We start from the raw sequence: 115,343 nt of genomic DNA on the forward strand, positions 1-115,343 counted from the left end.
CATGGGCAACATCTCGGCGAGCTACAACAGCGGGACCGGGGTGATGACGCTGACCTCGGCCGGCGCGACTGCCACGACGGCGCAATGGCAAGCGGCGCTGCGCTCGGTCACGTACACCGATACGTCCGAAATACCGAACACCAGCAACCGCACCATCAGCTTTACCGTGAATGACGGCACCTCAGATAGCAGTGCCGCGACCAAGACGGCCTCGGTGACGGCCGTCAATGACAGCCCCATCAACACGGTTCCCGCGGCCCAGAATGTCAATCAGAACAGCTCGCTGACGTTCAACACGAGCAATGGCAATCAGATCTCGGTCAGTGACATCGATTCCGGCGGCGGCGTCGAGCGCGTTACCCTGACGGCCACCAATGGCCGGGTCACGCTTTCCGGTACGACGGGCCTGAGCTTCATCGCCGGCACCGGTACCGGTGATGCCACCATGACGTTCGAGGGCACGCTGACCAACATCAACGTCGCGTTGAATGGCCTTGTCTATACGCCCACGCACGGCTATCACGGCGCCGGCAGTATCCAGGTCACCACCAATGACCTGGGCCTGACCGGCCCGGATGGCGCGAAGACGGCTACCGATACGGTTTCGATCACGGTCAACAGCATCAATCCCGTCGTCACGAACGTCGATGCCGGCACCGCCAACGGCACCTACAAGGTGGGCGATACCGTCGACGTGTTGGTGACGTTCGACCAGGCGGTGACCGTCGATACCAGCGGCGGCACGCCCACCTTGCTGCTGGCAACAGGTGCCTTGGATCACAGTGCCCGCTACATCTCGGGCTCCGGCACCGACACGCTGACGTTCCGCTATACGGTGCAGGCCGGCGACAGCAGCGCCGATCTCGATGTGGCATCCTCCGCAGCGCTGACCTTGAACGGCGGCGTGATCACCAACACCAGCAGCGATGCCGCGGTACTGACCCTGCCGGCGGTCGGCGGCGCACATTCGATGGGCGGCCAGCATGACATCGTGGTGGATGGCATCGTGCCGGCCGTGGCCAGCGTCGGCGTGCCTGCCAACGGCACCTACATCACCGGCCAGAACCTCGATTTCACTGTCAACTACAGCAGGAACGTGGTGGTCGACACGACCGGCGGCACGCCGCGCATCGCCGTCACGCTGGACACTGGCGGCACGGTCTATGCCAGCTATTTGTCCGGCTCCGGCACCAGTGCCCTGACATTCCGCCTGACCGTGGCGAGCGGCCAGCTTGACAGCAATGGCGTGAGCGTCGCCTCCGCGCTGGACCTGCACGGCGGCACGGTCCGCGACGTCGTGGGCAACGATGCGGTGATCACGCTGAACAACGTGGCGCCCACCACTGGGGTACTGGTCGACGCCGTCGCCCCGTCCGCGCTTGCGATCATCGCCACGGACCCTACGCCGACCGCGGGCAAGGCCGTTCACTTCAAGGTGACCTTCAGCGAGAACGTCACCGGCGTGACTGTTGGCGATTTCGCACTGTCGGGCTCCGGCACGGCAACCGGGCAGATCGCCTCGGTCATGCAGATCGACGGGCAGACCTATAGCGTGGTGGTGAACAACGTGACCGGCGACGGCCAGCTGGGCCTGGACCTGAAGGGCAGCGGTACCGGCATCATCGATACGGCTGGCAACGCTATTGCCGGCGGCCTGGCCGGGCAGCGCTACGTGGTCAATCACACCCCACCGGCGTTGCTCGGCGTGAGCGCGCCGCCCAGCGGCGACTACAACGCCGGGCCCGGGCTGGCACCGCTGGCGCCAGCCCCGTCGGTGCCGCTGATTATCCTGACCGCGCTCGACGCGGCGCCCGGCGTCGATGCGCCGACCCTCAACCAGGGCGGCATCGGCTTCAGCCCGGAGGCCATCGGCAGGAACCCCATCCATGCGGATCCGCTGTCCGCCAACAGCCTGGACCTTGCGCCGCCGGCGCCGGTAGGGCGCATGAGTTTCGTCGAAGTCAGCGGGGCTGGTGGCGTTGGCTTGCAGGCCATGCCGGAGATCGGCAGTGTCTCTGCGCGAGCGGGGGAGGCGATCAGCATTGCGCTGCCGGCTTCGCTCTTCCGGCAGAGCGACCGCGATGCCATGGTGACGGTGGAGGTGCGCCTGGCCAACGGGCGCCCGCTGCCGCCATGGCTCAAGTTCGACCCGGTGACGGGCACGCTGACCGGCAAGCCGCCGCAAGGCATGAACTTGCAGTTCCAGATCGAAGTCATCGAACGGGATAACAAGGGCAACCGCACCAGCAACCGTTTCGACCTGAACGTGAAAGCGCCAGCCGACTCGCGTGCCGGCGTGGAGCACGCCGATCCTTTGGCCGGCCTCCTGCAAGCCGCCGCGCGGCCGACAGGCAAGCCCGCGCTGGCGGTGCAGTTCGATCAGTTCGGCCGGCCCTCGCAGCAGGCCGCCAATGCGGCTTTGCTGCACCATCTGCAATTGAGCCGGCATACGCAAGCACAAGCACAAGCACAAGAACAACCGCAACCGCAACCGGAGCAGGTCTAAGTCGGTAGCGACTCACGCCATGAACGAACATAAAACGCAGCAATCCCGGAAAGAGGAACATCCGTTGTCGAACGCTATCTCTCGCTTTGTCCAACCCGGACCCAAGCGGCTGGTCTCCGTCTTGGCCGCCGCTGCAATGCTGGGTGGCTGTGCCGTTCAGCCGGTCGCCACCACCCTTGCCGAGCGCACGGCCGAACTGCCTGACCAGCGCCAGGCGATGTACCAGAACCAGGAGGCGCTTGCCGGTCCGGTCACGCTCGAGGAGGCCATGGCGCGCGCGCTCAAGTACAACCTGGACGGCCGGCTCAAGCTGATGGAAGAGGCCATGGCCCAGCGCCAACTCGACCTGTCGCGCTGGGACATGCTGCCCAGGCTGACGGCCGATGCCGGTTATGCCTGGCGCAGCAATGAACTCGCATCGTCCTCCAGGGATGTGGTGACCGGGCAGCAGTCCCTGGCGCCGTCCACCTCCTCGGCGCGCTCGCACTACACCGGCGACCTGAACCTGTCGTGGAACGTGCTGGACTTCGGCGTCAGCTACTACACCGCGCGCCAGCAGGCCGACCGCGTGCTGGTCATGGGCGAGCGCCGCCGCAAGGTCGTGCACCTGATGATGCAGCAGGTCCGGCAAGCCTACTGGCAAGCGGTGGGCGCGCAGCAGCTCGAAGCCAAAGTGGAGCCCATCCTCAAGCTGGCGCAGGAGGCACTGGATGACTCCCAGCGCATCGAGAAAGAGAAGCTGCAGTCACCGCTGGAAACGCTGAACTACCAGCGCCAGCTGCTCGATATCCTGCGCCAGCTCGAAGCCGTGCGCGACGAACTCGCGCAAGCCAAGCCGCGCCTGGCGTCGATCATGAATGTGCCTCCGGGCGATGACTACACGCTGGCTGCCCCGGCCGGCTTCACCATGCCCAAGCTGCCCGTGGCTGCGGACAAGATGGAAGAAACCGCCCTGGTCAACCGGCCCGAGCTGGTCGAGGCCGGCTACAACGAGCGCATCGGCCTGGATGAAACCAGGAAGGCGCTTGCGAAGCTGCTGCCGGGCGTGACCTTACAGCTGGGGGCGAACTTCGACACCGACAACTTCCTGGTGAACAAGGCCTGGGACAACGCCGGTCTGCGCATGAGCTGGAACCTGCTCAACCTGCTCAACGCCGGCAACATCCGTGCCGCCGCCGACGCGCAGTATGAAGTCGCCAAGCAACAGCGCCTGGCCCTGAACATGGCGGTGCTGACCCAGGTGCACGTGGCGTATCGCGGCTATCTGGGATACAAGCGTGCCTTTGAGCTGTCGGACAAGATGAACGACGTGGACCAGCGCATCCTGATGCACACGCAGAACGCCACCCGCTCCAACGCAGCCGGCAAGCTGATGGAGATTCGTGCCGGCGCCAGCGCGGTGATGTCCGAGCTGCGGATGTATCAAGCCTACGGCGCGCTGCAGAATGCGTCTGGACAGATGATGGTCACCCTGGGCCTGGACCCGTTGCCGACGGCCGTCGGCGGCTACGACCTCCCGACCTTGCGCGCGGCCATCGCCGAGCACGAGAAAACCCTGGTTGAGCCCGCCACGCAGGTGCAGTAATCCAGGCGCTTGGCAGTTCAGCAGTCCAGAAATTCAGCAATCCGGCAATTCAATTTTACCGTCACTCCGTCATGAAACGCTTTGCATTGAACGCCACTGCCTTGCTGCCGCTGGTGTTGGCGGCGGCAGCAGCATGCGCGGCACCCGCGGCACCTGCGGCCGCTCCCACCACGTTTGCCGGCGCCGATAAGGATGGCCGTATCCGCACCCAGTTGGCGGCGCGCGACTTCGCCACGATCTCCAGCGAACTCAACGCCAAGATCGACCGCCTGCCGTTGCGCGAGGGCGACCGTTTCCGTGCCGGCCAGACGCTGGTGTCGTTCGACTGCGCGCTGTTCAGCGCCCAGCTCCACAAGGCCGAAGCCTCCTCCGGGGCCGCGCTGAAGGTACTTGCCGTCAACAAGCGCCTGGCGGAGCTGAACTCGGTTAGCAAGCTGGAGATCGAGCAGGCGGAAGCCAAGGCCAAGGAGTCGGCTGCCGAAGCCGATTATATGCGCTCCACCGTCAGCAAATGCAGCATCGCGGCGCCGTTCTCCGGTCGCGTCACCAAGCGCCTGGCGATGGCACACGAGTTTGTCACGCCGGGCAAGCCGCTGCTCGAGATCGTCGATTCCAGCGATCTCGAGCTGCAGATGATCGTGCCGTCCCGGTGGCTGGCGCGCATCAAGCCGGGCACGTCGTTCACGGTCCTGGTAGATGAGCTCAACCAGTCATTTCCGGCCAAGGTCAGCCGCATCGGCGCCAAGATCGACCCGATAAGCCAGGCGATTTCCATCACCGGCAAGATCGAGGGCAGCCAGGCGGCGTTGCTGCCGGGCATGAGCGGCTGGGCGAGCTTCCCGGACAAATGACACAAGCCGCCGATACGCCGACGGCGGTTGCGCCGCTGCTCACGCTGCTGCAGCTGGAGCGCCGCGCGCGCGAAGCGCAAAGCGTGGAGGCCCTCGGATTCGTGATGGCCAATGAGACACTCAGCCTCGTGCCCTACCGGCAGGCGGCGGTCTGGCTGGAGAGTGGCCTGGGGCACGTCGCGGCCGTATCCGGCCTGCCGCAGGTCGACCCGAACGCGCCCTATCTGCAGTGGCTGGCCCAGCTCTGCCGCGGGTTGGCCCATGCCTATGCCGATACCGTGTCCATCGACGCCGGTTCGGCGCCAGCCAAGGCCGGCGCCGACTGGGCAGACTGGCTGCCCGCGTACGCGCTGTGGCTGCCGCTGAAAGACCAGCTAGGCCGGCGCGACGGTGCGCTGCTGCTCGCGCGTGAAGCCCCGTTCACCGAGCACGAACTGGCGGTGTTGGCCGAGGTCACGCACGCCTACGGCCACGCGCTGGCGGCGTTCCGGCCAGCGCAGCCGCTGGGCCAGCGGCTCAAGGCCATGCTGCTGCCGGGGCGAACGCGCCGCAGGGTTTTGTTCGGCGTGCTGGCGGTCTGCCTGATTCCCATGCGGCTCACCGTGCTGGCGCCGGCCGAGGTCTCCGCGCGCGATCCTTTCCTGGTTCGCGCGCCGCTCGACGGGGTGATCGAGCGCATTTACGTCCAGCCGAACCAGCCGGTACCGCAAGGCGCGCCGCTGTTCAGTCTGGATACCGTCGCACTGCAGACCCGCCGCGCCGTGGCTGAGCGCGCTTACGACACGGCGCAGGAAACGTATCGCCAGTCGGCGCAGATGGCGGTGACCGACGATGAGAGCCGCCTCAAGATGGCACAGGCCCGTGGCGAGCTGGACCAGAAGGCGCTGGAACTCGACTACACCGCGCGGCAACTTGCGCGCGTGCAGGTCAAGGCCGAGCGCGAAGGCGTGGCCGTCTTCGGCGACGTGAACGACTGGCAGGGCAAGGCCGTCACGATTGGTGAGAAGGTACTGCTGCTGGCCGATCCGGCCAAGGTGGAGCTCACGGCGCAGATGCCGGTGGCGGAACAGGTCAGCATCAAAGCCGGCGACATGATCACCTTCTACCCGGATGCCAACCCGACCCAAGCGTTCGATGCCCGCATCATCAGTGTGTCGTATGCCGCGGCCGAAACCGACGGTGGCGTGCTGGCCTACCGCGTGCGCGCGAGCTTTGCCGCCAAGGACCTGCCGCGACTTGGGCTGCGTGGCACGGCGCGCCTGTCGGCCGGCTGGGTGCCGTTTCTCTATCATGCGTTGCGCCGTCCCTTGACGATCGCGCGCCAGTGGATAGGCCTTTAACGTGTTGCCCCCATTACGTCAGGACCTCACGCTGCATCCCGGTCCCGCCGACACCAGCGGCGCACCGACCTGGACCTTGCACGACCCGGCTTCCAACAAGTTCTATCAACTATCCTGGCCGGCCTTCGAGATCCTCTCGCGCTGGTCGCTGAGCGACCGGCGCGCGCTGCTGGAGGCCGTGAACCGCGAAACCACACTGAGCGTGGGCGAGGACGAGCTTGAGGCGGTGGTGCAACTGCTCCACCGCCACAACCTGCTGCTCGCGTGGCGGGCAGAAGACAGCGCGCGGCTGAGTCGCATCGCGGGCGCGCAGCGCGTCAGCAAGGCCATGTGGCTGCTCAAGCATTACCTGTTCTTCCGTATGCCGCTGGTGCGGCCCATGCCCATGCTGCAGCGTTGCGCGCCCTGGGTCGAGTGGGCGTTCAAGCCACGCTTCTGGTGGGGCGTGGGGCTGGTTGCCTTGTTTGGCCTCTACCTCGTCTCGCGCCGCTGGGATGAATTTACCCATACCTTTGCCTCCTATGCGGGCCTGCAGGGATTCCTGGGCATTGGCTTGGCGCTGTCGCTGGCCAAGGTGCTGCATGAGCTGGGGCACGCATTTACCGCATACCGTTACGGCTGTCGCGTACCGACCATGGGGGTCGCCTTCCTGGTGATGTGGCCGGTGCTCTACACGGACACCAACGAAGCCTGGAAACTCATGCGGCGCGAGGACCGGCTCAAGATCGGTGCCGCGGGCATGCTGTCGGAACTGGCGCTGGCCGCCTTTGCCACGGTGGCGTGGAACTTCCTGCCGGACGGGCCGCTGCGCGCCGGCGCGTTCATGCTGGCGACCAGCACGTGGCTGCTGACCCTCGCCATCAATGCCAGCCCGTTTATGCGCTTCGACGGCTACTTCCTGCTGGCTGACTGGCTCAACATGCCCAACCTGCACGATCGGGCATTCGCGATGGCGCGCTGGTGGCTGCGGGAACGCCTGTTCGGCCTCGACGATCCGGCGCCCGAGTCGTTTTCGGCATCGCGGCGCCGCTTCCTCATCGTCTTCGCTTTTCTCACTTGGCTGTATCGGCTCGGCTTGTTCTTCGGCATCGCGCTGACCGTCTATCACTTGTTCTTCAAGACGCTGGGGCTGGCGCTGCTGGTCGTCGAGCTGGGCGTGTTCATCGTCATGCCGGTCGTGCGGGAAGTGCTGGCGTGGCGCCGCCGCCGTGGGGATATTCACTGGAACGCGCAGACCCGGCGCGCCGTGGTCGTGCTTGCCGTGCTGCTTGCGGTGGTGGTGATTCCCTGGCGCGGCACCCTTCGTGCGCCGGCCGTGCTCAGCGCGAGCCAGAGCCAGTCGCTCTATGCGGCCCAACCCGGCTACGTGAGCGGCGCCGCGGTGCGCGCCGGGCAGGCCGTGGCCGCCGGGCAGTTGCTGGTGCAGCTGGTGTCGCCGGAACTTGACTTCCAGCTGGCCGCCGCACAGGCGCAAGCACAGCAATTGCGCTGGCAGGTCGAGCAGCAGCCGTTTGCCACCAAGCTGCGCGAGGAGGGCGATGTGCTGCGCCGCCGCTGGGCTGCCGCCCAGGCGGAAGTGGCGGGCCTTGCCGAAGAGCGCAAGCGCCTGGAGGTGCGCGCGCCGTTCGCCGGGCGCGTGGTGGATGCCAACCTGTTCCTCGCCGATGGCGCGTGGTTGGCGCGCGGCGAGCCCCTTTATCATATCGTCGGCCGGGATAGCGAGCTGAAAGCCGAAGCCTTCATCGGCGAGCAGGACCATGCCGCGCTCACGGCCGGCAGCAGCGGCGTCTTCGTCGCCAACCTGCCGGAGTTCGGCTCGGTGCGCTGCGCCGCCGCGCAAACGGACCAAGTCAGTGTCGCCGGCCTGGAGCAACGCACGCTGGCCAGCCTCTACGGCGGTCCTATCGCGGTCACGCGCAGCCAGCACAACGGATTGGCGCCGACCACGGCCATCTACCGCGTGCGCTTGTCGCATTGCGACTCGCTGCCGCTGACGCGGGAATTGCCGGGTACCGTGCTGCTGGCACGCCAGCGCCATAGCCTTGCCGACGACGCCTGGACCGCGCTGCTGGGTCTGATGCAGCGTGAGCGCGGCCTTTGATCGTGCAGCCCGACGCGAAGACCGAGGAATGTGGGGCAGCGCGCCGACAGTTCGTCGTCAGTGGACCGCGATAAGGATGCCTAACGGTGACAATTGGGCCGCTCGCCCTGCATAGGGGCGGTCACCGGGCGGGGCATTCAGGTGCCAGGAAACCGCCGCGCCATCCATGGGGTAAAAATTGAAAATGAAAAAGGGCTTACAGACGAAAAATCTGTAAGCCCTTGATATTCCTGGTCGGGGCGAGAGGATTTGAACCTCCGACCACCTGCACCCCATAAGGGTATATGACCTTCCGCGGTCGTTCGCGCACGTTCGATCGCTTACGTAAAGTACTGATTTATATAGAAAATACACAATTCATTCGTTCATTAACGTTCGCAAAAAGTCCGGGCGGGTCGGTGCATTTTCGGGTAAATTTCGGGTAAATTGGGTGCGGACCAATCGCGCCCGACGCGAGACCACGGAGCCCCGCATGACCAAACTGACTGTGCGAGACATCGAGGCCGCGATTGCGGCGCAGCGTGCAAGCGGCAGCAAGCCCCGCAAACTGACGGCCGACACGGGGCTGCGGCTGCATATTGGCGCGACTGGCAAGGCGGTCTGGTGTGTGCTCTACATGATCGACGGACGCGAGCGCGAGTACCGCCTGCCCGAACCCTACGGGACCGGCAAGGGGCACTGCTCATTGGCCGCCGCGCGCGAGCGGGCCTCCGAGATCCGGGCGCTGGCTCGCGGCGGCGTCGACATCCAGAAACAAATCGAGGACGCCCGCGCGGCGGCCGAACGGGTCGCGCAGCGCGAGCGAGAGGCGCAGGACGCCCGCGAGCGGCGCTTGACGGTCCGCGCGCTCTTCGAACGGTGGGCCGCGCTCGAACTCGGGAACCGCAAGGACCGTGGAGCCGAGACGCGGCGCGGCATGGAAAAGGACGTGCTGCCGGCGATCGGCGAGCGGTACGCGGAGGACGTCAGGCGCCGCGAGGTGATGGACATCCTCGATACCGTGAAGGCGCGCGGCGCGAATCGGCTCGCCAACCGCCTGCTGTCCGAGATGCGCCAGATGTTCGGCTTTGCGTTCGTGCGCGAGATCGTGCCGTCGGACCCGACCTTCGGCATCAAGAAACGCGACGTGGGCGGCAAGGAGACCGAGCGCGACCGCGTCCTGTCGGAACACGAAATCCGGCTGCTACCCGGTCAGCTCGCCGCCGCCAACCTGCTTGACTCGACGACACTCGCGGTGTGGGTCATGCTCTCGACCTCCTGTCGCATCGGCGAGCTCACCGGGGCAACTAAGGCCGATATCGATCTCCGGACAGGTGTTTGGGTCCTGCCCGAGACGAAGAACAGCAAGTCTCACACGATCTATCTCAGCGATTTTGCAAAGCGCCACCTGCAGGCCTTAATGACGCTGTCGGCCGATCCGGCGTGGCTCTTTCCGTCTCACCGGACTGAAGGCGCCGTGACACCCAAGTCGATCACCAAGCAACTACATGATCGTCAGCGCGGCAAGGCAAAGACCAACGGCCCCAATCTGACCAACGCCCTGATGCTGCCCGGCGGCAACTGGACGCCCCACGACCTGCGCCGCACCGGCGCCACACTCATGGGCGAACTGGGCGTGCGCCCCGACGTCATCGAGAAGTGCCTGAACCACCTGGACGAGAACCGGATGCGGCGGGTGTACCAGCGCGCCGTCAAGAAGGAGGAGCAGATCGAGGCGTGGCGCTTGCTCGGCGACCGGCTCGACCTGCTCACGCGCATGGACGCCGACAACGTGACGATCTTGAAGTCCGCATGACGGAATCTCGCGCGCAGCCGTCAGCACCCGCCCCGTGTGAATCGCCGTCGTCCGGCGCGTAATTGATTCGATCAACCACATGTCGGGATATGGTTAATAGCCCGACGTGACGGTCTTATAAATCAATGGGTTACGGAGATCAGATCATCCAATCTTGTCCAAATCCGTGGGTAAATTTGGACAGCGTTGGGACAGGATTGGGACAACAATTCCTTGCACCAAACGCCTCGACCGAAGTTTACGCGATTGTCTCTCAGCGGTCGATACGTGTCTCGTCACCGGTCAAGTCTAGCTGTAGCTTCCCGGCGGCCATCACGACGATTGGGGCAACGCCCACGCAAGTGACTACAACATCATCGTCCCCCATTCGTCATAGCGCTTTACCCTAGTAGTCAGCGAACGCTTAAAAACGCTAGTCTTATTCCGACGAACCCCCATTCTGTGCCCCTCGGCGGGTTCCTTGGCCTGCTCAATACCGAAGCAGGCTTTTTTCATTCTGGGCGTCGCGACGGCATACATCGGTACGTGCAGGGGTTATTTCGCAAAACGCCGAACCGTGGCAACATCGACGCCACAAAGAATGTACGCATGGAAGGTGGCTAGGCACGCGATGAAAATGCGCTGGGAGAAACTCTATTCAGGTGGGTTGGGCGAATTTCACGAATCGCCGGAGGCGCATCGTCGCGCAATGCGAATGAAGCGGGCGCTTTGGGGCCTGATGGTTGTTGCCTTGGTTGTGGGAGTCGCCAGCGCATCAGTGGTATGGCACTGGCAAGGCGATGCGCGGGACCAGATCAAAGTGGGTCCGCGTCGCTTGCTAGACGCGGACCCAGTGCCTGCCAGCGCGCCGGGGGAGGCTATTCTGTCAGGCAACGTCAGCATAGGGCCGGACCGGCCCGCCGGAAATCAGGGGAAGTAGGTAAGCTGAAAATTGGATAGGAAACACCCTGCGTCGGGAGACGGCGTGATGCTAGAAACCCCTTGGCCCTATCGAAGGGGGCAGGTCAGATTGGTGACTGTTTCGGACGGCCTCTAAGACCCCATGCAATTTTTTTTGCGACGGCGTCGGACGCCAATGGACAAGTTTTGTCAAAAAAACACAGCATTCACTGCGTCCGGAGTTTTTCGGCGCGCTCGAGGGTGCTCACGTAATTTCGATCGACACCCACTATGTCCCCCACCTCATTCTGGGACATTCGTTCACCTGAGCGGTGTGTGAAAACGAGGTTAGGGTGCGGTTACTCGGCGGCCACCGCCTTTATCAGATCGACTTGGCCGCATGCATGCTGCCCGCGTGGACGCCAGCAAGGTGCTCGCAAAGCCTCACCAGAGGCGAGCTGAATCGTGTCCTGCTCATTGTGTGCTGCCTAACGGCTTGACAGCAAGACGTCGGAGAAGTCGCAATACTTCTGTGCCAGCGAGATGAATGCGGACATCAGGTCGCTGCGACGGTTGGCCTTGAGCACCGCGACGTACGTGACAGCCGGCAGTGGAGGCGTTACGTCAATCGTTTGCAGCATGCCAGCTGACACGAGGTGCCGAAAGCTCACCTTTGGCAGATAGCTGATGCCGAGCCCAGAGACCGTCATGCTCACAAGCGCCACGATGCTGTTGCTGCTCAACTTCTTTGGCGGGTCGAATCCGGTCGATCGGAACCACCGCTCATAGATCAAGCCCGGCCCAGATCGATTTGCCAGCAACGTGAACGCATTGAGTTCGGAGATGGCCCGTGGTCGATCTTCGTTCAGCAACCCGGGCTTGCACATCCAGGCATTCTCAACCTGACCCACGGGCTCGGACACAAAGCGCGGATCCGAGTATGCATCCGGGACGATCATCAGGTCGATCTCATCGGCAAGAAGCCGCTCCCGGAGTGCAACGCTGGCGTCGACATCTGGTTCTACGGTCACCATTGGGTACTGCGCTTGCGTCACAGCGATGAGGCGTGGCATCCAGGTCATCGCAGTGAGCTCCGTCACGCCGATTCTCAAGGTTCGGACAATGACGGTCGGGTCGCTCACTTGGCCAATCGCCTCTTCACGCATGTCGAGAAGCCGCTTGGCATAGGCGGCAAGTTCGTCGCCCTTTTCGGTCAGTCGGGAAGCCCGTTGCGTGCGATCAAACAAGGGTACTCCCAACTGCCCCTCCAGTTCCTGGATGCGTTTGGAAATGGCTGATTGGGCAGTGTTGAGCTTGATCGAAGCAGGCAGAAAGCCGCCGAGCTGTGCGACCCAGTAGAGCGCTTCGAGCTGCTTGAAAGTCACCGACATGCGTTCCTCCCGAGAAGCACATATCGTATCACCGAAAGTGATTTTCTTTGATCTAGAAATATCGCTTTTTTTGTTTTTTTGTCTGATCGATGCTTCGTAGCGTCACTCATACGTCACATGCCTCGGCTGTCAAAGGATCAAAGAACGTGATCGAGATCAGGAACATCAGCAAGTGGTACGGCAATGTCCAGGTGCTCAAGGAGTGCTCTACCACGATCGATAAGGGCGAGGTGGTCGTGATCTGCGGCCCTTCGGGCTCTGGCAAGAGCACATTGATCAAGACCGTCAACGCGCTGGAGCCAATCCAGAAAGGCGAGATTGTCGTCAACGGGACCGCCATCTGCGCCCCCAGAACCAACCTGCCGAAGCTGCGTTCGCAGGTCGGCATGGTATTTCAGCACTTCGAGCTCTTCCCACACCTGTCTGTCACCGAAAACCTGACTCTGGCGCAGGTCAAGGTGCTCGGGCGCAAGTTGGGCGATGCACGAGCTCGGGGCTTGCGCATGCTCGAGCGGGTGGGGCTTTCTGCTCACGCGGACAAGTTTCCCGGCCAGTTGTCCGGCGGCCAGCAGCAGCGGGTAGCGATCGCGCGAGCCCTATGCGTGGATCCGGTCGTAATGCTCTTTGACGAACCTACGTCGGCGCTCGACCCCGAGATGGTGGGGGAAGTGCTCGACGTGATGGTGCAGCTGGCTAACGAAGGCATGACGATGATGTGCGTAACCCATGAGATGGGGTTCGCCAGAAAGGTCAGCGATCGGGTGATCTTCATGGACGCTGGCCAAATCATTGAGGACTGCCCGAAAGATCAATTCTTCGGTACCCACCAAGCCCGCACTGTGCGCGCTCAGGACTTCCTATCGAAGATCCTCGCGCACTGAGGGTCTGCCACACTTGTCCACCTGATCTCAACCGGAGCCGTCAAATGCATTTACTGAAGAACACTCTCGCCCTTGCCCTTGCCGTTATGGTGAGTTCTGCCGTCGCTGCCGATCTCGGCGGCACATTGCAAAAGGTGAAGGAGACCAACCGCGTAGTCATCGGCTTCCAGGAAGCTTCGGTGCCTTTCAGCTACCTCGATGCCAACCAGAAGCCTGTCGGCTTCACGATCGACATTTGCATGAAGATCGTCGATGCAGTGAAGCGAGAGCTGAACCAGCCGCAGTTGGCCGTCGAGTTCACGCCAGTCACCGCAGCCAACCGCATCCCGTTGTTGATGAACGGCACGATCGACCTCAACTGCGCTTCGGCCACCAACAGCGCCGAACGCCAGAAGCAGGTCGCATTCGCGAACTCGCACTTCCTGACCGCCAGCCGCTTCGCCGCCAAAAAGGCATCGAACCTGCACAAGATCGAGGACCTGAAAGGCAAGACGGTAGTGTCGGTGGCCGGCTCAACCAACATCAACCAGCTCAACAAGGTAAACGCTGAGCGCAACCTCGGCATGAGCATCGTCGCGGCCAAGGACCAGCTCGAGGCATTCCTGATGCTCGAGACCGGCCGCGCACAGGCCTATGTACTGGACGACGTGCAGTTAGCTGTGGCGATCGCGCGCTCGAAGGATCCGGCCGGTTACCTCATCAGTGAGGACGCATTCTCCAAGCCGGAGCCCTACGGGATCATGCTTAGGAAGGACGATCCCACCTTTAAGGCGCTGGTCGACCGCGTGACAGCCAGGATCTACCAGAGCCCCGAGATCGAGGCGCTGTACAAGAAGTGGTTTCAGTCGCCGGTGCCGCCCAACGGCATCAACTTCAATTATCCGATGGCCCAGGTGCTGCGCAACGCCTATCAGAAGCCCAGCAGCAGCTTCGACCCCAACGCCTACCTCCAATGAGGGCAGGTTCTGATTCGAGGACGCGAGCATGAATTACCACTGGAACTGGGGCATCTTCTTCGAGGCGTCTCCGGACGGCTCCGGCACTTACCTGTACACGCTGTACCTTGGCCTGCGCTGGACGCTGGCAACCGCGCTTAGCGCCTGGGTCATCGCGCTGGTCGTGGGCTCCGTGATCGGCGTGATGCGCACCTTGCCGTCGACCGCGGCTCAGAGCTTCGGGCGAGCCTGGGTGGAGGTATTCCGCAACGTGCCACTGCTTGTGCAACTTTTCCTCTGGTATTTCGTGCTGCCAGAACTGCTACCCGAGCAGACGGGCGCCTGGCTCAAGCAGGTGCCGAATGCTTCCTTTTTTACCGCCATAGTGGGCATCGGCTTCTACATGTCGGCTCGCGTGGCCGAACAGTTGCGCTCCGGTATCGGCGCCATTCCGCGTGGGCAATACTATGCAGGCATGGCACTGGGCCTCAGCACGCTGCAAACCTATCGCTACGTGCTGCTGCCGATGGCCTACCGCATCGTGCTGCCGCCTCTGACCTCGGACTTCCTGAGCACGATCAAGAACACCTCCGTGGCGTTGACCATCGGCCTCGTGGAGCTCACTGCGCGCGCCTATGCGATACAGGAGCAGTCCTTCCAGATCTTTGAGGCCTTCTCCGCCGCGACGATCATCTATCTGCTGGTAAACAACCTGGTGACGACCGCTATGCGTAAGCTGGAACACAAGGTCGCCATTCCCGGCTACATCGTAGGCAAGTGACATGCTCGGCAACTTCGATTTCGGCGTCATCGTGCGCGCATTGGGCTATCTCTTCTTACAGGGGATGAGCACCACGGTCGTCCTCACTGCCCTGGCCACCATCGGCGGCATCATGCTCGGCACGTTACTGGCGCTGGCGCGCCTCTCGTCGGTCCGCGTGTTGTCCAACGTGGCAGCGGGCTACGTCAACGTCATGCGCTCCATGCCGCTGCTACTCGTCATCTTCTGGTTCTACTTCCTGGTGCCAATCTTGGCCGGCTGGGCCACGGGTGCGAGCCGGCCCGTTCCCATAGGCGGGCTAGCCTCGGCGCTGATCACCTTCACATTGTTCGAGGCGGCTTACTTCTGCGAGATCATGCGGGCGGGCATCCTGTCCATTCCCAGAGGGCAACTGGCGGCCGGCTTCGCGTTGGGGCTGACGTATCCACAGGTTATGGGCAGCATAGTGCTGCCGCAAGCCTTTCGCAACATGCTGCCAGTATTGTTCACGCAGACGATCGTCCTCTTCCAGGACACTTCCCTGGTTTATGTCGTTTCGCTCACTGACTTCCTCGGCGCGGCGGCCAAGATCGCGCAGCGAGATGGTCGCGTCGTTGAGCTCTACCTGTTCGCCGCGGCCGTCTATTTCGTCTTCTCGTTTGTCGCGTCCAGCCTGGTCAAGCGCATCCAGTCTAGGGTTGCCATCGTCCGCTGAGCGTCACCGTGCAAGACACTTTCTCCTTTCAGGACATCGTTATGCAAGACACATTTTCCTTCTCGAACATCCAACAGGCTGCTGACCGGCTGAAAGGCAAGGTAGTTCGCACTCCAATACTTGAATCTTCGATGCTCGACCAGACTGCTGGATGCCGCGTTCTGGTGAAAGCCGAGTCCTTGCAGCGCACGGGAGCTTTCAAGTACCGCGGTGCGCTTAACAAACTGCTTTCGCTTACGCCGGAGGTCCGTCAGCGCGGTGTCGTTGCATTCTCATCAGGTAACCATGGGCACGCCGTCGCGGCCGCTGCGGCTTATGTGGGTTGTTCGGCAGTCATCGTGTTGCCGAAGGATGCAGCGGCCATCAAGATCGAAAACTGTCGCTGGTGGGGCGCGGAAATCGTGCTGTATGACCCCGACACCGAAGACCGCGAGGAGGTAGGTCGGCGGGTTGCCGGCCCACGCGGGATGCTCGTCGTGCCGCCATTTGACGACTACGACATTATCGCCGGCCAGGGTACAGCAGGTCTGGAGTTGGCAGAACAACTCGCTGAAGAAGGCATTCGACCGGATGCCTTCGTCGTGCCTTGCAGCGGCGGTGGGCTGGCTTCGGGCGCTGTTACGGCCATGAAGCAGGCGTACCCCGACCTGCCTTGTTTCTTCGTCGAACCCGCCGGGCTGGAAAAGATGGCGCCGTCCGTCCGGGAGGGAACACCGCGGAAGCGTCCACCCGGACCGCCGACGGTAATGGACGGGTTGAGCGGGCCGGTGGCGGGCACGCGAACGTCGCGCATCCTGCGGGAGTGCGCAGCGACCGGGCTTAGCGTATCGGACGATGAGGTCCTCGACGCGATGTCGACTGCCTTTCGATACCTGAAGCTCGTCCTTGAGCCTGCGGGCGCGGCCACGCTGGCCGCGGTCCTGAAGCGAAAGGCCGACTTCGAAGGCAAGTCCGTGGCCGTGATCTGCTCCGGCGGAAACGTCGATCCGTCCGTCTTCATCCGAGCCCTCCATGCATCCTGAAACCCGACTCGCTGCGCTCGGCATAAGCCTGCCCAACCCGATCGCACCCTCCGAGCACTACGTGCCCTTTCGACGTGCCGGCAATTTCTTGTACCTGTCAGGCCACGGGCCCCGCAGGATGGACGGCAGTTACGTGCTCGGCCGTCTTGCAACCTCAGACGACGTGGCCATGGGCCATGGGGCCGCCCGGCAGGTGGCTCTGCAGATGCTGGCGACCGTCAAACTGGCTCTGGGGGATCTCGATCGCGTCGAGAGCGTGCTGAAGGTCCTCGGCATGGTCCATGCCACGCCGGACTTCACGCACCATCCCAAGGTCATCAACGGCTTTTCCGAAATCATGACTGCTGCTTTCGGCGATGCGGGCCGCCACGCACGCTCGGCGGTCGGCATGGGATCGCTACCGCACGGGATGGTGGTCGAGGTGGAGGCCGTGATGCTGGTACGAGAACGATCCGGAGCGGGAGTAATGAGCACTTGAAAGAGGACTTCATCGTCCAGGCCGCATTGAATCTTCTGTCGCTCCTGCGGTAATAATTCTGTCCACTCTTGCGCAGACGTATGTCCGTGCCCGCTCAGCTTTGCGAGGCAAGGCATTCGAGGCGCCATTAATGTTGGTGTCGCCTGCGAGAGCGGATCGTGCCGGTTGCCGGGCCACAGAGCGGCAAGGTCTCAATGCGGCGTTGGTGAGTATCTTCCTCCTCGCGTACGCTACTGCGCAGTTGCCGGCGGGCTTTGCCGTTGGCCGATTCGGCGTCAGAGGCCTGTTCTCCATCGCAATGATCGGTACTTCAGTCGCGACGGGCCTGGTCGGCACCGCGACGTCGCTTCTGGCACTGAAGATCTACCGATTTGCGCTGGGAAACGAGCCGATCAGTTTCAGGTCCTGGAATATTTGGGGCTGTGCGCTGGGATACTCTTTCCAACTCGGTATTTCCAACGTCTTGCTCGATTGGATTCCGACCTATCTCATCAGCGTCAAACACTTCTCGGTCGCGGGGATGGGCGTCGTTGCGGCGGCCCCTTGGGTAGGGGCCGTGTTCGGCAACGTCCTCGGCGGCTACGTATCGGACAGGTTCCTTGGACGGCGCCGCAAGCCGGGGATGATGCTGTCGGCCCTGGCCACGGCGATCATGATGGCTGCACTGATCAATTCTCCTGCGAACCCGGTGGCCTACGGCTGCCTGCTATTGTTGACCGGTGCATTGTTGAGCTTCGGGTTCTCTGCGTACATGGTCTACCCCATGTCAATTGCATCGAAGCAGGCTTTCCCCGTGGCAAGCGCCATTGTTAACATGGGCGGCCAGCTTGGGGGGCTGCTGCACCGTTTTTCGCGGGAGTCCTGCTTGACTCGAATGGATGGGACTACGTTTTCGGCTTCATGGCGATCAGTTCTCTCCTGAGTTTGATCGTCCTTCTCACCATCGTTGAGCCGATACAGCGAGGCTCCGCGCGCTAGCGCTCGGGGCAGCATTTCACCTGATGCAAAACGGTATGAACCCACGGCGATTCGCCTCAATCTTGAGTTTGAACGACTTCGAACAGGCTGCACGACGTCGTCTGCCACGTCCTGTTTTCGGCTACATCGCCGGCGCGTCGGAGGACAATGCATCGGCCACCGCGACTCGCGAATCGTTCTTAGCCTTCTCGCTGGTGCCGCGCGTACTCGTCGATGTGTCGAAGCGTTCCTCGAGCACGCTTCTGTTCGGGAAACACTATGCCGCGCCATTCGGCGTTGCCCCGATGGGGTTGAGTGCATTGTCTGCGTACCGAGGCGATATTGTCCTGGCCGCCGCAGCCGCGCGAGGCAATGTGCCGATGATCATGAGCGGATCGTCGCTCATTCGGTTGGAGGAGGTTGTCGCGGTCAATCCCGATGCGTGGTTCCAAGCCTATCTTCCGGGCGAGGACGTGCGAATTGCCGCGCTTGTCGAGCGGGTCAAGGCGGCCGGCTACAAGACGCTCGTCATCACGGTGGATACGCCCGTGGCGGCAAATCGGGAGAACAATGTCCGGACAGGGTTCTCGGCGCCGCTACGACCATCGATCCGTCTGGCCTGGGACGGTGTGACACATCCCACATGGTTGTTCGGGACATTCTTGCGAACCATCGTGAAGCACGGCATGCCTCACTTCGAAAACAACTACGCAGAGCGCGGGGCGCCTATCCTGTCGGCGAGTGTTCTGCGCGACTTCTCGGACCGGGGGCATCTGACATGGAAGCACTTCGCGGCAATACGGAAAATGTGGCCCGGCACACTCATCATCAAAGGCATCGTCAATCATGCCGATGCTCGTCAAGCCGTTGACATGGGCGCGGACGGCGTCATCGTGTCAAACCATGGGGGGCGCCAACTGGACGGAACCGTAGCCCCGCTTCGGGTGCTTCGGCACATCGTCGAGTCCGTGCCTAACACTCCCGTGATGCTCGATAGCGGCGTGCGTCGGGGTACGGATGTGTTGAAAGCCATTGCGCTTGGCGCCAAACTTGTCTTTGTCGGGCGTCCGTTCGGGTATGCGGCGACGATTGGCGGCCAGGCCGGGGTGGCGCACGCGATCAAAATATTGCATGAAGAGGTACTGCGCAATATGGGTTTGCTCGGAGTGGCGTCAATCGGCGACATCGGCCGGGATTATCTGTTTCCGGGGGAAATGCAGATGCGTGGGGATGCGCGCTTCCCGGCTGATGCGCATCAGGAACCGGATCGCCACTGGGGCTTGGTCGCCGACTGCACTTCGTGTTGACGTCGGGCGCGCTTATCGAAACGGTTCAACGTATACGGCGAAACGTCGAAGGACGGTGGCTGGTCCGTCATCATGTCTACCAGCACCTTGGCGGACACCGCGGCAAGCGTCAGGCCGCCATGGCCGTGTCCGAAAGCGTAGAAGAGACCTCGACGGCCGGTGATGCTACCGATGTATGGCACACCATCGGGCGTCGTTGGACGTACGCCCATCCACCGCGAAGCATGTTCGCCCCGAATTCCTGGCAAATACGGCTGGGCCAACTTCAGCAGCATGTCGGCGCGTCGTTCCGTCATCGGCTTGTCCGTTTTGGCGAATTCCACGGTTCCCGCCAGACGCAATCCATGCTCCATGGGCGTCGCGGCAAAATAGGGTTCCGCGAACACGACGGGCCGACGCAACGTGATGCCCGCATCGGGCAGCATCAAATGATATCCGCGCTCGGACGCCAGCGGCGCGTCGATGTCCAGTGTTGCAAGCAACTTGCGGGACGCATATCCGGCGCACAGGGCCACTTGTGCTGCGATGTAAGTCGACGAACTTCCGACCACATTCCAAGCTTCGCCAGGCGTTGGCGCACCTGAGTCGAGCGCTTCCATCGTCAGGATTTCGTCACGGACGAATGTGACGCCGTTCGATTGAAGATGTCGGGCGATCACTTGGCCAAGTCGTTGCGGATTGATGCAGCGAGCCGCGTTTGGGAAAAATATGCCGCCCGAGATGTTCGGTGCCAGACTGGGTTCCAATTCGAGGACCTGACCACTGCCGAGCCGTTGCGCCGCAATGCGATGCGCTTCGAAAACCGGGATCATCCTGGCACGTTGTTCCACGGTTTCGGGCCGCAAACACGCAACTAGGGCGCCGCGACGTTCGAGCATGTCGGAGGCGCCGACGGATTTGAGCATCGGGCCATAGCTGTCGATGGCGCGAGTGGTCAGCGTCGCCAGACTTCGGTGAATTTCCAACTCCCGCTTGCTCGACATACTTCGAAACAGGCGGATTCCCCAAGGGACCAATGATGGGAGATAGGGCGGGTCGATAACGAGCGGCCCGTCCTTGTCGAGCAGCATTGACGGCACGCTCAATAGGGCTTGTCTGGTCGCGGGCGGGAATATGTTGGCATCCGCCAGGTAGCCCGCGTTTCCCGCAGAACAACCGTCCATAGGCGCCTGCCGGTCAATGACCGCGACGCGTTTTCCCCGGCGCCACAGCTCGTATGCGGCGCCAAGCCCGACAATTCCGGCTCCGATGACAATGGCGTCGAAGCGCTGTTGGTGGTTCGACAAAACGTTGGTCATGGGGGCGTCGACTCAGTGCGAACGCAAGTCCGACAGGAACTGCTTCGCGCGCGGGTGTTGCGGCTGCGTGAAGAACGCTTCAGGCTCGGCGACCTCGAGAATCTGCCCCTTGTCCATGAACCAGATGATATCGGCAACCTCGCGAGCGAACCCCATCTCGTGGGTTACACAGACCATCGTCATGCCTTCTTTCGCCAAAGCTTTCATGACCTGGAGCACTTCTCCAACCATTTCTGGGTCGAGTGCGCTGGTCGGCTCGTCGAACAGCATCACCGGTGGATTCATAGCCAGCGCTCTGGCAATCGCCACACGTTGCTGCTGCCCGCCGGAGAGTTGGCCCGGATAGGCGTCGGCCTTGCTCGCCAATCCGACGCGATCGAGCAGGTCCATGGCCTTTTTCCGAGCTTCGGCCTTACTCATCCCGCCCACCGAGGTGGGGGCGAGCGTGATGTTCTCAAGCGCAGACATGTGAGGAAAGAGGTTGAATTGCTGAAAGACAAATCCAACCCCGGAGCGAAATCGATTGACGTCCAGTCCGCCGGCATGCACGTCATGACCGTCGACGGTAATGGAACCGTCCTTGATTTCCTCCAGACGATTGACTGTTCGAATGAGGGTGGACTTACCCGATCCCGATGGCCCGCAAACGACCACGACTTCCCCTTTTTTTACTTGTGCCGTGACATCGACCAGGGCGTGATATTCCCCATACCATTTATTTACCTTGAAGAAGTAGATCATTAACTGGTCTCCGCTTGATCGAAGCGCCCTTGCGCTTGTTGTGAATGCGCTTCTCGAGGCGATGTGCAAACTGGGTAAGGACAAAGCACACGATGAAGTAGGTCAGGGCCAGGATGGCAAATACGCCAAACGGCTGGGTTAGCAGGTTGTTGTTGACCTGGTTGGCCGAGAACGTGAGCTCTTGCACGCTGATGACGTATCCGAGCGATGTTTCCTTGATCGTCGACACGAACTGACTCACCATGCTCGGCAGCATGTTGTAGAGCGCTTGAGGTAGTACTACGCGCAAGGTTGTCTTGAAGTACGACAAACCCAGCGCGCGAGCCGCTTCTACCTGACCACGGGGGAGGGCTTCGATGCCGGCGCGGATGACTTCACCCAGATACGCTGCCTCATAAACCACGAGCGTGCACAACAGCGTGGTGAAGCCGGTGACGGGGCGGCCGATAATCGAGGGTACGAAGAAGTACGCCCAGAAGATCAGCATGATGAGTGGAACGCCGCGCACGACATACACAATCACGGTGGTTGGGATTCTGAACAGCGCGATCGGGCTCGTACGTCCCAGGGCAATAAGAATGCTGAACGGAAACGAGAGGCCCAAACCTGCCACCGACAGAATCAGCGTGAGCGCCAGTCCACCCAGTGGGCCGTTGGGGTACTGCCCGAGAAGCAGCATCTCCCAATTGTCTTTCAGGATATCGAGCATGAATTAGCGCCCCTTGATGCGATACTTGCCAGCCGTGACGGCGCCGGTCGCCATGATCAATAACGAAATCAGCAGATACACGACAGTCGCGATGAGATAGCTTTCGAAGGTTCGGAATGTGTGATTCTCGATCTCGCGTGTTGCGTATGAGAGTTCCGCACATCCGATCGCCATGGCCAGACTGGTGTTTTTGAACAGCAACACCGAATGGTTGATCAAGGCCGGCGTCGCTACCCGAACGGCTTGGGGTAGGACGACGTGACGCAACGTTTTCAGGTAGGACAGTCCCAATGACCGTGACGCCTCCTGTTGGCCGTAGGGCACGGCTCGCAGCCCACTGCGCAGGTCTTCCGAGATATAGGCGGCCATGCACAGCCCGATGGCGATAACGGAGAAAAGAAATTCGCAGTTGTGCGCGTTCATCCAGCTTTGCGCTGGCTCGGGAAGTATCGAAGATATGCCGAAGTACCAAAGCAGAATTTGCACGAGCATCGGCACGCTCTGATGATAGGCAACATACGCTTGCACGCACTTCTCAATGACTCGGCCGCCGCCAAGACGCAATACGGCGAGTGCGGTCCCGACGATAACCGCCAGAATCCACGCCTCGACGGTCAGAAACAGCGTGAGTTTCAATCCTCTGATGAGCATGGCGCCGTACTCGCCATGCAATATGGCGTCGAAATCAAGACGGTAGTTCATAAGCATCCCATCGTTACTGTCGGGGGCGGGGAACCCCGCCCCCGGTGTGGCTTTATTGAGTCTTGATGGGTTGAATCGTGAACTCACGAGTCATCTTGAAGATCGTGCCTTGCCCCAACCATTTGTCGAAGATCTGCTTCGCTTCGCCGGACTTTTCCATGGATTGGAGCGCCGTGTTCACCGCCTTCAGGAGTTCAGGCTGATCGCGGCGCACGCCCAAGCCCCAGGTCTCTTCGCCGAGTGCCGGCGTAAGTACCTTGATTTTTCCGTCGCCCCCCAGCTTCGCAATGAATCGACGCAGGAGCGTTTCCGACAGCGCGTATGCGTCCACTTTCCCCTGCGCGAGCGCCATGAAGGCCGACGGACCGTCTTCGAAACTGACCAACTGCGAGGTCGGGAGAACCTTGGCCAGGAAGACTTGGCTACTGGTGCCTTTGATGATGCTGATGCGTTTTCCAGCCAGATCGTCGCGGGATTTGTACGGACCATCGGCACGGACCGCCAAGCGGTGCTGGCTCACGAAGTAGCCATCGCTGTATCCGATCTGCTTGGCCCGCTCCGGCGTGTATCCCAACACCGCCGCGAGCAAATCGACGCGTCCACCCAGCAGTTCGGGGATGCGACCTTCGAGCGATACCACTTTAAGCTCGGCCTTCACGCCCAGCTGTTTGGCCACACCCTTGCAAAAATCGACATCGTAGCCTTGGAGTTCACGGGTACTCTGATCTTGGAAGCCGAACGGGTCGAGGTTGCTTTGTACGCCGCACACGAGTGTCCCGCGCGCCTTGATGTCACTGAGTGCATCCGCATGCACGCTGTCCACGAAAGCGGCGCTCAGCACGCATACGGCAAAGGCGATTTTCGCAATCTGCTTCATTTCTTGCTCCATCTACGTAGCGGTGGTCTGGATGTTGCGGTGACCAACGCCATGGAGGCGTATCGAAGCGAGACAGTTACCCGTTTGACGACTCGCCGGTCACCGTTGAGTCGATTGTTTCAGGGCAAAAATAGCGAAAATAGCGATATTTTTTTATGATTTTTTATGAAAAAAAGAAATGTGTTGTTGCGAAGCCCCTGAATCAAGGGCTTTGCGAAGTCGCATCGCGTGTGTGTTTCGCGCGATCGACATCACGTCGCGGGAATTCCCCTACGTCTGCCAGGCGGGTTACGCGACTGCGGCGCGAGAAGGAGATGGCTGAAGTCGCAGTGTTCCGCCGCGAGCTTCGCGATTTCGGCGTTCAATGAATAGGCGTGATCGGCGCGATATAGGGCAACGTATTCGATGGGAGGAAGCGCTGGGCGCGTCCGTATCTCCTGCAGGGAGCCATCGGTGACCAGGTAGTTCAGGCATGCTTTGGGCAGATAGCTGACACCCATACCCGACAACGTCAATCCGATCTGAGCCAAAAGGTTGTTGCTGGCGAACACTTTGGGCACGCTCACGCCATGCTCGACAAGGAACCGGCCGTAGGTCATCCCGGTGCCGGAAAGGTTGCCTTGAGTCAACATGGGAAACTGGGCGATCTCGGAAAGAGGAATCGATCGGGCGGTCGGTGCCATCCCGGGGACGCAGAGCCATGCGTTTTCGACGGAGGCGATGTGCGTCGAAACGAAACGTTCGCTGACAGCGGCACTGGGCACGACGATGAAATCGATCGTGTTTGCCTCAAGCCGCTCCCGTAGCGTGGCGCTCAGTTCGACTTCGGCTTCAACGATGACCTTCGGATACGCTTGCTTGATTGCGGAGATCAGTCGGGGCAACCAGGTCAGCGCAGTCAGTTCGGTCACGCCGAGACGCAGCCGCCGCACCAGTACCTCCTTCGCACTCACGCGTTCGACGATTTCGTCGCGCCGCTCCAGCAACTCTTTTGCGTAATGAAACAGTTCCTCGCCCTTATCAGTCAGTCGGGCGGTGCGCTTCGAGCGATCAAATACCTCGAATTCGAACGTGCTCTCGAGCTCTTGAACGCGTTTCGAAATCGCCGACTGGCTTGCATTCAACTTGCTGGCAGCCGCCTCGAAAGAGCCGAGTTGCACAATCCAGTACAACGCCTCGACTTGCTTGAAAGTCAGCATCGTTGTCTCCAAGTATGAAAATTAGCGATATTTTACGATAGAAAAAAATCGCTTTTTTAGGACAATTTGACGCCGTATTGTTCTCTCCGTTGCGCCGAATGGCGTTTTCCAAGACGGAGATTTTTCATGAGCCTCACTGGCTTTCGCGTGAATCCGGCGCCTGCCGTAGCACCCACTTCCATCATTTCCGCGCTTGAAAATGTCGTGGTCCCGCATTTGAGCGACAATCTCGCGCGTAGCGTCGGTATCGTCGGGCTCACGCGCTACAACCGCACGCGCAAGCTCATCGGCACCGCCTTTACCGTCAAGTGTCGCCCGGGTGACAACTTGATGATCTACAAAGCGCTGACGATGCTCCAGCCTGGCCACGTTCTGGTGGTGGACGGTGCGGGCAATGCCGAGAATGCGCTCGTTGGTGAACTGATCAAGCTGCAAGCGCAAGCCAGTGGCTGCGTGGGCTTCGTTATTGACGGGGCGATCCGGGATGTCGCCAGTTTCGACGATTTTCCTTGCTATGCCCGCAGTGTTGTCCATCGTGGCCCGTACAAAGATGGCCCGGGTGAGCTCAATGTTCCGGTGAGCGTTGGCGGTCAGATCGTAAGTCCCGGGGACATCGTCGTGGGCGATGAGGACGGCGTGGTTTGCTTTCCGCAATCGGACGCTGGCGAACTCATGGTGCTTGCGGCAAAGCACAACGAGAAAGAGCAGGCAATTCAGGCTGAGATCGCAACGGGACGCCGCGATCAAGTGTGGATAAAAAAGATTCTCGAAGCCAAGGGATTGGTAGCGTAACTCATCAGGAATTTGCGAGCACAACATGTCGAATACCACATTCCTTTCGGAACGTATCCATCGGATCAAGCCGTCGCCCAGTCTGGCTGCCAAAGCACTCGTCGACAAACTACGGGCAGAGGGGCGCGATATTATTGATTTCACTACCGGCGAGCCTGACCTGCCGACTCCCGCGCACGTCATTGAGGCGGCGATCGCCGCCATGCACGCGGGACAGACCAGATATACCCACTCCAGCGGCACGCCAGCGTTGCGAAAGGCAATCGCGACAAAGCTCCTGCGGGACAATCAAGTCGCATTCGCCCCTGAGAATATCGTCGTGGGTGCCGGCGGCAAGCACATCATTTTTCACGCGCTGGCGGTGACGCTCAATCCGGGAGATGAAGTCATCATTCATGCGCCGTACTGGGTCTCCTACCCGGATATGGTTGTCGTGAACGACGGTGTTCCGGTCGTTGTCGTCGGTAGCGAGGCCGAAGGGTTCAAGTTGACGCCGCAGGCCTTGGAGGCGGCAATCACGCCGGCCACGAAATGGGTCATTTTGAACACCCCGAACAATCCGACCGGTGCTGTCTATTCGGAAGCGGAGATCCGGGCGTTGGGCGACGTGCTCAAGCGCCATCCCCACGTCTGGCTGATGTCCGATGAAATTTACGAACATTTCGTCTTCGACGGGAGCCGGCACGTGTCCCCGCTGGCGGTGGTGCCGGAGCTCAGGGACCGCAGTCTGATTGTCAACGGCGCGTCGAAAGGGTATTCGATGACAGGATGGCGACTGGGGTACGGCGCCGGTCCGGTGGCGTTGGTCAATGCAATGACGAAGTTGATTACGCAGACGACGACCTGTCCGAGTTCCATCAGCCAGGCTGCGGCGATCGCTGCATTTTCCGGAAGTCAGGAGGCACCGCAGCATGCAGCCAGGGTTTTCGCTGCGCGCGGCACGCTCATGGCGCAATTGCTCGAGGACGCCTCGGGAATGTACGTGACGCCGCCCTCGGGCGCGTTCTATCTTTACCCTTCCGTTCGCGGGTTGGTGGGAAAGAAGACGCCGAAGGGCGTGACGTTAAACTCCGATCGCGACGTCGTCAACTATTTCACCGAGGAAGCTGGGGTGGCCACGTTGGATGGCACCGCATACGGCGTCCCCCCACATATTCGGCTGTCGTTCGCCACATCGGAGGATGCGATTCGCGAAGGATGCAGGCGCATTGTCGCGGCTTGCGCCGCACTTAGCTGATCGGGTCATCAGGCGCCGCCGACACGGCAATGTCGGCGGCGTGAATCGCTTGCACAATGAAAGCATTTTGCGAGCAGGAGAGAGACATGCGCGCCGTCGCAAATCAAAACATGGACGCCGCGTCGCAGCGGCCCAAACTACGCATTGGACTGGCCTTTCAGATTGCATTGGGGTTGGCCATTGGAATTTTGATTGGTTTTGTGCTGCATCATTATCCCGAGGCACGGGCCGATATCGCCGCTGACTATCTGCAGCCCGCCGGCGATCTGTTTATCAAGGTGATCAAGATGATTGTGGTCCCCATCGTATTCACCAGCATGGTCGTCGGCATTGCAGGTGTAGGCGACGCAAAAGCGTTGGGGCGAATCGGATTCAAGACGCTGCTCTATTTCGAGGTGGTCACAACGATCGCGATCGTCATCGGTCTCGCATTCGGCAATCTGTTTCAACCGGGTGCCGGTACCGACATTTCACAGCTCGGCAAGGTGGATATCTCGAAGTTGCAGAGCGCGGGTGAGTCGATGTCGGGCCATCATGGCTTCATGCAATTGGTGCTCGGCATCGTTCCGGACAACATCTTCGCATCGATGGCTCGGGGGGACCTGCTTCCCGTGATCTTCTTCTCTGTGCTGTTCGGACTGGGGCTTCAGTCGGTGTCACCCGAGCTTCGGCAACCGGTGCTAGCTACCCTGCGCGGCGTATCAGACACGATGTTCAAGGTCACGAACATGGTGATGCGTTACGCTCCCATTGGGGTCGCGGCACTCATCGCCGTGACTGTCGCGAATTTCGGCTTCGGTTCTTTGCTTCCGCTTCTGAAGCTTGTGGCTGTCACGTATGGCGCGATAGTGTTATTTGCCGTTGGCGTTCTCGGTATGACCGCAGGGATTTTCGGCTTCAATATCTTCACGTTATTGAAAGTTATCAAGGACGAACTGGTCATCGCCTTCTCGACGTGCAGCTCGGCAACGGTACTGCCGCAGTTGATGAAAAAGATGGAGGACTATGGTGCGCCGAAGGCGATTACGACATTCGTTGTCCCCACCGGATACACGTTCAATCTGGATGGCGCTTCCATCTATCTCGGGATTGGTGCGCTGTTCGTTGCCCAGCTCTACGACATTCACCTCGGACTTCAGGAGCAGATTCTGCTGACGTTGACGATGGTCGTGACCTCCAAGGGAGCGGCGGGCGTTCCCGGTTTCATGTTCGTCATTCTTCTGGCGACGTTGGCCAGCGCGGGGTTGCCGCTTGAAGGTTTGGCCTTTATTGCAGGAATCGACCGGATCATGGATATGGGGCGCACCGCGTTGAACGTCGTTGGTAACGCATTGGCTCCGTTGATTATTGCCAAATGGGAAGGGCAGTACGACGAGGTGAAAGGGCGAATGTACCTGGCGAGTCTGGAAGAAGCAAGGAAATGACTGTGGCACGTGTGGAGTAATCAAGGATCATCCATGTAGTACCTTCGAGCGGCGAGGCGAAAGCATCGCTGCTCTTTTTTCGTGTCGCACGTCAACGTGTTCGGTGAGTCGCAAGCGCTTTCGCCATCGGGACAAGTTCGCTGAACGTTGTCAGCGAGTGTTTGCCGATACGGTAAAGCGGCCGACAGCCGACTCAAGGATCCCAGACTGCTCCCTTAGCGAGCTCGCCGCTGCCGCGGCTTGTTCAACCAGGGCGGCGTTCTGTTGGGTTGTGTGCTCCATGTCTTGTGCGGCCAGACTGATGCCTTGCAAGCCTTCGCTCTGTTCCCGGCACGCATGTGCGATTTCATCGACCAACGTTGAAACTTGATGGACCGACGTTTGAATGTCGGACATGGTGGCCCCCGCGCGCTCAACCTGTTCGGCGCCTAGCTGAACCCTTTGCAGCGTTTCCTGGATCAACACCTTCACCTCGCTTGCCGCATCGGCACTTCGCTGCGCCAAGGTGCGCACTTCCCCGGCCACGACCGCGAAACCGCGCCCGTGGTGACCGGCTCTGGCCGATTCGACCGCAGCGTTCAGCGCCAGGATATTCGTTTGGAACGCAATGCTCTGGATGGTTGCAACAATGCTCGACATCCTGGACGACGCCTCGGAAACGGCGCGCATGGACGTAACAGCGCTGGAAACTGCTTGGCCGCCGTTGGCAGTCGCTGCCACCGCGTCAAGGGCGAGCTTTGTTGCGGAGAGGGCGTCAGCCGCATTTTTGCTGACCGTGACCGTCAGCTCCTTGATGCGGTGGGAGGTACGCTCGAGATTGCCGGCCTGGGTTTCCGTCCGCTGGCTCAGGTCGTTGTTGCCGCTGGCAATCTCGTCAGCGGCGATCGCAACACTTTGACTGGCGGTTCGGATGTTGCCAACCGTTTCTGCAAGGGCATCGCGCATATGGCGCAAGTCGAGCAGCAAACTGCCCTTGTCGCGCGCAGACACGTTGACGTTGATGGCTAGTTGTCCGGACGCCAGTTTTCTCAGCAAAGTAGCTGCGTACCGAGGCTCGCCCCCGAGCTGGGCGTACAGATTGCGAGCGACGATCACGCCGAACACCGTGGCCCCCAGCAAACCAGCCGCCGACGTGAAGAGCAGTATGGCTGACAGCATGCGCGCACGCTCGGCCGAGAGGTGATACTCGGCATTCGCAAGACTCACTTCCAAGTTCTTCAGATCCTGGAGCGCTGCCTTGACCTTGGGGAGCATGACGTGGACGTTGTTGTAGACAATCGCGCCGGCGGTTACCGGGTCGCCGAAGTCCAGTGCCTTTTCAAGGGGCTTGAAGGCCGTGTCCCGCAGCTCCGCATACAAGCGTTCGTACTGGCCGGCCAAAGTGACTTCGCTCGGCGTCAACGGTCGCGCTCGGAACTGCTTCCAGACATTGTCAATCTCGCGTTTTCGTTGGAGATTCTGGGCTATGGCGACCTTAGGGTTACTGTTGGCCGGATCAAGGGACGCCTCCGTAAGCACCGCGCTTTGCTCCTGTAGCCGATTGTCCAGTGTGGACAGCGATTGTATTGCCACCGTCCGATTCTCGTACACACTGCGCAGCCCTTCGTTTGCCGTGTATATGCCGAAGGCGCCGACGGCGACAAGTAGCGCGGAAATCACCAGCAACAAACCCACCAAGCAGGCGAGCTTTGTTTTTATCGTGTCGAATCTGATCGCTTTCAAGACTTCCCCCGGGGTTCAACGCATTGCGAAGCGCGGGGTGGCCGGCAGTTTGTTCTTTTCCCGCAGCGATGCGCCATTTTGAATGGCCGCGGTTAGTATTCCTCGCGGAAATTTGCAAGAAAAGCGACTTAATCCGATGGATTTGCATCACTTGCCGGAATGCTTGTTCCCAACGCCCTCCATTATCTGCGCGGTGATCGTGAGAAACCTGTCAATATCGTCAGCCGAGTGGCAATGTAGCGGGGATATCCGGATGGCGCCATCGATGCCGAACGAATCCAGCATGCGTTTTGAGTACAAACTCGTCGCAACCCGCTCATAGACGATAACGCCACGCTGTTCGTACGCTTTGACCGCTTCGGCCGGAGAGAAACCTTCCAAAGCGAGGGCGACAATCAAGTCGCGCTTGGTCAGATCCTCGTGGTCGAGGAGGACTGTTGCACCATGGATGTGACGCAACCCGGGAATTGCCGGCGCACCGTCGAGAATGCGGGCAAGCAGGGCGCGCTCGTGACGCTCGATACGTTTCATTCCCTCCACGAACGATCCTCGGCGCTCAGTGGGCGCCGTGCCGTCGGTGCCCAGCCAGCAAACATAGTCCACGACCGCCGTCATCACGGCGAATTGTGCCGGCGCCGAACTTCCAAGGTCCCAGAAGTCAACCGGTTTGCCGTTCAGTTTGTGGTGCGGTAATCGGGCTGCTCGGTCTGACAACCACGAAATGCCTGAACCGCGGCAACCGAAGAACTTGTAGGGCGCAATAGTGATCGCGTCGATCGGCATTTCTGCAAGATCAATCACGCCGTGTGGCGCATGCTGGACGGCATCAACAATGATGAACAGATCGCGCTTGATTTCACGGGCACGTTGAACGATCGCCTTGACGTCGATTTTCGCGCCGGAGATGTTCGACGCGTACATCACACTCAGGAGTGATGTGTTTTGATCAATCAGCGCAATGACGTCGTCTACGTCGATGCCACCTGTCTCGGGATTGCTCTTCGCGACCCGAAGCTCCTTGTCAAGGCGCTTTGCGTAGAGAGCGACCGCATCAAACGACGACGGGTGTTCGAGGCACGTGGTAACGAAGTTGGTTCCGCTGACGTTCTCGGCAACAGCGCGAATCATGTCGAACATCGCCCCGGATGCTGTCAGCGATGCGAAGACCGCCCCCCCTGTGGCGTTCAAGATGAGACGGAAGTCATCAGTCCCTTTCGCTTGAATGGCTTGAAGGTGTCTGGCGCTACGATGGGTACGCTCGGTGCAGTCAGGGATGGCATCGATTACCGCATGCTGCTCGACGGCGGCCTTGAGTCGAAATGAGCCGCCGGCATTGTCGAAAAACAACCTGGCGTTCCCGTTAAAATCGTTGTCTACGTAATGAAATCTCTCTTTGATCTCGCGTGTGAGTGCGCTGGGGAACAGCTCGCCTATCAATTCATTCATGATTTGAAACGTGGTTTTTCCACTGTGTTGTCGGGGGTTTTCAGGGAGAGTCTTGTGAGACTTGCGGACACGATAAGACACCGCTGTAGTGAGAAAAAGCGAGTTTTTGTAATGGCTATATATCGATTTTTCTCAACAATTTTCCCAATTCGAAGCGCGCCTCATTCCGCTCGGCCGATGAACATTTCCGACATCTGCGTGGTGCGCGTGCACCTACGTCTGGAGCATGACCCGGAAGTCGCAGCATTCCTGCGCGAGTTCCACAATTGATGCAATGAGTGAGCTGCGCAATTCGCTTTTATATGTGGCCACATAGGTGACATCCGGAAGTCCCGGCGTGACATCCAACGGTTTGAGCATGCCCATGGCGTTCATCTGGCTCAGGCAGTGCTTGGGAAAATAGCTGATGCCCAAGCCCGAGACAGCCATGCCGATAAGCGCGACGATGCTGTTGCTCGTGATGATCTCGGGCGACTGGAATCCGTTTGATTTGAACCACCTGTCGTAGAGCATACCGGTGCCGGATTTGTCGGCAAGCAAGCGGTACGTCGCAAGTTCGTGCAGCGGGATTGTCCTGTTCGAGTCGATCAAGCCGGGTTTGCACATCCAGACATTCTCGACCTTGCCGACCGGCTTCGATGCGAAATGTGGATCCGGGTAGGCATCGGGCACGATCATCAGCTCGATGTCATCTGCCAGGAGCTTCTCCCGAAGATTGATGCTCATGTCGACGTCCGGCTCGATGACGACTTTGGGATAGTGCAGGTGAATCTGATTGACCAGCTTGGGTAGCCACGTCATCGCTGTGAGTTCGGTGATGCCGATGCGCAGACGACGTTCCACGACATCCGGCCGTCCGAATTGTTCAACCGAGGCATCGCGCTGTTCAAGCAGGCGCTTGGCCAGCATGAACATTTCCTCACCCTTTTCGGTGAGCCGCGCCGTGCGTTGAGCGCGATCGAAAAGGAGCGTATCGAACAGCGTTTCCAGTTCATGGACACGCTTGGAGATCGCGGATTGCGTTGTGTGAAGCTTCCGGGCGGCTTGGGAGAAGCCGCCGGCTTGTACGACCCAATAAATGGCTTCGAGCTGCTTGAACGTGACCAATGCCCCCTCCTGTCAGTGTTTTTAATATAACTTATATTCATGCAAAATCATTAAAAAATATCGCTTTTGGACATTCTATTCGTGGCCGAGAATCTCTCGTGAGGAAATTTTCGGCTGACATCGCACAGGAAGTGAAAACCGGCCGATGAGACGCGGGCGGCTCGTGCTTGCTTCGCCTGGAGCGCCAACACGGCGCTTCACCTGTCAACCGAACTGCGCAAATGCGCTGACTTCGACTCAAGTGATCTCATGGAAAATTGCACGCTTGGCATGGAAGACATTCGGCAAGCCGCCGACCGGTTGGGCGGGAGCATCGTGCGCACGCCGGTGCTGGCGTCACCGATGCTTGACGCCGCGGCGGGTTGCCGCGTTTTCGTCAAGGCGGAACCGCTTCAGCTCACTGGCTCCTTCAAGATTCGGGGCGCCATGAACAAGATGCTGACGCTGGGTGCGGAGCGCCTGCGACGTGGCGTCATTACCTATTCCGCCGGTAACCACGGCCAAGGTGTTGCCGCAGGAGCGCGACTCCTGGGGTGCCCGGCGGTGATCGTTTTGCCGGACACGGCGCCCGCGATCAAGGTGGAGAATTGTCGCTGGTGGGGCGCGGAGATTGTCTTCTACTCGCCCGATACGCAAGATCGCGAGACGGTTACCGTCGCGATTGCGCGTGAGCGAGGCATGACATTCATCCCCCCGTTTGATGACATCGATGTCATGGCCGGGCAGGGAACATTGGGTTTGGAGTTGGTCGAGCAACTCGCTAAACGGAACGTCGTCCCTGACGTCGTATTGGTCAACTGCAGTGGTGGCGGGTTGGCGTCGGGGGTCATCACTGCGATCAAGCATGCCTTCGCGCATACACAATGCTATGTGGTCGAGCCCACAGGTTTCGAGAAAATGGGGCGCTCGCTTCGTAGCGGACGACCGGAGCACAATCCGACGGTACCGAAGACGTTGATGGATGCGATTTCGGGACCTGTAGTGGGCGCATTGCCGTTGCGGACCCTGCTCACGCATGATGTGAGGGGAATCTCGGTCACCGACGATGAGGCGTTACAAGCCGTGGCTCATGCGTTCAGATGGCTGAAACTCGTCGTCGAACCGGGAGGGGCTGCAGGTTTGGCTGCGGTGTTGGCGAGGAAAGTGGCGCTGGACGGCAAACGCGTCGCATTGGTTTGTTCCGGCGGTAACGTGGATCCGGCCGTCTATGCCCGGGCACTGACGCATTCCTGAACCTTTTCGGCGATTTCGCCCAGCCTCAAGGGGGCGAGCAAGGGCGGTCCCCTAGGATCTGCCTATGGCTGCCAAAGCAAACTTGTATTTGTGCGCGCAGCGATCTCCGATTCCAATGTGACTTGTTCTCGGGGCATTGGCTGTGCGACTAGCAGGGACGAAATCGAAGTGGGTCCACGTATGGGCGGTAACCGCGGCGAAAGGGGTTCCACGCGACACAACCACTTTGTTCAATGAGTGGTGTCACAGAATATGGAGTAGGCAATGAAAGTGTTGGTGCCGGTCAAACGGGTAGTGGATTACAACATTAAGGTTCGCGTCAAGAGCGACGGCAGTGGCGTCGACATCACGAACGTGAAAATGTCGATGAACCCCTTCGACGAAATTGCCGTGGAAGAAGCGGTTCGTCTGAAGGAAGCGGGTGTGGCGACGGAAGTAATCGCCGTGTCCGCAGGTGTCACGCAAGCCCAGGAAACGCTGCGCACGGCGCTGGCGATCGGCGCCGACCGCGCCATCCTGATCGAGTCGGACGAAGACCTGCAGCCGCTGGCCGTGGCCAAGCTGCTGGGGGCCTTGGTGGACAAGGAGCAGCCGCAACTGGTGATCCTGGGCAAGCAGGCCATCGACGACGATTCCAATCAAACCGGTCAGATGCTCGCGGCACTGGCGAAGCTGCCGCAAGCCACGTTCGCTTCGAAGGTGACGGTGGCCGACGGCCGCGCGCAAGTCACCCGTGAAGTCGACGGCGGTCTGGAAACCCTTTCGCTGTCGTTGCCGGCCGTCGTCACGACCGACCTGCGCCTGAACGAGCCGCGTTATGTGACCCTGCCGAACATCATGAAGGCCAAGAAGAAGCCGCTTGAGACTGTCAAGCCGGCGGATCTGGGCGTCGATGTTTCGCCGCGCCTGAAGACCCTCAAGGTCGTCGAGCCGCCCAAGCGCGGTGCGGGCGTGAAGGTGCCGGATGTCGCCACGCTGGTCGACAAGCTGAAAAACGAAGCCAAAGTGCTGTAAGGAGACGATGAAATGAGCATTCTGGTTATCGCGGAACACGACAATCAATCGATCAAGTCGGCCACGCTGAATACGGTCACGGCGGCGCTCAAGTGCATGCCCGACGATAGCGACGTGCATGTGCTGATCGCCGGCGCCAACGCGAAGGCTGCCGCCGACGCCGCCGCGCAAATCGCCGGCGTGAAGAAGGTGGTGCTCGCAGATGCGGCGCACCTGGGCGACGGCCTAGCGGAAAACGTGGCCGCGCAAGTCGTCGCCGTCGCCGAGGGCTACACCCATATCCTCGCGCCGGCCACGGCGTACGGCAAGAACATTGCCCCGCGCGTTGCGGCCATGCTCGACGTCGCGCAAATCTCGGACATCACCAAGGTTGACAGCGCCGACACGTTCGAGCGACCGATCTACGCCGGTAACGCCGTCGCAACGGTGCAAAGCGGCGACCGCGTGAAGGTCATCACCGTGCGCGGCACGGGCTTCGATGCAGCGGCATCGGGGGGCGGCAATGCCACCATCGAGTCAATTCCGGCGGTGCAGGATTCGGGCCTTTCGCATTTCGTGGGTCGAGAGGTGACGAAGCTGGACCGTCCGGAGTTGACCTCGGCCAAGATCATCGTCTCGGGCGGTCGTGGCTTGGGGTCGGGCGAGCACTACACCAAGGTGCTGGAGCCGCTGGCCGACAAGCTGAACGCGGCGCTGGGCGCATCGCGCGCGGCTGTGGATGCGGGCTACGTGCCGAACGACTATCAGGTCGGACAGACCGGCAAGATCGTCGCGCCGCAACTGTATCTCGCCGTGGGCATCTCGGGCGCGATCCAGCATCTGGCCGGCATGAAGGATTCCAAGGTGATCGTGGCGATCAACAAGGATCCGGAAGCACCGATCTTCTCGGTGGCCGATTATGGGCTGGTGGGTGACCTGTTTGCCGCCGTGCCCGAGATTATTGCGGCGATCTGACATCGGATCGGCCCACTCGCGTTGTGAGAATTGACATGTCAAATACTGGCGGATCGCAAAACAGGTCCTTCCTTTTCGTGCCCGGGAGTCAACCGGATCGGTTCGGCAAAGCCCTCGACAGCGGCGCGGACGCGGTCATCATCGATCTGGAGGATGCTGTCGCGCCGGAAGCCAAGGTGGAGGCTCGTCGTGCTTTAGCGGCGTGGGTATCTCCCGAGCGACCGGTCTTGGTGCGTATCAACGCAAAAGGCACGCCATGGTTTGCCGAGGATGCCCAATTGACCAAGCTTCGTGGCATCGCAGGGATTATTTTGCCGAAGGCCGAGGCCGCATCCGATGTCGTAGACTTGATCTCCGTCACGAGGACGAAGATACCCGTTTTCCCGTTGATCGAAACCGCACAGGGCATGTGGGACGTACTGCAGATTGCCAAAGCCCCCTTTGTCCATCAACTCATGTTCGGTACCCTGGATTTTATCGCCGACATGGGGATGGGATCGGATGCCGAGGAACTTGATACGTTCCGTGCACAGTTGGTGATGACTTCGCGCATCGCCGGTATTCGATCGCCCATCGACGGTGTCACGCCGAGTCTCGAGGACGTGGATCGGCTGACCGCCGATGCGGCAAAAGGCAGGCGCTGGGGATTCGGCGGGAAGCTGTGCATTCACCCGAAGCAAGTGCCTGTCGTCAATCGATGCTATACGCCGACCGAGTCCGACGTTTCCTGGGCCAGGCGAGTATTGGATGCATCGGAGAAGGCGAATGGCGCGGCGATTTCGATCGACGGGAAGATGGTCGACAGGCCGGTTGTCCTCCGTGCGCAACGCATTGTGGCGTCGGCGCGTACCTGATGCGGTTCTGAGCGTCGGCTGAAGCCGCAGGGCTTGGTCGTGCTGCGCGATGTTGCGCCCGGACCCGGTTGATTCAAGGCAGCCGCATGTTCGGGCGTCGTATGTGCTAACGGCACATGCGACGCCACACGTTGTCTCTCGCATTCCGCTGAATTGGGGCGAGCGCCATTTGGCGAGCACCAGTTCGGTTCATTGTGGCGTGCCGGTCTGCTACCGCTCAATACGTTTACAATCAAAGGCAGCATCACCGCAGCCCGGCATTCGTGCCAACTCCGTCACGTTTGGGATTCAGAAGGTCATTTCATGGACGTTCGACAGCTTCGATATTTTGTCAGCATTGTCGACTACGGAAGCTTGGGCAAAGCGGCGGAAAAGCTCTTTGTGGCGCAACCGTCCCTGAGCCAGCAAATGGCGCGCCTTGAAGAGGACCTCGGTGTGTCGCTTTTGCTTCGCAGCAACCACGGAGTGACGCCCACATCCGCTGGCGACGCGCTGTACCGCCACGCCCGTCTCGTATTGCGGCAAATGGAGCAGTTGAAGCAGGAGGTGACCAAGGGCGCCGGAGCCGAGTCGGGTACTGTTGCCGTCGGCCTGCCGACGACGATGTCGTCGGTGCTGGCCGTGCCCCTGTTCGAACGTATCCAGGCGGCGTATCCGGGGATCCGGTTGCAGCTTTTCGAGAGCATGAGCGGATATCTCAATGAGCTGCTGGCAAACGGCCGTCTTGACCTTGCTATCCTGTTTCGTGGCGCGGATTCGCCGGGCATCTCGGCGTTACCGGTCCTCAACGAAACCCTGTACGTGTTGGGCGAGCCGGGCGGGGACGTCTCTGCGCGCTCAAAGACATGCCCACTCTCCAAACTGGCTGGCGTACGGCTGGTGGCGCCGGGTGTCTCGAATGGGTTACGTCTTCTGATGGAACGTGCGTTCTCCCGGGAAAACGTCGATCTGAACATCATTGCCGATGTCGATTCGTTACCGACCATGATTGCCATTGCTTATTCGGGAAAGGCATGCACCATTCTCCCGGCATCTGCGGTCGCGCAATGGGATACGTCCCGGCTCCCCAGGATGCGGCGCATCATCGAGCCGACGATAGACCGTCCGGCAAGTATTTGCTGGCCAAACGGCCTGCCTGTTCATGCGGCAACGCTTGCCGTACGTCAAACGATGGTCGATATCATTGCGGAGCAGGTGGCAAAGGGCGTTTGGCAGGGCGTCACGTTGCAGGGCGATATCGGCGCGGGCGGCTGAGAAGTTCTCGGCCGGTGCCGCCCGATTCGCCTATTACCTGCGACTCGCCTGGCAACACGTGCAGCAGATCCTAACGCACGGCCGAGCCGACGGGCGCAGGCGTGATATCAGTCGACCCCGGCGCAATGTCTTCGAGCGCATGTCGGCTTGTCTCGACGCGTAACACCGCGATGGCGACGCATAATGCCGCGAACACGACGCTCACCATTGCAATAACCCCCGAAACCCCAAAACGTTCGTAGAGCACCAGTGCGAGGTACGGCGTGGCGATCGAGGCCGCTCGCCCGACCGTGCCTGCCACGCCGGTGCCACGCAGCCGCACTTCTGTCGGGAACAACTCCGGGATGTACCCGAACAGGCCAAGCGTCGTAATCGTATAGATCGCCGTGACGAGGCAGAAACCGACGAAGATGATCGCGGTAGTGTCGCGAAGCGAGACATAGATCCAGCCCAGCACGATACTCACCACCGCAGCCAGTACGATGCCTTTGGCACGGCCGATGCGGTCTGCGATGAAATATCCGACGAGCCCGCCGACGGGCGATCCGATCGACATCAGGAGCACGAAACCCAGTGATTTCACGATCGACAGGCCTTCTGCCACGAAGAAGGTGGGCAGCCAGGCGATGAACCCGTACAGCCCGATATTGACGGCGACCGAGGTGAGAGCGGCGACGCACGTGCGACCGCGCATGCCCGGAGCGAACAGCGCTTGGAATGAGGTTTTGCCGACGTTAAGATCGACCGTGCGCTGAACCGGCGGCAACTTTCCGACCTGGTCTTCCACCTCGCGTTCGATGGCCGCGAGCGTGGCTTCCGCTTCATCGAGCTTGCCGATCGATTCCAGCCAACGCGGCGATTCCGGCATCCTGTGTCGAAGAAACCAGACGACGATCGCCCCCACGCCCGCGACAGCGAACATGTAGCGCCAGCCAAGATGAGGGATGATCCAGTAGCCGGCCGCAAGCGCGACGAACAAACCGCTGTTGATGATGATGGCCAGCAGCGAAACCCAACGTCCCCGCGTCGCCGGGGGCACGAATTCGGCGAGCGTTCCGGCGGCAACGACGAGTTCGGCGCCCAGCCCGACGCCCATGATGAAACGCAAGGCAATGAGCCATTCGATGGTTGGCGCAAAACAGGCTGCAATTGAAGCAAGCCCGAAAATGGCCAGGTTGAGCTGATACGAGTAGCGCCGACCGAGTTTGTCGCCGACATAGCCGGCGGCGAAGGCACCGATCATCATCCCGACAAACGTTGAGGAAACGAACATCGCGCCATGGCGCAAATCGGTAAATCCCTCCTTGACCATGGCCGCAACCGCGCCATTGGCGAGGTATATATCAAACGCGTCCAGGAACGCGCCACCGGCGATGAGTCCGAGAATTTTCCAGTGAAAGCGTGAAATGGGTAGGCGGTCCAGGCGACCGGCTGCATTGACTGTGCGTGACATGTTTGTCTCCTGTATTGCATTGACTTGTGCAGTGCGCGACGAGCGGGGAGCTTCGTTTATCGGGCGAAGTCTCCCCAAGAGGGTTGCTACATCGGGTTGGGTCAAATCGCGCCGGATCCGTGCATCTCCGCGATCCGGGATTCACTGAACCCCAGTTCGCGCAGAATGGCATTGGTGTGTTGGCCGAGCGCCGGTACGGCGCCCATGAGCGCGTCATCGCTTGGTGCGACGCCGGGCGGATAGAGTGCCGGTATTTCTCCAGCGGGAGATTGAACTGTCGTCCATCGCTTGCGCGCCGACAGTTGTTCGTGGTTCCACACGGCCTGCATGTCATTCATGTGGGCGTTGGCAATACTCGCCTCTTCGAGACGTTCAATCACCTGTGCTGCGGTCATGCCGGCGAACGCTTCCAGAATGAGGCGGGTGAGTGCCTCGCGGTGTTCTACCCGCAAGCTGTTCGAACAGAATCGTTCGTCCGAGTGCAGTTGCGGCTGCCGGATGACCGTTTCGCAGAAGTTCTTCCACTCACGTTCGTTCTGCAAGCCCAACATGACCGTTTCCCCGTCGCCGGCCTTGAACGGGCCATAGGGAAAGATGGTCGCGTGCGACGCGCCGGTTTGACGCGGCGCCGACTGACCGTCGATCGCGTAGTAGAGCGGATAGCTCATCCATTCGACCATGCTCTCCAGCATCGAGACGTCGATGTGCTTGCCTTTCCCCGTGCGGCTTCGCTCAAGAAGCGCCGCGAGGATGTTTGTATATCCATACATCCCGGCGGCGATATCCGCGATTGAACAACCGGCCTTGGCAGGCTGGTTTTCGGACCCGGTGATACTCAGGAATCCGGATTCGCTCTGGATGAGCAGGTCGTACGCCTTTTTGTCCCGGAACGGTCCGTCGAGGCCATATCCGGAGATATCGCAAACAATCAGGCGGGGATATCGAGCGCTCAGCGCGTCGTAGTCGAGTCCGAGGCGCTGGGTTGCCCCGGGCGCGAGGTTCTGGACGAAAACGTCGGCATCCGCGAGCAGCTTGTGGACGACGTCGATCGCCAAAGATTGCTTCACGTCGAGCGTGACGCTTTCCTTGGAACGATTTGTCCAGACAAAATGGGATGCCAGGCCGGAAACACGCTCATCGTAGTTGCGCGCGAAATCACCGGTCCCTGGGCGTTCGATCTTGATGACGCGTGCTCCGAGGTCGGCGAGTTGCCGAGTACAGAACGGCGCGGCAATCGCGTGCTCAAACGTGACGACTTTGATGCCTTCCAATGGGCGCATGATGGGGCCCTCGCTTAGAACGAACGAGGCAGGCCGAGAATGTGCTCGGCGACGTACGACAGGATCAGATTCGTCGAAATGGGCGCGACCTGGTAAAGACGCGTTTCCCGGAACTTGCGCTCGACGTCGTACTCGGATGCGAAGCCGAAGCCGCCGTGGAACTGGAGGCACGCATTGGCCGCTTCCCACGAAGCATCTGCCGCGAGCAGCTTGGCCATGTTCGCTTGAGCGCCACAGTGCTGGTGCGCGTCAAACAATTCGCACGCCTTGTAGCGCATGAGACTGGCAGCTTCCACGTTGACGAGCGCACGTGCAATCGGAAACTGAACGCCCTGGTTTTGCCCGATCGGGCGACCGAACACGATGCGATCCTTGACGTACTGGGACACCTTGTCGATGAACCAGTAGCCGTCACCGATACACTCGGCCGCGATGAGCGTTCGTTCTGCATTGAGCCCATCGAGAATGTACTTGAATCCTTTGCCTTCTTCACCGATCAGGTTTTCGGCGGGAATTTCGAGATTGTCGAAGAACAACTCGTTTGTCTCGTGGTTCACCATGTTCGGAATCGGGCGAACCGACATGCCGTTCCCGACGGCCTCGCGCAGGTCAACGAGGAAAATCGACATGCCTTCGCGCTTTTTCTTCACATCGGCGAGCGGCGTGGTGCGAGCGAGCAGAATCATCAAGTCGGAATGCTGAATCCGGGAGATCCAGACCTTCTGTCCGTTGATGACGTAGCGGTCGCCTTTGCGTTCTGCCGTCGTTTTGATCTTGGTCGTGTCGGTGCCGGTCGTCGGCTCGGTCACGCCCATCGATTGAAGGCGCAATTCGCCCGTGGCAATTTTGGGCAGATAGCGTTGTTTCTGTTCGGTGGATCCGTGACGTAGCAGGGTACCCATGTTGTACATCTGCCCATGGCATGCGCCGGAGTTGCCGCCGGAGCGGTTGATCTCTTCCATGATGACGGATGCTTCGGTCAGGCCCAGTCCCGAACCACCGTATTCCTGGGGAATGAGCGCAGCCAGCCACCCCGCCTTGGTCAGAGCCTCGACAAAGGCTTCCGGATAGGTCCGTTCGTCGTCGATCTTTCGGAAGTACTCTGCGGGAAACTGTTGGCACAGATCGCGGACGGCGTCACGAATATCCTGATACGGATCGGCTGAGGTATTGATCATGATTGACTTGTCTTCCTGACAATGATGGATTAGGCGAGCGTGGCAAGGGCGGACATGGTGAGCCAGCCTTCATGGTCCCTGGACCAAAGCTCGACACTTTTGCCGTCCGGTGAAGGGCGTGCGCAGAGATATAGCGTGTTGCCCATGAAACTTGGCCGGACGGCTTTGAACGAGAAGTCCAGCACCGTGGCTTGTGGCGCAAACCTGCGGAGCAGGTCAATGAGCAGCGTCGCAATCAGGGGACCGTGAACGACGAGATTCGGGTAACCCTCCACCTCGACCGCGTAGGGTTTGTCGTAATGAATTCGATGACCGATGAACGCCAGCGCCGAGTAGCGAAAGAGGAGGACTTCGTCAGGCGTAATCGCTCTGTGCCAAAGCTCGTCCGTACGCGCCGCCGTCGGCGAGGGTGTCGCCGCGCCCGGAATCGCCGGCTCGCGATAGACGATGTCTTGCTCCTCCTCGATCGCCAGTGCATCCGCGTTAAAGATTTGATGCTTGACCGTCACGAATGCGAGCTTGCCGCTTCGGCCTTCTTTTTCGCTGACGTCAAGGATGCGCGATTCGCGCGTAATGGCTGCGCCGATCTTCAGTGGGCAGAGGAAGCGCAATCTTCCGCCGGCCCACATGCGTCGAGGCAGTCCAAGGTCCGGCAGAAATCCGCCTTTTTCCGGATGCCCGTCGGTGGCGATTTTCGATTGGCGGACGGTCGGCCTGAAGAAAATCCAATGCCACAAATGGGGAAGGGGATCCCCTGTTCCAGGGGCTTCGGCGTAGTCGAGGGTTGCATTGAGTGCAGCGACTGAGGTGAGTGCGACAACGTCGGCTGCGCTTTCCGCCCGGTCGTTCGGCGCGGAGGAATGAGGATTCATCGTCGTCTCCGTCGTTGGCCGAAGCCAACAGATATTTTTCCTGTACGGGGACTTTATTTGAAGGCGACGGTCGACGGAAATACGAGTTTCATGTGCCGGTCATAGGGCAATCCTATTCCGGTAGCGCTTCGTCAAGATTGACGGAACGCTTTGTGTAAGGTGGTTCACTCTCGTTGGCAAGCCATCGCGCCGTTGTCCATTTTCCGCTTCGGACGGCTTCGTTCATGACCGCGACGAGGATATCGACCACGCAAGCCACGGCGGCGGCAACCCGGCGGGTATTGGGCAGCGCAAGGACGATTTTGCGCTGCAGGCCTTCGTCCGACAGTGGGGCGGCGCTCAGGAGTCCGCGGGCCACGTCGTCGACAATCGCGATGCTTGGCAGGATCGTGACGCCCAAGCCTCCCAGCACCAGTCCTTTCTGCACGCTCATGGCGTTGGTTTCCGCCACGATGGACATGTCGATGCCAGCCGCGGCGCATGCTTGTTCCACGAGGCTGCGAATGCCATGAGGCGAATTGGGGAGAATCAGCGGTCCGTCGGTCACCTGTTTGAGCGGCAACGGCGAATCTGCCCGGAAGCCGGCTTCCGGACGCCCGACGACCCACAGCTTTTCTTCAAGAAGGGGTTGCACTCGCATGGTCGGGGAGGGCTTCGGGTCGTACAAAAGGGCGGCGTCAACCTCGCCCAACTCGAGCCAGTTCTGAAGGTGGCCGGTATATCCCATTGACAGGCGGAGTCTGACTGCGGGATGCGCGCTGGCCACGGCGGCGACCAATTCGCTCGCCAGCAAGTCGCACGTGCTCGGAAGCAATCCGATGGTGACCACGCCTGAAACGCCCTCGGCGGGTTGAATCTCCGAGCGGGCACGATCGAGCTCAGCCAGCGCTCGGCGCGCGTACTCGACGAATATCTCACCGGCTTCAGTCAGCTTCATTCCGTAGCGGCCTCGGGAAAACAACTCCGTACCGACGTCCTCCTCAAGCAGGGCAAGCTGCCTGGAAACGGCCGGCTGGACGATATGCAGCAGCGTGGCCGCCTTGGTCACGCTGCCGGTTTCGGCAATCGTCAATAACGCTCTGAGCTGCTTGATGTCCACGTTTACCCCTACTGATGCCGTTTCTGCATAGAGAAATCAAAATATTCTATTTCTTGTCGCATTAAATCACAAACTAAGATTCCTGAATTCACCTTGTCTTTGGAGAGACACAAATGAGCACACCAGCGGCGCAGGCGCCCGCGTGGCAGCAAGCCATCTACGACGTTCTGAAAGTCGGGGACGTCAAGCAAGTTGCGTACGTTCCCGACGCGGGGCATTCCCATGTGATTCGCAGCGTTATCGCTGACCCGGATATCCAGGACGTTGTCCTGACGACCGAGGAAGAGGGAGTCGCGGTGACCAGCGGCGCCTGGCTGGGTGGGCAGCGAGCGGTTCTGTTGATGCAGAGCAGCGGGGTCGGCAACTGCGTGAACATGTTTTCGCTGCTCCAGAGCTGCCGGTTGCCGTTTTTCACGCTTGTCACCATGCGCGGTGAGTACGCCGAGTTCAACCCGTGGCAGGGCCCGATGGGCAAGCAAACGCAGGCAGCACTCGAGTTGATGGGAATCACGGTATTGCGTGCCGACGATCCGGATCAGGTCGGCGAGATCGTGAGCGCAGGTTTCGACGCCGCATTCGAGGCAGGCGAGCAGGTTGCGGTCTTGCTGTCGCAGAGCCTCATCGGCCGTAAAAAATGGGAGAGAAAGTAATGGTCAAGTCGTCGTCTTCAGCCGTCATTAATCGTCGTGACTTTGTTGCCAGCCTGATCCAGTCCGTGCCGGACGCGCTTGTCGTCACCGGTCTGGGGTCTGCATCGTACGACGTATTCGCCGCGGGTGACCGCCCCCGGAATTTCTATCTCTGGGGCGCAATGGGCGGAGCATCCTCGCTTGGACTTGGACTGGCGCTAGCCCAACCGGACAAGCCGGTACTGGTCATCACCGGTGACGGCGAACAACTGATGGGGGTCGGCAGTCTCGGAACCATCGGCGTCAAGCAGCCGAAAAATCTCACGATCGTTGTTCTCGACAACGGGCATTTTGGCGAGACGGGGATGCAGCGTAGCCATACGAGCCTTGGCACCGATCTCGTTGCGGTTGCGAAGGGCTTTGGTATTGCCGATGCGTTTGCTGTCGAGCATCAAAGCGGCGTTTCTGGCGTTGCCGAGCGGGCGAATTCGCGCAGCGGCCCGGTATTGGCCCAGGTGTTCATCACGGCAGACGAGCCCCCGCGTGCGCTCCCGCCGCGTGATGGCGTCTACGTCAAGAATCGCTTCCGGGAAGCGCTCGGCTTCGCGCCGTTCTAAGTTTGACTGCGTCCCGCACCTGTGCGTACGGGCGCAGGTTGGTATGGGGGACATCTGAACCAGGGCTCCATTGAAGGAGGTTCTGACGAGGTGTCCACCGATCGGTGCACGGATTGACTTCGAAGAGAGAGTGATGGAACGCTATCGGCTGTATATCGACGGCAAGCACTGCGACCCGGATAACGGAGAGTGGTTGACGAGCGAAAACCCGTTTACCGGTCAAGCATGGGCGGAGGTGCCCCGTGGCCAGGCTTCCGACGTCGAGCGGGCGGTGAGCGCGGCGCATCGTGCCTTTGATGCGGGCACCTGGCCTGAGCTCAGCGCGAGCGCACGCGGCCTGCTTCTGCATCGATTGGGCGATCGGCTCGCGCAGGAGGCGTCTCGCCTCGCGGAGATCGAGGTCAGGGACAACGGCAAGTTGTATGCCGAAATGTACGCCCAGATGAACTACTTGCCGCAATGGTTTCGATACTACGGCGGCCTGGCCGACAAAGTCCAGGGCAACGTCATCCCGCTCGACAAGAAGGGATTCTTCAACTACACGCGCAAGGAGCCGCTCGGGGTTGTTGCCATCATCACCCCCTGGAACTCACCCCTGATGCTGCTTGCGTGGAAGCTGGCGCCGGCGCTCGCCTCCGGTTGCACAGTCGTGATCAAGCCGTCGGAATTCACGTCCGCCTCGACCTTGGCGTTCGTCCGACTTTTCGACGAAGTCGGCTTCCCTCCGGGCGTTGTCAACGTCGTGACCGGCTTGGGTAACGAGGTGGGCAGTGCGTTGGTGAGCCATCCCCTGGTGAAGAAGATCACGTTCACCGGCGCCGATGGCACGGGACGCCGTATCAATGAACAGGCCGCCAGAGATTTCAAGCACGTCAGCCTGGAACTGGGGGGCAAGTCGCCCAATATCGTCTTCGACGACGCGAACATCGACGATGCCGTAAACGGCGCGGTCGCCGGCATCTTCGCCGCCACGGGACAGACGTGTATTGCAGGCTCAAGACTGCTTGTTCAGGACGGCGTCTACGACGAGGTCGTGAGTCGCGTGGTGGAACTCGCCAAGACGGCCCGGATGGGCGATCCGATGGCGAAGGAAACGCAAGTGGGGCCCATCACGACAAAGCCTCAGTTCGAGAAGGTGCTCAGCTACATCGAGATTGCGCAAGACGAAGGCGCAACGCTTGTGCTCGGCGGCAAGGTGGCGCAACGCGCGGAGTGCGGTAACGGATGGTTCATCGAGCCGACGATCTTCACGAACGTCAACAACAAAATGCGAATCGCCCAGGAGGAAGTGTTCGGGCCGGTGCTCTCGGTCATTCGGTTCAAGGACGAAGCGCAAGCCGTCGACATTGCGAACGACGTGCGATTCGGTCTCGGGGCAGGGGTCTGGACGCGCGATATCGGGCGCGCATTCCGTATGTCCGAGCGAATCCAATCCGGCACCGTCTGGGTCAACACATACCGCGCCGTGAGCTATATGTCGCCGTTCGGAGGATACAAAGACTCCGGACTCGGCCGTGAAAACGGCATCGACGCCATACACGATTTCTTGCAAACGAAGAGCGTCTGGATCAACACAGGGGCTCCGACCGGGAATCCGTTTGTCATTCGTTGAGGCACTGACACGATCAGGCGTGGCGCGCGTCACGCCCGATATGGATTCCAGGCGCCCGTGCCCCAGCAGCGAAATGCGACGTCAGAGCGCAATTTTCCAACCATATTCATGGAGACATCATGTCAGTTGAAACCTTGCACGCTTCCGCCGTGTCGCGCAGCAGCGAGACCCGACGGAGCATAAGGGCCATTCTCGGTGCATCGTCGGGTAATCTGGTTGAGTGGTTCGATTTTTTCGTATATTCGTTCTGCTCGATCTATTTCGCGCACGCGTTCTTTCCGAGCGACAACCCGACCACGCAGTTGCTGAATACGGCGGGGGTATTCGCCGGCGGCTTCCTCATGAGGCCCATCGGTGGCTGGTTGTTCGGACGGATTGCCGACAAATACGGGCGGCGCGCCTCGATGATCATCTCGGTGTTGATGATGTGTGCGGGCTCGTTGATCATTGCCGTGTTGCCCACATATGCCACGATCGGAGCCGCCGCGCCGGCCCTGTTGATCGCCGCGCGTTGTTTTCAAGGTCTTTCCGTCGGTGGCGAATATGGCACGAGTGCCACCTACATGAGTGAGGTGGCAGTAGCGGGGCGCCGCGGATTTTTCGCTTCGTTCCAGTATGTCACCGTGATTGGTGGTCAAGTGCTGGCGTTGCTTGTCGTAGTCGTTCTCCAGCAGTTGCTGTCTCTCGACGAATTGCGTGCCTGGGGCTGGCGCATTCCGTTTGCAATCGGCGCATTCGCCGCGCTGATATCCCTGTATCTGCGGAAGTCCCTGGAGGAAACATCGTCCAGCGCGACGCGCGCCCGTGCCGACGCGGGAACGCTGCGCGGTCTGTTTACCCATAAGCGCGCGATTGCCACCGTCGTTGGATTCACTGCGGGCGGTTCGCTGGTTTTCTATACGTTCACCACCTATATGCAGAAGTACCTGGTGAACACGGCGGGCATGAATCCGAAGACGGCGAGCGGTGTGATGACCGCTGCGCTGATCACCTACATGCTGATGCAACCTGTTTTCGGCGCGCTTTCAGATCGTATCGGACGGCGTAAGTCGATGGTTCTGTTCGGCGTATTTTCAACGATCGGCACCGTGCCCATCCTGTACGCGCTCAAAGGGGTAAGCAATCCGTACGTCGCCTTCGGTTTGGTGATCGTCGCGCTTGCGATCATCAGCCTCTATACGTCCATCAGTGGACTGATTAAGGCCGAAATGTTTCCCCCCGAGGTTCGCTGTCTGGGTGTGGGTTTGTCGTACGCGGTGGCGAACGCGATATTCGGTGGCTCTGCAGAATACGTGGCCCTCTGGCTCAAGTCTGTCGGACGCGAGCCGGCCTTCTATTGGTATGTGACCGCCTTGTGTGGGATCGCAGGCATTGTTTCGTTCTGCATGCGCGACCCGTCAAAAGAGGGATACTTGCGCGGTGCGAAGTAGGCGGGTTGGGCATCTTGTCCTGATCCATACCTTCAAAGCGTTCTTTACCCATGAATCTTCGGCATCTACAATTTTTTGTCGTGCTCGCGGAAGAGTTGAACTTCAGTCGGGCTGCAGAGCGGCTACACGTCGCACAACCCGCTTTGAGTCAACAGATTCGAGTGCTCGAGGATCGCATGGGTACCCGGCTCGTCGATCGTGGCAGCCGCCCGCTGAGTCTGACTGAGGCCGGCCGCTATTTTTGCATTGAGGCACGACAGATCCTGGAGAGCTTTGAGCAGGCTACGCTGGGCACGCGTGAGATAGGGCTCGGTCGGCGTGGCTGGCTTGGCATCGGTTTTACCCGTTCAGCCATGTATAGCGTGCTCCCGCCGGCACTCAAAGCATTCCATCGGAAGTTCCCGGACGTCGAGTTAAAGCTTTTCGAAATGCTCACAGAGGAGCAGGCCGATGCGTTGCATGAAAAACGCATTCACGTTGGCATTGGCCGGCAGGTGCAGCCGATTGCGGGATGCACGATGCTTTTACTACTCCGTGAACACGTGATGATCGCTCTGCCTTCGGACCACCCGCTCGCGTCCTGCAAGGCCGTTCGTATGGAGGAGCTCGCCGACTCACCTCTGGTGCTTTACCCAAAGCATCAGAGCGCGAACTTTGCGCGTTTCGTTGAGTCGTTGTACCGGGACGCAGGGCTCACCCCATATGTGGCCTACCAGGCTTACGAGATTCAGACTGCTATCGCGCTCGTCGCCGCGGGGCTCGGCATCACCTTCGTTGGCGAGTCGGTCGCCCGGCTCGGTCGCTCGGATGTGGTGTACAGGCCCCTGCTCGGGGCCGGGTTGGCGCAGACAACTACGCTTGCCGCGAGCTTTCGAACCGAGGACGACTCGATTCATCTTCGGGCATTCCTTGATTCGTTTGGCCTGCAATTGCCGTCACCCGACGAAACTATAAGAAAAACCCAATAGAAGAATAACAAGCTGGTCTTGGACGTCCCAGGGTCTCGTTCGTACCATGAGGTATCACTTCCTCATTCACGATCGGAGACAAGACCATGCAAACCACGCTGTCACACGCACCAGTCGCTGCGCCGGAATGCCCGGCGATTCCTCATGAATACACCACGCTCTCCGCGGCGGAGGTGTCGGACGCCCTGGACAAACTCGGACTGCCCGGTAGCGCGCTGGGCATCGCGCCTATCGGAACCGAGCCGCGTATGCTCGGTCGCGCATTCACGGTTCGCTACGCTCCGGTCGATCTGGAGCCGGGTACGGTTGGCGACTACATCGACGACGTACCCGCCGGTAGCGTGGTGGTGCTCGATAACGCGGGGCGCGTCGACTGCACTGTGTGGGGCGGAATCTTGACTGAAGTCGCTTCGCGTACGGGGATCACGGGCACGGTCATCAATGGTGCGTGCCGTGATGGCGCGGCGGCGGGACAATTTGGGTACCCGATTTTTAGCCGCGGCCGCTTTATGCGTACCGGCAAAGACCGCGTCCAGGTTGCGGAGGTAAATGGCGTCGTATCGCTTGGCGACGTGCGGGTTCGACCCGGAGACATTTTGCTGGGCGATGGCGACGGCGTGGTCGTGATTCCGCGCGAGAGAGAAACGGAAGTTCTTCAAATCGCATTGCGTACACGCGCGGCGGAGGAAAAGATCATCGCCAGCTTTCGCGACGGTAAAAGTCTCACGGACGCACGGAACGAGCACAACTATCACACACTGCAACGGATCCAAAAATGAATCGTCCCGATTTGTTTACGCAAGCTTTGCGTTATGGCTCCGCGACGTTGCACGAAGCGTTCAACCGCCAAGGCGACCTGCCGGCAACGATTCGTGCCGCCGCACGTCGTATTCCGCTCGCAGGTCCGGCGTTGACGGTCTCAACGTTGCCGGGGAACAACCTGTTGATTCATCGCGCGCTTGCGCAAGCCAAGGCAGGCGACGTACTTGTTGTTGCGATGACCGAACTGACAGACGGCTGTCACGAATTTGGTTACTGGGGCGACATTCTGACCGCGGCGGCAATCGAGAAGGGCGTTGCCGGCCTTGTGATCGACGGCTGCGTGCGTGATATCGCGGCCATCGAGGCAATGGGTTTCCCGGTATATGCACGCGGCACGGCCATTCGCGGGACAACCAAGGTTGCGCAAGGAGAAGTCGGCGGTACGGTGCGCATCGGGCATGTGGAAATAGCGCGTGGCGATCTCGTGGTCGCGGACACTGACGGGGTTGTCGCGATTCCTGTCTCGTCAATCGACGAAGTCCTCGAGCTTGCCGAACAACGAGAAGAGAAAGAGCGCCAGATCGTCGAGAAAATCAGAAGCGGTCACACCACACTCGAACTGTACGGGTTCAGCTAACCATCTGTATTTTGATTGACGCTTCGACGAGGCATCGAAGCGCGAGTGGACTTCCCCTGGATGGAGACAAATCATGACGTATGAGCACGAAACGCTCACGATGAGAAAGGTGTATCGGCGACTGGTGCCGTTTCTGTTCCTTCTTCTCGTGATCAACTATCTTGACCGTGTCAACATTGGATTCGCCGCACTGCGGATGAATCAGGAGCTTGGCCTCAGTTCAACTGCGTTCGGATTCGGTGCCGGCGTGTTCTTCGTGGGGTATGCGCTGTTCGAGGTTCCTGGTAACGCAGTATTGTCCCGCATAGGCGCGCGCCGTTGGATTGGCATTATCTTGATCGGATGGGGGGTGGCGTCGGGAGCCATGGCGTTCGTGCCAAACGAAACCTCCTTCTACGTATTGCGCTTTCTTGTGGGTGCCGCCGAAGCCGGATTCATGCCGGGCGTCATCGCCTATCTGGCGACCTGGTTCCCCTCGCGCTACCGTTCTCGCGCCAATGCCGGCGTCGTCGTCGCAACAGCCTTGGCCTCGGCGATCGGCTCGCCGATGTCAAGTCTTCTCATGAAATGGAACGATGGCGTGCTTGGCATGTCAGGCTGGCGCTGGATGTTCATTTATGAAGCGATGCCCGCGGTACTTCTGGGCTTTGTGGTGTTTTACTGGCTGACTGACGCACCTGAGCGTGCGAAGTGGCTCACGCAGACTGAACGGGAGTGGCTGAGCGCCGAGCTGAGCGCAGAACGGCGCCATTTGGCCGCGACTTCGAAATACTCACTTGTGCAGGTACTCAAACTCCGCAAGGTATGGGCGTTGTCGGCACTGTTTTCGTGCTTTCTTTGTGCGCTTTACGGGGTGTTGTTGTGGGCGCCGCAGATCGTCAAGAGCTTTGGTCATTTGACGGACATTGAGGTGGGCCTGCTGGGTTCGTTGCCTTTCTGCTGTGCTGCTATTGCAATGCCGCTCATTGCCCGACGGTCGGATCGCCGTAATGAGCGACGCTTACATGTTGCGGCCTCGATGAGCGTAGGCGGCATCGCGCTGCTACTGAGCGCTTGCGCTTCGAACCCCTATATTGCGTTCATGTTGTTGTGCGTTGCTGCGGCAGGGATTTGGGGAAGCCTGGGTGTTTTCTGGAGCATGACCAGTACGTTTTTGGCGGGGCCGGCAGCGGCACTTGGCATTGCGGTAATCAATACGCTGGCGCAAGTCGGCGGGTTCATCGGGCCATCCTCAGTTGGGTTTATCAAGGACCGCACTGGTAGCTTCAGCCTGGCTTTGGCGGTCCTTGCCGGCTTTGCACTACTTGCCTCTTTGATTGCCTACCGACTCGACGACTCAACGACGACGCAAATGAAAGGGGCGATGTTTTCTGCCAATTGAGATTGGGGCTGCAGCTAGCGGACTTGATGAGCGGCGCAAGTGTCGGGGCAGTCCTGACACGAAGCTGCCGCTGTAAGTTACACAACCGTCGAACTGGCGCGCTTCGGTCGCTGTGCGGCAGTCGTCAGCAAGGCGACGACTGCATTCACCAGTGGGTTTTCACGCGCCGAACTCCAGGCCATTGCCGTTGTCACCACACTCATCTTTTCCTTCAACGGACGGAATACGACGTTCTCGGGCGCCAGTTTCTTCAGCGAGGCGGGGACGAGCGCGATGCCCTGTCCACACCCGACAAACGCAACCTGCGATGCGACCGACCGAACCTCGTGAAGCACTCGCGGTGAAAACCCACTGGATCTGCAGGACGCCACCAGACTGTCGAAATACACAGGACTAACCTGGCGTGAAAACATCACGAAGTCTTCGTCCGAAAGGGACGCCAGACGGATGCGCGATTGATCCGCCATCGGGTGCGTTCGTGGCATGGCGACCGCCAGTCTGTCTTGCGCCAACGGCATGGACCGGATTGTCCCCCCGAGCTCCCCCTCCAGCCGGGCAAAGGCCAGATCGATGTCGCCGGCCACAAGCGCCGGAATGGCTTCGGCGCTATCGATTTCCTTGACCGATACCGTCAGGTGCGGATAGTCGGACTTTAGCCGTTCGACGAGCGGCGGCAGAACATCGAGCATCGCCGACGATATCGCGCCAATGGTCAGGACGCCACTTCGACCAGCGACAGCCTCGCGTACCGCCAGTTCGAGGCGCTCCAGTTGTTCCGCAAATTTGCGCACTGCCGGCAGGATCGCAGCCCCCATCGGGGTCAGTTGCGCGCCACGTCGCGAGCGTTCGAACAATTTGACCTTCAACGCCAATTCGAGGGCCTGGATCTGCTCGGTCAGAGGTGGCTGGGACATGTTCAGGCGCTTGGCCGCGCGCCCGAAATTCTCCTCCTCGGCAACCACCAGGAAGAGCCACAGATGACGGACGAGTCGGAAATTGATCATGATCTATTGATAGGTTTTGCGTATCAAATGCTTAAATTTTACGGAATATACATATTGAACTGTAGGTGTGAAAGTGCGACATCGCAACCAACGTTCGACCACACCCATGACCCAAACGTCCCTGCTTGATCGTCTTGCCGCGTTAGATACCAATACCGTGTCTGACGCGCTGGATTTCCTTGGTTTGCCCGGCGCGACTTTCGGCCTGCGTCCGTTATGGGATTGCCCGAAGATCGTCGGGCGCGCGAGCACCATTCAGCTGGGGCCGAAGACGGACAGCAAGCCGACGGTCCACCTCATTTCTCCTGTCATCGCAGAAATCGCGTCGGACGACCGGGTACTGGTCATCGCCGGGGGGACCGACGGCATCTCGTGTTGGGGGGACATCCTGGCCAGTGCGGCCCAGTTCAAGCGGGTCAGGGGTTCGGTGATCGATGGCATGAGCCGGGACATCGAGGGCAGCGAATCGATCGGGTACCCGGTCTTTGGCCGAGGAGTGACCATGATCAGCGCGCGCAATCGTGTCGTCCAGTTGTCTTCGGGGGAACCCGTCAGAATCGCAGGCGTCGTGGTTTGTGAAGACGACTATGTCATCGCCGACCGCTGCGGTACCGTCTTCGTGCCGGCCGCACGCATCGAAGAAGCGATCGAACTGGGCGAACGAATTGCTCGGCGTCAGGACGTCATGGTGCAGGCCGTGCGAGGCGGGCGATCGGTGACCGACGTCATGCACGACAAGGAATTTGAAGCCATCAAGGAAGGGAGAAAATGATGAATCACGAAGATCAGGAACTCGTCGCGCTGTTTGCCGGGCTCGATACGCCAGGCGTCTCAGACGCCATGGATAAACTGGGACTTCCCGGACAATGTCTCGGCATTGCGCCGTTGGAAAACTACGCCGGCGTTGTCGTCGGGCCGGCGTTTACGGTCAAGTATGTGCCCGCGCGCACGCCCGCGGGAACGGTCGGTGATTTCATCGATGATGTCGGTGAAGGCGATCTGGTGGTGATCGACAACAACGGGCGTACTGATTGCACTGTGTGGGGTGACATCATGACCCAGTATGCGGGTATGAGAAAGATCGCCGGCACCGTCATCGATGGCGTGTGCCGCGATGTGACAAGAGCCCTTGGTGACGGCTACCCATTGTTTACCAAAGGTCGCTTCATGCGCACCGGAAAAGACCGGGTCCAGGTCGAAGCGGTCAACGTCCCCGTGTCCATCGGTACCGCACGGGCTTGCGCACGTGACATCATTGTTGCCGATGCCAACGGCGTCGTTGCTGTCCCACGCGAACGCGCACGCGAAGTTGCCGCCACGGCACGCCAGATTGAAGCCGTTGAAGCGGACATCCGGGCTCAGATCTCACAAGGCAAGACACTCGGGCAGGCGCGCGAGGCGTTGGGGTATCACACCTTGCAGCGGAAGGCATGAACATGGACCAACAACGACTGAACGTTCACGTCGCGAAGGCACAACCTTCCGCAACCTATCGCATGATGGACCGCGTGGCGACGCGCCGTGCATCGGGCGTCAAGATCATCTCACTCAGCGCCGGCGAACCGGACTTCGACACCCCCGCGCATGTTTGCGACGCAGCGGTCGCAGCGATTCGGGCGGGGCATACCCGTTATACGCAGGTCGCCGGCATGCGTGCACTTCGCGAGGCTGTGGCCGCGAAGTTTCAGCGCGAGAATGGTCTGAACGTTGGCTGGCAGGATACGCTTGTCTGCAGCGGCGGCAAGCAGGTGATTTACAACGCGCTGGCGGCAACCCTTAACGAAGGAGATGAGGTCATCGTGCCGGCACCATACTGGGTGAGCTACCCGGAGATGGTTCAGTTGTGTGGCGCCAGGCCGATCATCGTTGCCTGCGGCAGCGACAGCGGCTTCAAACTGACGCCGCAGGCATTGGCAGGCGCCATCGGACCCCGCACGCGTTGGGTGATCCTGAACTCGCCGTCCAACCCGACGGGGGCGGTCTATACCCGTGGGGAACTTGCGGAACTCGCTGAGGTGTTGCTTGCCCATCCGCACGTACTCGTACTGTCGGATGATATCTACGAACACCTGATCTTCGACGGGGCTACGTACCACACGATTGCACAGGTCGAGCCGCGTCTGACGTCGCGTACGCTGACCATGAACGGCGTGTCCAAGGCGTATGCGATGACGGGATGGCGTATTGGCTTCGGCACGGGGCCGCGCTGGTTGCTCGATGCGATGGAGAAACTCCAGGGGCAGCAGACCTCAGGCGCCAGTTCGATTTCACAGTATGCGGCGTTGGCCGCTCTCACTGGGCCACAGCAATTCATCAGCGAGTCGCGAGAGGTGTTCGAGAAGCGGCGAGATCTGATGGTGCAATGGCTGAATGAAACGCCGGGACTCACATGCGCAACGCCGGGTGGCGCATTCTATGCGTTTGCATCGTGCGCGGGCCTGATCGGGTGCACCACGCCGGCGGGTACGCTATTGAAAACGGACGAAGACGTGGCGGGCGCACTGTTGGATGAAGCCAATGTCGCCGTGGTGCAGGGGAGTGCGTTTGGCCTGGCCCCCTACATTCGTATTGCTTATGCGCTGGACGACGAGGCATTGGTGCAAGCGTGCCGCGCGATCAAGCGCTTCTGCAAGTCGCTTTCCGGAGAACATTATGTCAACGCGCAGTGAGACCACAAAGGAAGTCCTGGCACTGAATGTGCAAGGCATCGAGCTTGAAGTCGCGACAATTCGTCGTGCAGGGGAATTGCCACCGATCGTTTTCCTGCACGGGTTCGGATCGACCAAAGAAGATTACGCCGATATTGCCCACCATCCCGCGTTCGCCGGACGCGCCTTTATTGCATACGATGCACCGGGTTGTGGCGCAACATCGTGCGGCGATCTGTCGAGGGTCTCGATCCCTTTCCTCGTGGAGACGGCGAAGGCCGTGCTTGGTCGTCTAGCCATCGAAAGATTCCATCTAGTCGGGCATTCGATGGGAGGGCTCACGGCGCTTATGCTGGCTCATGAAGCGCCGGGCGATGTGCTGAGCTTCATTGACATCGAGGGCAACGTCGCCCCCGAAGATTGTTTTCTTAGCCGGCAGGCGATCGACTATTCGTCTGCCACTGCTGAAGGATTCCTCCACGACTTCATCGAACGAACGTGGCATTTGCCCTTCTATTCGTGTCCACTCTATGCGTCGAGTCTTCAACATAAGGTAAGAGCTGAGGCCGTGCGCGGGATCTTCACATCCATGGTTGCGTTGTCCGACGATGGGGATTTGATGACGAAATTTCTGTCACTGCCGTTCCCGCGAATGTTCATGTACGGGGAGCAGAACGCTTCTCTATCGTATTTGCGACGCTTGCGGGCCAATGGCGTCACGCTGGCAGAGATTCCGCACAGCGGGCATTTCCCGATGTACTCGAACCCTGTCGAAATGTGGGAGCGTATAGCGGCGTTCCTCCCGGTTGCGCCAAGCGCTTGAACGTGATTGTTGTCAAGGTCAAATGTTCTGGGCAGGGTGTCGTCGGCGCCAAAGGCGAAGAACGAATCCTGCCTCACCCGGTGTTGCGTAGACCTGCGGCGATTCCGTTGATGGTCAGGTGAATCCCCCGTTTCACGTCTGGGTGGTTGTCCCCCGAGCGATGTCGTCTGATCAGTTCAACCTGAAGATGATTGAGCGGATCGAGATAGGGGAAGCGGTTCCTTATCGAACGGGCAAGAAGTGGATTGTCGGCAAGACGCTCGGTACAACCGGTGATGATGGAAAGCGCATGCGTCGTGCGTTTCCATTCTTCGACAATCCGTTGGAAGGCGTGCTCGCGCCCTGGGTCGTCCGGCGCAAGCCGTGCGTACCGCGAAGCCACCGCGAGGTCCGTCTTTGCGAGAACCATATCCATATTGGACAGCAGGTTCGAAAAAAGCGGCCATTCCGCGTGCATTGCCCGCAATTCGGCGAGCCGATGATTGCGATCGGATGCGTCGGGTGCCGCGTCGAGATACGTGCAGACGGCACTACCGAATCCGTACCAGCCGGTCAGAAGCAGTCGGCATTGGCCCCACGAAAATCCCCAGGGGATTGCACGCAGGTCCTCGATCCGGCGGTTTGCCGTGTCCTGGAGTTTTCGCGAAGCGGGGCGGCTGCCCAGATTCAGTTCTGCGATCTCCGAAATGGGCGTCGTCGAGAAGAAGTATTCCTTAAACCCCAGTGTTTCGTAGACCAGGGAACGATAGCTCTCCAGCGACGCGTCGGACAGCTTTTGCAATACGCCCTCGAATGCAGGCAATTGCTTGGGCACGCCCATGTCAGGTTTCAACGATGCTTCGAGCGTGGCAGCGACAACCGCCTCAAGATTTCGTCGACCGATTTCCGAGTTTCCGAACTTGCTTGCAATCACTTCGCCTTGCACCGTGAGGCGGATCTGACCCGCAACCGTGCCGGGTGGTTGGGACAGGATGGCCTGATAGGTTGGGCCACCACCTCGTCCGACCGTGCCGCCGCGACCGTGGAACAATCGAAGCCGGATATTTTTCGCTTTGAACAACGCCACCAGGGCGAGCTCAGCCCGATAAAGTTCCCAGTTCGATGCAAGAAATCCACCGTCCTTGTTGCTATCCGAGTAGCCGAGCATGACTTCCTGCTCGTTCGCCTGGTGCATTATCAGGTCGCGTACCCCTGGCGCCGCGAGGAAATCATCCATGATGTTCGCCGCGTTGAGCAGATCGGAGATCGTTTCGAACAGAGGGATGACCATCAGGGTATTCCGGGCGCCTGACGGCAGGTTGCCCAGCGGCCCTTGAAGCAGCCCCGTTTCACGTTGAAGCAGCAGGACCTCAAGGAGATCGCTGACGCTTTCCGTATGCGAGATAACGTAATTGCGGATGGCATCGGTTCCGAACTTACCGCGTATCGACCGCGCGGTATCCAGCACGTCAAGCTCGCTTGTCGTCAGGTCGGAATAGGTTTCGTACCGCGTGCGCAACAGGCGTGGCTGCGCCAGCTAAGAGAGCAGAAGACGGCATTTCTGCGTTTCAGTAAGCACGGCATATTCGCTTTCCACGCCGGCTTTCGCCAGCAGCTCCGCCACCACGTGCTCGTGGACATCCGAGCTTTGCCGCAGGTCGACACTCGCCAGATGAAAGCCGAATGCTTCGGCTGCACGTATGAGCGGCGCAAGTCTGGGGGCGACAAGGCTCGCACCGTGATGGGCCGCCAGGGAGTTGGCCAGGACATCTAGGTCCGAAACAAAATCACGTGCACGACGGTATGCGCTAGCGCCCTCATGCCGCCTGCGAGCGTGCACGACGCCAACGCCGAGACGCACGTCCGCGCTTGCCACCAAGCGGGCGTAAATGCCAATCAGTGCTCGCCTGTAGAGCTCGTCGGCGCGATGCGGCGACGTATCCGGAGACAATTCGGCAAGCGCTTTCAAGGCGTCACTGGCGCCCACAAGCAAACTTGATACCGAAAGTTCTGCGCCAAGTTGATGCACCTCTTCCAGATAGTGATCAAATATCACAGACGCTTGGCGCGTGACGGCATGCTCGAGTGTGTGTGCCGTTACGTTGGGATTGCCGTCCCGGTCGCCGCCGATCCAGCTTCCCATCTGGAGGAAGGGAGGCAACCGTGCCGGGTGGCCGAGTCCATCAAGCGAGACCTCCAAGTCTGCATACAACGCCGGCACTTCCTTCAGGAAGGTCGTGCGATAGTAAGAAAGCGCGTTCTCGATTTCATCTGCGACGGTCAAGCGCGCATCGCGCAACATTCGGGTTTGCCAAAGCGACGTGACTCTTGCGCGTAGCATCGCCTCGTTCTCGGAACGTTCGCGCAAGGTCAGTTCCCTGTCGCGCTCGGCAAGGAGTTCGGCGATTCCGTATTGCGCGTCGAGCACGCTTTTGCGTTGCACTTCCGTGGGATGCGCTGTCAGGACCGGAACGACATGCGCAGTTCCGAAGAACCCGACAAGTCTTTCGGTGTCTTCAGACCCGGGGGTATCACCAAGCACTTGCTGCAACGCATATGCAATCGTTCCAGCTTGGGGAGGCGATCCTGTAAGTGCATGAATTCGCCGCCGGCGGTTGTGATGGCGGTCTTCGGCGATATTTGCGAGATGGGAGAAGTAACTGAACGCTCGCACGACACACACCGTTTGTGCTGGCGTCAGGTCCCGCAGTTGAGCATCGAGACCCGCAAGTGCTGTTGCATCGTTGTCTCGCCGAAACCTGACTGCAGCTTTGCGGATTGCCTCGACAATGTCAAAGACCGCATCGCCTTCCTGTTCGCGGATCACTTCGCCCAACAAACGGCCCAACAAGCGGATGTCTTCAAACAAGGGGCGGTCCTTATCCTCTGCGATCTCCGGGAGGTCAGGTGTCGCAGGCTGAGTCATGCCCAAAGCCCCGCTCGCTGACGGCGGCTTCGCAGCATGGCCAGTGGCAGATCTGGAGATCAAGGAAGATGATTCGAAGTTGGGCGATGGATTCGAGGTTTCAGGCTGCATATCGTTACCGTGATGTTCGGCAGAGATTTCGCGATTGGGCGATGAGGGCGTCTATCGATTCTCGACGTTGGCGTTGACTTTACCGCGTGGGCAACGGTGGTCGGAAATACGAGATGTCACTGCCGGGTATAGGTTGGGCCTATATCAGTTGGCGGCATACTGTCCGGTCGAGACCCAACCTGCAAGCGGTTTGGCATTCGCGGACGCGATAATCGACGGATCATCAAGCATGCTTTCCTAGCCGGAAAGGTGCGGGGACGGTAGCCTCAGGGCTGTCCCGGGGCTGTTGGCCGGGCCTTGGGCCGTAGTCTCGCGGCAGACGGCTCGAAGAGGAACAGAGGGCACGTCAGCTGGAGCGCAAAGCTGCAGACCGCGAGAGTGGTCCGTCAGTCGCAGTATGCTTGACGCTGCTGACGTCCACCAGCGCTGCTGAATTCATTGACGGTCAAACGCTTAAGAGCGTCCAGCGCATGCGCTAGGCGTTGTGGCGGGTCAATATTCCTGATGTTTTCATATGGTATACCAAGACTTGAAATAGTATAATATTGCCATAACCCCTTTTGGCCAAGACGTGTCGTCCAAGGCGCACGCCAATCGGCTGACCCAGGCGTATGCGCCGGCTGTCTCCATTGCTGCACTGAACTGAAAGAATGTTCGTTACGCCTACTGAGAACAAATCACTCTCCACCGCAGAGCGCGCTTACGAAGAGATTCGCAAGCAGATCTTGTCCGGACAACTGTCTGAGGGTTCCCCTATTCGCCAGGACGACATCGCCGCGCAACTCGGCGTGAGTAAAATTCCAGTGCGAGAGGCGTTGATGCGGTTGCAGTCCGAAGGATGGGTTTCGCTCAAGCGTAATGTTGGCGCCATCGTTTCTCCTCTGACCGTGAGCGACTGCGTCGAGATGCTGGACATGCGAATCGCCCTCGAGTGTCGTGCCCTTGAGCTTGCCGTGCCGAACATGGCGCCTAGCGATTTGGCGCTGGCAGAGCAATTGCTTGAGCGTTACGCGAAGGCGGATACACCACAGGCTTGGAGCGATCTGAATCTGGCGTTTCACCAGTGCCTGTACTCTCCCGCGAATCGCCCCAAGCTGGTGGCCACCGCGCAGGCGGCTCAGGAACGCATGGGGCGCTTCCTTCGCCTGCACGTGTCAATGGATGCAGAACACCAACGCTCAGCCGACGAACATCTGGCGATTCATCAAGCCTGCGTTGCGGGCGACACGAAGACCGCTGTTCGTCTGTTGCGCAAGCATCTCGAGCAAACCCAGCGTGAGGTGATGGCCTATTTTCGCGCAAGCGGAAACCCTCCCGCCTGATCAACATCGCCCCTCAGTTCCGGACGTCGCGCCTCGTCAGATCTGCGACGTACTCGGCATTATGCGCGTGAGTGCGGCCGGAGGAGAGTTCAACTTTCACGATCGGCATTCCTCGACTCCTTTCATATTGCGGGGGATCCACCCGTGCTTCCCAAATGTGCGCCAGCTTCGTCTGTATTTCCATCGACTAAATCGTATACGAAAATAATAAATAATATACGTAATGTTTTTTGATCGCGTATAGTTCACCTGTGGGCGTCAAGCCGCCGCCCGTCGGTCGACATGTGCAATATGGGCGTGATCAGTGCAAAGGATCACGCAGATGCATTTCTGACGCTTCAGTCCGGCCAAATCGCGAAATTGGCGAATTGAGAGGCTGATGCACCGGCCGCAGACGCTCAGCCACGCGCCCGGTCATCAGGCCGGGCTTGCCTGTTGTCAAGGGGGCGAAGGTGTCGTGCTCCCATCCCGATGCGATGGTTTTGGTAGGGAGTTCCGTCATGAAAGCAGACTTGGTTGTTGTAGGTGGGGGCTTGATCGGATCGAGCATTGCGCTGTATTCGCTGCGCGCGCGCAATGCGGCGAAGGTTGTGGTGATCGAGCCCGACCCGACCTACAGCCTGGCGTCCACGCCGCGCTCGTCTGGCGGATTTCGGCGACTGTTTTCGCGCCCGGAGAACATCCAGATGTCGCAGTACAGCATCGAGTTCTTCAAGAACTGGGAAGACGAGGTGTCCGTTGACGGCTATGCGCCGGCCGTCGGGCGTGCGATGACCGAGCTCATCCACCACGGCAAGTATCAGACGCTGGACTTGTCGAACATGAGTTATCAGCGCGTCATCGACAACAAGGCATATCTGGAGCAGGGCATCACCTGAGCCCCGCATTGCTATGTGGCACACCTCATCATGTTGTTTTCCGAGGTAGGACTTTCCCTTAATCCACGCAACACCTGGTTGCCAGTTTTCGAAAGATAGATTTATTGTCTTTGCATGTATATACAACTACCGGCGCGCATCTGATCATATCTTTCTGGAGAGCTATATGTCTGAGTCGAATTGTCTGCAAGGCGCCAGCGCTTGGCGAGGTGTTGAGATGGGTCAAAACGATCGATGGGTCAAAGAGTTTCCCGCTGTCGTACTGGAGCAGATCGATACAGCGCTCCATACGACCAGGGATCTAGACTGGCGTAAGGTCAATCGTCAGAACTTCCCGCTGCCCGATGTTGGCGCATTCTTTGACGACGTACGTGAAGAGCTGGAGAACGGCTCCGGTATGGTCAAAATGCGCGGACTGGATGTGAGTCGTTATGGCCAGGAACAACTTCGTCGTATCTGGTACGGTCTCGGCGCTCACCTCGGCACGCCTATGTTCCAGAACTGTCGCGGCGAAGTCATGCGCGAAATCAAGGATGAGGGTATGGGCGTCGGCGCCAAGCTTTACGGCGCGACTGTCGATGACTCGGGCAAGCAGTTTCTCTCCTCGGGTGCCCGTACGCTTTCGCCGGGGCAATTGCGTTTCCACACGGATCGTTGCGACGTTGTGGGGCTGCTATGCGTGCGCCAGGCCTCTGAAGGCGGTGTCAGCAAGCTGGCGAGTAGCGTCACCGTCTACAACGAGATTCTCAAGCGTCGCCCGGATCTGCACGCCTTGTTGTGCAAACCGATCCCACGCAGCCGGTTCGGCGAAGAAGCGGGCGGCGAGCACATTGTGTACGATTTGCCGATTTTTGGGGTGCGCGATGGCAAGCTTACGAGTCACTTCTCGCTCACCTACATCGAAAACGGGCAGATGCTGCCGGGCGTGCGGAGGTTGGCCGAAGCCGAGCATGAGGCGATACGAATGTTGATGGATGTGGCCGAAGAGGAATGCTTCGAGATGCGCTTCGCGCCTGGGGACATTCAACTGCTGAACAATCACATTGTTTACCACGGTCGCACGGCCTTCAAGGACGACGTGCAAACAGGGCAAGACCGGATGCTCATGCGTCTATGGCTCTCGATGCCCAATTCCCGGGTCCTCCCGGAGGACCATGCCGTGCTTTGGGGGGATGTCGGCTCGGGCAAGCCGCATGGCGGCATCGCGCAGCCGGCTATGGCCCCCTTCGCATAAAGGAGGATGTACAGATCGTGAAATGAGATCCATCAGCCGTTCCGAATGAGGCAAGACGAGGCGGGCGACCGGTTCGGCAAGCCACCTCGGCAGTCCGCCTCAAGTACCGGCTTTCCGACGAAGTTTGATGCAAAACGAAGATACAAGGAGACACCCAGTGAAACAGCACGAAAAGAAACGCGCAGGTCGTCAAATGCCCCGCATGTGCTTGCTGCTCATCCCGCTCTTGCTTGGCGGCTTCTCGGTCGGTGCATCGGCGGCCCCGGATTACGGCAAATGTGAGGTCACCGGCTCGCGAGGATCTGTCAAGCTCGAGACGGTGGTTCCAGGGGCTCTGTCTGTTCGGCCGGTATTGCCTTCGCCGGGATGGTGGAATGGCGACTCGCCAGATACGATCAGGGATGGTTTCGAGTACTGCATGGCGGCCAACATGGCTTACCGTGCAGGACTCGATCGCGTGATCGTCGTCAATCGTTCCTTTGCGCAGGTCATCGCGGGGCAGGCAAAGGGGTTCGACATCGCGCTGAGCGAAATCACAATCACCGACGAGCGCAAAAAGGTCGTGAACTTCACCGAACCCTACTTCAGCTCTGACCAAGGCATTCTCGTCAAATCGGGCACCAAGGTAGATAAAGACAGCATCAAGAAAATGCGCTTGGGCGTAAAGCAAGGCACCACAATACTCCAATACATCATGGACAACGTGAAGCCAACCGAGCATCCCAAGGTCTATACCGATACCGCCGCCATGTACGCAGCCTTGGCAGCCGGTCAGGTGGACGCCGTGCTCTACGACACACCCAATGTGTTGGTAATTGCAAAGCAGTCCAATGGATTGTTCCAGGTTGTCGGGCGCTATGACACCAGCGAGAGGTGGGGAGGGGTTGTCAACAAGGACTCTCCGAACATCGCAGAGTTCAACAAGCTCATTGCGGAGATGAAGAAGGACGGAACGTTCGACAGGTTAGCCAGCAAATACTTGGCCCCGAGTCTCGGAGCGGACCCCACCAAGCTGCCGATTTTCACACCGTGAGAGCATTGCGTCCATGAGCAATCCAATTCATAAGGTCCCCGGCGCCATTGTTGGCGCGCCGGGGCGGGAGCGGCGACTGAGCATCGGCGGCATTCCGTCCGCGCCCACGGTGCTGTTCTTTTCCGCACTGCTAGGGGTGGTCATCGCAATTGCCGGCAGTTGGTACACGATCAGAGCATTGCGGGAAGGTCTTCGCGGCAGCAATATTGATGGCTGGTGGGTGTCCACAGGGTCTGTGTTTCTGGCGTTGGCGTCGATCATCGTTGCTCTGCCACTGTTCCGCGCTTTCAATCCATACCGAGAAGTTCGTCGCGCAACTGTGCGTATGGATATCGTCGCGGCACGCGTGGCGCGATCGGAGGCATGCGTTCAGAGCTGGATAACCCTCGGCTATACGCTGGCTCAACTCCTCGTTGTTCTGGCGCTCCAGTTCCTTCTGGCAAACAATCTAGCGGTCGCGAAGACTTTTTTCTTCGTGCCCTTGATTATCAACACGTTCCCCTTGGTGCTCGACGCATTCTGGGTCAATGTGCAGATTTTCGTTGTTGCCGAGATTTTTGTTCTGATCTGGGGATTGATTGTGGCATTGGCGATGTTTGCACCGGGGCAGGCGGGGAGGCCCCTGCGCTTTATCGCGACGACATACGTCGATATCTTTCGTTCCGTGCCGGCGGTCCTGGTGATCTATCTGGTCGGATTCGGCCTCCCGCTGACCGGTGTGCCAATCCTCAAAGACCTGTCATTGACGACCTATGTCGTCATTGCGTTGACACTTACCGTTGGCGCCTACGTGGCGGAGATTTATCGCGCCGGCATTCAAAGCATCCACTGGAGTCAAACTGCGGCAGCTCGCTCACTGGGTCTCTCCCACGCGCAGACCCTGCGTTTTGTTGTCCTGCCTCAGGGCATCCGGCAAATCATCCCGCCATTGCTCAATGCATTTATCGCCTTGCAGAAGGACACTGCGCTGGTGAACGTCGTAGGGGTGATCGACGCTTTCAATCAATCCATGGTGATCGCGTCGAATCACTACAACCTCTCGGCTGCCACCACTGTGGCCATTCTGTTCATCGTCATTTCGATCCCGCAGGTCCGCTTTGTGGAGCGGATGGCGCAACGCGATCGAGCCCGCATGCGCGCAGGCAGTGCCTAAAGGAGCGAATGTCTATGTCATTTATCGAAATTCGTGACATCGCCAAGTCATATGGCGAGTTGTCGGTCATCAATGGCTTGGCGTTGTCGGTGGAAGAGCATCAGGTGGTGTGTCTCATCGGGCCATCGGGTTCCGGAAAATCGACACTGCTGCGTTGCATTAACGGCTTGGAGTCCATTGATTCCGGTGAAATACTTGTCCATGGTGACCGGATCACAGGCCCCGGCGTCGATGTCAACTCATTGCGTCGGGACATCGGTATCGTGTTCCAGGGCTACAACTTGTTCCCGCACATGACCGTGCTGGAAAATGTGACGCTGGCGCCAATCCAGGTTCTGAAGCAGTCCAGGGACGAAGCCGAGGAGCGGGCCATGGCGCTGCTCAGACGCTTTAGTCTGGCTCATAAGGCGAAGGAGTATCCCGACCGCATGTCGGGCGGTCAACAACAGCGCGTAGCTATCGTCCGTGCGCTGGCGATGGACCCCATGGTTTTACTTCTGGACGAGATCACCTCCGCACTGGACCCGGAGCTGGTGTCCGAGGTACTGAACATCGTGCGGGACCTGGCGGACGATGGCATGACCATGTTGTTGGCGACGCACGAGATGGGCTTTGCGCGCGAAGTATCGTCCAAGGTATGCTTTCTGTGCGACGGCGCAGTCTGCGAGGAAGGGCCGCCGGAGCAAATCTTCGGTGACCCCCAGCGAGAACGAACTCGCGCATTTCTACGTAGCATTCGACAGGCAAAGCGTATCTAGCCATGAACCATCGTACGGTTGGCAGTCTCTCAACAAGATCATCTTGATTGGAAGAGGACGACGCAGCGGGTCGCTATTTCAGTTCGCTCGGCATCAGGAAATTCGACAAGGTGATCAATAGCGGCCTGCCGCGCAGCGTAGAATACCGCCAAACTCGTTATGGATGCGATCGGGTAGCCCTGCACCCCGGAAGAGTGGCAAAGCTTTCCCGAGGTCAGCCCCCGGGGCGCTGCTCAGATGCCGCCGGCACAGTTGAAGGCAATGGTCCAGTGTCTGGCGTCAACTAGAACCGCCGCTGGCGACAATTAAAATTGCCGCCCTATGCCGCTACTGCGGCTGACGCCGTCGGCTTCGCGCCGGCGGCTTTTGCCCGATAGCTCTCGACGCCCATCAAGTCGAGGACGACGCTGTGGTGCACGACGCGATCGATTGCCGCAAGCGTGGTCATCGGATCCTTAAAAATGCGTTCCCATTCCGAGAACACGAGGTTTGTCGTAATGACGATGCTCTTGCGCTCGTAGCGCTCGGCGAGCAAGGTGAACAACACCTCCATTTCGTCGCGGTCGTGCTGGATGTAGCCGATATCGTCAAGGATCAAGCACTCGAAGCGATCCAGTTTTGCCAACTCCTGCGGCAACGGGAGATCGCGCTTTGCCGCAAGCAACCGCTGCACCAAGGCACCCGTCGGAGTGAACAGAACTGGGTAGCCCTGCTCGACGAGAGCGTGACCCAGAGCGCTTGCAAGGTGGCTTTTCCCTGCGCCAGGCCGACCGACGGCCACTACATTGATCGCATCTTTGAGGAAACCTCCGCTGCGTAAGCGCTCGATTTGCATGCGAGTCGCCGGATCGAACCGGTCCAGGTTGAGAGTCCGGAAGGCCTTGTCTGGAAGCAGTTCGGATTGCCTCAAGAGCCGCTCGATTCGGCGAGCTGTCTTTGCGGCGCGTTCGATGCGGGCAAGCTCGAGCAGGAACGCCTCGTGGGTCAACCCTTCCTTGGCTGCTCGCAATGCCGTGTCTTCCACGGCTGCCGCCATGGCACCGAGATTGAGCGCGCGAAGCGACGCCAGCAGTTCTTCACGTGCGTTATGCATGGCTGCTCCTTGAGGGAATCAAAGCGTCGTAATCGCGTAAGTTGATGGTGGCCTTGCCAATCTTCGGAACGGCTGTCGGCGCAGGGCTCGCGACGGACTCGCGTACGGCTTCCAGCGTTGGTATGCGCTCGTCATCCATCAGGCGGCCGATTACTTGCTCAATTTCGGCCTCTGATGTGCTCGCGGCCAAATGCAGAATGCGAAGGTATTCCCGGTCGGCCTTAGTTGGAGTTGCCGCGAGCAGTGCGTCGTAGGCGCGGCGAAACGTGGTTGTCGGAAACAATTCGTCCCGATAGCAGTAGGCAGCAAACGCCCCGGGTTTTCTAACCAGCGACCAGATGAGATGTCGATAGTCGATGCGACGCTGATTGCGGCCAGTCAGGCGCGGCAAAGTAAGCACGTGTACCGGTCCGTGGTAAAGGTCCAGGATCTCCGACCGGATACGCACTTTCGGCGTCGCCCCGATCAACCTCGACGGAACCGAGTAGTGGTTGTTGAGCACCCGGATCAGACTGAAACGGGACACACGGACCGTGAGCTCGCGCGGGAAGTCCAGCGGTGCCCCGGGCACTGGTTTGAGCGCTGCCCGGTCTGCTTCGAAACGTTGCATGCGAGTGAGGTTACGTTGCCGAACAAGCTCACCCAGGAAGTGCTCGTAGTCGCTACGCGATCCGAAGTCTCGCATGCCACGAACGCGTAGCGCCTGGTCGACAGCCTGCTTGAACCGGAAATGCGATTGTTCGACATCGCCGTTTTGATTGGCGCATCCCGCTGTGTTTGCCGATGGCTGCATCCCATAGTGGGCGAGCAAGGTGCGATAGTTTTGCGTGAACTCGTGCATACCGTCGCGATCGAGGTCACGTACGGCTGCAGTCAGATTGTCGGTACGATGGAGCTCCGGGACTCCGCCGATCTGCCACAGGCACGCTTCCAGGCCTTCGGCCAGCGCCTCGAAACTTTCGGAGAAGCAGACGCGCACGGCCTCGACGTTCGAGTATGTCAGCACTAAATGATAGACGAGGTGCGGGAACAGGGTGCCCGCGATCGTTACCCCGAGGCTGTTCATCGAGGTGAAGTCGGACTGAGCCATGCGGCCGGGGATGTGCTCCTGTGGAAACACGACTTCTTGCTCTGGGCCATGACGAACTCGCCACGCCTGAACATGCCGCTGCAGCGTACGCAGCTGGCCTTGCTGGTATCGACCTTCCATGCCTTCACCGGGCGCTTACGTCTGAATGCACAATCACAGACTTTGATGGCTTGAGTCGCCAAAGCGCCATCAACAATGCATCCAGAACCAGCTCGCGTGCCAGCGTGGGCTTCATGGACCAACCGACAACTTTGCGCGAATGCAGGTCAATGACTACGGCTAGATAAAGCCAGCCCTGCCAAGTGCGCAGTTAGGTAATATCGGTCACCCAAGCTTGATCGGGAGAGTCGACGGTGAACTGTCGGTTCAGCCGGTTCGGGGGCGATGATCGAAGGGCGTCCCGCAAGACGCCGTGGTGCCTTGTAGCCTCGAATAGCCTGGATTTTGTTGGCCTGCATGATTCTTTCGACGCGATGCTGGCCGCAGGTCTCGCCGGCTTCGCGAAGATCACCGAATACTCGCCGGGCCCGTATGACCTGCCCCCAATGGTGGCCCCCCCCCCAAGTTCTACCCCCCGTTATCGCTCGAGACGCTCGAGGATTGCGGAAATCCGCATTTCGCGGACGGGCTTCCCTCCAACCGCCCGCACGCAACGCGGAATCGCACCGAAATACCCCTGCAGCGAGGCCCACTTTTTGAGGCCCGAACTCCGCTGTGCGTGTTCGAGCATCTGGAAGAGTGCAACACACTCCTCGACGTCAGCCGGGGTCACCTTGTCGAGCCGCTCGCGCAGCTGTTCCCACGCGGAGCGCCCCTCCGGCGGCGGAGGCGACGATTGCAAAAGGACGCGCGGATCGACTGTACCATCCATCTTCTTTTCCGTTGCGTTCTCCTTATTGGTCCGCCCGCATTGAATCGACGGCGGGTCGGTCGCCCCAAGGGCGACCGACGTGGTCCATCCAACCGCAAGCCTTCACACGATTAGGAATACGATTTAACCCGTAGCGACCTTCCGCACGCGACCCTAACGGCCGCTGCAGAATCCGCGCTTCGCCACCTCGAGACGCGGGCAGGGGGCAGGCTACGTGCCCGTTGTGATGCAAATGCGGAAAATCAAACGCCAGCCAGGGCCGGCATCGGGCACCACTGCTAGACGGAGTTCATGCGCTCGACGCAGAGTGGACGCACGAGCGTGGCCTTAAGCCAATGCCAACGGCTGAAAATTGAGAGCAATTGCCGCCGCTTCGCGCCGACGGCACACAAAGCAGGGAGAGACTTTCTGAGGGCGCGCGATTGGAAATCCGCGCAGACTTGACGACGCGAGCGTCTACAATCTGCACACGGAAACCTAACGCGTGTTGAACAATAATGCCGATCGAACGGCTGTGGCTGAGATTAACACGCGTGCGGATCGAAGCGCAAGGGGTTTCCCGACGACATCACGCGTCGTGACCGCTCAGTCCTCCTGCATGTCACCTGCGATTACCGAGGCGATGCGCCGGGCTCCCCGCTGACCAACGACGCGAGGTCCAGCTCCTCTTAAAAATCCGTGACGCCCTTCCGCGCGCACGAGCCGTCAATCCGTTTGTTGCAGGTCGAAAGGCTCCGTAACCCGCACAGGAATGCGGGCGAACCTGCGAACATCTCAGCACGGTGGTCCTCAGGAATTGGCGTCTACGCGTCGACCGTTGGGTGTGTCGCGGATGCCGGCGAACACATTTCTAGATTCTCCGCGGTCAGCTTGAAACGGCGAGTCAAATATGTAGCCAACCTGGCAGGCGCCCTTGATCAGCAGTGTCCGCCTCGATTCCCCTCCATCTGCACAGGTGTGGAAGCCGACGCCTTGGAAGTCGGCTTGCATTCAGAGGATTCCGTGAGAGTCTGGTCTTGTCGGCGCGATGAAAGACGCGGCGATGGAACGGGTTGGGTGTCGTCCGCATACGTGTCGATAGCATCCACGACGCAGTCCCGCGTCGCAATTGCCGGCCACGGCTATAGGGTACCCGCCACATTGCATGACACCTGATTCGTCGTCCGATCGCGGCCGATCCACCCTCTTTCTTCCGACGGAGAAACAAAAAATGAACCGCTTCCGGCTTTGGAAGGTTTTCGTGCACGAGTGCCTCGACTTCTTTCTTGATTGTGTCCAGCCGCTAATTCTGCTCGCCCGCTGGATCAGACAGCGCCGCAAATGAACCTATCGGGGCGCCAGGGCATTTCGGCACCCGGACTAATGGACTGGAGGACTTCCAATGAAAATCCGTCGCTTCATCTTCGCTGCCAACAACCGGGAGGTCGTCGCAATCTCCGATGGGCGTGCGAAGGTTCTGATCCCGACCGAGGTTCCCGGTGAGGCGATCGAGCATTTCCTGCGTCGACTGTGCGACCGGATAGCCCGCCCTTTGGCATGGAAGCGCCGCGATGCCCGTAAAGAGCTTCGCGAACGCATGAAACGACTTTATCGTCGCCGGCGCGTGGAGTGTCACGTGCCAGTGCACGCGCCGCGATATCGGCGTCGCGAGACGCGCGGCTCTGTTCGCCGCCGCTGGGGCATCCCGGTCTGGACGCGTCGCATGACCTGACTGCACGACCCCGGTTTGTGTTGGCGATGGCGCGCGCGAGACTGGAAACCAGCAGTCAATCGCGACACACGTCGCCCCATCCGCATCTTGCTTGCGAGGAACACATGAATATTTTTGCCATTCAGAAGCGCTATCGTTCGCGTCGCGCGCGGGAGCAACTCATCGTCGACGGGGGCCGTGTCTGGGTTGCGCTCGACGCGAAGATCACGCGCTCCGCGCCTACTGTCGTTGAGCGTACGGCGCCGGCCCACCCAGTTGAGCCGGCGCCGCCGGCTCCCGCCGTCACTGTAACGCCCGCTGCTCCGGCTGGCCTTGCCGCTCCCGTTGTCCCGGCAGATTCACAGGAGCCGGCCATCCGCACGGCCGTCCCGAGACGGCCCGTAGCCACTGAACGGCCACCAAGGTCGGCTCCCCGCACGCCGTCAGCGCACGACTTTAGCAACAGCGTCCGGCAGCCCCGGCGAACGTTCAAGCACTTGGTCGGGATGGCCGACACCAAGCGGCGACTGCTACGCGCCGCGCACGACATTCTCGCGGGCGACGACGGGGTTGGCGAGCCGCGCAACGGCATCCTCCTCTTCGGCGAGCCGGGTAACGGCAAGACGCTCTTTGCAGAGGCCCTCGCCGGCGAGCTCGAGGTACCATTCCTGCCAATCGCCTTTGGCGACACGGCATCCAAGTGGATCAACGAGACCCCGGAGAAAATCAAGGCCGTCTTCAACACGGCACGCCGGATCGGCGCCTGCGTGCTCTTGATCGACGAGATCGACTCGTTCCTCAAACCGCGCGATGGCAGCGCCCACACACACTCGATGGACCGGGACGTCGTCAACACGATGCTCACGGAGATCGTCAATCTGCGCGGATCAAAGGTGATCCTGGTAGCGGCGACCAACTTCATCGAACAGCTCGATACTGCAGGCATCCGTGAAGGTCGCTTTGACTTCAAGATTGAAGTTCCCCCGCCCGACCTGGAAGCCCGCGTGAACCTGATTGGTCACTCCATCTGCAGACAGTTGGGTCCTAAAACGGTCGCGCGTGCCACCGCCGAAGCGCTGGCTGGTCGCTGGGACGGATTCAGCGCGGCACGGCTGAGCGCGCTGGGGGGCCAGTTGCGTGAGATGCGTCGCGAGGGTGAGTTCAGCGGTCTGGTCACCTTCGACATCGCAATGCGCGCGATGCGTCTGCTTCAGGGGCGCCGCGGCCGGCTGCCGGAAAACGTCAAGGCGGTGGACGACATCCTCATGCCGGCCACTTCCCGCAACGTGCTGCGCGACTTGGCGTACCGGATGCGGGAGGTCCACCGCATCGAGAAGCTCGGCGGCAGCCTGCCGCGAGGCCTGCTCTTTTACGGACCGCCCGGGACCGGCAAGACGCAGGCCGCAATGGCGCTCGCGAAAGCGTCCGGCTATGCGTTCCTCAAGACTACTGGCGCCGACCTCATCGCGCGGCCGGATTCCTGGGAACGCCTCGTGCGGGAAGCTAGCGACATCCGGCCGGCGATCGTGTTCGTTGACGAGGCGGACGATATCCTCGCAGACCGGCGCTACTCGAATGTCGCGATGTTGACCAACAAGATCCTCGCCACGCTTGACGGCGCCAGCGGGCGCATTCGGGATGTCATTTTCATTGCGGCCACGAATCATCAAGACCGTATGGATCCTGCGGCCCTGCGCGGTGGACGGTTTAGCGAAAAGGTCCGGTTTGACGTGCCGGAGCGTGCGGACCTGGAGCGCTACATCAGCACGGCATTATGGCAATTCGCCAAGGAACGCTATGGGCTGAAGCCTGGGACGATCCGCCAGTGCATGGCCGAGCTCTCCGGACGCACAATCGCGGACGCGGACGCCGTGATCGCTGAAGCCGTGAACCGTGCGGCCACCCGGGCGATTCGCGAGAACGTCGCCGAGATCCGACCCGCCGATGTCGCAGCCGCCGCGAGGTCCGTACTTACTACGGAGACGGTCCACGATTGAGCTTCGCGCTGGATGAAGGCGCGGCGTGAAATGCGGCTGCTTCCGATCACGTCCCTGGCCACTCGAACACGCACGAACGCAGCAACAACCTTTTTGAGTGCACCGATCACTTACACTTTCAACGCCAACGACAAATCATCGGCCATTGCTGACAGTCGGGTATGGACGTCGGTGAGGCGTCTCCAGGTTGTTTCCCGGACATTCGGGGCTCCGTAGCCCCGAATGTCCGGTGTCACTGCCGGCGGATGCGTACTGTCGACCCTGAGCGGCAGTTCCGTATCGCTGTACGAAAGACCGCTTTGCAGCGGGAACTGCCGGCCCTCACTATGCCGATCTGCGCGTTCAAGACGAGCCTCGGGCATGGATGACCTGACTCATCCAACATCGGAAGGATCATGATTCTTGAGCTCGGCGAACTTGGCCGCCATCGTCGGGTTGCCCCGAGTCAGCTTCTTGATCGTCACGTCCTGCGCCTTGTCGTTCGCAAGACGAAGGTTCCGATCGGTGCCGAGCAGGGCCTCCTTCGTCTTCTGCAGGTGATCGATCGACTTGTCGATCTCATCGATCGCCGTTTGGAAGCGCCTAGAGGCGAGGTCGTAGTTCTTCGCGAATGCTGTCTTGAACGTCTCGAGGTCGGTTTCGAAGTTCGTGATGTCTATGTTCTGCGCCTTAACGAGTGCCAGCTCCGACTTGTACTTGAGCGAGTTCATCGCCGCATTCCGCAGAAGCGTGATGATTGGAAGAAAGAACTGCGGTCGGACGATGTACATCTTCGGGTAGCGGTGGAACACGTCGACGATCCCGGTGTTGTATAGCTCACTGTCCGGTTCGAGCAGGGAGACTAGCACCGCATACTCGCACCCCTTTTCGGTGCGATCCTTGTCGAGTTCCTTCAGGAAGTCCTCGTTCTTGTTCTTCGTCGCGGTGCGATCGCTCTCGTTCTTCATTTCAAACATGATCGAGACGATCTCAGTGCCGGCCTCATCCGAGTCGCGAAAGATGTAGTCGCCCTTGCTGCCAGTCCGCGTGTCGTTGTCCTTCTCGAAATATGCCCTCGGAAACGCCGTCGCTCGAATGCGGTTGAACTCGGTCTCGCAGTGCTGCTCGAGAGTTTCGCCAACCATTTTGGTCGATAGGCGAGCCTTCATGTCCCGGAGGCGATCGATCGCGTCATCGCGATCCTTGATCTGCGTCTCGTACTTGTCTTTGAGCGACTTCTCTGCGAGCTGCTTCTCAAGCTCCGCTCGCTCAAGGCCGCTCCTCAGTTCGTCGCGCTCCTTCTCGACCGCACTGACTGCCTGGGTGATCGCAAGCTTCTGCGCGACCTCGATGGCGTCGAGCTTGGCCTTCAGGCCCTGGATCTCCGCGTCCTTCGTGGCGGTGGCCCCCTGCAGTTCGTTCACGAGCCTCGCCTCGGATAGCTCGGAAGCGGATTGCTTGTCATGCTTCGCCCGCTCAAGTTCGTTCGCGAGCGCGTCACGCTCTTTTTCCACGGCGCTTAGGGCCTCGGTCACGGCGAGCTTCCGCGCGACCTCACCGGCCTCGAGCCTGGACTTCAGTTCCTGAATCTCGGCGTCCTTAGCTGCGGCAGTCTTCTGCAATTCGCTGGCGACCTTAGTTTGGGCGAGTTCGACGGCGTTCCGCTTGTCCTGCTCAGCCAGCTCAAGCCGCTCGTGCAACTGCTTCTCGAACTCGCTATCGCGAACCTGCTTCAGGATGTCCGCGTACCCGGCCTCGTCGATCTTAAATGCCTTCCCGCAGTGCGGGCAGATGATTTCATGCACGACTACTTACCCTCCGCCTTGGCCAAGATTTGCATGAGCATCTCTGGCACCGCTCCCTCGGCCTTCAGTGTTTCCGTTCGGTACGCGAGTTGATTCTTCGCGAGACTGATACCTGCAGCAGCCTCGACGTTGTTGCAGGCCGCGAACGTCGGCGCGTGATAGCAGCGGTCATTCGGCGACCGTATTCGACCGGCAGGAGCCGCTATTAAACCAGACTTTCGGGGCCGCGGGCTGGATGTCTCGTCTTGACCGACAGCACCGATTCGATGAACGTTCGACAGAACGGACATTGGAATCCTCAACGTCAGCTTTCCGGTAGATTGTGTGAACGCGATCTTCCGGCCAACCGCTGCCGGACGCATTTCTCACAGAGCCGTCATTCGAGCGACTGGTCCGCTCCGTAACCTGCCGAATGCCCAACGGGGCAATTCGGCCGAAGCGGCCGTTGAGGTGACGACGTCGGTGAGGCGGCTACAGGTCGCTTTCCTGCCGTTCGCACGCCGATGGCCGCGAATGTCGGGTCTCACTGTCCGCGAATGCGTGCTCCCGACCCATAAGGGGCATACAACGCTCTCGATAAGGGACATTCGGATGGCGATCAATAAGTCGGCCTAAGGGGCCAAACTCATGGTTGCTCGACTTCAATCTTCGTAGTGCGGAAATCAGTCTAGAGCGTTTCGAGTGCGGCGTGAGGTGATTTTTGAATTCAGAATTCAGTTCGCCTCTTGACGACGCCAGACCTTGTTATAGAGAACGTTAGTGTAGTCCAATTTCAGAACACTCAACGCGCTGAGTCGGGCGGCGGCAGCAGTACCGTATTTATCAATTTCATCGAGCGAGATAAAGGACTGTTTCGCAAAGCGTTCATATTCCGAAATGAATTTCGCGACCGTAGTATTCTCGACATTTTTGAATAATGGGGAGTCGTGAATCAGAATGGGCAGATCGGAAAGTTCAAAAATTGCCAAATCAAAGACGACCAAGTTCGAGTACGCTTTCCCCGTTCCCGTATCATCGGTAACTTGGTAAGAATAGTTGGTCTCGTGCAGCGTCAGGTGCGGAGCCTTCGACTCCTCACCGTAAATTCTCTTGACAATCTTCGCAATTTCCTCGTTTATCAGCGCCTGGATGTCATTCAATACCGATGTCTTGATATTCGACAACTCAACCATCAAATCAGAAAGTTCTCGATCAAGATCCCCACGTTTCGTATAGTACTCGTTTTCTCGTCTTAGCTTGTTCCACTTCTGGGATAGTGACGAGACTCGCTCAATTAATGCGACGGGGTTGTCGTAGTTTTTCAGACGTTCTGAAATCCGCGTATCGATCTCAGAAATCGCAGTATCGATAGTTTCCAGTTGAGCGAACAAGCTTCTCTGGTTTTCCTGAAGTTCCTTCTTGAGGACAGAGGCTAGAGAACTGTGGAACAGCTCGATTCCCGCTATGCGTTCGGCATTAACGGACGGAAAAAAATCACGAAGAGATTCGAATTGCGCACTTTTTATGAACTTGTTCTCTTTCAGATTACGCTGAGTCCGCTGCAAATTTGCTTGCAGAGGCAACTTTTTCGCGAGGAGTTCATCTTTCTGGCTTTTTAAGTCCAGCAAGTCCCTATCGACAACCTCGCGGATATTAAGAGAAAATTTCGCGATATCATTTTTTATGACGTCGACCTCTTTTTGAATCACGCTGAGATCGACAACGTTCTTCGAGTACTGCGTTTTTGAGATTCGCTCTACGATGGAATATTTGAAGGCCGTGTTGAGTGCCTTTTTTTCAGAGTCTTTGCCGGTTACCGCAGCGCTAGCGGAATCGATTTCATTATATCGATCAAATATCTTTATTATGGTTGAAATGCAGTCGCTAGCCGCTTGATTAGCCACTGCGTGTAACGGGTGACGTACATTTGTGACGTTCGACTTGGGCCAAATTCGAGAAAAAAGCCCAACCATCGCTCGAAAGGAGATGTCGTGTCCTTTGGTTAAATATTTCTCTTTTAGCCAGCTCGTGTAAGAACGCAGGTTGAGCTCTTGCACTGGTTGATAATCATCGGCGCATTTAAAAACGATGGTTGGATTCTGGGTGTCTCGGCGAAACCGCGTGACGGCTCCGTCGAATAAAAAACTGAATTCATAAAAATGATGCCCCAAAGCTGTGATGGCATCGGAATTCGTTTCTAGAAATGTATCGCCTCCAAAAACAAAATCGATTATCATTAATGCAGTCGATTTTCCAATCGAATTCGTCGCATTTTTATCGCCGAGAACCACGTTCAGGCCGGCGTGGAACGAAATATTTCCTGCTCGAAGTTGTGGTGATCGAATTTCAATTAACATATTCGACAGATTCCGATTCAAAATCAATGTTAATTTTGTCGAGAATATAAAGTACGTCCAGAGCGTACAGAAATTCGTCGATGGCGGAAAAATGATCCGCCGTCAATGCATACAGATCCCGAATGCTTATCGTTTTTGCATCGACGCGCATGACTGGGAGTCGAGAAAGTATCGACTGCTCAAAAGAAATGAATTTGCTGGGAGTGATCATTCGAAGAGCTCGCAGTTCTGGACGTAGAACGCAGCAATTACTTCCGCGGCAGTTTCCGATGCGCTTGAGTATTTCGAGTTAATCCATTTTACCGTGTTCTCGAATATCTCCTGCTGATTTGTGGTGAGCATTTTTTGTTTCAAATAAAATGTTTTCACCTGATGCGAAATCAAGACCGCCTTCCCCGGCTCCGACCGCTCAAGATCCGCGAATCGCTCTCGAATAAATAGATAAAACCAAGTGACATTGTTTTTTATTTTGCGTTTTGCAAACGGCGTAATTGTGCCGTCTAGTTTTTCGTCAACACGCTTTGCTTCATTCAGCGAAGACTCTTCGAATTGAGCATCTTCTTTACACAACGATTCGATAATTTCAGATATCTCTGTCTCAAGATGATATTGTGAAAAAACGTTTTGCTGCGCCCGCTGCTTGATAATATCTTCTTTCTTCTTGACTAGATCTCGATAGCCCGCGATAGTTTTTGGATTATCGTAGATGTTGTGACAAGGAAAGCAAAGCGGTATGAGATTGTCCTCGTGATTCGCATCGCTTGAAAGCCTCTTTTCAGCCTTAAGTAACTCGATCTCGTCGGCTGTTGGATTGAGAGGATAAATGTGTGCGATCTCATAATTGCGCCATCGCTTCCCGCCTTTTGAAATGAATAATGCGCTGCTGCAATTCGGGCAGACTTGATTCACCTCGGTGCAGAGGGATACTTCAAATGCATTCCCAATGTGTGGCCGCGGATTGGAAGTTTTTTTTGCGCTTTTCTTCGAGGTCGTCATTGCAGCCTTTGACAGCTATGGTCGTCGCTGATTATCGATGCAAGTACGCTGCGATATGCGTTCTGGATCTCGTTCTTGTAGGCATGGTGAGACGGGTAGCCTAGTACCAGAATATACCAGTGATGCATGGCCTGGGTGGTTACGAATGCACAACGCGGGCGCAATGGAGAAGTGCTCTTGCAGCATCAAAAGTAGATGATCTGAGGCATCTCTCCTCCGGGCCGCTTTTTTCAGATCGCGAAGGCAAATTGTCGACGATTTGGCTTCTGGTGTCGACCGGCAGATGTTGGCCGATAGCACCAGTTCAATGAACGTTCGACAGAACGGACGTTGGGACCATCAACGTCAGTTTTCCGGCAGTTTGTGTGAACACGAACTTCCGGCCATAAGGAGACATTTACGCTCGCAGAGTCTGGAGTCGCCGGGATCGGACGAGCATGGTGCCCCTCACTGCGCGAGAGGATTCCATCGTGGCGCAGTCACTCCGAACTCGCTAACTACAGGGCGCCATCGTAGTGCTCTTGCGTGAAATGGTTTTTGCCCACGGGTCACCCGGGCGGATAATCGGCGCCAGACGAAACGCGTGCACTTCTTCCTTTTGGGTCATACAATGGCTTCTGGATCGATGAGGCCGGCAATGAGGTCTTTTGATGAAAAGGATCTACACCTACAAAGGCTTTGAGGTCACCGTCGAACTTGAACCAGTGTGGGAGGCTGCTGGGCGTATCACTGTGTCGCCCCCTCGGGGCTTTGTAGCTGTCGTGGATATTAGAGCCGCGGGCGCCACTCGCCCCATGGTTGCGCCGATACGCCTCATGGCGGACAGCCATCGTCCTTTCGCGACAGATGCCGAAGCGCTCATGTCAGGGTATAGTGCTGGACAGCGGGTAGTAGACGACTTGCTCGTCCCCTGAAGATACGCAGTGACAGCAATAACGAGGGAAATTCAATCGCTATAGTGATATATAAATTAGGGAGACGAAACGATGCCATTTGACGTCAATGCCCTGCGCGACGTTCAGCAAGCCAATTTGAATCTCGGCGTCAGCCTCAGCAATCTGTGGTTGGAGAATATGAATCGCACACGCGCGCTCGCCTTGAAAGAGGCGCACCAGGGTGCGGCATCGATACAACAGACCTTCGCAGCGCTTGCCGGCGCGAAAGACTTGGCATCCCTTGCGCCGCTCCAGATAGAACTGGCGCAAAAACAGATGGCGCAATCAGGCAACTTCTGGCAAAACTTTCTCACCGAGACACAGAGCAACCAGCAGGCGATCCTGGACGACTTCAGGAAGGCCATGCAAGGTTGGCAGGCGAGCTTCTCCAAGGCGCTGGAGCCGGTGGCCGACGGTACGCCCACAGGATTAGCTTATCAGCCCCTGAGCGCCGCCACGCAGCACATGTTCGACCTCGCCAAGGCAACACTCAACTTGCTGCAGCCCCAAGAGACCAAGACGCCTCCGGCCGCTAAATCGCGCGGCGCCTGAACTACGGTGCAGCGGGTTCCCGCTGCGTCACCAACGGCACGATTGCACGCTACCCCGGGCGGCCCATCGCCCGGTGGGGCCCCATGCCTTCTCAAACAGATCCAACATCTTGAACTCATTGGGGGGCGAGCATTGCTCCCGCGGAGGTCATCATGACTTCAGTATCTGTCAGCTACAAAGGTTGCGTGATTCTGGCTCAAGCCGAGCTGGTGGGTCGCGGAGGGACCAAGGTTCCCGCCGGCGACCGGCAGTATGTGCCACTGGCGATGGTGGCCCGGGCTGTTGGGTCCGACCATTCACTGCGCGCATTGGAACTCTTTCGCACCAAGGGGCGAGTCCCCATACCGAACCCCTATGCAGCCATGATGGCCGCGATTCAATACGCCACAGATCTGGTCGACGCCATGGTGGCTGGGCTGGCGGTTGACGGCCCAGCGGCGGTGGGCGAATTTGACCGGGGCGGGGTGCACTGGCGCTGGGACCTGCTCAACGTAGCGCATGACGCCGCCTTGACGCAGTCGTCGAATGAAATGCGCTGAAACAGATCAGCGGGCATGCATGGAAGACCTGAACAACAAGTATTCCACCGAGAGGAGAGTGTCATGACCAAGCGGATTGCGTTAATCACGGGCGCCATGGGCGGGTTGGGCGAAGCGATTAGCACCAGGCTTTACGACGCGGGCTACGCGGTGGTGGTGACCCATTCGCCGTCCAACGCACACGTTGCCGAGTGGCTGGCGGCGATGGAACTGCAGGACCGCAAATTCACCGCCTACGGCGTCGACGTGGCCGATTATGATGCTTGTCAACGCGTGGTGGCAACGATTCAGGAGGAAATCGGCCCGATCGATATGTTGGTGAACAACGCCGGCATCACGCGCGACATGACCTTCAAAAAATTGAACAAGGTGGACTGGGATGCGGTGCTGCGCACCAATCTCGACTCGGTATTCAACATGACCAAGCCGGTCTGCGACGGCATGGTCGAGCGCAACTGGGGCCGGATCATCAACGTGTCTTCGGTCAACGGTTCGAAGGGCGCTTTTGGGCAAACCAATTACGCGGCCGCCAAGGCCGGCATGCACGGTTTTACCAAGGCCCTGGCCCTTGAAGTGGCCAGAAAAGGCGTGACCGTCAATACCATCTCGCCCGGCTACCTCGCCACCAAGATGGTCACGGCGGTACCGCAGGAGGTGCTGGAGTCGAAGATCCTCCCACAGATTCCGATGGGTCGGCTGGGCAAGCCGGAAGAGGTTGCGGGACTGGTCGCCTATCTCTGCTCCGAGGAAGCCGCGTTCATCACTGGGGCAAACATCGCGATCAATGGGGGCCAGCATATGCAGTGAGCATGCATTGTGTTGTGAAATTGCACCCAACCCGGCGCTCAACCGGACCTGAGCAAAAAGCCGCGCAGGTCCGGTTGGCTCTACGTCGAATGGGCGCTTCGAAGAAGATTGACTGGCCGCTTAGGGTCGCTATGTAAAGCTTTGCATAGCGACCCGGAGCGGAAGCTCAAGAGGCCGGATACGATGACCACAAGCCGACGTTCGAGGGGGGCGCCGCGACCACTTCGACGAGGTCGACGCCTGAGGCGCTGATCGAGTTCGGGCATCGGCAGATCGGCAGCACCCGACGTCGCCGTGCCGGAGCCTGTGGCGCGGACTGCAGCCCGAAGCCCAAAGCTCAGAACTAAGCCCTCAGAGCCAGTCCGCAGCGTCACGCGATGCGCGGCGCTTACCTGGCTCGCTTCAAGACCACTTCGGCCGTGCCACCGCTGGAACCGGCCGGCGTCGTCCACTTTAGTTCATCCCCGGTGATGGTGAACGGTCGCTTCTGCTGGACCCCGGTCCAGTTGGGGAACGTACTGGCTACGATGTGGAAGGTGATGGTCTTGTCCGCCTCGTTGACAGTGTATGTGCCGAAGTGAGCGATCGATCCCTGCACGACGGCCTTGTTCTCCTCCGGCGTGCCCTCCATCCGGTTGGGGGACGCGAATTTCGCCAGGCCAGCGCGCGAGGTCATCAATACATAATGCCCACTGCCATCGAAGCTCGCGAGCCCCTGCGGATTGGGGCCGAACATTGGCACCCGGCTGCCATCCTGGCGCACGGTATCGACCGACACATAGGCCCAGGTTCCGACGAGTTGTTCTTTCAGCGTCTGTTGCTGGGCGACCGCGTCGCCCCAGGGTACCGTCACTCCAAACAACAACGACGCCAAGGTAGCGCAGGTCAGCGTGCTGGTTCGGCTCATGATATTCCTCCTTGAGGGCATGATCGATATTCCCCTGCTGGCGCCTGTCCACGGGTTTGGCGCGCACCGCACGAGAGGCGCTTGCGGCAGTGAACCACTTGCTAGGTATCCTGGGAAGAATAGCGCGCCATGCGCAGCGTGGCTAGGCTCGTTTTTCAGCACGGAATCTACGATTTGATGTACAGCTAGCGATTGTTGCTGCTGAGTCCCGACAGCGGACGGCCGCGAATGGCGGGAGTTGGCTGCCGGTGGGCGCGGGCGCCGCAAAGCAGCCATTCACCGAAATGCGCCCCCCGTCCATTGCCCGCTTTCGGCGAACATTCGGAACCGCGGCTCCCGGCTATGAGCAGTTGGTCCCGTGCGACCGCCAAATGGTCGGACGATTGCCTTTCAGGTCACCGCTTGCCGGCCCACTTGACTGCTGATATTGTTGCCAAACTGGCTCCCAGAACTGATCGGACTGACTCGGACAGCGTGGGCCACTCATTGCCCGTCGAGCGATAGTGCTACAGTTCCACCTGGTGCAGCGTGAGTAGAGCAGTCGATCGCTGATGCGATGCACCGACACCGTGCCCGCAGGAGGAAACCATGCGACTCACGACTCTGGTGGCTGCCGCCTCCTTGTCCTTCGCGTTGGCCGTGCCTGCCGGCGCGCACGACGTCGAGGAGCACACTGGCCACCTCGGCACGGTCAGCTTCGCCAATTCATGCGACTCAAAGGTGCAAAGTGAACTGCAGCGGGCGTTCGCTATGCTGCATTCGTTCTGGTTCTCGGCCGGCGAGAAGGCCTTCCGCCACGTACTCGAGGACGACCCGTCGTGCGGCGTGGCTACCTTCGGCATCGCGGCGATCCTTATGAACAACCCGCTGGCCGGGCAGGGCGCATCGCCCAAGGCTGCGGAGAGCGCGCAGGCGGCGATCAACTTGGGCCGACGTCGGCACCAAAACGCAGCGCGAGCGTGACTACATTGAGGCGGTGGCCGCCTACTACGCCGACTTCGCGAACCGCCCCGAGCGCGCGCGCCAGGCTGCGCGCGCTCGGGCCTTCGAGGCGCTGGCCGCCAAGTACCCTGACGACGACGAGGCGCAGATCTTCGCCGCGCTATACCTGGCCAGCACACAGTCGCAGGCGGACCAGACCTATGCTGCCTACCTCAAGGCGGCGGCGGTGCTAGAGAAGGATTTCGTCAAGTACCCCGAACACCCAGGCGTCGCGCACTACTTGATACACTGCTACGACGCGCCTCCGATCGCGCAGCTGGGACTGCCGGCAGCGCGCAAATACGCAGGCATCGCGCCAGACGCGCCGCACGCGCTGCACATGCCCTCGCACATCTTCACCCGCGTCGGTGCGTGGCAGGAATCGGCGTCGACCAACCGCCGTTCGGCCGACGTCGCCAAGATGAACGGCGACACTTTCGACGCCTACCACGCTGCCGACTACATGGTCTACGCATACCTTCAGCTCGGGCGCGTCAAGGAGGCACGCAAGGTGCTCGACGAAATCACCCATTTCGCGAGCCCGACGACAGCAACATTCGGCGCCCCATACACTGCGGCGGCGATGCCCGCGCGGCTGGCTCTCGAGCGCGGTGACTGGGCCGCGGCCTCGCAGCTGCCTCAGCAGGGCTTTTCGTTCGCATTTGTCGAGGCGATCACGACCTTCGCGCGCGCACTCGGTGCGGCGCGCAAGGGCGATGTGACCGCGGCGGATCAGGATGCGCAGACGCTCGAGGCGCAGCACAAGGCGTTGGTCGAGGCCAAGAACAACTACTGGGCCACCGAGGTCGAGGTGCAAAGCATGGCCGCTGCCGCCTGGATCGCCAAGGCAAGGGGCCAGCCCGAAGAGGCCGTACGTCTCATGCGCACCGCCGCCGACCTCGAGGACCGCAACGAGAAGCACATCGTGACGCCCGGCCGTTTGGTTCCCGCACGCGAGCTTCTTGGCGAGATGCTGCTCGAGTTGAAGCAGCCAGCTGCCGCGCTGAATGAGTTCGAGCACTCGCAGGAACGCGAGCCAAACCGCCTACGCGGCTACGTCGGGGCGGCGGCCGCGGCTGCTGCGGCCGGCGAGCGCGACAAGGCGCGCGCGAACTACGCGAAGCTGCTCGAACTGACGCGCGACGCCGACACGCCGCTGCCCGAGATCGCGCTCGCGAAGAGCTATCTTGCGGCGAAGTGAGGTAGCGGGCAGCGTGCGTGGTGGATTGCTCCATGACGGAATGTTCCCGCGAAGCTTGCGGTGGCGTGAACGACTACTATAAGACAGCTTCCATGCCGCCCAGCGAGCAGTCGTTAAGCGAATATCCGTTGTGCGCCGTCACGGTGAGAAGGCTGGACGACCGCTTTGGGTTCACTGCCGTTGCGCGACGGTCAAAGCTGCCGCTCGCCCGAACTGTCCGTCTGTCGGGCAGCTGAACGACCTATACCGGCCGTTGACTTGTTGTTGGACCGGCGGCAGCAAAGGCAGATGACTTGTCCGTGAGTGACGGTACAGAATGACCGTTCCGCTTTGATATCCGCCCTTGGAACTGCGACGGCTCGACCTGCGCATAGGGGGCGAAAGTACGCGTTCGCTGAAGTTCGAAGCGGACATTCGCTGCTACAGACCAGCAAACGTCCGGTCAGCGGTGGGTAGCGGACACGTCAGCGCCGACGGGAAAATGTCGGCCAAGGCCGAAATTGAGACGCTCGCCAAACTTTACTGACGGGCAGAAGCGGGTTGAAACCACGCATCCCCGGATGATGAATTCGGATGTACGCGCCGGCCAGGTCGCCGCTGCTAAACTTGTGGTGAACGTATGGGCTCGGGTGGGGCAGATCTAACGGACAACATGCGCCGAAAGTGGACAAAGTCGACGTCGGCATCGACTCTCCCGCCAGAGCAGCGGCGTCGGGGCACCCGGCGTTACGGCGGACCTTTGCAGGGGCGGGTATTCATGGTTCGAAGGGAACATGGAACGGTCAACGCACGCGCTGCTTGAATACCACGAACGCAGCAAGCACCGCATCAACTTCTACGCGCCTGGCCCCGGGCGACTCGACTGGACAACTCAGCCGGATCCGTTCCGCGTGTTTCAGGGCGCACCGCGCGTTGAACTGCCGTTGGCTGCCGACACTCTGGCCACACGCTACAACGCGCTGCGCTGCGGCGCTCTGCCGCCGGCGCACAAATTCGATCTTCACACGCTGGCCATCCTGTTCGAACTCTCGCTCGGCCTGTCGGCGTGGAAATCCTGTGGCGGCGAGCGGTGGGCACTGCGCTGCAACCCTTCGAGTGGAAATCTGCATCCGACCGAGGGCTATCTTCTGTGTCCGGCGCTTCCCGGCGTGTCCGCTGGCGTCTACCACTACCTGAGCCGAGACCATTCGCTTGAACATCGCGCTGCATTGGATGATCCGAGCTGGACCGAGGCGTTCTCGGACAGTGGCGTCGTGGTCGGCATCAGCTCGATCCACTGGCGCGAGGCGTGGAAATACGGCATGCGCGCCTGGCGCTACTGCCAGCACGATTGCGGCCATGCCATCGCCGCGGTGAGTTACGCGGCGGCCGCGCTCGGTTGGCAGACGAGACTGGTTGAGGCGGCTGCGGATGATACGGTGGCCCACTTGCTTGGATTGGACCGCAGCGAAGCGTTCGGCGCGGCCGAAGCGGAGGCGCCGGATGTCCTGCTTTGGATCGGCAATCCTGAAATACGCCCGGATCTCGAACGAATGGGGGCGGCTTTGGATAAGGCACGGTGGTACGGCTGCGCGAATCAATTAAGCTCAGGGCAGGTGACGTGGCCGGATATCGAGACGATCCATCGCGCCACGCACAAGTCCCATACTGCCGAACCGACCTCGCTGAATCCGGAGCCGCACCTGTCGCCCACGACGCCCGCCCTCGATCTCACTTTTGCCCGGATTGCCCGGCAGCGCCGCAGTGCTGTGAACTTCGACGGTATGACACATATTACCGACGTGGCTTTTCTCAGCATGCTGGCGTGCCTGTCGGCATGTCGCGATAGGCCGCCGTGGAACGCGATGATGTCCCCTGCGCAGATGCATCCCGTGCTACTGGTGCACCGCGTGGACGGCCTGGAGCCGGGCCTGTATGTGCTCGTGAGGAATCCGAGTGCGCTGACCGACTTAAGGCAGTCCATGCGCCCAGAATGGCTGTGGCTAAAGTGCGGACCGGACCCTCTGCCGCTCTACTTTTTGTTGCCGTACGATTTGCGCGACGCGGCAAGGCTGATCTGCTGCCACCAGGATATCGGCGCAGATTCCTGTTTTGCGTTGGGGATGCTCGGCAGATTCGAAGTCGCCTTGAAGCAACCCTGGCGTTATCGTCATCTGTTCTGGGAATGCGGCATGCTCGGCCAAACGCTCTATCTCGAAGCCGAAGCCGCTGGAGTGCGCGCGACGGGGATTGGCTGTTTTTTCGATGATGAAATGCACGCGCTTCTCGGCGTCAAGGATTACGTCTGGCAAAGCTTGTATCACTTCACCGTCGGTGGCCCGGTGGACGATCCTCGTCTGTCCACATTTCCGCCGTATGAGGTTCAGCCTTGAGACGAAAGTGATGGCTACAAATTAGGCCTTTGGCCAGCCAGCGCCGATGTACCGGACCATGCCGCCTGCATTTCGGCAATCAGCGCTGCCGAGCGTCCTTCGTAACGCGGCGAAAAGTGGAACGGCACAACCGCCCGGGCTCCGAGCCGGCGCGCGATCAGACCGGCCTGGCGGGCCGTCAGGTGGTTCTTGCGCAGACCATGCGCCTTGTCCTCGTCAAGAAATACGCTCTCGATAAAAAGCAGGTCCACATCGTGCATCAAATGCGACAGGGTCTCTACATTCGATTCCGTGTAGCGCAAGTCCGTTACGTAGCCAATGCGCTGCCCAGGAACAATGGCGAGGATCAGGTGCCGTAGTTCGCCGACCTGTCGAGTCATGGCGTGCTCGCCATGCCGATCGCGCCACAGCACCTGAATTGGGGCCTCGTCAGGCGCGCCGGTCAGCACGGCGTGTTTCAGTTCGCGCAGCCACGCACCGGCCGACACACCCTGAGCCTCGAGCCGGTCCTTCGCGACTTTGACTCGGGCCTTCTCCTCGATCACGTACGCAACGCACGGGATGTCATGATCGACAAAGCGGCCACGCACGCGAAAGGTTGCTTCGTCGTGCACCACGTCATCAGATCGCCCAAAGGACGCACCGGCTTCGCGGGCGAACCGTCTCCGACTTGAAAAGAGTGCGCGCTGCCCGCCACCGCCCACGCCGAGTTCGCGCGCGTCGATCACCAACTCGACCTCGTAACGATGCACCACGTTCCAGGTATAGGCACGCAGCTTGTGTTCGATTTGGTCAAGAAAGTCGGGGCCGCCAAACATGACGATGCAAGCCTTGCGCCCGAGAATCACGCGCAAGAGATGATCGAAGCCGCAAAAATGGTCCATGTGCGTATGGGTAACGAACACATGTGACAAACGCATCAGTTGGCGGGGCAGCAGCCTGGTGATATCGCCAAGATCGAAAAGGAGGGCGCGCCGTTCGTCGCGAAAGTCCACATACAGGCCCGGGTCGCCAAACGCGTCATTGACAAGCCGGGGGTCGAAAAGGGCGTGCATGGTTGGGGTCTCAGTCCCGGCTCGTAAAGACCGTCAATATGCCCGTATAACCGTAAAGGTGGTTCCTTGCGATCTCTCCGCCGGCGAAGAATCCCACCAGCGGCACGTCACCGAGCGCATTTCGCACCGTCTGCAACTCCGCATGCCGCGCTCCGAAGTGCGGGCCGCCCCGTCCCGAGCAACTGACATACAGGGCACCCGACATGTGCCCGGCCGTGCCGCATTCCAGTTCCGCGCGGATTTCTGTTGCAATGCGCACCAGATCGACCAGCGCGGCTTCGGGGCTGCGCGTGCAAAAGGCCAGATGCATGCCGGGCTCGGCCAGATCCGCAACCTCCAATGCCCGGTGCTTGGGATCCACGCCCACCAGGTGCCGCACGAGTGTATCCGTGCCGAACGTTCCGGGCCGCTTCGGCACATCCTCGGCGCCGATGCTTAAGCCCGCCAAGGTGGTAGACAGCGCCTGCGACAACGTGTCGGTTGGCAAATCCCGGTCGAGTCCAAGATCGTCCAACACGCAATCGAGTGCTGGCTTGCCATCCAGTGTGATCACCAGGTTGTGTTTGGCCTGCGTGATCGTGCGCACCGGACCGATGGGCTGGCAGCCCTGCGTCACGCGTGAGATCAGACCAACCTCGGGGCCGAAGAGTACTCCTGACAGCCCCCCGGTGAACACGCCGTCTGCGATGTGTAGCGGTCGGTTTCGCGCCGAGGATAGCCCGCCGAAGAGATAACCGGTGGCCGTGCGTGCGCTCAGCTCGTGCAGCAATTCCTGCAGGTCCGGCGTGCCGCCCTCGGCATGGACCAGCGCGGTATGGGGCACAAACCCGGAGGATGTCGCGGGCAGTGGCTGCCGGCCGGAGAATATCCGGAACGAGTCGCGTGGCAGCGGCGCGACCATCAACACCAGGGCTGGTTCGTCGATGTATTCGACGCCGTTGGCAACCACGCCGACACCGACAGTGCCGATCCAGGCGACGCCCGGCAGAGCGCGCTGCAGTTCATGGACGATTGCCTCGGACGCGGGTGCGTAATAGTCGCTCAGGTAGCACCAACCCAGCGTGAACTGTGCGGATTTATCTTGCTGTGCCGCACGCGCCGCAATTTGGGCTTGAACTTGCCTCTGGCACTCGGCCAAGGCCACCCGCCAATCGGCGTGGGCAGCGTGCGCGTGGACAAATAAAGCGTGAGACATGGCCGAAACCTGTCAAAGACAACAACATTCAGTGTCTCACTTCCTCTTGCCGCCTTCAACGGCCATCGGACGGTCAACTGCCGACGGCAGCTTCGGGGCGGTCGGAAGTATGCATCCCTGGATGGTGAAACCGGACTTTCGCGCCTGCCTGGCCGCGCCCGTCCGGTTGCCGGCCTTTACCGAACACCCCTAAGCCGATTCGCAAATGGCGGCTTCGGCAAAAGTTCCGCCTCATGTCAAAAGGCTATTGTTGATCAGAAGCGGACCCGGAACCAGGGCTCCCAAAGGCGCCCCCAACGTAAGAGTATTCTTTATTGTCGGCGACGGCGCATATGTGATACAAGATAGCCGCACGTCTGGCGCAGGCCGGCGGCGTCATCTAAAAGTAGCCTTCCTTGGAACATTCAGAACATGGCAACAGGTACCGTCAAGTGGTTTAACGATGCGAAGGGTTTTGGGTTCATCACGCCGGACGACGGCGGCGATGACCTGTTCGCGCACTTCTCCGAGGTTCAGGGAAACGGCTTCAAATCGCTTCAGGAGGGCCAGAAGGTCAGTTTTGAAGTCAAGCAGGGCCCCAAGGGGACGCAGGCAGCGAACATCAAACCGCTGTAAGTTTTCCGTGCCGTGAACGCGTCCTGTCAGGGCAGCGATCAGGCCGATGCGTGATCGCTGCGGGTCTGGGGCAGGGCGGCGAAAGGGGGGCGCCTCCGCCTTTGCTCAACACTCGAGAAAGGGCCTCAACTTGTCAGCGCGACTGGGATGCATCAGCTTGCGCATCGCCTTGCTCTCAATCTGACGGATCCGCTCGCGGGTCACGTCGAACTGCTTGCCGACCTCTTCAAGCGTGTAATCAGAGGTCGTATCGAGCCCGAATCGCATCCGCAGGACCTTGGCCTCGCGCGGCGACAACCCGTCGAGTGCCTCATCGATCGCAGCGCGCATGTTCGCGTGAATCGCGGCCACAGCCGGTGAACTCGCAGAGACATCCTCAATCATGTCGCCGAGCGTCGCGTCGGCATCGTCGCCCACCGGGGTCTCGAGCGAGACAGGTTGCCTCGAGATCCTGAGGATACTGCGCACTTTTTCCTCGGACATCTCCATGCGCTCGGCGAGGACGGCGGGATGCGCTTCCTGTCCCGTCTGTTGCAGGAATTCGCGCGAAATCCGATTCAGCTTGTTGATCGTCTCGATCATGTGGACCGGCACACGAATGGTCCGCGCTTGATCGGCAAGCGCACGCGTGACAGCCTGCCGGACCCACCAAGTGGCGTACGTAGAAAACTTCCATCCGCGCCGGTATTCGAACTTGTCCACCGCCTTCATCAGGCCGATATTGCCTTCCTGGATCAGATCCAGGAACTGCATGCCCCGGTTCACGTATTTCTTGGCGATTGAAATGACAAGGCGAAGATTCGCTTCGATCATCTCTCGCTTGGCCTGCCGCATTTTCAACTCCGCGGCACTCATCTGGCGGTTGATCCGCTTGAGCTGCTGGAGCGGCAGCGAGATCCTGGCCTCGATGTCGATGAGCTTCTGCTGCCCGGCCTGAATGGCCGGCAGATGTCGCTCGAGCGCCGCGCCAAACTGCCGCGAAGTCACCGCCATGCGACTGGTCCATTCAAGGTCGGTCTCGTGGCCCGGGAACGACTCGACAAACGCCTCGCGCGGCATGCCGCAACGGTCGACGGCGATCTCAAGGATGCTGCGCTCGATCGCACGAACCTCAGTAACCTGTTCGTGCAAACTGGCACACAGGCGGTCGATGGTTTTGGCCGTAAAGCGGACCTGCGCGAGTTCGCGCTGGATCCCCAAGCGCACTTGCGCAACGGCTGCGGAATGGGATTTCCCGGTAACGGGTGCATCCGGCAACTTCTCGAACAGTGCACGCACGCGCGCGAAAATCGCGAGACTGTCGATCGTGAGTTCTTCGAGGCGGGCTGCGTTCGCGTTCTCCGGATCCCCGGCGTCCGCTTCAGCGTGATCACCGTCCGGGCCATCGTCGGAGGCGTCTGCTTCCACTTGAACTTCATCGGACTCTAGGGTCATTTCGTTTTCGTTCACGTCGTCGCTGATGCCATCGACCAGTTCGTCAATACGCAGTTCGCCGGCAGCGATGCGGTCCGCATCGACAAGAATCGTGGACACGACCGACGGGCACGCGGCGATCGCCTGAACCATGTCCTGCAGACCGTCTTCGATACGCTTTGCGATCTCGATTTCGCCAGCGCGGGTCAGCAGTTCGCTGGCACCCATTTCACGCATGTACATCCGGACCGGATCGGTGGTGCGGCCGAATTCGGAATCGACGGTCGACAGTGCAGCTTCCGCTTCCTCGTCCGCCTGATCATCGGATGTCACGGCAGCCGTGGCGTCGTTTAACAGGAGTGTCTCTGCGTCCGGCGCCTGCTCGTACACGGCCACCCCCATATCGTTGAACGTGCCAACGATCGTTTCCATCGCGGCAGTTTGCGCAAAATTGTCGGGCAGGTGATCGTTGATGTCCGCGTGGGTGAGATAGCCGCGCTCACGGCCAAGCGCGATCAGCGCGCGCATCTGGCGTTGGCGCTCCTCGTCCTGGAGCGCCATCGACTCGATGTCCAGCGGTGTTGCGACCCCCAGGGTCTTCCCCTTTGGGGCGCGGCGGCCGGTCTTTGACGTGACGGCGATTTCGCGGGATGCTGATTTATCGCGAACAGGATTTGCCAATACATTCTCCTGGACAGGTTGGCCGACGATCGTCGCGGGTATGACGGCAGGTCAATTTGCCTATCAGGGTGCAAACGGAATCGTGGGGATTGACACACGGACAGTCGAGACCGGAATGTCTCCGGCGGAATCCGGTGTGCGCAGATTGGGGAACAGTAAATGATACCGGACGACGTTGTGCGACGCAATATGCACTGGGTAGATTTCCGGTGGGTACGGCTTTGTCAAGCTGGCGGGAAAGGGTGCAAAAGGGGGGAAGGGCGCAGCGTCATGGACCGGCGCGTCGCGCCCCCACCCACTTCGGTAACCAGATCACAGTGTCGCCCGACGCGTGCAATTCCCGCTCGACCCCCTAGAGGGTGCTAGCCTGCGGCTGCCACGACCTGTGCACGAAACTCGCGTGTGTAATTCTTCGAGCCTGACCGGCGACCCGGTGCCTTGGCTTCTATCATCTGATCCCCATTAGAAATTTCTAATGGGGATCAGGTTGCCGTCGTCATGCCCTCATGAACAGACGGTGCTGGGTACTCGCTTACGATGGGTTCGAATTCGAGCGTTGTTTCTCATGGATTTCGCCCGAGCGCCGTTGCATTACCAGCCTCGGGCCGCCAGGTTCGTTTTGAACACTGTCCCTAATATAGTTGACGGGGAAAAGTCCGGTGTCAATACAAAGCCGCCAATGTGCTCGTCTGCCCAAGTTCGGGCGGCCATGGCGTTCGCAAAGCGTCCGACAGAGTATTCGAGGAAATCAAACTTTTCGTCTGTCAGCTTCGACAGGCGAGTCTTCTCCTTATTGTCCGTCTGTCCAAGTTTGCAAGTTTGCTCGTCAAGTGGCGCATCGTTTCCATTGCTGCTGCGCCGCGCCTTTGACAAGACGCATTTGCACGCTGTGTCAGGAAATTTCCGCCGTCACACTTGCCTTGCCGAGTAAGCCTCTGTGCCCAAGTTGACGCTTCCGCGCATCTTCTTAAACGCAAGTTCGAAGAGTGCTCACGGCGCGGATTCCGCGGTGCGCGTTCTGCGCGCGATGCCCAATGGCAACGTCAAGCCGCCTATTTCGGTGGCATCGAGCACTCTTTATTCTTGGTGCACGGCAAGCTCAGTCGACCCACCAAGGTCCCAGGTTACACGGAGCGCCCTGCCGAGGCGAACTCGCACGAAATATGGGCCATATTTGCCCATAGGTTAGCTGTCTGAGAACGTATCCTGTTGCCGTCGCAATGCGACGTGGTTGCGCACACCCGCCGACTGGTCACTTCCTGCCCCGCCCGCCACATGGGGGTCTATCGCATCGATATGCGCACTTTCGAGAGACCCTTTGTGTGTGGCTTTTTTACGCTGTGTCAGGAAACACCCACCGCCACATTTGCCTTGCCATGTAAGCCTGCGACATAGACTTTGCGCTTCCGTGTCCCCTCTAAAACGCAAATTCGAGCTGGCCACAGGCCGCCTCGCAATTCGCCGTCGGTAACGCAAACCTGCCCTGCAGCGGGCTGGATACTGCGGGACACCCGTGCACTGCGAGCAGGCAATTCGAAGTCGTTTGCGCCTCGTCGAGCAGGCTTATGAAGTCGCATGATTGGCCAGGGATGCGTTCTATCCAGAAACCGCGCTCACCGCCTGGCACCTGCCCGAGATCTCGCCACGGTCCAAGACATTGCCGCTCATCCCGAAAACAGAAGATCCCGACGCCACACGTTCACGGTGCTCCAGCGTCATACGCGGAGCAAAGGTGCACCACAGGCGCAGCGAGATGAACGCCCCACTTACCGCTTACAGATGGCAACTAAAGAGCGCTACACCGATTCGGTACCGTATCTGGTAGATCTCAGAGGGTTTAGATGCGCCAGGCCATTCTGTATGCCTCTATGGAAGAGATATCTGGTACATACTTCACCCTGAGGTACTCGGCTACGCACCCAGCAATGACGGCAGTGTGGATCGTTCGCCGGGAACTCGGGAACCATGAGTCGAAACAATGTCCGGTGCCCGTTCAAGTATGACTCTCGAATTGACTTCCAGTCCTGTGCATGGGCCTGCCACGGACGACTCTCTGGGCACCAGCTATCAGAGGCTCAGGCGACTTTTGACCAGGAAGATGTCGGGATCTGGATCTTGAGGAAATGATGTTTGCCGAGGTCCGCGATCCGGATGTGTATGAGCCGGATTTTTCCAACTTAGACCGATACTGATTTTGGGCTAGGGTCACAAATGCAGCAGGACCCAGGACGCGTCGGCCTCCCGCGAGCGCTCACCTTCAGTGTGTGTGAAAACGTTAGCGAGATCCAAACCCTTGCGACCTACGACGCCTGCGCTCCGACGCTTGCCCCATTGCGCACACGATACAAACGTGATCACTACAATAACCGAAGCGATGCGCCCTCGGCAGACGGTCGAAACTTGTGCCGCGCGAAAGTGGAACATAGCGGTGTGTGACTCAACCGGACGGCAAGGTGGTCGGGGGCAGCCGACGCGGCGACGTAGAGGCTGGTGGCCAACATGACGAACCGTGCCCGTGTGGGAGGGTAAGGCGTGAACAGACTTGATGATCCAGGATCCGTCGACGTAAATCCAATGTATAAGCCAGAATCACTTCTCATCGCCCGAAATTTCGTCTGCCTCAGCGCGCCCACTGGGCCAATGTCCCAGTGGGCCTTGTCAGTATGTGACCCTGCTGCCGCACGGCAAAAGGTTGCGATGTTTAAGCAGCGTCTCAGTCTATCACTCGTGACGCGCCGAAATTTCCGTAATTTCGACACTTACTCTCTCTGACGCGGTGTCTAAAAAGGCATACCACTGTTGCTCAAAGTTGGCGGCTGCCGCCTCAAGAAACCGCTCTCCTCGAAAAGAAATTGGATCGCCCGTGAAGCAGACCTGGAGTTCGCATAATTCCGTCGTCCCCAGCTCAATCAGGCGTTCATGAAATTCGCGCAACATATTCACCACCACATATGCCGCCGCCTCAGCGAGCAGATCGCTCAGGCCAATGCCACGGCATTTAGGCTCAACAAAAACTGACCCAACTTCGATCTCGGCTTCGGGGGCACTTCCACCGCCGTAGTAACCCAGGTTTGACGTTAGTGTGCAGAATCCGACCGCATCGGTTTTCGAGCACAACACGAAACGATACCGAACAGTTGCTGACGCGTATCCGTCCTCAGCCACCACACCGTCGACGCTCGCGTCTGGCCAAATGCCGGACCTCTTGCTCAGGTCAAAAGGCGTCAGAAACCTCCCTTCGAAGAAGGATGACTCATCGAGCTCACGTGCAGCGTGGAGCTTCTTGAAAAGTGATCGCATCGTCGCGCGCTCCGTCTTGCCCGGTGCGAAATTCGAGAAGACCGCCCACTCCCACTGTCCATTCGGATCGCCCATCGCGGCGAATGGAGTCCTCGCACCGTCTATTACTGAGAACGGCAACGACAACGCATCCTCGATTGCATCGTCCAGCCGCGTTTCGACGGCCAGATCTTGCGCGCACTCGTCGGCCAACGTGCTCGTTACCGCGTCGAGCCCCGTCTCCATGCTGTGCTTCGTCATCCCTCTACTCCTTGAAAGCCCCGCCCAGCGATTGCGGGCGGCCAGACGCCGACCATTACATGGCCGCTGCCATTGACCTGGATCGCGCTCTCAAACGAAGCGCCCTCGTCACTTGAACCTGTGTTCCGAATGTCACTGCTTGGCCATCGGCCACCCCCCAACTGCCGGCATTTCCCTTGCGCTTGCATGCTCAACGCGCACCGATTAGAAATCGCCCCCGATCGGCTTGCGCGTGGCCAGCCAGGCACTAACGTCGGATTCAAGCCACCCGACGGCCCGCGCTCCAAGTCGCACTGGGCGGGGAAACAGATCCAGCTTGACCCACTCGTAGATCGTCGTCTTTTTCACGCCGACCATCTCCAGCACACCAGGCAGACGCAAAATCTTGTCGTTCATTCTGTTCCCCTCATCGTTAACTTGAACGTTCGAGACCTAGGAAGCCCCTACTCGATAGATGTGTTCACGCCAAATGCCGCAAGTAAATCGGAAGGAACCATCCCCGCCGAAAGCGAAAGCAAATCCAGGCGCGATTCCGTATTAGTCGCTTGCGGTACGGGCCTGTGTTCCAGGCGTTCCCCCACGTCTAATCTCGCAGACTGGTTGTGATGCCAGCGCAACGCTTCCTCCGCGAATCGCTTCAGAAGCGTCGCCCGTGCGCGAGGATCGCGCTCCACCTCAAGGGTGGCGTGAAGGCTGGGAAATTCTTCCTGCCGAATCGCGACTCGCATATCGAAGCTGAGGCATTCATGTCCGGCCTGGGGAATCGTCGCCATACGCGACAGGTCCAGTCCAAGGCCCGACGCTTCGGTGCAGGCTGCGCGAGCGCCGTCCTCTGCCAGACGCTTGAGCCATCCAGCGCGTGCACGAGGATCGGAAAAGGCGGAAAGTTCGGCGACCAGCAACGCGTAGACTGGGCCACGAATCACCACAGTCAATGTGAGCGGCGTCTTCATCGCGTGACTCACGACCTGTGTTGTTCGCCGAAGAGCACGAACCCGATCGAGTTGGTCAACCGTCCCTGCGCCAACTCGATGAGACGATTCCTCGGAAACACCATCGCCAGCGCATCGCGGTACAGCGGGCCGCCGCCTCCGGTCAGGACCAGCGTCAAATCCTCCGCACTGCGCACCTTGGCGCGCAGCGCGCGCGCTGTTTCGACCGCTTGGGCTTTCCCGCGCTCGACGTAGCGTGTGATGTCGACCGCTTGGCCGAACGCCAGCAGCGGGGTCCCGTTGCGCAACGCCAGTTCGATCGCGTCGACGCCCTCAAACGGCTCTTCCAGCTCGCCCGACAGGGCCTCGGCGATCGCACGGTAGATGTGGCTCGCACCCCCTGGCCGACCGCCGCTGCGGTCGAACTGGATAGTGAACCCTTGAGATGAGACGATCCAATCGGCACTGTAGTGCCCAATGTCGACCAGGCAGATGGTCGTTTCCACGAGCGACGCGTCGCCCTGCGCGACCACCGTGAGCAACGACCCGACCGGTTGGGGCACAACGACAACCCGGTCCACCAACACCGAGCGGCCTCCAAATGAAAGCATGCCCCGGAACGTCTTCTGAAGCGTCTCCGCATACCGCGCGAACGTGTGCACGGGCAGCCCCAAAACTAACGTCGAAACATGGGTCGCGTCGAGGTAGGCGAGCGTCGCGCCGAGCAGCGCACGGTATTCGGGACGACCGGCAAAATCATTCGCCTCGTTGCGCTCGCCGAGCGCTTTCCCGACACGCGAATTCTCGTCGACGTCGACGTCAAACAGTTGCCCATCGACGGCGATCGTCTTGATTGAACTACTCGCCTGCGCACGACGCAAGGAAATTGCAAGCGTCGAGTCGATATGGGGCAATGCGACAGAGCGAAACGAGCCCGTACGTATGCGGCCGGTTCCATCGCGGAACGCCCACTTCGTGAACCCATGCCCCACGTCCAGCCCTAGTACAGAAATATGCATCGTGTCCTCCAACCTGTATGTCAAACACTGCCCAGTCACGGTTGGCCAGACCACACCGCCCCGCAACCGGCACTAGGACCTTCGCCCGCGCCCGGCATCGGGCGTCAAGGCAGTCCCACAATGAACAACGACCACAGAAACCACGAACCGCTCAGCACAACGAGAGAGATCACACCCGATTGGGTGGCGGCCGCCCGCGGGCGGCGCTGAAACGCGCATGGCTGCGCGAGAAAAACTTCTGGATTTCTGGCCGGCCGCGAAGACGCGGCGCGAGGGATCGATTTCGAGCGCGCGCACCGAACGGAGGCGCAGAATTGATGGCGTGCCCTGTCAAGACACGCGGTGGTCGTTGAAGTGGCGCTGAGCCCGTTGCGAAGGAGACGTTGCGAAGACAAAAAAGCCCGTGACCGCTAGCGCGGTCCGGGCATTCTGGGGCGGCCTTCGACGCAGTCGCGTCAAGATAGGCTGCCTACGCACCTCTCCGGACATGGCTGCCCGGTTGAGGCGACTTTCCTATTGATTAATGTTCTTATCGTGCCAGCCTGGCTGGCCTGAAAAACCGTGCCGACCTAACGGCTGAGGTGATTCTACGTCAACTCTACGAAACGGTACAAGCGCTCACTTGATTTTTTCGTTCCAATTTTTTCGAAGCCCGTAGCACGACCTTTTATCCCTTCACCGTGGCCGGACGCAAGCAGACTGAAACGAACTTCACTGAACGTCTTGATCGGTGGGGTTGGATTCTGCAAGGATCTTCCGCCCGGTGGAGGCCTTCTTTCTCAGATTGTCCACAACCTCAATACGCTCATGGCCCAGTATTAACTCGCCCGCCGTCGGGCTCTGCGAGGCGTCGGGAGTTTTTGCCTCAAGAAACCACTGGAGGTCGCAACGCCTCAAGGCAGGAATCAGATCCGGGCGCCCATCGCGCCATGCCTCCATGCACGCCTGTCGGGCCGCCTGTCGAACTGCTCTGGTCAGTGACACGAGATCCTCGCCCGCCCGTGCGCCGCTGCCCACACAACTCGCGAGTGCCATCGCGCCAATCTCTTGCAATGCGACCTCGGGAAGATAGCGTGCGACCAGTTCGACCATCTCGACCCGAATCTGGCGTTCGCGAGTGTGCGCGTGCCACGGACAGGCGCGGTCCGCAAACGCTTCCGAATTGGCCCAACGCCAGATCTGCCTCAGCCGTCGGATAAGCGTCTCGGTCCTGATCACGCCGACTGGCGACATGGCGCGAAACGCGTGAGAATCGACCTCGCCAAGTTCAGCAACAAGCGGATCACCTATTTCCTGCATGGCTTGTACGAGCAGACGTATTTCCTTCGTAAAGATACGGCGCGCCTTGATCGCTCCAGGCCTGTGGCGTTCTGCAAATTCGATGATCAGCCACGAGAGCCGGATCGGATCGGGCGCGACCGTCGAGGCGCGCCTCATCTCCAGCCAACGCGCATACGCCGTTTGCCAGTCGGAGCCAAGCGAGACCTCCCGGCCACTCGCCAGATCCCGGATGGCAAACCGAGCCTTACCGGCCGGACCGTTCCGCAAGATTAGTCCCTGAGGGTGGAATAAAATCATATCCATAGGAGTTCTAACGTGGTTGGTAATACGCAAGAATCGGACGGAAATGGCCGAGCTCGATGCTGACCAGTTGGAGGGCTGCCATGAATTCGTAGCCCAAGGCCGTGAGCTCGCGGACACGCCGCTGCGCGTAGGCGTGTCGCAAACCATGTGCTCCGGTGGAGCGTCCCAAGGCGATCAAGCTCGCGTCGCTGAAGCTTTGACTGAACGCTTGACCGCCACCAATATCGTAAAGCGACTCCCGATGCACACCACGGTCATCGATAATGAGCGGTGTCGACCGGCGGCGCTTCTCCAACGCGTCGGCCAGACAGCCCGAGAGGGCAACGGGGCGCCGCAGTCCCCCCTTGCCCGTCGCGACCATCCGCACCACATCGTGGCGGCCGAGAAACATGGACACTGGCCATGTGCGATGCCGAGAAAGCTCGAGCTCGTCCAAGCGGCGCAGCGTATGCAGTTCCGACGCCCGCAAGCCAGCGTCGTGTGCGACCAGCGTTGCAAGCGCATTCTTCTCGTGTTGATGCGATGCGATTGCCTTCACTTCGTCCCACCGCGTGGCGCGCCCCCACCGCACAGTCTCGATGAGGCTCTCCACGGGTGGCAGCCGAAGCGACAGGACCCGACCCAGAGCGATACGGGTTGTATCCATGTCGGATTGAACGTGAGCTTCTGCGTATTCCTGCAGAAACTCCATGACCTCGAGCTTGAGATAGGGGCCATCAAGGTCAAGACCGTTTTCTTCGCGCCATTCCAGAAAACGCCGCTCTGCCTGCATGGTCACGCGTTCGGTGCCCACGGACGTAATGATGACGCGCCGATTCTCGCCCAATTCGGATTTGGGTATCCCATGCAACGCAATGGACTTGCGGATATTACTGATCGTTTTCGACTTGCTCATTTTTGGTATCGCTCCATGCCGTCCACGAGACCCCAGGCCACCATGCGACGCTGCAAGGTTGACTCAGCGAAGCGGCGTCCGGAGCGGCGCTCGATCAGGCGCGCCAAGCGCGCGTATGTGTAGTCCGAGCGATCTCGGGCGCGCGCCCGCCGCTTAATAAAGGCCTCGGCAATGGTCCGGTAGGGATCGAGTGCCGAGTGGCGTCGGCGCCGTCGCGACGGGCGCGCGTCGGGCCCTGCGCCCGACGAACCGGCGAGCGGGGGATCCGCCGTCGGCGGCGCCCCCCCATAGCGCGCCTCCAATTGCCGGACCAGCGCTGAAACAATCGAACTCGGCATAGGTACTCCCTGTAGGTGCGCGAGAGGAAAACCAAGACACGGGGGCAGCGGATGAAGCACGCGGCCGGCAGACTGGCCACGGAGTGATGCAAGCAAGCGGGAAGATTTCTGAGCGGCGCGACGACATGATCGCGAACCGCGACGGCGTGGGCAGAGGCGGCGTCGCGTGGCGCCATCTTGCGCGCAAGCCACGGTCCGCCGCGCGGCGAACGGATTTTCAGTGAAGCGGGAATGTCGCAAGGACGTCGCGCCAACGCGCACGGCTGCGCGGAACGAACGCGCGGCCGGCGTCGGGTGCACGCTGAGCTATGCAGGATCAGCGGTATCGCTCGCGCCCTGCGCGCCGCGGCCGGCGACTGTCAGAAGGAGTGCTGCCGATTAAAACGGCTGGCGAGGATTCTTTCATCCCGTGCGCGCGCTGTCAACGGCGGCGGTCGCATGAGCTTCACGCATGCCTCTGGCGCGCGTCGCCGTCTCCTGCTGCAAGGACAGTTGCCGGCCAACGGAAAAGACGGGGGCGCCCCGCGCTTACGCGAAGCGGTTGAGGCCCGCGCAATGTCGGGTAGATTTCGGGTAGGCGAGCCAGAAATGGACAAGGGGTTACAGACGCGAATCTGTAACCCCTTGAATTTCCTGGTCGGGGCGAGAGGATTTGAACCTCCGACCACCTGCACCCCATAAAGGTTTTACACAATCCTGATGCATCCTTACCAATCCTAATGGAATTGCACAATACATTGAAATATAAGGATATAATGGACTTGTGCGTCCGGCCGCGTACTTAAATCATCCTGTGCCATCCCCGATTTATGTTGGGGTCAACGTTGGGGTCAAGAAGTGGCAAAGGTTACCGTCAAGCAACTGGAGGCGTTTAACTCCGACGATATCGGTTCAACGATCCGCGATGAAGGCGGGTTGTGGGGGAAAGTTCGGAAAGCGGGTGATAGCGTGAGCGTGACGTTTTGGTATCGCTATCGATGGGGCAGCAAGACCCGCGATTGCGCGTGCGGTACGTGGCCGAACGTCAAACTACCAGCGATTCGCGCGACGCGCGATAAAGCGCGTGAGCTCGTGGCGCGCGGGATTGATCCGAACGAACAGCGCGAAGCCGATCGGCACGAACGCGAAGCCGCAGACGCTGCACGCAAGGTCGCACAGGCAGCACAGGATGCGCGACTGACGGTAAGCCAGCTGTTCCACAACTGGGCGATGACGGACCTCGCTAACCGCAAGGACAAGGGCGCGGAGACCAAGCGCGGACTTCTTAAAGACGTCCTGCCCGCCATCGGTGCGCGCTACGCGGACGAGATTAAGCGCGCGGACCTCATGAAGATTCTCGACGCCGTGAAAACCCGCGGCGCGCTCCGGTTGGCCAATCGGCTGCTCGCGGAACTTCGACAGATGTTTGGCTATGCGGTTGTTCGTGAGATCGTGACGGTTGACCCGACGACCGGCATCGAGAAAAAGCATGTTGGCGGGCCAAATGAAGAACGCGAACGTACGCTGTCGGACAAGGAATTGCGTGCCTTGTCCGCCGCGCTCAAGGCCGCCGGTCTGCTCGATTGCACGCAGCATGCGGTCATGGTGCTGCTGGCAACCAATGCGCGAGTGGGAGAGCTCATCAAAGCCTGCAAGACCGATATTGACTTGGATGCCTGCACGTGGCGCATCCCGCCCTCGAACGCGAAAAACGACGATGCACACCTGATCTACTTGTCCCCGTTCGCCGTCGCGCATATGACGCGGCTACTCGCGTTGTCGCACAGCAAGACGTGGGTTCTGCCTGCCTCTCGTGACGACGGCCATATCGATCAGAAGTCCATTACGAAGCAGATTGCGGACCGGCAACTTCGGTTCTACGACCGCAAAGCACACACGAAGCGGACGAAGCAAGAAAACGCCTTGTTACTTGGGGACGAGAAATGGACGCCCCATGACCTGCGACGCACAGGGGCAACGATCATGCAGGCGCTTGGCGTACTGCCCGCTGTCATCGAGGCCTGCTTGAACCATCGCGAGCAGAATCGGATGAAGCGCATCTATCAGCGACACGACTACGCCGCTGAAAAGCGCGAAGCGTGGCGGCTGCTCGGTGATCGGCTTGACTTATTGACGCGGGACGATACTTCGAATGTCGTCGTGCTGGCGGCGAAGCAATAATTATCCCATTTGCATCCGCTTCGAATGCGTGGCATCCTAGTTGTGTATGACGTCCATGCCAGTGCAGCGGCGTGCTATGCATGATGATGTCTACGCAGGCCTCCGCGCCTTCAATGGAGTGAGCAGCGGTACTCGACTGTCTGAGCAACGCTCAGCGGTAGTTCAATAGTCGTCTCGCAACGGGTCGGCGAAGCTCACTCCGGCGCGCTCTATTTCTCTTTTGAGTGAACGCCGGTCCAACTAACCGGCGCGGTCTCGTTTGCCTGCGCCCTCGTAATGGACGCATCATGGGCATTACCTTTACCCACAAAGCGGCGGCTCCCACCGCTGTTTCTCCCGCCAACACTACTGCTCTTGCAGACGTGACGCCAACGCAAAAGAAAAGGCGCGGCGGCGGTGGCGTCAAACCCAAAGCGCCGTTGATCGACTTGAATCAGCCCGGGCGCTTGAGGGTCGCCAACCTGATGGCGCTGTACAACCTCGCCAGTGCCAACACACTCTATACACGGTTGCACCTGGGAAAAATACCACCGCCTGATGGTCGCGACGGAAAAAGCCCGTACTGGCTGACCAGCACAATCCGCGCACATTTGGAAGGCCAGAAATAGCGGCGCCTCGTCGCACTTGATTGCAAGATGCGTGCGGACGCGAAGGAATGCCATCGGCAGAAAAAACGGCCCGAGGTGCTGCGATCAGCATCCGGGCCAAGTGTAAATTTCGTTTAGAGGAAGCACGTATTATAGGCGTGCATAGACAACCATGTCAGTCACAGTTTCGAACAAACCGCTGGTCGATGCTGCACAACAAACCGCTGGGATGGCCGTTGCGGTCGTGGATGGGTTGCCGAAACCATCCGCGACAAGTGGATCGCCTGTAGCTCCGGCAGGCGCCTCGGATTGCGCGGTGTTTGCTTCGACCGCGACAGGGACTACCTGCTCAACCACGAACCCAAGCTGGAAGTTCAGCACGCAACAGTTCCACGGGTACCAGGTTTATAAAAATTCCTTCGAGTTGAAGGCACTGCAGTGGGTCGAGGATCATATTCACCTTAGGCCCGAACTGTTCGGCGACTACCGGAACGTGTTAATCCAGCTTCACATCAGCGAAAAGGCGTTTTGTGACTGGAGCGCGGCACATGGCTTGGACCGTGCCGAAGCGCGGGAATACATGCTCTATTACAGTGGCGTCAACCACAGTGTGGCAATGGCAAAAGGCATTCCCACCTCGGAGGCGGAGAATCTCAAGCCGGAAATAACAGTAAAGCCCGATCTGATTTTTTCACTGGCTTGCGAGTGCGGATTTATCTGGCACTCCCCCTGGAAATCCAATGCTGAGGTCGATGAGGAAGAGGCTGCCAAACTCGCCGCGCAAGCCGAAGCGAAAAAGGCCCTCAAACTCGCTTCAATGCGATATCAGTTACGGTCGGCCACGGACCTGATGAGCGCGCCACCGATGAGGTGGCTGGTCCGCGACGTATTACCAGCGACTGGTTTGGCAGCACTGTATGGCCCACCGGGCTCCGGCAAAAGCTTCCTGCTCCTCGACTTATGCACTGCCGTCGCCAGCGGCACACAGTGGTTCGGACATTTTGTGAAATCTCCAGCGCCAGTCGTGTACGCTGTGCTGGAGGGCCAAGGGGCGTTCGGCAATCGACTCCGGGCGTGGCGCACCGAACACAACAATACGCCGCTCCCGGAGCGCCTGAGGCTCATGACGGATCCGCTCGATCTAAAAAAGCCAGGCGATGTGAAGGACCTGTGCGACGCGGTGCTTGCTAACGGTGGTGAAGGCGGATTGATTGTGCTCGATACGTTAAGTCGTGCAGCACCGGGCATGGACGAAAACAGCGCCTCAGACATGGGTAATCTGATCGCTGCCTGCTCAACCATTCAGCAAAAGACCAACAGCATGGTGCTAGTCGTACACCATACAGGCAAAACCGAAGGCAAGGGTCTTCGCGGTCATAGCAGCCTCACCGGAGCGGTAGATACTGCGATCGAAACCTCGCGTAATGGCGACTATCGCGAATGGACTGTCGCGAAGTCCAGGGACAGCGCAGACGGTGAACGTCACGGCTTCGTGCTGAAGCTGGTCACCATGGGTCCCGATGAGTACGGCCAGCCGGTGTCGAGCTACGTCGTTGCGCCGATGGATGGCCCAGCACCACCTGCGAAGAAATTGCCTGCAAGCCTTGGGCAGGTGAAGCTGGTGTTCGATCACCTGAGCAAGGAGGCAGCACCCATGAAATTCGGCAAGCTGTGTGAGGCTGTCAAGGCATGGTACGCCAACCAGGGCAACGAGAAGGGATTCAACAAGTGGAACATTCGACGGGACTACGCGAAGCACTTCGGAACAGACAAGCCGGGAGATGACACGCTGGTTTCTCTTTGACTCCTCAGCCTTAGTCATCAGTTCCTCCACCCCTCAACCCTATAGGGTTTTGAGGAGAGTGAGGAGGACTCCTCAAGCTTCATCAAATTGAATTGAGGAATTGCCAAACCCTTTCTGGTATTGGGATTTCGGCCGATTTCACTGCTCCTCAGGGGAGCCTTTCCTCAACCCGCTTGAGGAGCTCCGAAACGCCGTAATGAAGAAGCGTCCGTGATTGTCTTTCATGCGGCGCGGAACACTTGGGCAAGACCTTTGTAGCCTTCGGAGTTGTCGGCGAGCAGGTGTTGAGACTGTCGCAGCCTGTACCACGAAACAGTTGCAGATTGAACTTTATGTCGTGTGCATTGTTCGGTACGCTTCGCCTCGGTATGCTGCTATCAGTACCCATAGTTTAGGGTTGAACGATCCGTGCAATCAATTGCACGACCGGAAAATGGTGGCGCAAACATGACGACGGCGAAGCAGACGGCAGCCAACCAAAAAAACGCCCATAAGAGCTTGGGGCCAGTAACCCCTCAGGGTAAAGTCAAGGCCAGCGGCAATGCAATGAAGCATGGCGTCTTGAGCGCGCGACTGCTTCTCGATGACGAGAACCCGGAAGATTTCCAGCTTCTGCTCGACGGGTTGCAGGCGTCGCTGCGCCCGAACGGTAGTCTCGAACTGACTCTGGTCGAGCGAATCGCCGTGTCGATATGGCGGCAGCAACGCCTGGTCCGCGCGGAAACCGCAGGTATCGAACTGAGCCGACGTCTCGAGGCGAAAGGTAATCGCCGTCAGATCGAGAGTGCGATGGGCATGGTCTACCCCAAGCAGATCGAAGACGGCGATCTTGAGCCACCGTCTGATGACGACGGGCTCGACGCCGAGTATTTCGAATACTGCCAAACCCTCGTCGAGGAATACCACAACCTCGACCGGACTTCACTCGAGGGCAACGACATTGCCCGCTTGGAGCAAGTCGCCTCGACTATGCATGCGGCGTTGCGTGAGGAGGCAGCCAGTGCTCACGTGACCGTCGCGCAGTATGTGCAGACGCTCAAACGTGGTCTGCTGGGCTGGGTCAACAAGACAGTGGATTCTTGCTGTTCCGAGATGGCGCATATGCGTCGGCGCGCCACTATCGTCGAGGTGGCTGACTTCGTGCGGTCCCGCCAGTCGGCGCCGATCGGTCAGGAGCTACTCTGCAAATACCAGACCGCGCTGGACAATGAAATGTACCGGGCGATGCGTGCACTGCGGGAAGCTCAGGAATGGCGCCTCAAGACGCTCGACGACGGTACCGTGGCCGCAGCCTAGAGTGATACGTCGGGCAGAAATGGGTTCGTTTGGGAGGTCGGCAATCTGAAACTGGAGTCTCACGAGGCCCCCGCAGTTCCTGCAAGCAATTGCAACGGCTGATCGCGTCCTCAGCATCGACCAACAATCGGAGGTTTACTGCCTTGGGAAAGGTCATCGATCTAATCGACGGCAAGCCGTGCTGGCAGCTCGTAGCGATCCGTGATGGCGCGAAGTAAACCGAAGCCACGACAGGCTATCGGGCTTGGTCGAGCGCTTTACATCACCTATGATAATGCTGTACCCAGCGAAACCTCGATTTCAATCCCCGGGGCCCATCAGTGAACAGGCTAAGGTATCTGATCGCCGTGCTACGCGCCAGGTTTGGCCGTCCACAGATACGTGACAAAGACCTTGCGTCGCTTCGGGATGCATTGTCCAAAGTGGATTTTGAGTTCGCCACACCGCATGAGGAGCGTATCCGCCCTTTACGGCTGTCGGGGAATGGGCAAATGAAGATCAAGATGTATCAGGAGCCAGGGCATTCGAGGCCACATTTTCACGTGGACTATGGACCGTATAACCACGTGGCGGTTTATGCAGTGGATACTGGGGAAAGGATAGAGGGTAACCTCGATCAAAAGTACGATAAAGCTGTATCCGCCTGGGCCATTGCCAACAAACCTAACCTGTTCGCGATATGGCGTGCTCTGCAAGCTGGCGAACTGGAATCCGCGTTTGTCAAATCTTTATCGGCGCTTTAAACCACGGGGCCACCCCGAGCACCCTCGCGTGTGCCGTCTTTCCAGCCGATTGCGTTGGAGCGCCATACGACCTTGATCCTCGGCCGCCGATAATCTTTTCCGTCATCCGATGGCACCGCTCTCAAGGTTCGGGTCGCTCCAATGCAATCTGTGGCTTGACGCTGAGACGATCGCTGATTTTGCAATGATTGCAAATTCGCACAGACGGAAAGCGCGTACAGTGATCGATCCGCGTGCTTGTCCGAACAGCTAAGCCCAGGTGGTTCTGCTATGCTTTTTGATGGGCGGTCATGAGTCAAAAATCAAAAAAAGGCGGGCTATGGACTATGACATCATCGGGGACGTGCACGGTCATGCGGACAAGCTGACCGCACTGCTGCAGCGGCTCGGCTACCGCGAGCGGATGGGGGCATGGCGTCATCAGGATCGCACGGCGGTCTTCGTCGGCGACTTTATCGACCGCGGCCCACACCAACTCGACACGATCGATATCGTCCGCCCCATGGTTGATGCTGGCAGCGCGCTGGCTGTGATGGGGAACCACGAATTCAACGCAATTGCGTGGTACCTGCGTGATCCCGATCAGGACGACGAATATCTGCGGCCCCGCAAGGGCGAGGTGGGTGAGAAGAACCGCCATCAGCATGCAGCGTTCTTGGCCGAAGTCGAGCATAAGCCTGACCTGCACGGTGAAATCATTGACTGGTTCCTTACTCTGCCGCTCTGGCTCGAATTGCCCGAACTGCGGGTGATTCATGCCTGCTGGCATCCCAGCTATATGGCGGTGCTTGAAGCACGCTTAAGGCTGGGACACCTGCTGGACGACGCAATGATGGTCAAGGCCAGTCGCAAGGGCTCGGTTGAATACCGCATGATCGAGGCCCTCTTAAAGGGCTTGGAGGTCCGGCTTCCCGCGGGCTGTTCGTTCGTCGACAAGTCGGGCATTACACGCCACGAGGCGCGCACACGCTGGTGGGACGCCACGGCGACGACCTATCGGCAGGCGGCGCTAGTTCCCCCTGAAACGAAAGCCCAACTCCCCGATACCGAGATACCTGAGGGCGCGAGGATCGGCTATTCCGGCGACAAACCCGTATTCGTCGGTCACTACTGGATGACTGGCAGCCCCGCTATTCAGTCGCCTACGGTCGCGTGCGTCGACTACAGCGCCGGTAGGGATGGTCCGCTTGTGGCCTACCGTTGGAGCTGCGAGTCGGAGTTATCGGCGCGAAATTTTGTTTCGTCGCAGTAACGGGGGCAGCCATGTCGCCGAAATTTGAAGCGAAAATCAAGAAAGCGAAGCGGGGCGATGTCGACGCGCAGTTCGCGGTGGCGGAAGCGTATCGCACCGGCAAGGGTGTCGACGAAGATTGTGCGCAAGCGCTGTATTGGTACCGCGCCGCAGCGGGACAGGGCAACGTTAGCGCGCAGAACAATCTGGGCACGATGTTTCAGAGAGGAATCGGCACCGAGAAGAATTCAAAAATGGCGGTCTACTGGTATCGGCAAGCCGCCGAGCAGGGGGAAAGGGTTGCGCAGTTCAATCTTGCCATGCGTTATGCGCGCGGGGATGGCGTCGAACAGAACGATACGGAAGCCGCGCACTGGTTCGCGAAGTCGGCTGCACAGGGTTACACCGAGGCCATTGGGGAACTCGGAACAATGTACCGGTTTGGGCGAGGGGTGCCGCGGGACATCGTGGCTGCAGCCCGCTATCACACAACAGCAGCCCGGAAGGGCGACGTCACGTCGATCGGTAACTTGCTGGGTTATCAGAGTGAGATTGAAAGCGCTGCCTTGAGTGGGAGCACCGTTGCGGCGCTGTGCCTCTCCGAGATGTACGGGAACGGAGTGCCCGTCGAGAAGGATTTGACGAAGTCCCGCGCATGGCTGGAAAGGGCGCGAAGAAATTGCCGATCCGATGACCTCATTGAAACGTGGGACCAGTTGGCACAGATGGAACGGGAATTAGGAGCAGCGTCTGAAATGGGCGAGCAACTCGACAAGTATGGCCTCGACCCGGACAAGTTCGACAACGATTTTCCCGGTCGCCCTGATCCGGAACCGGGTTCGGACGAGGAAAACGAAGACTTCGAAGGCATCTACCAGTCGGGCGTTGTGGTGCCCCCGCACTCGTACTGCTACAAGGAATGGTGTGACTGGCTCGCGAAGAACCATCCTGGCGAGAAGGCGACATGATCGACGAACGGCCCCTGCGACAAGTGCGTTTTTGCAATCAATTGCACAAGACGTCGGACAAAGGACGCAGGCACTCGACAGCGGGGTTGGCCAGACGGAAAGCGGGGCAACCGACACCCGCTGATGAGGAAGCCCGACATGCAAGATTCCTTCCCCTGCGTACCTTCTGACCCGATCAAGCGCAGTCGCTTTCGCGGCTGCCTGGTGGGAGGCGCAGTCGGTGATGCGCTCGGCGCTCCAATTGAATTCATGAGCCTCCCGGACATTCGGCGCCAATTCGACTCCGGCGGCATTCTCGACTTCGCGGCGGCTTACGGTCGGGTCGGCGCCATCACTGACGACACGCAGATGACGCTGTTCACGGGCGACGGAATTCTGCGCGCCCACGTGGGTGCTGTTCTGTGCGGCGACACCCCTAGATTCGGGGACGCCACCGCGCAGGCTTACCTGCGATGGCTTCGCACGCAGGGCGTCAAACCGAAGGTCGCCGAGCCGCCAGGCGAGTCTGGCTGGCTTGCCGAACAGCGCGAACTGTTCAGCCGCCGTGCCCCCGGCAATACCTGTCTCGCTGTGCTTCGCGCACTGACCAGGTACGCTGATCGGGCCAGCAATGACAGCAAGGGCTGCGGCGGGGTGATGCGTGTCGCTCCAGTTGGAATGTTCGTTGCGAATTGGATCAATGATTCAGAGGTCCAGAACCCAATCGGGCAGGCGTTCTCCGTCGCCACAGATATTGCGGCGATCACGCACGGCCACCCTACGAGGCAGTTCACCGCGGGGGTTTTCGCAGTCGTCGTCGCGTTGTTGCTTGTGGGCGTGCCGCTGACCAATGCGATCGACCGCGCTAAGACCGAACTTCGACAGCGTGATCGGCACGAGGAAACGCTCGCTGCGATCGAGAATGCGGAGCAGTTCGCTGCGGACCGCCACGGGCAAGTTGATGCTCTGCAAGAACTCGGCGAAGGGTGGGTGGCTGAGGAGGCGCTCGCCATAAGCCTCTATTGCGCCCTCTCGACGCCTGACTTCGAGGCTGGCGTTGTGCTGGCCGTCAACCACGATGGCGACAGCGACTCAACGGGCGCTATCGCGGGCAATTTGCTAGGGGCCATGATGGGCGTCGATGCGATCCCTGAACGGTGGCGCGTGACGCTCGAGCTCGCCGATGCGATCGGTGCGATGGCAGACGACCTCGCTACGGTTCGAGAATGGCGTATCAATGATTCCTGCTGCACGACCGAATGCGATTTCTACGTGAGACGCTATCCGCCGTGCTCAACAATGAGCGAGCCAAATGGAACTTCAAATAAAACTTGAGCCACAGGTCACCGGAAACATTGGGCTCTACTACTGCTGCTACCGGCTCTCGCTACTTGGCTGGAACGTGATGCCAACGGCGCGCAACGCTCGTGGCGTCGATCTGATCGCCTATAACGCTTCAGGATCAAAATTCATCGGGGTTCAGGTCAAGGCCCTTAGCAAACGAAACGCCGTTCCGCTCGGAACAACCCTCGACAAAATAATGGGCGATTTCTGGATCATCGTTAATAACGTTGTCACAGAGCCAAATGCATTTGTCCTTTTGCCCTCGGAGGTAAAGAAGCATGCCGGTTGCAACAAGAAGGACGGTAAGGTTTCGTACTGGCTGGACCCTCCCCGCTACGATCAGGACGAGTTTCGAGACGCATGGCACCGCATTGGCTCGGGACTTGCCTAATGACGAGGTACGCCACCCTGATGTTTGCTGAACAAGCCGCCAACCAATTGCGTCTCGGATTCTGCAATTGATTGCAAGAGGCATCGGGCAAGTGACGCCGGGCTCGGAAAAGGGCGCGCGCCGTGCTCCCGCGACGCACCGATCTGCCCATCGGCGGATACGTAGATGTTCGCGCCAGTGCCATCATGACCGGCAGAAACCGACCCGACGCGGTCATGCGCTCGTCGCGATATCGGACACTCGCAATACCGCTTTGCGCTGTGCGAAACTAGCGGTTCGGCAGACGCCTTCAATAGGAGCTGAACATGGCGCCGGATTGGGATTTGGTGAGCAAGCTCGTCTTTCCGATAATCACTGCCATTGTCGTCGCTGCTATCGGCAAGCGAATGGAGAACCGGCCAAAGCTGGTTACATACATGGCGCATGCAGCCGGATTTACTCTTCCGCCCGCCCAAGGTCCGCTGCTTACGACAGCGGGCGCCGAGCCCAAAAGCCAAAATGACGCATTGACACCGCCAACTGGTGCGCCTGGAGCCCAGGTGCACGTTCACAGCATCATTGTAAGAAACACGGGAAAGAAAACGGCCTTTAATGTTCGCCTCGGACATAACGTGCAGATCGCTCATTATGTTATTGAACCACGCATCCAGCACGAAAGTAAGACCACAGAGGCAGGCGGGTGGGAGATCATCGTCCCCGCACTCGTTCCGAATGAGCAGATTATGGTGTCGTACTTATATTTCCCCCCTCTCACTTGGCATCAGATCAACGCATATACCAAGTCTGACGAGGGAATCGCTCGATACCTAAACGTTTTCCCAACGCCTCAGCCACCGCGGTGGATCGTAGCAGGTCTTGTAAGCGTGTTCTATATCGGAGTTTTGGCGATCACCTATGCAGCAGTGACCAGTGTGCAGTGGATTTTCGCGGTTACGCACTCGATGGGTTTAGCCAAGTGAGATGTCCCGATGTCCGACGTTTCTGCGTGGATGCAAGCATGTAGGCGAATGTCTGGAACTGGCCCACTGCCGCCCGACGCGGCTGGCCGTAGCCGACCCTGAGCGGAAGTTCAGCATCAGTACGGCCCAACGGCCGCTGCTGAAGGCGAAACGGACATCCGCGAAATAGGCCCATCGGCAAAAGCTCGGCCTTTCCGGACGGTCGCGGACTGCTAACCAGGCCTGCCGTGATGAGCATCGCGGGCGACGACGGCCGTCACCCGACGTCAGCTGCGATTTATCTAATCGTCAACGAAGTTTTTCGGCGATGCTTGCCTTTATCGACTGCACCACGCTCGCGTGCATAAGCGAAGGAAAAGCAAGCGCCATACCATACACCGCTGCTGTCAACCCAATGGCTGCGATTACGACCGCCAGCCCTGGTGGCGTCGCTGACAACGACAGGAGGCCAGTTGCGACTGTGCCAGCTATCGCACTTGCATGTGTGGCGGTCAGCACGCCGACCAACCCAAGGACCATCCCACCCAAGAAGTCGCCCCCGTCACCCAAAGAAGCTTGAGCGACAATGGGGGGGGCTGTAGCGGTGCCAATGGAGGTAAGGGCAGTGCCACCACATGCATGGCACGCCGTCTGAAGTCCAAACCAAAGCAGCAGTATCACTATCAGCTTCACCGGTCCCTTCATGATCATTCCTTTTCGCTCCTTGCAGCGATTTTTGGCAGAAGCTCTTCAAGCTGCCATAAATAAAACACGTCTTGCACATGCTTCTTATTGATGAAAATTGCTGGCGTTTGTCGAATGCCCTGCTGGACGAAAACCAATTGATTGAACCCCAGGAACGCTACATCATTTCGATTGGATGTGCACTGTTCGACGGTGGTGCCGTATATCCCGTGTTCCTTTCCCATCTGAAGCAACTTATCTAACTGCGGTTCGCCCGTTCGGCGATAGAAGTACCAGTGCGTCATGAATGGAAGTAGTTGCTCTTGTGGGACACAAGCCAGCACTCTCGCAAAGTTCACGTCCGCTTCCGAGCGAGGCATGATGCCAATGAGAACGAACAATTGGTCCCCTTTGATGGCCTGACCTAACAGGGGAAGTACCGTATTCCGGAACGTCGCAGCGCACATCGGGCAAGTGGGAGACAGGTAGAACTCTATCTTTGTTGGTGCATTCGGATTGCCAGCGGCAACGGCCGGAATGGCAAGCCTGTCGTCTGCAAGGGAGCCCGATATCAAGACGAAGCCAGTGAGGACCACCAGTACACGGGCTATGAAGTTTGTCATTTCTCGGCCTTGGTGAGGGTGTACACGTAGGAGCAATTCTCGCCCGGATCATTCAGCCGGATCTCCGAGTCGCCCGCGATGGCGCCATAGGCCTGAGAGTCTCTGCCGCGACCGTTCTTGTCGAGGAGCGTCAAGTCGATGGTTTTATCCTGCAGGATGACACCAACAACCTTGCTAGCACCGGCTCCAAAATAGGCTCCCTGAGTAGAGCCATTCGTCAGAATGCGTCCGCCTTTCACGGTGAACTTGAGCGACGGGTTGGGGGTGCAGTTGTTTCCCCTACTTACCGTTCCATGGCCGGACCAGACGCCATCGTACTCAGCCCCAGAATATCTCACCATGTCTGCCGACAAGTCCTGGGCATTCGCAGCCAATGGGAATGACGAGGCCACGACGGCGAGCAGCATTTGGTGTAGGACTTTTTGCCGTAACATTTGCTTTTCCCTTGCGCCGTCATACGGTCACTACGAAAATTGTCGCAATGCTTACAGCTCGTATCGGCGAGTCCACAATTTGTTTCCGCCCCTACCGTGACTTGAGTGCGTCGCATCGATTGGCTTCGCCTCTACGCACCCAAGCGATGCGGCAACTCGCCCGATCGCGGTAAGCAAGACACGCCCATACGCCGGGCATGCGCGGAATTCCCGTTGCTCGTTTGTTTATAGATCAAGCCAAACTAAACACAAGGGGATTCGACAGCGTCTCCAAAGATTCACAATGCAGTTATACGAAAACCAGGAAAACGCCGCCAGTCTATGTACGCATCTGTCGGGCGACTAGGGAAACGCTGATTTAGCCGATGCGCGCCTTGACTGCTTCGCCGCGCATTCGCCGGAAGTGCCGGGGTATCGCGAGGGCTTCACGGTCGTCCCGGAGCCCGGAATCGCTCAAGCGTTGCGTGCCTGGCTCGGCGAGAGGCTGACGCCAGCCAGTTAGGCGCTCACCGCGACAGGAGGTGATCCACGGACGCTTCCAGCCCGCGAGAGATGACCTCGCCGCGTTCGAGCTTTTCTTTCACGGTCCCGTCGGCACCGAGGAGGACGGCAGTCGGCAGCACGTAGGTCTTGCCAAACGCGCCGAGATCGTGCACACCGCCAGGACAGCTTGCTGGAGGACAGGCGGTCATGGTGGGCATCGCAATTCGTGCGCCCATCTGCTTCTCTTCCTCCTGCTTCTTGGCCCGGATCCGATTGTCGTCGTTGCTCAGGAAGATGACCTTGAGTCCTCGGCTCTGATTTGCCTTGGCAACTTTCTCGACGACGGGTCTTGCCTTGTGACACGGGATGCACCAATCAGCGCCGAAATAGAGTAGCACCGGTTGCCCTTTCAGGTCTGCAAGCGACAGGGCCGAGCCGTCAACGTATTCGAAGGTAGTGATTTCCCCGGGGACCTCACCAACCTCCGGCTTCCACGCGTGAGCCGAGGGCGTTACAAAAACTAAACTCACCAAGGTGCTTAGTAGTGTCGCTTTCATGGTGTTGATAGTCTCCTGGTTCAATTCAGACAATATGGGCTGAATCCGCGTCCTTTTGTGATACCCATTGTACGGCTGCGATCGTTTTTTTCTGCTTCACGTCCGATGACGATGTGGTGTCAACTCGTGCGGTGCATCTGCTGGGTTGCGGTCCTGTACGCGTACCTCGGCATTGGTAATTTCGCGTGGCTATGCAAGCCTGCTCGGCAAGGGCCCGGAGAAGCCCATGGGTGTTCGCCTCGAAGTTCCGCAAAGGCCGAGCTACTTCCATCTGACGCATCTTCGCGGATGTTCCCTGTCTGGCGATCAGCGGACGGTCATAGTTGAGACATAACCGCCCCCGTCAGGGACCGGTTCTGGCCGGTTTCCGCCCGGCAGACGATCAATCCGCTATTGACTCGCGGCCGAATATGTTGGTCGTGCAATGGCCGAAGGCGAACGGTTCTCCTCTCCGACGCAGTGGTCGAGGAGGAATTCCTAGGGAAGCGTCGATCAGAACTGCAATCAATTGCACGATGTCACGACTCAAGACTGTCAGTCTCTGTGAGGCGGATGCGCATGTGCTCGGTCGCGCGGGCTCAGGCCGATTTGTAGAACGCCGGACGCCGTATGGCCTCTCCTGCTGCCCTGTTCTGCGACGGCAGAATGCAAAAAGGCCCGCTGGTGCTCACCTAGCGGGCCTTCGGACGGCGACTACACATTAACGCAATTTGTGGGGGAAGGGCATTGCTAGTTCTGTGCGGCATCCAAGATGCCGTTGGTGAAATACAAATGCCCGCACGGATACACCCATTGCTCGCGTGTACCGGAACGGGCCTCAATTGACGCGCATTGGCACGATTAGTGCGACCGTGCTTCCTCGACCGTCTTGTAGCAATATTCCTTTTTTATCTCACTCACCTCGCAGTACGACTCAATCGCAAGGTTGGATTTTGCCGCCGCCTCTTTTGCTAGGGTGTAGTAGCGCCTGATGGAACCCGCCAATGCGTCTAGGCTCCTTTCGCCCCTTTCTGCCGCCACCTTATAGCTGACCGTCTCTAACATCAAGCTCCCCATGTATAGGCCGAACTTGAATGGCTCGGTTGCTCGATTCAATTGTTCATTTGAATGGAGTGCGTCTGTCGCACAACGAAACTTCCCCACCGAATCGCTTATATGGTGCTGGTTGCAGTGGAATGCCGTATCGTCACCGCGTTCGATCTCCGACCGCACTGTTGGTGCAGCAGCTGGTGCAGGAGAATCCAGATCGATACCAAACGCGTTGGTTGATAAGCAAAAAAGGGCAGCCATTGCTGCCCCAATCTTCTTGGTCTGCTTCATGTTATGCACCCCTTTTTGTGGTTACATCATATCCACCTCTTGCCCCCCTTTTCGCTAGATGCCCGAGGGTAGGCAAAAATGATGGGGAAGCTCAGACGAACAACTTGCCACGCGGGCTAACTGGTGCGCCCTGCGGTTGCGGTTCCAAGAATTCCTTGTAGAAGGCGTTTGGGTTCATACATGCCTCACGCGGATTGGTATTTGGTCTCGCCCCCTAGTCCTAGTAAGTGTAGAACCTATAGGTTTATTAACACAACCATATGGTTTTCACCAAGAGGCCTACCTGTCCGAGACTTGGCGGATGCCAGAACTCGACGAGAAAAAGGCTTTCGCCGCCCGCCTCAAGCAGGCCCTCAAGCGCAGCTCGAAGCCAACTGAGACCGCTTCGCAACTAGCCATTCAGTTCAATCTGCGCCATCCAGCCGAGCCGATTACGCCGCAAGCAGCCCAGAAATGGCTGACAGGCACGGCTCGCCCGACCGTCGATAAGATCAAAACGTTGGCCTCGTGGCTCGATGTGTCGGAGCAGT

The 115,343-nt window shown here is 59.4% G+C and carries 99 protein-coding genes and 2 pseudogenes (1 of these 101 running past the window's edge); 60 read left to right on the plus strand and 41 right to left on the minus strand.

Annotation, left to right across the window (positions count from 1 at the left end):
* The 6 genes from PTE30175_RS28260 to PTE30175_RS17180 form a co-directional block, all read left to right on the plus strand.
* A partial coding sequence (locus PTE30175_RS28260) for a putative Ig domain-containing protein (RefSeq protein ID WP_224788822.1) occupies nt 1-2,506 on the plus strand: 2,506 nt, incomplete at its 5' end.
* Between the two features lie 19 nt (nt 2,507-2,525).
* On the plus strand, nt 2,526-4,091 hold the full coding sequence (locus PTE30175_RS17160) for a TolC family protein (protein WP_224788823.1): 1,566 nt from the start codon (nt 2,526-2,528) through the stop codon (nt 4,089-4,091).
* Nucleotides 4,092-4,192: 101 nt separating this feature from the next.
* Nucleotides 4,193-4,942, plus strand: a complete 750-nt coding sequence (locus PTE30175_RS17165) for an efflux RND transporter periplasmic adaptor subunit (protein WP_224788824.1) — start codon at nt 4,193-4,195, stop codon at nt 4,940-4,942.
* The gene (locus PTE30175_RS17170; RefSeq protein ID WP_150698290.1) at nt 4,939-6,282 is read left to right on the plus strand and encodes an efflux RND transporter periplasmic adaptor subunit; all 1,344 of its coding nucleotides are present in this window, start codon (nt 4,939-4,941) and stop codon (nt 6,280-6,282) included. Before PTE30175_RS17165 ends, PTE30175_RS17170 begins: the two co-directional genes overlap by 4 nt.
* Before the next feature lies 1 nt (nt 6,283).
* Nucleotides 6,284-8,383: an HlyD family efflux transporter periplasmic adaptor subunit gene (locus PTE30175_RS17175; protein ID WP_150698291.1), complete on the plus strand. Its 2,100-nt coding sequence runs from the start codon at nt 6,284-6,286 to the stop codon at nt 8,381-8,383.
* A gap of 487 nt (nt 8,384-8,870) precedes the next feature.
* Nucleotides 8,871-10,178: a tyrosine-type recombinase/integrase gene (locus tag PTE30175_RS17180; protein ID WP_263596288.1), complete on the plus strand. Its 1,308-nt coding sequence runs from the start codon at nt 8,871-8,873 to the stop codon at nt 10,176-10,178.
* A 1,367-nt stretch (nt 10,179-11,545) separates the two neighbouring features.
* Here PTE30175_RS17180 and PTE30175_RS17185 read toward each other — a convergent pair.
* The gene (locus PTE30175_RS17185) at nt 11,546-12,448 is read right to left on the minus strand and encodes a LysR family transcriptional regulator (protein ID WP_224788825.1); all 903 of its coding nucleotides are present in this window, start codon (nt 12,446-12,448) and stop codon (nt 11,546-11,548) included.
* Between the two features lie 146 nt (nt 12,449-12,594).
* Between PTE30175_RS17185 and PTE30175_RS17190 the strand changes: the two genes are divergently transcribed.
* From PTE30175_RS17190 to PTE30175_RS17225, 8 genes are all read left to right on the plus strand, one after another.
* Nucleotides 12,595-13,329, plus strand: a complete 735-nt coding sequence (locus tag PTE30175_RS17190) for an amino acid ABC transporter ATP-binding protein (protein ID WP_150698293.1) — start codon at nt 12,595-12,597, stop codon at nt 13,327-13,329.
* Between the two features lie 44 nt (nt 13,330-13,373).
* The gene (locus tag PTE30175_RS17195) at nt 13,374-14,285 is read left to right on the plus strand and encodes an amino acid ABC transporter substrate-binding protein (RefSeq protein WP_150698294.1); all 912 of its coding nucleotides are present in this window, start codon (nt 13,374-13,376) and stop codon (nt 14,283-14,285) included.
* A 28-nt stretch (nt 14,286-14,313) separates the two neighbouring features.
* Nucleotides 14,314-15,045, plus strand: coding sequence for an amino acid ABC transporter permease (locus PTE30175_RS17200; RefSeq protein WP_150698295.1), 732 nt, complete (start codon nt 14,314-14,316; stop codon nt 15,043-15,045).
* A gap of 1 nt (nt 15,046) precedes the next feature.
* A complete protein-coding gene (locus tag PTE30175_RS17205; protein WP_150698296.1) occupies nt 15,047-15,739 on the plus strand; it encodes an amino acid ABC transporter permease in 693 nt (230 codons plus the stop codon).
* 41 nt (nt 15,740-15,780) lie between these two features.
* Entirely contained in the window at nt 15,781-16,761 is a 981-nt protein-coding gene (locus tag PTE30175_RS17210) for a threonine ammonia-lyase (protein ID WP_150698297.1), read from the plus strand.
* Nucleotides 16,751-17,239 carry a RidA family protein gene (locus PTE30175_RS17215; RefSeq protein WP_150698298.1) on the plus strand — a complete coding sequence of 163 codons (489 nt, stop codon included), beginning with the start codon at nt 16,751-16,753 and terminating at the stop codon, nt 17,237-17,239. The genes PTE30175_RS17210 and PTE30175_RS17215 overlap by 11 nt, the downstream gene beginning before the upstream one ends.
* A 205-nt stretch (nt 17,240-17,444) precedes the next feature.
* The gene (locus tag PTE30175_RS17220; RefSeq protein ID WP_224788826.1) at nt 17,445-18,161 is read left to right on the plus strand and encodes an MFS transporter; all 717 of its coding nucleotides are present in this window, start codon (nt 17,445-17,447) and stop codon (nt 18,159-18,161) included.
* A 79-nt stretch (nt 18,162-18,240) separates the two neighbouring features.
* On the plus strand, nt 18,241-19,503 hold the full coding sequence (locus PTE30175_RS17225; RefSeq protein ID WP_150698299.1) for an alpha-hydroxy acid oxidase: 1,263 nt from the start codon (nt 18,241-18,243) through the stop codon (nt 19,501-19,503).
* Here PTE30175_RS17225 and PTE30175_RS17230 read toward each other — a convergent pair.
* The 6 genes from PTE30175_RS17230 to PTE30175_RS17255 form a co-directional block, all read right to left on the minus strand.
* On the minus strand, nt 19,452-20,801 hold the full coding sequence (locus PTE30175_RS17230) for an NAD(P)/FAD-dependent oxidoreductase (RefSeq protein WP_150698300.1): 1,350 nt from the start codon (nt 20,799-20,801) through the stop codon (nt 19,452-19,454). The genes PTE30175_RS17225 and PTE30175_RS17230 overlap by 52 nt on opposite strands.
* Before the next feature lie 12 nt (nt 20,802-20,813).
* Complete coding sequence (locus PTE30175_RS17235) at nt 20,814-21,542, minus strand: amino acid ABC transporter ATP-binding protein (protein ID WP_150698301.1); 729 nt, start codon at nt 21,540-21,542, stop codon at nt 20,814-20,816.
* Nucleotides 21,517-22,251, minus strand: a complete 735-nt coding sequence (locus PTE30175_RS17240) for an amino acid ABC transporter permease (protein ID WP_150698302.1) — start codon at nt 22,249-22,251, stop codon at nt 21,517-21,519. The genes PTE30175_RS17235 and PTE30175_RS17240 overlap by 26 nt, the downstream gene beginning before the upstream one ends.
* Nucleotides 22,252-22,254: 3 nt before the next feature.
* A complete protein-coding gene (locus PTE30175_RS17245; protein ID WP_150698303.1) occupies nt 22,255-22,953 on the minus strand; it encodes an amino acid ABC transporter permease in 699 nt (232 codons plus the stop codon).
* A 52-nt stretch (nt 22,954-23,005) separates the two neighbouring features.
* Complete coding sequence (locus PTE30175_RS17250) at nt 23,006-23,830, minus strand: ABC transporter substrate-binding protein (protein ID WP_224788827.1); 825 nt, start codon at nt 23,828-23,830, stop codon at nt 23,006-23,008.
* A 251-nt stretch (nt 23,831-24,081) separates the two neighbouring features.
* Nucleotides 24,082-25,029 (minus strand): LysR family transcriptional regulator, encoded by a 948-nt coding sequence (locus PTE30175_RS17255; protein WP_150698305.1) that lies wholly within the window; start codon nt 25,027-25,029, stop codon nt 24,082-24,084.
* Between the two features lie 126 nt (nt 25,030-25,155).
* Between PTE30175_RS17255 and PTE30175_RS17260 the strand changes: the two genes are divergently transcribed.
* From PTE30175_RS17260 to PTE30175_RS17270, 3 genes are all read left to right on the plus strand, one after another.
* Nucleotides 25,156-25,821: an RraA family protein gene (locus tag PTE30175_RS17260; protein ID WP_150698306.1), complete on the plus strand. Its 666-nt coding sequence runs from the start codon at nt 25,156-25,158 to the stop codon at nt 25,819-25,821.
* A 25-nt stretch (nt 25,822-25,846) separates the two neighbouring features.
* Nucleotides 25,847-27,058, plus strand: coding sequence for a pyridoxal phosphate-dependent aminotransferase (locus PTE30175_RS17265; protein WP_150698307.1), 1,212 nt, complete (start codon nt 25,847-25,849; stop codon nt 27,056-27,058).
* An 86-nt stretch (nt 27,059-27,144) separates the two neighbouring features.
* The gene (locus tag PTE30175_RS17270; RefSeq protein WP_224788828.1) at nt 27,145-28,482 is read left to right on the plus strand and encodes a cation:dicarboxylate symporter family transporter; all 1,338 of its coding nucleotides are present in this window, start codon (nt 27,145-27,147) and stop codon (nt 28,480-28,482) included.
* A 150-nt stretch (nt 28,483-28,632) separates the two neighbouring features.
* Here PTE30175_RS17270 and PTE30175_RS17275 read toward each other — a convergent pair whose 3' ends face one another.
* The 3 genes from PTE30175_RS17275 to PTE30175_RS17285 all read right to left on the minus strand — a co-directional run bounded on the left by PTE30175_RS17275 (nt 28,633) and on the right by PTE30175_RS17285 (nt 32,757).
* Nucleotides 28,633-30,204, minus strand: a complete 1,572-nt coding sequence (locus PTE30175_RS17275) for a methyl-accepting chemotaxis protein (protein ID WP_150698308.1) — start codon at nt 30,202-30,204, stop codon at nt 28,633-28,635.
* Between the two features lie 147 nt (nt 30,205-30,351).
* Nucleotides 30,352-31,650, minus strand: a complete 1,299-nt coding sequence (locus PTE30175_RS17280) for an aminotransferase class V-fold PLP-dependent enzyme (protein WP_150698309.1) — start codon at nt 31,648-31,650, stop codon at nt 30,352-30,354.
* A gap of 213 nt (nt 31,651-31,863) precedes the next feature.
* Complete coding sequence (locus PTE30175_RS17285; RefSeq protein ID WP_150698310.1) at nt 31,864-32,757, minus strand: LysR family transcriptional regulator; 894 nt, start codon at nt 32,755-32,757, stop codon at nt 31,864-31,866.
* A gap of 270 nt (nt 32,758-33,027) precedes the next feature.
* Between PTE30175_RS17285 and PTE30175_RS17290 the strand changes: the two genes are divergently transcribed.
* The 5 genes from PTE30175_RS17290 to PTE30175_RS17310 all read left to right on the plus strand — a co-directional run bounded on the left by PTE30175_RS17290 (nt 33,028) and on the right by PTE30175_RS17310 (nt 38,066).
* Nucleotides 33,028-33,990 carry a threonine ammonia-lyase gene (locus tag PTE30175_RS17290; RefSeq protein WP_224788837.1) on the plus strand — a complete coding sequence of 321 codons (963 nt, stop codon included), beginning with the start codon at nt 33,028-33,030 and terminating at the stop codon, nt 33,988-33,990.
* A gap of 264 nt (nt 33,991-34,254) precedes the next feature.
* Entirely contained in the window at nt 34,255-35,004 is a 750-nt protein-coding gene (locus tag PTE30175_RS17295; RefSeq protein WP_150698312.1) for an electron transfer flavoprotein subunit beta/FixA family protein, read from the plus strand.
* Nucleotides 35,005-35,016: 12 nt separating this feature from the next.
* Nucleotides 35,017-35,958, plus strand: a complete 942-nt coding sequence (locus tag PTE30175_RS17300) for an electron transfer flavoprotein subunit alpha/FixB family protein (RefSeq protein ID WP_150698313.1) — start codon at nt 35,017-35,019, stop codon at nt 35,956-35,958.
* A 35-nt stretch (nt 35,959-35,993) separates the two neighbouring features.
* Nucleotides 35,994-36,812: an HpcH/HpaI aldolase/citrate lyase family protein gene (locus PTE30175_RS17305; protein ID WP_150698314.1), complete on the plus strand. Its 819-nt coding sequence runs from the start codon at nt 35,994-35,996 to the stop codon at nt 36,810-36,812.
* Nucleotides 36,813-37,115: 303 nt separating this feature from the next.
* Nucleotides 37,116-38,066, plus strand: a complete 951-nt coding sequence (locus PTE30175_RS17310) for a LysR substrate-binding domain-containing protein (protein WP_150698315.1) — start codon at nt 37,116-37,118, stop codon at nt 38,064-38,066.
* A 70-nt stretch (nt 38,067-38,136) separates the two neighbouring features.
* On the opposite strand, the gene PTE30175_RS17315 is transcribed toward PTE30175_RS17310, so the two are convergent.
* The 5 genes from PTE30175_RS17315 to PTE30175_RS17335 form a co-directional block, all read right to left on the minus strand.
* Nucleotides 38,137-39,519: an MFS transporter gene (locus PTE30175_RS17315; RefSeq protein WP_150698316.1), complete on the minus strand. Its 1,383-nt coding sequence runs from the start codon at nt 39,517-39,519 to the stop codon at nt 38,137-38,139.
* A gap of 101 nt (nt 39,520-39,620) precedes the next feature.
* A complete protein-coding gene (locus PTE30175_RS17320) occupies nt 39,621-40,799 on the minus strand; it encodes a CaiB/BaiF CoA transferase family protein (RefSeq protein WP_150698317.1) in 1,179 nt (392 codons plus the stop codon).
* Nucleotides 40,800-40,813: 14 nt separating this feature from the next.
* Complete coding sequence (locus PTE30175_RS17325) at nt 40,814-41,977, minus strand: acyl-CoA dehydrogenase family protein (protein ID WP_150698318.1); 1,164 nt, start codon at nt 41,975-41,977, stop codon at nt 40,814-40,816.
* Nucleotides 41,978-42,006: 29 nt separating this feature from the next.
* The gene (locus PTE30175_RS17330; protein ID WP_150698319.1) at nt 42,007-42,849 is read right to left on the minus strand and encodes an HTD2 family dehydratase; all 843 of its coding nucleotides are present in this window, start codon (nt 42,847-42,849) and stop codon (nt 42,007-42,009) included.
* Nucleotides 42,850-42,961: 112 nt separating this feature from the next.
* Nucleotides 42,962-43,948: a LysR family transcriptional regulator gene (locus PTE30175_RS17335; RefSeq protein WP_150698320.1), complete on the minus strand. Its 987-nt coding sequence runs from the start codon at nt 43,946-43,948 to the stop codon at nt 42,962-42,964.
* A gap of 113 nt (nt 43,949-44,061) precedes the next feature.
* On the opposite strand from PTE30175_RS17335, the gene PTE30175_RS17340 reads away from it, so the two are divergent.
* The 8 genes from PTE30175_RS17340 (at nt 44,062) to PTE30175_RS17375 (ending at nt 51,984) form a co-directional block, all read left to right on the plus strand.
* A complete protein-coding gene (locus PTE30175_RS17340; RefSeq protein ID WP_150698321.1) occupies nt 44,062-44,598 on the plus strand; it encodes a thiamine pyrophosphate-binding protein in 537 nt (178 codons plus the stop codon).
* Nucleotides 44,598-45,194 carry a thiamine pyrophosphate-dependent enzyme gene (locus tag PTE30175_RS17345; RefSeq protein WP_150698322.1) on the plus strand — a complete coding sequence of 199 codons (597 nt, stop codon included), beginning with the start codon at nt 44,598-44,600 and terminating at the stop codon, nt 45,192-45,194. Before PTE30175_RS17340 ends, PTE30175_RS17345 begins: the two co-directional genes overlap by 1 nt.
* Nucleotides 45,195-45,327: 133 nt before the next feature.
* Entirely contained in the window at nt 45,328-46,806 is a 1,479-nt protein-coding gene (locus PTE30175_RS17350; protein WP_150698323.1) for an aldehyde dehydrogenase, read from the plus strand.
* A 119-nt stretch (nt 46,807-46,925) separates the two neighbouring features.
* Nucleotides 46,926-48,236: an MFS family transporter gene (locus PTE30175_RS17355; RefSeq protein ID WP_150698324.1), complete on the plus strand. Its 1,311-nt coding sequence runs from the start codon at nt 46,926-46,928 to the stop codon at nt 48,234-48,236.
* Between the two features lie 50 nt (nt 48,237-48,286).
* On the plus strand, nt 48,287-49,204 hold the full coding sequence (locus PTE30175_RS17360; protein ID WP_150698325.1) for a LysR substrate-binding domain-containing protein: 918 nt from the start codon (nt 48,287-48,289) through the stop codon (nt 49,202-49,204).
* A gap of 86 nt (nt 49,205-49,290) precedes the next feature.
* Nucleotides 49,291-49,983 (plus strand): RraA family protein, encoded by a 693-nt coding sequence (locus PTE30175_RS17365; protein ID WP_150698326.1) that lies wholly within the window; start codon nt 49,291-49,293, stop codon nt 49,981-49,983.
* On the plus strand, nt 49,980-50,603 hold the full coding sequence (locus PTE30175_RS17370; RefSeq protein WP_150698327.1) for an RraA family protein: 624 nt from the start codon (nt 49,980-49,982) through the stop codon (nt 50,601-50,603). The genes PTE30175_RS17365 and PTE30175_RS17370 overlap by 4 nt, the downstream gene beginning before the upstream one ends.
* 73 nt (nt 50,604-50,676) lie before the next feature.
* Nucleotides 50,677-51,984 carry an MFS transporter gene (locus PTE30175_RS17375; protein WP_150698328.1) on the plus strand — a complete coding sequence of 436 codons (1,308 nt, stop codon included), beginning with the start codon at nt 50,677-50,679 and terminating at the stop codon, nt 51,982-51,984.
* A gap of 77 nt (nt 51,985-52,061) precedes the next feature.
* Here PTE30175_RS17375 and PTE30175_RS17380 read toward each other — a convergent pair whose 3' ends face one another.
* Nucleotides 52,062-52,988 carry a LysR family transcriptional regulator gene (locus PTE30175_RS17380; protein WP_150698329.1) on the minus strand — a complete coding sequence of 309 codons (927 nt, stop codon included), beginning with the start codon at nt 52,986-52,988 and terminating at the stop codon, nt 52,062-52,064.
* Between the two features lie 106 nt (nt 52,989-53,094).
* On the opposite strand from PTE30175_RS17380, the gene PTE30175_RS17385 reads away from it, so the two are divergent.
* From PTE30175_RS17385 to PTE30175_RS17400, 4 genes are read left to right on the plus strand one after another with little or no spacing between them, the layout of a single operon-like run.
* Nucleotides 53,095-53,760, plus strand: coding sequence for an RraA family protein (locus PTE30175_RS17385; RefSeq protein ID WP_150698330.1), 666 nt, complete (start codon nt 53,095-53,097; stop codon nt 53,758-53,760).
* A complete protein-coding gene (locus PTE30175_RS17390; protein ID WP_150698398.1) occupies nt 53,760-54,422 on the plus strand; it encodes an RraA family protein in 663 nt (220 codons plus the stop codon). Before PTE30175_RS17385 ends, PTE30175_RS17390 begins: the two co-directional genes overlap by 1 nt.
* Nucleotides 54,423-54,424: 2 nt before the next feature.
* On the plus strand, nt 54,425-55,657 hold the full coding sequence (locus PTE30175_RS17395; RefSeq protein WP_150698331.1) for a pyridoxal phosphate-dependent aminotransferase: 1,233 nt from the start codon (nt 54,425-54,427) through the stop codon (nt 55,655-55,657).
* Nucleotides 55,641-56,459, plus strand: coding sequence for an alpha/beta fold hydrolase (locus PTE30175_RS17400; protein WP_150698332.1), 819 nt, complete (start codon nt 55,641-55,643; stop codon nt 56,457-56,459). The genes PTE30175_RS17395 and PTE30175_RS17400 overlap by 17 nt, the downstream gene beginning before the upstream one ends.
* Nucleotides 56,460-56,532: 73 nt before the next feature.
* Here the strand turns inward: PTE30175_RS17400 and ppc are convergent.
* Nucleotides 56,533-59,475, minus strand: a pseudogene (ppc, locus tag PTE30175_RS17405) (phosphoenolpyruvate carboxylase).
* A gap of 650 nt (nt 59,476-60,125) precedes the next feature.
* On the opposite strand from ppc, the gene PTE30175_RS17410 reads away from it, so the two are divergent.
* From PTE30175_RS17410 to PTE30175_RS17435, 6 genes are all read left to right on the plus strand, one after another.
* Complete coding sequence (locus tag PTE30175_RS17410; protein WP_150698333.1) at nt 60,126-60,797, plus strand: GntR family transcriptional regulator; 672 nt, start codon at nt 60,126-60,128, stop codon at nt 60,795-60,797.
* Nucleotides 60,798-61,297: 500 nt separating this feature from the next.
* On the plus strand, nt 61,298-61,675 hold the full coding sequence (locus PTE30175_RS17415) for an FAD-dependent oxidoreductase (protein WP_224788829.1): 378 nt from the start codon (nt 61,298-61,300) through the stop codon (nt 61,673-61,675).
* 166 nt (nt 61,676-61,841) lie between these two features.
* Nucleotides 61,842-62,909: a TauD/TfdA family dioxygenase gene (locus PTE30175_RS17420; RefSeq protein WP_150698334.1), complete on the plus strand. Its 1,068-nt coding sequence runs from the start codon at nt 61,842-61,844 to the stop codon at nt 62,907-62,909.
* A 157-nt stretch (nt 62,910-63,066) separates the two neighbouring features.
* Nucleotides 63,067-63,942, plus strand: coding sequence for an ABC transporter substrate-binding protein (locus PTE30175_RS17425; protein WP_224788830.1), 876 nt, complete (start codon nt 63,067-63,069; stop codon nt 63,940-63,942).
* A gap of 13 nt (nt 63,943-63,955) precedes the next feature.
* Nucleotides 63,956-65,095, plus strand: coding sequence for an amino acid ABC transporter permease (locus PTE30175_RS17430; protein WP_150698335.1), 1,140 nt, complete (start codon nt 63,956-63,958; stop codon nt 65,093-65,095).
* Between the two features lie 14 nt (nt 65,096-65,109).
* Complete coding sequence (locus PTE30175_RS17435; protein WP_150698336.1) at nt 65,110-65,853, plus strand: amino acid ABC transporter ATP-binding protein; 744 nt, start codon at nt 65,110-65,112, stop codon at nt 65,851-65,853.
* 319 nt (nt 65,854-66,172) lie between these two features.
* On the opposite strand, the gene istB is transcribed toward PTE30175_RS17435, so the two are convergent.
* From istB to PTE30175_RS28265, 4 genes and pseudogenes are all read right to left on the minus strand, one after another.
* Complete coding sequence (gene istB, locus PTE30175_RS17440; RefSeq protein WP_150698337.1) at nt 66,173-66,946, minus strand: IS21-like element helper ATPase IstB; 774 nt, start codon at nt 66,944-66,946, stop codon at nt 66,173-66,175.
* Nucleotides 66,939-68,156, minus strand: coding sequence for an IS21 family transposase (istA, locus tag PTE30175_RS17445; protein WP_224788831.1), 1,218 nt, complete (start codon nt 68,154-68,156; stop codon nt 66,939-66,941). The genes istB and istA overlap by 8 nt, the downstream gene beginning before the upstream one ends.
* A 19-nt stretch (nt 68,157-68,175) precedes the next feature.
* A pseudogene (locus tag PTE30175_RS17450) lies at nt 68,176-68,578 on the minus strand (DDE-type integrase/transposase/recombinase); the annotation flags it as partial.
* A gap of 35 nt (nt 68,579-68,613) precedes the next feature.
* A complete protein-coding gene (locus PTE30175_RS28265) occupies nt 68,614-68,907 on the minus strand; it encodes a hypothetical protein (RefSeq protein ID WP_191629115.1) in 294 nt (97 codons plus the stop codon).
* A gap of 1,381 nt (nt 68,908-70,288) precedes the next feature.
* Between PTE30175_RS28265 and PTE30175_RS17455 the strand changes: the two genes are divergently transcribed.
* On the plus strand, nt 70,289-70,618 hold the full coding sequence (locus PTE30175_RS17455) for a hypothetical protein (RefSeq protein WP_150698338.1): 330 nt from the start codon (nt 70,289-70,291) through the stop codon (nt 70,616-70,618).
* 485 nt (nt 70,619-71,103) lie between these two features.
* On the plus strand, nt 71,104-72,594 hold the full coding sequence (locus PTE30175_RS17460; protein WP_150698339.1) for an AAA family ATPase: 1,491 nt from the start codon (nt 71,104-71,106) through the stop codon (nt 72,592-72,594).
* Nucleotides 72,595-72,968: 374 nt separating this feature from the next.
* Here PTE30175_RS17460 and PTE30175_RS17465 read toward each other — a convergent pair whose 3' ends face one another.
* The 4 genes from PTE30175_RS17465 to PTE30175_RS17485 all read right to left on the minus strand — a co-directional run bounded on the left by PTE30175_RS17465 (nt 72,969) and on the right by PTE30175_RS17485 (nt 77,710).
* A complete protein-coding gene (locus PTE30175_RS17465) occupies nt 72,969-74,378 on the minus strand; it encodes a DUF2130 domain-containing protein (protein WP_150698340.1) in 1,410 nt (469 codons plus the stop codon).
* 713 nt (nt 74,379-75,091) lie between these two features.
* On the minus strand, nt 75,092-76,714 hold the full coding sequence (locus PTE30175_RS17475) for a DUF2326 domain-containing protein (RefSeq protein WP_150698342.1): 1,623 nt from the start codon (nt 76,712-76,714) through the stop codon (nt 75,092-75,094).
* The gene (locus tag PTE30175_RS29250) at nt 76,704-76,925 is read right to left on the minus strand and encodes an ABC-three component system middle component 7 (RefSeq protein WP_150698343.1); all 222 of its coding nucleotides are present in this window, start codon (nt 76,923-76,925) and stop codon (nt 76,704-76,706) included. Before PTE30175_RS29250 ends, PTE30175_RS17475 begins: the two co-directional genes overlap by 11 nt.
* Entirely contained in the window at nt 76,922-77,710 is a 789-nt protein-coding gene (locus PTE30175_RS17485) for an ABC-three component system protein (RefSeq protein ID WP_150698344.1), read from the minus strand. Before PTE30175_RS17485 ends, PTE30175_RS29250 begins: the two co-directional genes overlap by 4 nt.
* A 986-nt stretch (nt 77,711-78,696) precedes the next feature.
* Between PTE30175_RS17485 and PTE30175_RS17495 the strand changes: the two genes are divergently transcribed.
* The 3 genes from PTE30175_RS17495 (at nt 78,697) to phbB (ending at nt 80,543) form a co-directional block, all read left to right on the plus strand.
* Entirely contained in the window at nt 78,697-79,197 is a 501-nt protein-coding gene (locus PTE30175_RS17495; protein WP_150698346.1) for a phasin family protein, read from the plus strand.
* Between the two features lie 152 nt (nt 79,198-79,349).
* The gene (locus PTE30175_RS17500; RefSeq protein ID WP_150698347.1) at nt 79,350-79,736 is read left to right on the plus strand and encodes a hypothetical protein; all 387 of its coding nucleotides are present in this window, start codon (nt 79,350-79,352) and stop codon (nt 79,734-79,736) included.
* 63 nt (nt 79,737-79,799) lie between these two features.
* A complete protein-coding gene (phbB, locus tag PTE30175_RS17505) occupies nt 79,800-80,543 on the plus strand; it encodes an acetoacetyl-CoA reductase (RefSeq protein ID WP_150698348.1) in 744 nt (247 codons plus the stop codon).
* Between the two features lie 388 nt (nt 80,544-80,931).
* Here phbB and PTE30175_RS17510 read toward each other — a convergent pair whose 3' ends face one another.
* Nucleotides 80,932-81,450, minus strand: a complete 519-nt coding sequence (locus PTE30175_RS17510; RefSeq protein WP_150698349.1) for a lipocalin-like domain-containing protein — start codon at nt 81,448-81,450, stop codon at nt 80,932-80,934.
* A 588-nt stretch (nt 81,451-82,038) separates the two neighbouring features.
* Here PTE30175_RS17510 and PTE30175_RS17515 point away from each other — a divergent pair.
* The 3 genes from PTE30175_RS17515 to PTE30175_RS17525 all read left to right on the plus strand — a co-directional run bounded on the left by PTE30175_RS17515 (nt 82,039) and on the right by PTE30175_RS17525 (nt 86,004).
* On the plus strand, nt 82,039-82,413 hold the full coding sequence (locus tag PTE30175_RS17515; RefSeq protein ID WP_150698350.1) for a hypothetical protein: 375 nt from the start codon (nt 82,039-82,041) through the stop codon (nt 82,411-82,413).
* 13 nt (nt 82,414-82,426) lie between these two features.
* Complete coding sequence (locus PTE30175_RS17520; RefSeq protein ID WP_150698351.1) at nt 82,427-83,632, plus strand: hypothetical protein; 1,206 nt, start codon at nt 82,427-82,429, stop codon at nt 83,630-83,632.
* A gap of 890 nt (nt 83,633-84,522) precedes the next feature.
* Nucleotides 84,523-86,004 (plus strand): SagB/ThcOx family dehydrogenase, encoded by a 1,482-nt coding sequence (locus tag PTE30175_RS17525; RefSeq protein WP_224788832.1) that lies wholly within the window; start codon nt 84,523-84,525, stop codon nt 86,002-86,004.
* Between the two features lie 14 nt (nt 86,005-86,018).
* On the opposite strand, the gene PTE30175_RS17530 is transcribed toward PTE30175_RS17525, so the two are convergent.
* Both PTE30175_RS17530 and PTE30175_RS17535 read right to left on the minus strand, forming a co-directional pair.
* Nucleotides 86,019-87,059 carry a ribonuclease Z gene (locus tag PTE30175_RS17530; RefSeq protein ID WP_150698353.1) on the minus strand — a complete coding sequence of 347 codons (1,041 nt, stop codon included), beginning with the start codon at nt 87,057-87,059 and terminating at the stop codon, nt 86,019-86,021.
* Between the two features lie 10 nt (nt 87,060-87,069).
* The gene (locus PTE30175_RS17535) at nt 87,070-88,254 is read right to left on the minus strand and encodes an FIST signal transduction protein (protein ID WP_150698354.1); all 1,185 of its coding nucleotides are present in this window, start codon (nt 88,252-88,254) and stop codon (nt 87,070-87,072) included.
* A 411-nt stretch (nt 88,255-88,665) separates the two neighbouring features.
* Between PTE30175_RS17535 and PTE30175_RS17540 the strand changes: the two genes are divergently transcribed.
* On the plus strand, nt 88,666-88,869 hold the full coding sequence (locus tag PTE30175_RS17540; RefSeq protein WP_150698355.1) for a cold-shock protein: 204 nt from the start codon (nt 88,666-88,668) through the stop codon (nt 88,867-88,869).
* Nucleotides 88,870-88,974: 105 nt separating this feature from the next.
* On the opposite strand, the gene rpoD is transcribed toward PTE30175_RS17540, so the two are convergent.
* The 8 genes from rpoD to PTE30175_RS17580 form a co-directional block, all read right to left on the minus strand.
* Entirely contained in the window at nt 88,975-90,963 is a 1,989-nt protein-coding gene (gene rpoD / locus PTE30175_RS17545) for an RNA polymerase sigma factor RpoD (protein WP_150698356.1), read from the minus strand.
* Between the two features lie 2,721 nt (nt 90,964-93,684).
* The gene (locus tag PTE30175_RS17550; RefSeq protein WP_150698357.1) at nt 93,685-94,503 is read right to left on the minus strand and encodes a hypothetical protein; all 819 of its coding nucleotides are present in this window, start codon (nt 94,501-94,503) and stop codon (nt 93,685-93,687) included.
* A 204-nt stretch (nt 94,504-94,707) separates the two neighbouring features.
* Entirely contained in the window at nt 94,708-94,899 is a 192-nt protein-coding gene (locus tag PTE30175_RS17555; RefSeq protein WP_150698358.1) for a helix-turn-helix transcriptional regulator, read from the minus strand.
* Nucleotides 94,900-94,946: 47 nt separating this feature from the next.
* Nucleotides 94,947-95,456 (minus strand): hypothetical protein, encoded by a 510-nt coding sequence (locus PTE30175_RS17560; protein ID WP_150698359.1) that lies wholly within the window; start codon nt 95,454-95,456, stop codon nt 94,947-94,949.
* 8 nt (nt 95,457-95,464) lie between these two features.
* The gene (locus PTE30175_RS17565; protein ID WP_150698360.1) at nt 95,465-96,454 is read right to left on the minus strand and encodes a ParM/StbA family protein; all 990 of its coding nucleotides are present in this window, start codon (nt 96,452-96,454) and stop codon (nt 95,465-95,467) included.
* Nucleotides 96,455-97,165: 711 nt separating this feature from the next.
* Nucleotides 97,166-97,891 (minus strand): hypothetical protein, encoded by a 726-nt coding sequence (locus PTE30175_RS17570; protein ID WP_150698361.1) that lies wholly within the window; start codon nt 97,889-97,891, stop codon nt 97,166-97,168.
* A 154-nt stretch (nt 97,892-98,045) separates the two neighbouring features.
* Nucleotides 98,046-98,933 carry a site-specific integrase gene (locus PTE30175_RS17575; protein ID WP_150698362.1) on the minus strand — a complete coding sequence of 296 codons (888 nt, stop codon included), beginning with the start codon at nt 98,931-98,933 and terminating at the stop codon, nt 98,046-98,048.
* Complete coding sequence (locus tag PTE30175_RS17580) at nt 98,930-99,271, minus strand: hypothetical protein (protein WP_150698363.1); 342 nt, start codon at nt 99,269-99,271, stop codon at nt 98,930-98,932. Before PTE30175_RS17580 ends, PTE30175_RS17575 begins: the two co-directional genes overlap by 4 nt.
* Nucleotides 99,272-100,108: 837 nt before the next feature.
* Between PTE30175_RS17580 and PTE30175_RS17585 the strand changes: the two genes are divergently transcribed.
* From PTE30175_RS17585 to PTE30175_RS17630, 10 genes are all read left to right on the plus strand, one after another.
* Complete coding sequence (locus PTE30175_RS17585; protein ID WP_150698364.1) at nt 100,109-101,431, plus strand: tyrosine-type recombinase/integrase; 1,323 nt, start codon at nt 100,109-100,111, stop codon at nt 101,429-101,431.
* Nucleotides 101,432-101,718: 287 nt separating this feature from the next.
* Nucleotides 101,719-102,039, plus strand: a complete 321-nt coding sequence (locus tag PTE30175_RS17590; protein WP_150698365.1) for a hypothetical protein — start codon at nt 101,719-101,721, stop codon at nt 102,037-102,039.
* 151 nt (nt 102,040-102,190) lie between these two features.
* Nucleotides 102,191-103,822, plus strand: coding sequence for an AAA family ATPase (locus PTE30175_RS17595; RefSeq protein ID WP_150698366.1), 1,632 nt, complete (start codon nt 102,191-102,193; stop codon nt 103,820-103,822).
* A gap of 447 nt (nt 103,823-104,269) precedes the next feature.
* A complete protein-coding gene (locus PTE30175_RS17600) occupies nt 104,270-105,118 on the plus strand; it encodes a hypothetical protein (protein WP_150698367.1) in 849 nt (282 codons plus the stop codon).
* A 491-nt stretch (nt 105,119-105,609) separates the two neighbouring features.
* Nucleotides 105,610-105,861, plus strand: coding sequence for a DUF4160 domain-containing protein (locus PTE30175_RS17605; protein WP_150698368.1), 252 nt, complete (start codon nt 105,610-105,612; stop codon nt 105,859-105,861).
* A 319-nt stretch (nt 105,862-106,180) separates the two neighbouring features.
* Nucleotides 106,181-107,113, plus strand: coding sequence for a metallophosphoesterase (locus PTE30175_RS17610; protein ID WP_150698369.1), 933 nt, complete (start codon nt 106,181-106,183; stop codon nt 107,111-107,113).
* Between the two features lie 11 nt (nt 107,114-107,124).
* Complete coding sequence (locus PTE30175_RS17615) at nt 107,125-108,060, plus strand: tetratricopeptide repeat protein (protein ID WP_150698370.1); 936 nt, start codon at nt 107,125-107,127, stop codon at nt 108,058-108,060.
* A 138-nt stretch (nt 108,061-108,198) separates the two neighbouring features.
* Nucleotides 108,199-109,374: an ADP-ribosylglycohydrolase family protein gene (locus tag PTE30175_RS17620; protein WP_150698371.1), complete on the plus strand. Its 1,176-nt coding sequence runs from the start codon at nt 108,199-108,201 to the stop codon at nt 109,372-109,374.
* The gene (locus PTE30175_RS17625; protein WP_224788833.1) at nt 109,352-109,774 is read left to right on the plus strand and encodes a hypothetical protein; all 423 of its coding nucleotides are present in this window, start codon (nt 109,352-109,354) and stop codon (nt 109,772-109,774) included. The genes PTE30175_RS17620 and PTE30175_RS17625 overlap by 23 nt, the downstream gene beginning before the upstream one ends.
* A 305-nt stretch (nt 109,775-110,079) precedes the next feature.
* On the plus strand, nt 110,080-110,733 hold the full coding sequence (locus PTE30175_RS17630) for a hypothetical protein (RefSeq protein ID WP_150698372.1): 654 nt from the start codon (nt 110,080-110,082) through the stop codon (nt 110,731-110,733).
* Nucleotides 110,734-111,021: 288 nt separating this feature from the next.
* Here the strand turns inward: PTE30175_RS17630 and PTE30175_RS28270 are convergent, their stop codons facing one another.
* The 5 genes from PTE30175_RS28270 to PTE30175_RS17650 all read right to left on the minus strand — a co-directional run bounded on the left by PTE30175_RS28270 (nt 111,022) and on the right by PTE30175_RS17650 (nt 114,813).
* Nucleotides 111,022-111,423 (minus strand): hypothetical protein, encoded by a 402-nt coding sequence (locus tag PTE30175_RS28270; RefSeq protein ID WP_191629113.1) that lies wholly within the window; start codon nt 111,421-111,423, stop codon nt 111,022-111,024.
* Nucleotides 111,420-112,019 carry a thioredoxin domain-containing protein gene (locus tag PTE30175_RS17635; RefSeq protein ID WP_150698373.1) on the minus strand — a complete coding sequence of 200 codons (600 nt, stop codon included), beginning with the start codon at nt 112,017-112,019 and terminating at the stop codon, nt 111,420-111,422. The genes PTE30175_RS28270 and PTE30175_RS17635 overlap by 4 nt, the downstream gene beginning before the upstream one ends.
* Entirely contained in the window at nt 112,016-112,453 is a 438-nt protein-coding gene (locus PTE30175_RS17640) for a hypothetical protein (RefSeq protein WP_150698374.1), read from the minus strand. The genes PTE30175_RS17635 and PTE30175_RS17640 overlap by 4 nt, the downstream gene beginning before the upstream one ends.
* A gap of 506 nt (nt 112,454-112,959) precedes the next feature.
* On the minus strand, nt 112,960-113,493 hold the full coding sequence (locus PTE30175_RS17645; protein ID WP_150698375.1) for a TlpA family protein disulfide reductase: 534 nt from the start codon (nt 113,491-113,493) through the stop codon (nt 112,960-112,962).
* A gap of 840 nt (nt 113,494-114,333) precedes the next feature.
* Nucleotides 114,334-114,813, minus strand: a complete 480-nt coding sequence (locus PTE30175_RS17650) for a hypothetical protein (RefSeq protein WP_150698376.1) — start codon at nt 114,811-114,813, stop codon at nt 114,334-114,336.
* Between the two features lie 301 nt (nt 114,814-115,114).
* Between PTE30175_RS17650 and PTE30175_RS17655 the strand changes: the two genes are divergently transcribed.
* Nucleotides 115,115-115,343: the 5' portion of a transcriptional regulator gene (locus PTE30175_RS17655; protein ID WP_150698377.1), read on the plus strand. The gene runs 194 nt beyond the window's last position; only the first 229 of its 423 coding nucleotides appear in the window; the start codon lies at nt 115,115-115,117; its stop codon lies beyond the right edge, outside the window.

Origin of the sequence: Pandoraea terrae (genome assembly GCF_902459695.1) — a bacterium.
Taxonomy (GTDB): Bacteria; Pseudomonadota; Gammaproteobacteria; order Burkholderiales; family Burkholderiaceae; genus Pandoraea; species Pandoraea terrae.

Coding starts and splice junctions, on each gene's coding strand:
- phbB (WP_150698348.1), top strand. CDS start 79,800: ATGACCAAGCGGATTGCGTTAATCACGGGCGCCATGGGCGGGTTGGGC.
- PTE30175_RS17460 (WP_150698339.1), top strand. CDS start 71,104: ATGGCCGACACCAAGCGGCGACTGCTACGCGCCGCGCACGACATTCTC.
- PTE30175_RS17420 (WP_150698334.1), top strand. CDS start 61,842: ATGTCTGAGTCGAATTGTCTGCAAGGCGCCAGCGCTTGGCGAGGTGTT.
- PTE30175_RS17590 (WP_150698365.1), top strand. CDS start 101,719: ATGGGCATTACCTTTACCCACAAAGCGGCGGCTCCCACCGCTGTTTCT.
- PTE30175_RS17225 (WP_150698299.1), top strand. CDS start 18,241: ATGCAAAACGGTATGAACCCACGGCGATTCGCCTCAATCTTGAGTTTG.
- PTE30175_RS17410 (WP_150698333.1), top strand. CDS start 60,126: ATGTTCGTTACGCCTACTGAGAACAAATCACTCTCCACCGCAGAGCGC.
- PTE30175_RS17365 (WP_150698326.1), top strand. CDS start 49,291: ATGCAAACCACGCTGTCACACGCACCAGTCGCTGCGCCGGAATGCCCG.
- PTE30175_RS17540 (WP_150698355.1), top strand. CDS start 88,666: ATGGCAACAGGTACCGTCAAGTGGTTTAACGATGCGAAGGGTTTTGGG.
- PTE30175_RS17430 (WP_150698335.1), top strand. CDS start 63,956: ATGAGCAATCCAATTCATAAGGTCCCCGGCGCCATTGTTGGCGCGCCG.
- PTE30175_RS17645 (WP_150698375.1), bottom strand. CDS start 113,493: ATGAAAGCGACACTACTAAGCACCTTGGTGAGTTTAGTTTTTGTAACG.
- PTE30175_RS17495 (WP_150698346.1), top strand. CDS start 78,697: ATGCCATTTGACGTCAATGCCCTGCGCGACGTTCAGCAAGCCAATTTG.
- PTE30175_RS17315 (WP_150698316.1), bottom strand. CDS start 39,519: ATGTCACGCACAGTCAATGCAGCCGGTCGCCTGGACCGCCTACCCATT.
- PTE30175_RS17295 (WP_150698312.1), top strand. CDS start 34,255: ATGAAAGTGTTGGTGCCGGTCAAACGGGTAGTGGATTACAACATTAAG.
- PTE30175_RS17195 (WP_150698294.1), top strand. CDS start 13,374: ATGCATTTACTGAAGAACACTCTCGCCCTTGCCCTTGCCGTTATGGTG.
- PTE30175_RS17260 (WP_150698306.1), top strand. CDS start 25,156: ATGAGCCTCACTGGCTTTCGCGTGAATCCGGCGCCTGCCGTAGCACCC.
- PTE30175_RS28265 (WP_191629115.1), bottom strand. CDS start 68,907: ATGGATGGTACAGTCGATCCGCGCGTCCTTTTGCAATCGTCGCCTCCG.
- PTE30175_RS17550 (WP_150698357.1), bottom strand. CDS start 94,503: ATGACGAAGCACAGCATGGAGACGGGGCTCGACGCGGTAACGAGCACG.
- PTE30175_RS17345 (WP_150698322.1), top strand. CDS start 44,598: ATGGTCAAGTCGTCGTCTTCAGCCGTCATTAATCGTCGTGACTTTGTT.
- PTE30175_RS28270 (WP_191629113.1), bottom strand. CDS start 111,423: ATGATCATGAAGGGACCGGTGAAGCTGATAGTGATACTGCTGCTTTGG.
- PTE30175_RS17625 (WP_224788833.1), top strand. CDS start 109,352: ATGGAACTTCAAATAAAACTTGAGCCACAGGTCACCGGAAACATTGGG.
- PTE30175_RS17620 (WP_150698371.1), top strand. CDS start 108,199: ATGCAAGATTCCTTCCCCTGCGTACCTTCTGACCCGATCAAGCGCAGT.
- PTE30175_RS17530 (WP_150698353.1), bottom strand. CDS start 87,059: ATGCACGCCCTTTTCGACCCCCGGCTTGTCAATGACGCGTTTGGCGAC.
- PTE30175_RS17580 (WP_150698363.1), bottom strand. CDS start 99,271: ATGCCGAGTTCGATTGTTTCAGCGCTGGTCCGGCAATTGGAGGCGCGC.
- PTE30175_RS17205 (WP_150698296.1), top strand. CDS start 15,047: ATGCTCGGCAACTTCGATTTCGGCGTCATCGTGCGCGCATTGGGCTAT.
- PTE30175_RS17160 (WP_224788823.1), top strand. CDS start 2,526: ATGAACGAACATAAAACGCAGCAATCCCGGAAAGAGGAACATCCGTTG.
- PTE30175_RS17280 (WP_150698309.1), bottom strand. CDS start 31,650: ATGAATGAATTGATAGGCGAGCTGTTCCCCAGCGCACTCACACGCGAG.
- PTE30175_RS17320 (WP_150698317.1), bottom strand. CDS start 40,799: ATGCGCCCATTGGAAGGCATCAAAGTCGTCACGTTTGAGCACGCGATT.
- PTE30175_RS17395 (WP_150698331.1), top strand. CDS start 54,425: ATGGACCAACAACGACTGAACGTTCACGTCGCGAAGGCACAACCTTCC.
- PTE30175_RS17600 (WP_150698367.1), top strand. CDS start 104,270: ATGACGACGGCGAAGCAGACGGCAGCCAACCAAAAAAACGCCCATAAG.
- PTE30175_RS17210 (WP_150698297.1), top strand. CDS start 15,781: ATGCAAGACACATTTTCCTTCTCGAACATCCAACAGGCTGCTGACCGG.
- PTE30175_RS17400 (WP_150698332.1), top strand. CDS start 55,641: ATGTCAACGCGCAGTGAGACCACAAAGGAAGTCCTGGCACTGAATGTG.
- PTE30175_RS17385 (WP_150698330.1), top strand. CDS start 53,095: ATGACCCAAACGTCCCTGCTTGATCGTCTTGCCGCGTTAGATACCAAT.
- PTE30175_RS17380 (WP_150698329.1), bottom strand. CDS start 52,988: ATGATCAATTTCCGACTCGTCCGTCATCTGTGGCTCTTCCTGGTGGTT.
- PTE30175_RS17485 (WP_150698344.1), bottom strand. CDS start 77,710: ATGACGACCTCGAAGAAAAGCGCAAAAAAAACTTCCAATCCGCGGCCA.
- PTE30175_RS17215 (WP_150698298.1), top strand. CDS start 16,751: ATGCATCCTGAAACCCGACTCGCTGCGCTCGGCATAAGCCTGCCCAAC.
- PTE30175_RS17170 (WP_150698290.1), top strand. CDS start 4,939: ATGACACAAGCCGCCGATACGCCGACGGCGGTTGCGCCGCTGCTCACG.
- PTE30175_RS17390 (WP_150698398.1), top strand. CDS start 53,760: ATGAATCACGAAGATCAGGAACTCGTCGCGCTGTTTGCCGGGCTCGAT.
- PTE30175_RS17250 (WP_224788827.1), bottom strand. CDS start 23,830: ATGAAGCAGATTGCGAAAATCGCCTTTGCCGTATGCGTGCTGAGCGCC.
- PTE30175_RS17595 (WP_150698366.1), top strand. CDS start 102,191: ATGTCAGTCACAGTTTCGAACAAACCGCTGGTCGATGCTGCACAACAA.
- PTE30175_RS17340 (WP_150698321.1), top strand. CDS start 44,062: ATGAGCACACCAGCGGCGCAGGCGCCCGCGTGGCAGCAAGCCATCTAC.
- PTE30175_RS17570 (WP_150698361.1), bottom strand. CDS start 97,891: ATGAGGCGCGCCTCGACGGTCGCGCCCGATCCGATCCGGCTCTCGTGG.
- istA (WP_224788831.1), bottom strand. CDS start 68,156: ATGGAAGGTCGATACCAGCAAGGCCAGCTGCGTACGCTGCAGCGGCAT.
- PTE30175_RS17435 (WP_150698336.1), top strand. CDS start 65,110: ATGTCATTTATCGAAATTCGTGACATCGCCAAGTCATATGGCGAGTTG.
- PTE30175_RS17300 (WP_150698313.1), top strand. CDS start 35,017: ATGAGCATTCTGGTTATCGCGGAACACGACAATCAATCGATCAAGTCG.
- PTE30175_RS17240 (WP_150698302.1), bottom strand. CDS start 22,251: ATGCTCGATATCCTGAAAGACAATTGGGAGATGCTGCTTCTCGGGCAG.
- PTE30175_RS17535 (WP_150698354.1), bottom strand. CDS start 88,254: ATGTCTCACGCTTTATTTGTCCACGCGCACGCTGCCCACGCCGATTGG.
- PTE30175_RS17270 (WP_224788828.1), top strand. CDS start 27,145: ATGCGCGCCGTCGCAAATCAAAACATGGACGCCGCGTCGCAGCGGCCC.
- PTE30175_RS17475 (WP_150698342.1), bottom strand. CDS start 76,714: ATGTTAATTGAAATTCGATCACCACAACTTCGAGCAGGAAATATTTCG.
- PTE30175_RS17355 (WP_150698324.1), top strand. CDS start 46,926: ATGTCAGTTGAAACCTTGCACGCTTCCGCCGTGTCGCGCAGCAGCGAG.
- PTE30175_RS17360 (WP_150698325.1), top strand. CDS start 48,287: ATGAATCTTCGGCATCTACAATTTTTTGTCGTGCTCGCGGAAGAGTTG.
- PTE30175_RS17510 (WP_150698349.1), bottom strand. CDS start 81,450: ATGAGCCGAACCAGCACGCTGACCTGCGCTACCTTGGCGTCGTTGTTG.
- PTE30175_RS17235 (WP_150698301.1), bottom strand. CDS start 21,542: ATGATCTACTTCTTCAAGGTAAATAAATGGTATGGGGAATATCACGCC.
- PTE30175_RS17635 (WP_150698373.1), bottom strand. CDS start 112,019: ATGACAAACTTCATAGCCCGTGTACTGGTGGTCCTCACTGGCTTCGTC.
- PTE30175_RS17325 (WP_150698318.1), bottom strand. CDS start 41,977: ATGATCAATACCTCAGCCGATCCGTATCAGGATATTCGTGACGCCGTC.
- PTE30175_RS17200 (WP_150698295.1), top strand. CDS start 14,314: ATGAATTACCACTGGAACTGGGGCATCTTCTTCGAGGCGTCTCCGGAC.
- PTE30175_RS17560 (WP_150698359.1), bottom strand. CDS start 95,456: ATGAAGACGCCGCTCACATTGACTGTGGTGATTCGTGGCCCAGTCTAC.
- PTE30175_RS17350 (WP_150698323.1), top strand. CDS start 45,328: ATGGAACGCTATCGGCTGTATATCGACGGCAAGCACTGCGACCCGGAT.
- PTE30175_RS17310 (WP_150698315.1), top strand. CDS start 37,116: ATGGACGTTCGACAGCTTCGATATTTTGTCAGCATTGTCGACTACGGA.
- PTE30175_RS17230 (WP_150698300.1), bottom strand. CDS start 20,801: ATGACCAACGTTTTGTCGAACCACCAACAGCGCTTCGACGCCATTGTC.
- PTE30175_RS17640 (WP_150698374.1), bottom strand. CDS start 112,453: ATGTTACGGCAAAAAGTCCTACACCAAATGCTGCTCGCCGTCGTGGCC.
- PTE30175_RS17370 (WP_150698327.1), top strand. CDS start 49,980: ATGAATCGTCCCGATTTGTTTACGCAAGCTTTGCGTTATGGCTCCGCG.
- PTE30175_RS17265 (WP_150698307.1), top strand. CDS start 25,847: ATGTCGAATACCACATTCCTTTCGGAACGTATCCATCGGATCAAGCCG.
- PTE30175_RS17630 (WP_150698372.1), top strand. CDS start 110,080: ATGGCGCCGGATTGGGATTTGGTGAGCAAGCTCGTCTTTCCGATAATC.
- istB (WP_150698337.1), bottom strand. CDS start 66,946: ATGCATAACGCACGTGAAGAACTGCTGGCGTCGCTTCGCGCGCTCAAT.
- PTE30175_RS17255 (WP_150698305.1), bottom strand. CDS start 25,029: ATGCTGACTTTCAAGCAAGTCGAGGCGTTGTACTGGATTGTGCAACTC.
- PTE30175_RS17555 (WP_150698358.1), bottom strand. CDS start 94,899: ATGAACGACAAGATTTTGCGTCTGCCTGGTGTGCTGGAGATGGTCGGC.
- PTE30175_RS17565 (WP_150698360.1), bottom strand. CDS start 96,454: ATGCATATTTCTGTACTAGGGCTGGACGTGGGGCATGGGTTCACGAAG.
- PTE30175_RS17615 (WP_150698370.1), top strand. CDS start 107,125: ATGTCGCCGAAATTTGAAGCGAAAATCAAGAAAGCGAAGCGGGGCGAT.
- PTE30175_RS17305 (WP_150698314.1), top strand. CDS start 35,994: ATGTCAAATACTGGCGGATCGCAAAACAGGTCCTTCCTTTTCGTGCCC.
- PTE30175_RS17650 (WP_150698376.1), bottom strand. CDS start 114,813: ATGAAGCAGACCAAGAAGATTGGGGCAGCAATGGCTGCCCTTTTTTGC.
- PTE30175_RS17575 (WP_150698362.1), bottom strand. CDS start 98,933: ATGAGCAAGTCGAAAACGATCAGTAATATCCGCAAGTCCATTGCGTTG.
- PTE30175_RS17245 (WP_150698303.1), bottom strand. CDS start 22,953: ATGAACTACCGTCTTGATTTCGACGCCATATTGCATGGCGAGTACGGC.
- PTE30175_RS17330 (WP_150698319.1), bottom strand. CDS start 42,849: ATGAATCCTCATTCCTCCGCGCCGAACGACCGGGCGGAAAGCGCAGCC.
- PTE30175_RS17455 (WP_150698338.1), top strand. CDS start 70,289: ATGAAAATCCGTCGCTTCATCTTCGCTGCCAACAACCGGGAGGTCGTC.
- PTE30175_RS17515 (WP_150698350.1), top strand. CDS start 82,039: ATGCGACTCACGACTCTGGTGGCTGCCGCCTCCTTGTCCTTCGCGTTG.
- PTE30175_RS29250 (WP_150698343.1), bottom strand. CDS start 76,925: ATGATCACTCCCAGCAAATTCATTTCTTTTGAGCAGTCGATACTTTCT.
- PTE30175_RS17500 (WP_150698347.1), top strand. CDS start 79,350: ATGACTTCAGTATCTGTCAGCTACAAAGGTTGCGTGATTCTGGCTCAA.
- PTE30175_RS17610 (WP_150698369.1), top strand. CDS start 106,181: ATGGACTATGACATCATCGGGGACGTGCACGGTCATGCGGACAAGCTG.
- PTE30175_RS17415 (WP_224788829.1), top strand. CDS start 61,298: ATGAAAGCAGACTTGGTTGTTGTAGGTGGGGGCTTGATCGGATCGAGC.
- PTE30175_RS17290 (WP_224788837.1), top strand. CDS start 33,028: ATGGAAGACATTCGGCAAGCCGCCGACCGGTTGGGCGGGAGCATCGTG.
- PTE30175_RS17375 (WP_150698328.1), top strand. CDS start 50,677: ATGACGTATGAGCACGAAACGCTCACGATGAGAAAGGTGTATCGGCGA.
- PTE30175_RS17185 (WP_224788825.1), bottom strand. CDS start 12,448: ATGTCGGTGACTTTCAAGCAGCTCGAAGCGCTCTACTGGGTCGCACAG.
- PTE30175_RS17605 (WP_150698368.1), top strand. CDS start 105,610: ATGAAGATCAAGATGTATCAGGAGCCAGGGCATTCGAGGCCACATTTT.